Annotated in this window: 90 protein-coding genes, 2 tRNA genes and 6 pseudogenes (1 of these 98 running past the window's edge); 31 read left to right on the top strand and 67 right to left on the bottom strand. The window is 36.9% G+C overall.

The window, feature by feature from the left end; genetic code table 11:
• The 3 genes and pseudogenes from ACFINL_RS05105 to ACFINL_RS05095 form a co-directional block, all read right to left on the bottom strand.
• A protein-coding gene (locus tag ACFINL_RS05105) for an antA/AntB antirepressor family protein (protein ID WP_375650780.1) crosses the window boundary here: on the bottom strand, positions 1-364 show its 5' portion. Its footprint begins 167 nt before the window's first position; the window shows 364 of its 531 coding nt (coding positions 1-364); its start codon is at positions 362-364; its stop codon lies off the left edge, out of view.
• 275 nt (positions 365-639) lie between these two features.
• Entirely contained in the window at positions 640-1,797 is a 1,158-nt protein-coding gene (locus tag ACFINL_RS05100) for a tyrosine-type recombinase/integrase (protein WP_375650777.1), read from the bottom strand.
• A gap of 316 nt (positions 1,798-2,113) precedes the next feature.
• Positions 2,114-2,314, bottom strand: a pseudogene (locus tag ACFINL_RS05095) (helix-turn-helix transcriptional regulator).
• 1,026 nt (positions 2,315-3,340) lie between these two features.
• Between ACFINL_RS05095 and ACFINL_RS05090 the strand changes: the two are divergent.
• Complete coding sequence (locus ACFINL_RS05090; RefSeq protein WP_375612387.1) at positions 3,341-4,003, top strand: lysozyme; 663 nt, start codon at positions 3,341-3,343, stop codon at positions 4,001-4,003.
• On the top strand, positions 4,000-4,227 hold the full coding sequence (locus ACFINL_RS05085) for a hypothetical protein (RefSeq protein WP_375612386.1): 228 nt from the start codon (positions 4,000-4,002) through the stop codon (positions 4,225-4,227). The genes ACFINL_RS05090 and ACFINL_RS05085 overlap by 4 nt, the downstream gene beginning before the upstream one ends.
• Before the next feature lie 1,675 nt (positions 4,228-5,902).
• Here ACFINL_RS05085 and ACFINL_RS05080 read toward each other — a convergent pair.
• The 3 genes from ACFINL_RS05080 to ACFINL_RS05070 all read right to left on the bottom strand — a co-directional run bounded on the left by ACFINL_RS05080 (position 5,903) and on the right by ACFINL_RS05070 (position 11,370).
• Positions 5,903-6,367 (bottom strand): hypothetical protein, encoded by a 465-nt coding sequence (locus tag ACFINL_RS05080; protein ID WP_375650773.1) that lies wholly within the window; start codon positions 6,365-6,367, stop codon positions 5,903-5,905.
• Between the two features lie 1,624 nt (positions 6,368-7,991).
• The gene (lldD, locus tag ACFINL_RS05075) at positions 7,992-9,143 is read right to left on the bottom strand and encodes an FMN-dependent L-lactate dehydrogenase LldD (protein ID WP_375612383.1); all 1,152 of its coding nucleotides are present in this window, start codon (positions 9,141-9,143) and stop codon (positions 7,992-7,994) included.
• 1,138 nt (positions 9,144-10,281) lie between these two features.
• Positions 10,282-11,370: a 2'-deoxycytidine 5'-triphosphate deaminase gene (locus tag ACFINL_RS05070; RefSeq protein ID WP_375650769.1), complete on the bottom strand. Its 1,089-nt coding sequence runs from the start codon at positions 11,368-11,370 to the stop codon at positions 10,282-10,284.
• Positions 11,371-11,608: 238 nt separating this feature from the next.
• Here ACFINL_RS05070 and mutL point away from each other — a divergent pair, with 238 nt between their 5' ends.
• Together mutL and ACFINL_RS05060 are read left to right on the top strand one after the other, a co-directional pair.
• Positions 11,609-13,462: a DNA mismatch repair endonuclease MutL gene (mutL, locus tag ACFINL_RS05065; RefSeq protein WP_375613514.1), complete on the top strand. Its 1,854-nt coding sequence runs from the start codon at positions 11,609-11,611 to the stop codon at positions 13,460-13,462.
• A 109-nt stretch (positions 13,463-13,571) separates the two neighbouring features.
• Entirely contained in the window at positions 13,572-13,808 is a 237-nt protein-coding gene (locus ACFINL_RS05060) for a DUF2093 domain-containing protein (protein ID WP_375608064.1), read from the top strand.
• 19 nt (positions 13,809-13,827) lie between these two features.
• On the opposite strand, the gene lpxK is transcribed toward ACFINL_RS05060, so the two are convergent.
• The 8 genes from lpxK to ACFINL_RS05020 form a co-directional block, all read right to left on the bottom strand.
• Complete coding sequence (gene lpxK / locus ACFINL_RS05055) at positions 13,828-14,868, bottom strand: tetraacyldisaccharide 4'-kinase (RefSeq protein ID WP_375612379.1); 1,041 nt, start codon at positions 14,866-14,868, stop codon at positions 13,828-13,830.
• Positions 14,858-16,180, bottom strand: a complete 1,323-nt coding sequence (gene waaA / locus ACFINL_RS05050) for a lipid IV(A) 3-deoxy-D-manno-octulosonic acid transferase (RefSeq protein WP_375650766.1) — start codon at positions 16,178-16,180, stop codon at positions 14,858-14,860. The genes lpxK and waaA overlap by 11 nt, the downstream gene beginning before the upstream one ends.
• 1,370 nt (positions 16,181-17,550) lie before the next feature.
• Positions 17,551-17,796 carry a DUF4170 domain-containing protein gene (locus ACFINL_RS05045; RefSeq protein WP_375612377.1) on the bottom strand — a complete coding sequence of 82 codons (246 nt, stop codon included), beginning with the start codon at positions 17,794-17,796 and terminating at the stop codon, positions 17,551-17,553.
• A 46-nt stretch (positions 17,797-17,842) separates the two neighbouring features.
• Positions 17,843-18,649, bottom strand: coding sequence for a 3'(2'),5'-bisphosphate nucleotidase CysQ (locus tag ACFINL_RS05040; RefSeq protein WP_375612376.1), 807 nt, complete (start codon positions 18,647-18,649; stop codon positions 17,843-17,845).
• A complete protein-coding gene (locus ACFINL_RS05035; protein WP_375650761.1) occupies positions 18,636-19,967 on the bottom strand; it encodes a TldD/PmbA family protein in 1,332 nt (443 codons plus the stop codon). The genes ACFINL_RS05040 and ACFINL_RS05035 overlap by 14 nt, the downstream gene beginning before the upstream one ends.
• 1,202 nt (positions 19,968-21,169) lie before the next feature.
• Positions 21,170-21,619, bottom strand: coding sequence for a hypothetical protein (locus tag ACFINL_RS05030; protein WP_375650758.1), 450 nt, complete (start codon positions 21,617-21,619; stop codon positions 21,170-21,172).
• Positions 21,620-22,161: 542 nt separating this feature from the next.
• Entirely contained in the window at positions 22,162-22,728 is a 567-nt protein-coding gene (gene rsmD / locus ACFINL_RS05025; RefSeq protein ID WP_375650754.1) for a 16S rRNA (guanine(966)-N(2))-methyltransferase RsmD, read from the bottom strand.
• Entirely contained in the window at positions 22,709-24,109 is a 1,401-nt protein-coding gene (locus ACFINL_RS05020; protein WP_375650749.1) for a pseudouridine synthase, read from the bottom strand. Before ACFINL_RS05020 ends, rsmD begins: the two co-directional genes overlap by 20 nt.
• A gap of 270 nt (positions 24,110-24,379) precedes the next feature.
• On the opposite strand from ACFINL_RS05020, the gene ACFINL_RS05015 reads away from it, so the two are divergent.
• The gene (locus tag ACFINL_RS05015; protein WP_375613519.1) at positions 24,380-24,826 is read left to right on the top strand and encodes a nucleoside deaminase; all 447 of its coding nucleotides are present in this window, start codon (positions 24,380-24,382) and stop codon (positions 24,824-24,826) included.
• Positions 24,827-25,473: 647 nt separating this feature from the next.
• Here the strand turns inward: ACFINL_RS05015 and ACFINL_RS05010 are convergent.
• The 8 genes from ACFINL_RS05010 to ACFINL_RS04975 form a co-directional block, all read right to left on the bottom strand.
• On the bottom strand, positions 25,474-25,965 hold the full coding sequence (locus tag ACFINL_RS05010; protein WP_375650745.1) for a hypothetical protein: 492 nt from the start codon (positions 25,963-25,965) through the stop codon (positions 25,474-25,476).
• 177 nt (positions 25,966-26,142) lie between these two features.
• Positions 26,143-29,058 (bottom strand): isoleucine--tRNA ligase, encoded by a 2,916-nt coding sequence (gene ileS / locus ACFINL_RS05005; protein WP_375612103.1) that lies wholly within the window; start codon positions 29,056-29,058, stop codon positions 26,143-26,145.
• Between the two features lie 249 nt (positions 29,059-29,307).
• Positions 29,308-31,134, bottom strand: coding sequence for an outer membrane beta-barrel protein (locus tag ACFINL_RS05000; protein ID WP_375612102.1), 1,827 nt, complete (start codon positions 31,132-31,134; stop codon positions 29,308-29,310).
• A 684-nt stretch (positions 31,135-31,818) separates the two neighbouring features.
• A complete protein-coding gene (locus tag ACFINL_RS04995; RefSeq protein ID WP_273724680.1) occupies positions 31,819-32,178 on the bottom strand; it encodes a hypothetical protein in 360 nt (119 codons plus the stop codon).
• A gap of 176 nt (positions 32,179-32,354) precedes the next feature.
• The gene (locus ACFINL_RS04990) at positions 32,355-32,759 is read right to left on the bottom strand and encodes a hypothetical protein (RefSeq protein WP_375650741.1); all 405 of its coding nucleotides are present in this window, start codon (positions 32,757-32,759) and stop codon (positions 32,355-32,357) included.
• Entirely contained in the window at positions 32,756-33,226 is a 471-nt protein-coding gene (locus ACFINL_RS04985; protein WP_375650738.1) for a hypothetical protein, read from the bottom strand. Before ACFINL_RS04985 ends, ACFINL_RS04990 begins: the two co-directional genes overlap by 4 nt.
• Positions 33,223-33,660 (bottom strand): hypothetical protein, encoded by a 438-nt coding sequence (locus tag ACFINL_RS04980; protein ID WP_375650735.1) that lies wholly within the window; start codon positions 33,658-33,660, stop codon positions 33,223-33,225. The genes ACFINL_RS04985 and ACFINL_RS04980 overlap by 4 nt, the downstream gene beginning before the upstream one ends.
• Before the next feature lie 7 nt (positions 33,661-33,667).
• Entirely contained in the window at positions 33,668-34,093 is a 426-nt protein-coding gene (locus tag ACFINL_RS04975) for a hypothetical protein (protein WP_375650732.1), read from the bottom strand.
• Positions 34,094-34,218: 125 nt separating this feature from the next.
• Here ACFINL_RS04975 and ACFINL_RS04970 point away from each other — a divergent pair.
• The 3 genes and pseudogenes from ACFINL_RS04970 to ACFINL_RS04960 form a co-directional block, all read left to right on the top strand.
• A pseudogene (locus tag ACFINL_RS04970) lies at positions 34,219-34,665 on the top strand (DUF488 family protein).
• A gap of 103 nt (positions 34,666-34,768) precedes the next feature.
• The gene (locus ACFINL_RS04965) at positions 34,769-35,158 is read left to right on the top strand and encodes a hypothetical protein (RefSeq protein WP_375650729.1); all 390 of its coding nucleotides are present in this window, start codon (positions 34,769-34,771) and stop codon (positions 35,156-35,158) included.
• Positions 35,110-36,001, top strand: a pseudogene (locus ACFINL_RS04960) (tyrosine-type recombinase/integrase); the annotation flags it as partial. The gene ACFINL_RS04965 and the pseudogene ACFINL_RS04960, both read left to right, overlap by 49 nt.
• Before the next feature lie 65 nt (positions 36,002-36,066).
• Here the strand turns inward: ACFINL_RS04960 and ACFINL_RS04955 are convergent.
• The 6 genes and pseudogenes from ACFINL_RS04955 to ACFINL_RS04930 form a co-directional block, all read right to left on the bottom strand.
• Complete coding sequence (locus tag ACFINL_RS04955) at positions 36,067-36,366, bottom strand: HigA family addiction module antitoxin (protein ID WP_375650725.1); 300 nt, start codon at positions 36,364-36,366, stop codon at positions 36,067-36,069.
• A gap of 17 nt (positions 36,367-36,383) precedes the next feature.
• Positions 36,384-36,664, bottom strand: a pseudogene (locus tag ACFINL_RS04950) (type II toxin-antitoxin system RelE/ParE family toxin).
• A 180-nt stretch (positions 36,665-36,844) separates the two neighbouring features.
• Positions 36,845-37,504 carry a ribonuclease HII gene (locus ACFINL_RS04945; RefSeq protein WP_375650721.1) on the bottom strand — a complete coding sequence of 220 codons (660 nt, stop codon included), beginning with the start codon at positions 37,502-37,504 and terminating at the stop codon, positions 36,845-36,847.
• A gap of 198 nt (positions 37,505-37,702) precedes the next feature.
• Positions 37,703-38,611 carry a 4-(cytidine 5'-diphospho)-2-C-methyl-D-erythritol kinase gene (locus ACFINL_RS04940; RefSeq protein WP_375612096.1) on the bottom strand — a complete coding sequence of 303 codons (909 nt, stop codon included), beginning with the start codon at positions 38,609-38,611 and terminating at the stop codon, positions 37,703-37,705.
• 237 nt (positions 38,612-38,848) lie between these two features.
• Positions 38,849-39,697 (bottom strand): S49 family peptidase, encoded by an 849-nt coding sequence (locus ACFINL_RS04935; protein ID WP_375612095.1) that lies wholly within the window; start codon positions 39,695-39,697, stop codon positions 38,849-38,851.
• Positions 39,698-39,889: 192 nt separating this feature from the next.
• Entirely contained in the window at positions 39,890-40,678 is a 789-nt protein-coding gene (locus tag ACFINL_RS04930) for a tRNA1(Val) (adenine(37)-N6)-methyltransferase (protein ID WP_375629758.1), read from the bottom strand.
• Positions 40,679-40,857: 179 nt separating this feature from the next.
• Here ACFINL_RS04930 and ACFINL_RS04925 point away from each other — a divergent pair, with 179 nt between their 5' ends.
• The 4 genes from ACFINL_RS04925 to glyS all read left to right on the top strand — a co-directional run bounded on the left by ACFINL_RS04925 (position 40,858) and on the right by glyS (position 46,979).
• Positions 40,858-41,934 carry a polyprenyl synthetase family protein gene (locus ACFINL_RS04925; RefSeq protein ID WP_375629760.1) on the top strand — a complete coding sequence of 359 codons (1,077 nt, stop codon included), beginning with the start codon at positions 40,858-40,860 and terminating at the stop codon, positions 41,932-41,934.
• Between the two features lie 95 nt (positions 41,935-42,029).
• Positions 42,030-43,724 carry a tetratricopeptide repeat protein gene (locus tag ACFINL_RS04920; protein ID WP_375612092.1) on the top strand — a complete coding sequence of 565 codons (1,695 nt, stop codon included), beginning with the start codon at positions 42,030-42,032 and terminating at the stop codon, positions 43,722-43,724.
• A gap of 91 nt (positions 43,725-43,815) precedes the next feature.
• The gene (locus ACFINL_RS04915) at positions 43,816-44,757 is read left to right on the top strand and encodes a glycine--tRNA ligase subunit alpha (RefSeq protein WP_375606430.1); all 942 of its coding nucleotides are present in this window, start codon (positions 43,816-43,818) and stop codon (positions 44,755-44,757) included.
• Positions 44,757-46,979 (top strand): glycine--tRNA ligase subunit beta, encoded by a 2,223-nt coding sequence (glyS, locus tag ACFINL_RS04910; protein ID WP_375650716.1) that lies wholly within the window; start codon positions 44,757-44,759, stop codon positions 46,977-46,979. The genes ACFINL_RS04915 and glyS overlap by 1 nt, the downstream gene beginning before the upstream one ends.
• A 124-nt stretch (positions 46,980-47,103) precedes the next feature.
• Here glyS and ACFINL_RS04905 read toward each other — a convergent pair whose 3' ends face one another.
• From ACFINL_RS04905 to ACFINL_RS04870, 8 genes are all read right to left on the bottom strand, one after another.
• The gene (locus ACFINL_RS04905) at positions 47,104-47,598 is read right to left on the bottom strand and encodes a F0F1 ATP synthase subunit B (RefSeq protein WP_375612090.1); all 495 of its coding nucleotides are present in this window, start codon (positions 47,596-47,598) and stop codon (positions 47,104-47,106) included.
• Positions 47,599-47,609: 11 nt separating this feature from the next.
• Positions 47,610-48,176 (bottom strand): F0F1 ATP synthase subunit B, encoded by a 567-nt coding sequence (locus tag ACFINL_RS04900; RefSeq protein WP_273790398.1) that lies wholly within the window; start codon positions 48,174-48,176, stop codon positions 47,610-47,612.
• Between the two features lie 143 nt (positions 48,177-48,319).
• Entirely contained in the window at positions 48,320-48,550 is a 231-nt protein-coding gene (locus ACFINL_RS04895; RefSeq protein WP_005773968.1) for a F0F1 ATP synthase subunit C, read from the bottom strand.
• A gap of 54 nt (positions 48,551-48,604) precedes the next feature.
• Positions 48,605-49,363 carry a F0F1 ATP synthase subunit A gene (locus ACFINL_RS04890; RefSeq protein ID WP_375612111.1) on the bottom strand — a complete coding sequence of 253 codons (759 nt, stop codon included), beginning with the start codon at positions 49,361-49,363 and terminating at the stop codon, positions 48,605-48,607.
• Between the two features lie 7 nt (positions 49,364-49,370).
• Positions 49,371-49,805, bottom strand: coding sequence for an AtpZ/AtpI family protein (locus ACFINL_RS04885; RefSeq protein ID WP_375612110.1), 435 nt, complete (start codon positions 49,803-49,805; stop codon positions 49,371-49,373).
• A gap of 1,031 nt (positions 49,806-50,836) precedes the next feature.
• The gene (gene der, locus ACFINL_RS04880; RefSeq protein WP_375612088.1) at positions 50,837-52,261 is read right to left on the bottom strand and encodes a ribosome biogenesis GTPase Der; all 1,425 of its coding nucleotides are present in this window, start codon (positions 52,259-52,261) and stop codon (positions 50,837-50,839) included.
• Between the two features lie 4 nt (positions 52,262-52,265).
• Positions 52,266-52,937: a tetratricopeptide repeat protein gene (locus ACFINL_RS04875; protein ID WP_375612087.1), complete on the bottom strand. Its 672-nt coding sequence runs from the start codon at positions 52,935-52,937 to the stop codon at positions 52,266-52,268.
• Positions 52,938-53,510: 573 nt separating this feature from the next.
• Positions 53,511-55,277 carry an SLC13 family permease gene (locus ACFINL_RS04870; RefSeq protein WP_375612086.1) on the bottom strand — a complete coding sequence of 589 codons (1,767 nt, stop codon included), beginning with the start codon at positions 55,275-55,277 and terminating at the stop codon, positions 53,511-53,513.
• A gap of 354 nt (positions 55,278-55,631) precedes the next feature.
• Between ACFINL_RS04870 and ACFINL_RS04865 the strand changes: the two genes are divergently transcribed.
• Together ACFINL_RS04865 and nhaA are read left to right on the top strand one after the other, a co-directional pair.
• The gene (locus ACFINL_RS04865; RefSeq protein WP_375650711.1) at positions 55,632-57,338 is read left to right on the top strand and encodes a hypothetical protein; all 1,707 of its coding nucleotides are present in this window, start codon (positions 55,632-55,634) and stop codon (positions 57,336-57,338) included.
• Positions 57,339-57,484: 146 nt separating this feature from the next.
• Positions 57,485-58,843: a Na+/H+ antiporter NhaA gene (gene nhaA, locus ACFINL_RS04860; RefSeq protein WP_375650707.1), complete on the top strand. Its 1,359-nt coding sequence runs from the start codon at positions 57,485-57,487 to the stop codon at positions 58,841-58,843.
• Positions 58,844-61,432: 2,589 nt separating this feature from the next.
• Here nhaA and ACFINL_RS04855 read toward each other — a convergent pair.
• Positions 61,433-62,689, bottom strand: a complete 1,257-nt coding sequence (locus tag ACFINL_RS04855) for an aspartate kinase (protein WP_375650702.1) — start codon at positions 62,687-62,689, stop codon at positions 61,433-61,435.
• A gap of 188 nt (positions 62,690-62,877) precedes the next feature.
• Between ACFINL_RS04855 and ubiG the strand changes: the two genes are divergently transcribed.
• Positions 62,878-63,621 (top strand): bifunctional 2-polyprenyl-6-hydroxyphenol methylase/3-demethylubiquinol 3-O-methyltransferase UbiG, encoded by a 744-nt coding sequence (gene ubiG, locus ACFINL_RS04850; protein ID WP_375638029.1) that lies wholly within the window; start codon positions 62,878-62,880, stop codon positions 63,619-63,621.
• A gap of 20 nt (positions 63,622-63,641) precedes the next feature.
• Here ubiG and grxC read toward each other — a convergent pair whose 3' ends face one another.
• Positions 63,642-63,896 (bottom strand): glutaredoxin 3, encoded by a 255-nt coding sequence (grxC, locus tag ACFINL_RS04845; protein WP_375612081.1) that lies wholly within the window; start codon positions 63,894-63,896, stop codon positions 63,642-63,644.
• Positions 63,897-63,943: 47 nt separating this feature from the next.
• Positions 63,944-64,729: a ComF family protein gene (locus ACFINL_RS04840; RefSeq protein ID WP_375621100.1), complete on the bottom strand. Its 786-nt coding sequence runs from the start codon at positions 64,727-64,729 to the stop codon at positions 63,944-63,946.
• 196 nt (positions 64,730-64,925) lie between these two features.
• Between ACFINL_RS04840 and ACFINL_RS04835 the strand changes: the two genes are divergently transcribed.
• Positions 64,926-65,804, top strand: a complete 879-nt coding sequence (locus ACFINL_RS04835; RefSeq protein ID WP_375638027.1) for a methyltransferase — start codon at positions 64,926-64,928, stop codon at positions 65,802-65,804.
• 7 nt (positions 65,805-65,811) lie between these two features.
• On the opposite strand, the gene ACFINL_RS04830 is transcribed toward ACFINL_RS04835, so the two are convergent.
• Entirely contained in the window at positions 65,812-67,167 is a 1,356-nt protein-coding gene (locus tag ACFINL_RS04830) for an L-cystine transporter (protein ID WP_375638025.1), read from the bottom strand.
• A gap of 815 nt (positions 67,168-67,982) precedes the next feature.
• Here ACFINL_RS04830 and ACFINL_RS04825 point away from each other — a divergent pair.
• Positions 67,983-68,420: a type ISP restriction/modification enzyme gene (locus tag ACFINL_RS04825; RefSeq protein ID WP_375612077.1), complete on the top strand. Its 438-nt coding sequence runs from the start codon at positions 67,983-67,985 to the stop codon at positions 68,418-68,420.
• A 1,123-nt stretch (positions 68,421-69,543) separates the two neighbouring features.
• Here the strand turns inward: ACFINL_RS04825 and ACFINL_RS04820 are convergent.
• Positions 69,544-70,917, bottom strand: coding sequence for a glutamate--cysteine ligase (locus ACFINL_RS04820; protein WP_375650697.1), 1,374 nt, complete (start codon positions 70,915-70,917; stop codon positions 69,544-69,546).
• 68 nt (positions 70,918-70,985) lie between these two features.
• Complete coding sequence (locus tag ACFINL_RS04815) at positions 70,986-71,729, bottom strand: 16S rRNA (uracil(1498)-N(3))-methyltransferase (protein ID WP_375629795.1); 744 nt, start codon at positions 71,727-71,729, stop codon at positions 70,986-70,988.
• Positions 71,730-71,964: 235 nt separating this feature from the next.
• Between ACFINL_RS04815 and ACFINL_RS04810 the strand changes: the two genes are divergently transcribed.
• On the top strand, positions 71,965-72,108 hold the full coding sequence (locus tag ACFINL_RS04810; protein ID WP_273790383.1) for a hypothetical protein: 144 nt from the start codon (positions 71,965-71,967) through the stop codon (positions 72,106-72,108).
• A 315-nt stretch (positions 72,109-72,423) separates the two neighbouring features.
• Here the strand turns inward: ACFINL_RS04810 and ACFINL_RS04805 are convergent, their stop codons facing one another.
• Entirely contained in the window at positions 72,424-74,304 is a 1,881-nt protein-coding gene (locus ACFINL_RS04805; RefSeq protein WP_375650690.1) for an AsmA family protein, read from the bottom strand.
• A gap of 316 nt (positions 74,305-74,620) precedes the next feature.
• On the opposite strand from ACFINL_RS04805, the gene folD reads away from it, so the two are divergent.
• Entirely contained in the window at positions 74,621-75,520 is a 900-nt protein-coding gene (gene folD, locus ACFINL_RS04800; RefSeq protein WP_375629801.1) for a bifunctional methylenetetrahydrofolate dehydrogenase/methenyltetrahydrofolate cyclohydrolase FolD, read from the top strand.
• 66 nt (positions 75,521-75,586) lie between these two features.
• Here the strand turns inward: folD and edd are convergent, their stop codons facing one another.
• The 5 genes from edd to ACFINL_RS04775 form a co-directional block, all read right to left on the bottom strand.
• Complete coding sequence (edd, locus tag ACFINL_RS04795) at positions 75,587-77,410, bottom strand: phosphogluconate dehydratase (RefSeq protein ID WP_375638021.1); 1,824 nt, start codon at positions 77,408-77,410, stop codon at positions 75,587-75,589.
• 55 nt (positions 77,411-77,465) lie between these two features.
• Positions 77,466-78,218: a 6-phosphogluconolactonase gene (pgl, locus tag ACFINL_RS04790; protein ID WP_375612071.1), complete on the bottom strand. Its 753-nt coding sequence runs from the start codon at positions 78,216-78,218 to the stop codon at positions 77,466-77,468.
• 10 nt (positions 78,219-78,228) lie between these two features.
• Entirely contained in the window at positions 78,229-79,701 is a 1,473-nt protein-coding gene (gene zwf, locus ACFINL_RS04785) for a glucose-6-phosphate dehydrogenase (protein ID WP_375650687.1), read from the bottom strand.
• Positions 79,702-79,821: 120 nt separating this feature from the next.
• Positions 79,822-81,105, bottom strand: a complete 1,284-nt coding sequence (locus tag ACFINL_RS04780; RefSeq protein WP_375612109.1) for an NAD(P)/FAD-dependent oxidoreductase — start codon at positions 81,103-81,105, stop codon at positions 79,822-79,824.
• An 11-nt stretch (positions 81,106-81,116) separates the two neighbouring features.
• Positions 81,117-82,544, bottom strand: coding sequence for a glutamine synthetase family protein (locus ACFINL_RS04775; RefSeq protein ID WP_375612069.1), 1,428 nt, complete (start codon positions 82,542-82,544; stop codon positions 81,117-81,119).
• A 1,594-nt stretch (positions 82,545-84,138) separates the two neighbouring features.
• On the opposite strand from ACFINL_RS04775, the gene ACFINL_RS04770 reads away from it, so the two are divergent.
• The 3 genes from ACFINL_RS04770 to ACFINL_RS04760 all read left to right on the top strand — a co-directional run bounded on the left by ACFINL_RS04770 (position 84,139) and on the right by ACFINL_RS04760 (position 87,498).
• A complete protein-coding gene (locus ACFINL_RS04770) occupies positions 84,139-85,560 on the top strand; it encodes a coproporphyrinogen-III oxidase family protein (RefSeq protein ID WP_375650683.1) in 1,422 nt (473 codons plus the stop codon).
• Positions 85,561-85,570: 10 nt separating this feature from the next.
• Complete coding sequence (locus tag ACFINL_RS04765) at positions 85,571-86,791, top strand: MFS transporter (protein ID WP_375612067.1); 1,221 nt, start codon at positions 85,571-85,573, stop codon at positions 86,789-86,791.
• Between the two features lie 95 nt (positions 86,792-86,886).
• Positions 86,887-87,498: a hypothetical protein gene (locus ACFINL_RS04760; protein WP_375650680.1), complete on the top strand. Its 612-nt coding sequence runs from the start codon at positions 86,887-86,889 to the stop codon at positions 87,496-87,498.
• 285 nt (positions 87,499-87,783) lie between these two features.
• On the opposite strand, the pseudogene ACFINL_RS04755 reads toward ACFINL_RS04760, so the two are convergent.
• The 6 genes and pseudogenes from ACFINL_RS04755 to ACFINL_RS04730 all read right to left on the bottom strand — a co-directional run bounded on the left by ACFINL_RS04755 (position 87,784) and on the right by ACFINL_RS04730 (position 92,261).
• Positions 87,784-88,149 (bottom strand): annotated as a pseudogene (locus tag ACFINL_RS04755) (hypothetical protein).
• A 457-nt stretch (positions 88,150-88,606) separates the two neighbouring features.
• Positions 88,607-88,759 carry a hypothetical protein gene (locus tag ACFINL_RS04750; RefSeq protein ID WP_375650676.1) on the bottom strand — a complete coding sequence of 51 codons (153 nt, stop codon included), beginning with the start codon at positions 88,757-88,759 and terminating at the stop codon, positions 88,607-88,609.
• Between the two features lie 40 nt (positions 88,760-88,799).
• A complete protein-coding gene (locus ACFINL_RS04745) occupies positions 88,800-88,988 on the bottom strand; it encodes an NADPH-dependent FMN reductase (protein WP_375612108.1) in 189 nt (62 codons plus the stop codon).
• Between the two features lie 315 nt (positions 88,989-89,303).
• Positions 89,304-90,647 (bottom strand): MATE family efflux transporter, encoded by a 1,344-nt coding sequence (locus tag ACFINL_RS04740; RefSeq protein ID WP_375650673.1) that lies wholly within the window; start codon positions 90,645-90,647, stop codon positions 89,304-89,306.
• A gap of 317 nt (positions 90,648-90,964) precedes the next feature.
• Positions 90,965-91,041 (bottom strand) — tRNA-His (locus ACFINL_RS04735).
• A 137-nt stretch (positions 91,042-91,178) separates the two neighbouring features.
• Positions 91,179-92,261, bottom strand: coding sequence for a quinone-dependent dihydroorotate dehydrogenase (locus ACFINL_RS04730; RefSeq protein WP_375650669.1), 1,083 nt, complete (start codon positions 92,259-92,261; stop codon positions 91,179-91,181).
• Positions 92,262-93,577: 1,316 nt separating this feature from the next.
• On the opposite strand from ACFINL_RS04730, the gene mscL reads away from it, so the two are divergent.
• Complete coding sequence (mscL, locus tag ACFINL_RS04725) at positions 93,578-93,985, top strand: large conductance mechanosensitive channel protein MscL (RefSeq protein WP_026500234.1); 408 nt, start codon at positions 93,578-93,580, stop codon at positions 93,983-93,985.
• 18 nt (positions 93,986-94,003) lie between these two features.
• Here mscL and ACFINL_RS04720 read toward each other — a convergent pair whose 3' ends face one another.
• On the bottom strand, positions 94,004-95,710 hold the full coding sequence (locus ACFINL_RS04720) for an ATP-binding protein (RefSeq protein ID WP_375650666.1): 1,707 nt from the start codon (positions 95,708-95,710) through the stop codon (positions 94,004-94,006).
• A gap of 1,154 nt (positions 95,711-96,864) precedes the next feature.
• A complete protein-coding gene (locus ACFINL_RS04715; protein ID WP_375650662.1) occupies positions 96,865-99,438 on the bottom strand; it encodes a DNA translocase FtsK in 2,574 nt (857 codons plus the stop codon).
• Positions 99,439-99,898: 460 nt separating this feature from the next.
• Between ACFINL_RS04715 and ACFINL_RS04710 the strand changes: the two genes are divergently transcribed.
• The 3 genes from ACFINL_RS04710 (at position 99,899) to rpoH (ending at position 103,396) form a co-directional block, all read left to right on the top strand.
• Positions 99,899-101,329, top strand: coding sequence for an aldehyde dehydrogenase family protein (locus ACFINL_RS04710; protein ID WP_375650658.1), 1,431 nt, complete (start codon positions 99,899-99,901; stop codon positions 101,327-101,329).
• 29 nt (positions 101,330-101,358) lie between these two features.
• The gene (locus tag ACFINL_RS04705; RefSeq protein ID WP_375650654.1) at positions 101,359-102,363 is read left to right on the top strand and encodes an RluA family pseudouridine synthase; all 1,005 of its coding nucleotides are present in this window, start codon (positions 101,359-101,361) and stop codon (positions 102,361-102,363) included.
• Positions 102,364-102,511: 148 nt separating this feature from the next.
• On the top strand, positions 102,512-103,396 hold the full coding sequence (gene rpoH, locus ACFINL_RS04700; RefSeq protein ID WP_273790355.1) for an RNA polymerase sigma factor RpoH: 885 nt from the start codon (positions 102,512-102,514) through the stop codon (positions 103,394-103,396).
• Between the two features lie 203 nt (positions 103,397-103,599).
• On the opposite strand, the gene ACFINL_RS04695 is transcribed toward rpoH, so the two are convergent.
• The 3 genes from ACFINL_RS04695 to ACFINL_RS04685 all read right to left on the bottom strand — a co-directional run bounded on the left by ACFINL_RS04695 (position 103,600) and on the right by ACFINL_RS04685 (position 108,095).
• Complete coding sequence (locus tag ACFINL_RS04695) at positions 103,600-105,021, bottom strand: hypothetical protein (RefSeq protein ID WP_375650649.1); 1,422 nt, start codon at positions 105,019-105,021, stop codon at positions 103,600-103,602.
• 237 nt (positions 105,022-105,258) lie between these two features.
• Positions 105,259-106,548 (bottom strand): adenylosuccinate synthase, encoded by a 1,290-nt coding sequence (locus ACFINL_RS04690; protein WP_375613716.1) that lies wholly within the window; start codon positions 106,546-106,548, stop codon positions 105,259-105,261.
• 383 nt (positions 106,549-106,931) lie between these two features.
• Positions 106,932-108,095 (bottom strand): phosphoserine transaminase, encoded by a 1,164-nt coding sequence (locus ACFINL_RS04685; RefSeq protein WP_375650645.1) that lies wholly within the window; start codon positions 108,093-108,095, stop codon positions 106,932-106,934.
• 401 nt (positions 108,096-108,496) lie between these two features.
• On the opposite strand from ACFINL_RS04685, the gene ACFINL_RS04680 reads away from it, so the two are divergent.
• Positions 108,497-108,572 (top strand) — tRNA-Phe (locus tag ACFINL_RS04680).
• A gap of 82 nt (positions 108,573-108,654) precedes the next feature.
• Here the strand turns inward: ACFINL_RS04680 and ACFINL_RS04675 are convergent.
• The 7 genes from ACFINL_RS04675 to ACFINL_RS04645 all read right to left on the bottom strand — a co-directional run bounded on the left by ACFINL_RS04675 (position 108,655) and on the right by ACFINL_RS04645 (position 112,749).
• Positions 108,655-108,852: a helix-turn-helix transcriptional regulator gene (locus ACFINL_RS04675; protein WP_375612052.1), complete on the bottom strand. Its 198-nt coding sequence runs from the start codon at positions 108,850-108,852 to the stop codon at positions 108,655-108,657.
• A gap of 80 nt (positions 108,853-108,932) precedes the next feature.
• Complete coding sequence (locus ACFINL_RS04670; protein ID WP_375612051.1) at positions 108,933-109,211, bottom strand: hypothetical protein; 279 nt, start codon at positions 109,209-109,211, stop codon at positions 108,933-108,935.
• Positions 109,208-109,939, bottom strand: a complete 732-nt coding sequence (locus ACFINL_RS04665; protein ID WP_375612050.1) for a phage antirepressor KilAC domain-containing protein — start codon at positions 109,937-109,939, stop codon at positions 109,208-109,210. The genes ACFINL_RS04670 and ACFINL_RS04665 overlap by 4 nt, the downstream gene beginning before the upstream one ends.
• Positions 109,940-110,295: 356 nt before the next feature.
• Positions 110,296-111,024 carry a Rha family transcriptional regulator gene (locus ACFINL_RS04660; protein ID WP_375650640.1) on the bottom strand — a complete coding sequence of 243 codons (729 nt, stop codon included), beginning with the start codon at positions 111,022-111,024 and terminating at the stop codon, positions 110,296-110,298.
• Complete coding sequence (locus ACFINL_RS04655; RefSeq protein WP_375613828.1) at positions 111,017-111,451, bottom strand: antA/AntB antirepressor family protein; 435 nt, start codon at positions 111,449-111,451, stop codon at positions 111,017-111,019. Before ACFINL_RS04655 ends, ACFINL_RS04660 begins: the two co-directional genes overlap by 8 nt.
• A 65-nt stretch (positions 111,452-111,516) precedes the next feature.
• A complete protein-coding gene (locus tag ACFINL_RS04650) occupies positions 111,517-111,891 on the bottom strand; it encodes a hypothetical protein (RefSeq protein WP_375612047.1) in 375 nt (124 codons plus the stop codon).
• A gap of 240 nt (positions 111,892-112,131) precedes the next feature.
• Positions 112,132-112,749 (bottom strand): S24 family peptidase, encoded by a 618-nt coding sequence (locus ACFINL_RS04645; protein ID WP_038473481.1) that lies wholly within the window; start codon positions 112,747-112,749, stop codon positions 112,132-112,134.
• 83 nt (positions 112,750-112,832) lie between these two features.
• Here ACFINL_RS04645 and ACFINL_RS04640 point away from each other — a divergent pair, with 83 nt between their 5' ends.
• A complete protein-coding gene (locus tag ACFINL_RS04640) occupies positions 112,833-113,192 on the top strand; it encodes a hypothetical protein (protein WP_375621131.1) in 360 nt (119 codons plus the stop codon).
• Between the two features lie 72 nt (positions 113,193-113,264).
• A complete protein-coding gene (locus ACFINL_RS04635) occupies positions 113,265-113,657 on the top strand; it encodes a hypothetical protein (protein ID WP_375621132.1) in 393 nt (130 codons plus the stop codon).
• Between the two features lie 274 nt (positions 113,658-113,931).
• Here ACFINL_RS04635 and ACFINL_RS04630 read toward each other — a convergent pair whose 3' ends face one another.
• Positions 113,932-114,531, bottom strand: a complete 600-nt coding sequence (locus tag ACFINL_RS04630; protein ID WP_375650637.1) for a hypothetical protein — start codon at positions 114,529-114,531, stop codon at positions 113,932-113,934.
• 38 nt (positions 114,532-114,569) lie between these two features.
• Between ACFINL_RS04630 and ACFINL_RS04625 the strand changes: the two are divergent.
• Together ACFINL_RS04625 and ACFINL_RS04620 are read left to right on the top strand one after the other, a co-directional pair.
• Positions 114,570-115,049, top strand: a pseudogene (locus ACFINL_RS04625) (crossover junction endodeoxyribonuclease RuvC).
• The coding region (locus ACFINL_RS04620; protein WP_375650632.1) for a DUF1376 domain-containing protein at positions 115,039-115,343 on the top strand (305 nt) is incomplete at its 3' end. The pseudogene ACFINL_RS04625 and the gene ACFINL_RS04620, both read left to right, overlap by 11 nt.

Below are 115,343 nucleotides of genomic sequence, written 5' to 3'. Positions count from 1 at the left end.
AATCATCAAAGCATGTATCATTATCATAATCAACAGCTTGGGTTCTCAGTTTCTTTTCACATTCAATAAAGTAACGGCGTGCTTGACGTCCTTTCTCATTGCGTTCAACCATGGAAAGTTCTTTCGCCATGTCTAAGGTGAGGTGATATTCTATGCTTGGACGACCGCCTTTAGGTTTTACTCTTTTTTGAGTAAAACTCACAAAGTCTTGATTTTCTTGAAAAGAATATTCTTCAATCCGTCGTGAAATCCAATCGTTGAAGCGTATATTAACGTCTAAAAACGTATGTAACTCACGCGCGTTAACGGTTTGAACAGTTTCCTGATCAATGATTTGTTCCGTAATTTCTATAAGAGTGTTCATAGCGAACTCCTAGTTGTTAGATGTTTTTCATTGACACTTTTTATAAAAATGCCGGGTGCTGAAAAACACGGCAACTAGCCCGTCGTTATGCTTTCCCCGTAAAGGGTATTATATGGCATAACCACACCCGACAAAGCTATTATATGCGTCTAGCATACAATGAGTCAAAGCTTTTAAATTGCGGAAGATCAGTTATTTCGGCAACCAATCCGCTAGTTGTTTTAAGGTGTTTTTCAAGCACCTCATTCGACAATAGACACATTGTTATAATCCTGTCAAGCCTCTCCTGATATAAAAGACGCCCACTGCTCTAAAAGAACATATCGCTGTTCTAAAAAATCCGTTCGCATATAAGCTTTTGTCACTGAACTCCCAACTGAATGGGCAAGAACAGTTTCGGCAATTTCAAACGGTGTTGACGTTGTCTCTGCTATCCAATCCCGTAAGCTTGAACGAAAACCATGGGGACGATAAGTTAAGCCGCAAACTGTCATATATTTTGCCATGCTTGCATCAGAAATTGGCTTGCCGGTAAGACCAGAAAAGAGAAAACCTTTTTTCTCAAAAGGGAGAGATTTTTCAATTACTTTCAAAGCTTCACGACTTAATGGCACGCGAAAATCTGAAACTTTCCCTACAATACCTTTCATGTTTTCTTTTGGTATCGTCCATATATTTTTGTCAATTTGTTCAAGGCGTAAATAGCGCAATGGATATGACCGTGCTCCTGTCAAAATCAATAACTTCAGTGCTAAATTTGAAAGGATCTTATCATCCAAGCTTTGATAAAATGCCGGAACCTCTTGCCATGGCATAGCAGGAATATTTGTTGATGTCGCACGTGGTTTTCCTAAAAGCGCGCGTGCCTTCATACAAGCCTGTAGATCAACATCTAAACCAAGAGCCGCAGCATATTTCAAACAAATATTGATACGGTTAAGTGCTTTTCGCGCTGTGTCTGCTTTTTCATGCCAAAGGGGTGCGAGAACATTGCGAATGATATTGGCTGTTAATTTTTCTATAGGTAAATTACCAATGTGTGGAATCACGTGCAACTCTAGTGGAGAAAACCAGCGGCCGTTTTTACCTTCATTTTTCAACTCTGCTTTTTTGCTTTCAAAAGCCGCTTTTGCAATTTCTTGAAAAATATTGCTTTGCTGTTTTAAAATAGTCTGTTCTCGAAAGACAATAGGATCATTGCCTTCTTTAAGAATATCACTATAATATCTTGTAAGCTCACGCGCTTCTTTTAAAGAGAGTTTCGTAACAGGACCAAGTCCCATTTCACGGCGCTTATTGTGGTGCGTATAGCGAAAAAACCAAGAGCGTGTATTGTCTTTTCGAACATTCAACCACAACCCTGCCCCGTCACAATATTTACCCTGCGGAGACGTCTTTACGAATGATGCTGATAACCGATGAATCGCCCTCACTTAACGTCCCCTCTCGTCCACCTTTTCAAGCATTGCTCGTCCACCTTTTTGGGTCCACCTTTTTGGGTCCACCTTTTAGACCACCTTTAATTTCTGATTTGAGATTTTTTCTTTAATACTTACTTTTTTTATTGAATCATAAAAAGCTATAGACATCAATACGCCCTTACACATCTTTATATACTTTGAATCTTGTTGCTAAGCCCCTGCTTGCCGGCATGCGGCACCACTTTTTGTGTTTAGCATATTGAAATATATAGATTTTTTATTTAACTGTCTGTTTAAAGACCACCTTCTAGGATTTATACAATTTTATCTAATCTGTTGTTATTTTCTCCGTATTTTTCTCTGGAGTAAATGCTAAAACCTCTTTCTTTCTCCACCTCACTGCTCACCCTAGCTTATATGGCTCCGGCCCCCTCTGAAGCATCCAATTGCGAATCGTTGTTGTGGATATACTAAAAAGCTGTGCACACTCACGGATTGTTACATATCTATTGCCATCATCAAATATCATCCATTGCCTTTTTATTTTTTATGTTATGTAAATGGGCTGGGATGCTATGAGGAGAGAGCTTCCTATATTTTCAAGCAGCTTTTTATCAAAATCTTTTGTGTCTCTTGTGCTATTGCCTCTAAAAAGATTTCAATAGCTTGATTGATTTGTTTAAGAGGCTGCTGGAAACGTAGCCAATACAACACCAGACAAAGATGATACCATTGGACCCGAACGCCCCACTAAATGCTTCATATGAAAAAGAAAATATATGAAACCGAACTACTTGTTCAAATTTATTACAGTACAATATTCTTTAAAAAACTATCAAATATCATTGGTCTATATATTGAATATGCTCCACTAATATATTGTTTCAGTTGGAAACAGACTGTAAGAGAGGAGAAACATTCATTATGTTTTTTATATAACAGTTTATTTAAAATCCTTCATAAAGGTATTTTTTAATGAAATTAAGCAATTAGGAAAAAAAACAAAGAATAATTAAATTAACTATAGATTTTTTTATTAAATATGTATAACACGTTATGTATATGTCTTATTGATTCTAAGATAATTTTTAGATATATAATATTAAATTATAATGTTTTTTTGTTTTTATAAAAAAATTCTGTGGTGCAATTTATGACTTTTGAAATTACTTAAAAATTAACACCTAATTATTTCATTAATTATTATGTCTCTTATTTTTTGTTAAAAATGCTTTTTGTCATCGGAATTATTGAAGTTTTTTCAAGTAAAGTTCTTCTAAATCATTCTGGATCAAATGTAAGAATTTATGAGTGAAATCTATCTGATTATAAATGGAATTATTATAAAGTTATTGTCTTTAGATGGAGATCAATTGCTGCGAAATGAATAGTATTTAGCATAACCTTTATTCAAAAAAATGATATGGATCTTAAAATAATCCACTATGGATGTTTTGAATTTATTATGCCCTTTCGCTGTTCTGTTCTTAAAAATGAGTAGATGTAAGTTTTTAATTCATATCCTGCTTTGTGTAGTTTTTTATAGGTAAAAATAATGCGAAAAATATCAAAAGAAGGGCTTGTATTGATTAAGCAATTGGAAGGCTTGCGTTTATCAGCTTATGAAGATTCTGGTGGTGTCTGGACAATTGGTTATGGACATACAAGTGCTGCTGGTGCCCCAAGCGTTCACAAAGATATGCAAATTACGGAAAAAGAAGCTGAAAAAATCCTTTGTCAGGACTTGAGGGAGTATGAAGCTGTTGTTGAAAAAGCCGTTACCGTTCCTTTAAACGATGAACAATTCGCGGCATTAGTATCATTTTGCTATAATGTAGGAATCACAGCATTTCGCAGTTCTACACTTTTAAAAAAGCTTAATAAAGGTGAATATGAAGCGATACCAACCGAATTGCAAAAATGGACAAGAGTGGGAGGAAAACGTATCCAAGGTCTTGTCAATCGCCGAGCAACCGAAGCAGGATTATGGGCAAAAGGAGCTCATGTTGCCCCCAATTATCATGTAGTAGAACCAGAAGGCGTAACAGGTATTTGCAAAGTAGAAGCTCTTGCCCCAATCATAGGTTCTTTTTCAGGGCTTGGAGGTCTTTTTGCAGGAAATGGTCCTGTTCAATGGGTTCTAGCAGGCATTATGGTTTTAGCCGCTTGTACAGCTATGATATACATTGCTAAACGTTTTCAGGAACACCGCCTATGATTTTATGGATAAAAAAATATCTGACAATGACGTCAGCGCTCATAGCAGCTTTTCTTATAGCTTTAGTCAAAGCCTTTTTTCTTGGGAAAAAAGTTGAGAAGCAAAAGCAAACAAAAGAAGATTTCAAGATAGCGACAACACGGCTTGAGGTAGAAAATGAAATTAATAAGAAAAGTGATGCTGATGTGCGCACTAAGCTTTCTAGCTGGTTGCGCGACCAATGAACGAACTTCTTGTATTGGATGGCTGCCAATTTATTTGAATCGACAAGATATCAATGTCATTAGTCCAAATTTGGCGAGAGATATTTTAAAACATAACGAACAAGGTGAACGTTTATGTGGTTGGAGAGATAAACGGAAAATAAAGTGATAAAAATATAATTCCTCTGAAACATCAATCAATGAAAAGATTTGAAAGAGGTGGATACATTCAGATTAAAAGTAAAAGCACTTAAAGGATTAAAACACTCTGGTGGTCGATTAGTTTTAATTAGAGTAACGGAGATGTCTGAGTTGAAGCGAAAGGATTCAACAGATTATGTTTGTGTAAAATGATTGAGTCTATTGATGTATTCTATGGGCATCTTTGTTATCCTATCAAAAGAAGATGAGAAAAGATTTTATGGATTGCACTACTATCGTCGTTCAAAGAACTGATCATACACAAAGGTTCTGTTTTCAACAAAAATAACATCTAGAAGCTTGCATGCTTGAAGAAAAGCAATCTACGGAGCTATATAATGAATAATGGTAAGGCTTTTATGTGATTTGTAAATGACGTTGCTTCAGCTTCCTAATTATAATAATGATGTTGACGATAAGGAAAATACTTTCGCACTGTATCTGCTTTTTCATGCTAAAGTGGCGGGAAAACATTGTGAATAATCTTGGCTGTTAATTTTTCTATAGGTAAATTCCCTATGTGGGAAATGACATGCAACTCCAATTGAGAAAACCAATAACCATTTTTTCTTTTATTTTTTAACTTAGCTTTTTTACTTTCAAAAGTTGCCTAGCAATTTCTTGAAAAATATTGCTTTACTATTTTAAGATAATTTTTTCCTGAAATAAAATCTTTCTTTTAAAATATTACTGTAATAGCTTGTAAACTCATGTACTGCTTTTAGAGAAAGTTTGTAATAGGACCGTGTCTTTCACGGCGTTTATTGTGATGTGTATAACGGAAAAGTTAAGAGCGCGTATTATCTTTTCGAACATTCAACCACAATCTTATTTCATCCCAATATTTATCTTGAGAAGATACTTTTACAAAGATACTGATAATCTATAAATCACTCTCCCCTAATTCACCTTCTCACTCATCCTTCCATGCATTGCCCATCCACCTTTTAAACCACCTTAAATTTTTGATATAAAATTTTTTCTTTAATTTTTATTTTTTATTGAATCATAAAAATGATATGTCTCAATCTCACCTCTATGCATCTTTATACGCTTTGATTCTTGTTTCTAAAGCCCAGATTGCCTACATATCGTACTGTTTTTATATTTAATATATATTTTTATATTTATTCCTAACTTGTTAGAAAAGTTTTTATATTTTGATAGAAATATCTTCTATCAGTTCACTTTTTTCAAAAGATTCTGAAAGGATTCTCAAAAAATCTGCAAAGTTAAAGACTATTTAATACGTATTGTTTCTTTTTTAGAAATCAAAATTGGTGATGCCCCATTCCTCACCAGCAATTGTGTTATTTGCAGAGCAGTCTATATAAGATGATGTAACCTCTTTTATAAAGTTAACTAAAGTTTTTTGAATTTCTAGCATATTGTTTAAAGACAAAAAACTCCCTCTTATTATGCAAGCAGCTTAGACATCGGCTGATAGTCCTCCCGCTTATAAAAAGCCTTTCTTTAATAACCTTCAAAACCACAATTAAAGTGGTGAAAGATAAAACAAGATTTTTAGGCAATCATAACGCACAATAAAATCAGACCAGTCTAAATGTTCAATGCTAACACCTGCTAAACAGTGGAAAATAAGTTTTAGCACGCATTCAAATTGGAAGGGCTTAAGCCCCCGCGCGCTACGATGGGTTTCTACTCTCATCGTAAGATTTACATTCCCTCTAAAACTTAATCGCTGTAAATATAAAAATCTTGACGCCCGTTCTAAATCCGTGAGAGTTTCTGGATCTTGCTGTATTAAACGTTGAAATTCCTCACAACTGCTCATCTGAAATGCTAACATTTTCATAAAAGGACGATAGTGGCGTTGTAACATCCCTAAAAAGTTTACGACATAACCTGAGAGATTATTGCTGATTTCAGGGGATAGAATCAATTTCTGTTCAAAGAAAATATCACTCATACCAACAAAAAGGTTTGTTCTACATGCCATGAGGAATATACTCAAATAATTTTGATATTTTTTTGATCGAATTTCTTTTGTCACCAATATCAGCAGCAACTGGTGTAGCATTAACAAAATTATAATTTTTTATCTTAAAATGTATCCATCATTTTTTACATTCTTTCATCTATCTTAGCCTTCTTTTCACAGCTTCAAATGATAAAAAGTAACTGCAATGTTAAGTCGTTTTGCATCGAACAAATTTCTCGCAAACTATCCCTATTGGCTAGATGGCAATCCATCCTCTATTTAAAGAGAGAAAAACTTTTCTTTTTTATTCAGCGATAAAGTAAATATTATCCAATTACTTATGAGTAAGTAATTGGATCAAATGGAAACTGTAATTCTTTCTACTCTAAGTAATCTTGTACCCATTTATATAGGTTTAGGAAAGCGTGCTGTTATGAATATTCATAAAAATGCTTCAAAAATTGATATCAGCAAAACTTCTGTTTTAAAAAGGAAAAGATGTCCTCTTACCTGCTACTGAAGAAACTGTTCAGATTTGTCTTGATGTTGCTGAAGAGCTTCAAAAAACATGAAGTTATCCCAACGCTTACAAGTGTGCCAACAATTCAACTTTGAGATAATAGATCAGTGTTAGAGTTATGCCAATCTCACCAATCTGTTGTTGTCTGTGAAGAGCATAGTATCAAAGGAGAAGCTTGGAGATGCAATTGTTAAATCGCTTATGGAACAAAACATTCTATGCCAATTTGTATCATTAGGCCCCCACAATCCCCTCTGCAATAAAAACGAACTGGATATTTTAACAAGTTATAAAATCAATCGAGAACGCATAAATAGTGTTAGAAATGACATACTATACAAAAAATATTCAACTGCTTCCTAATATGCTCGCCAGTTCAAAAACATCATAAATCATTGAGAATACAAGAAAATAAGAAAGAAAAGCACATTAATTCACGCAGTTTTGCTCTCAGTAAACGAGCTTTTTAAAGATAGTACGGATATTTTTTCATTGCTTAAAAACGTACTCCATAAAAACAATATCATATCCATATAATATATTATCCAATGAACTTAATATAAATAATATATAGATTATAGAAATATTATTTATTAGATACATTTTTTATTATAATTATAGATTAAAATAAATACATATTGACATTTTTAATAATTTTATTTATATATAATAATTAATATTATTCTATATTAAAGTAAAACTAAATGGATTTTATAAATTTACGTTTTATGCCAATGTGGAAAAGAAATAATTAATATATTATATTTTAATGTTTTTTATATACAGGAGGGAAAAATGCTCACAGCATTATTTATAGCTATTTTTTCTATATCAACAGTTGTTTTACCTTTAATATCAGCACTTGTTCCTTTTTATCCGTAGAATGAGCTTTTAATAAAGTAAATAAAATATGTATGCAATGTTATTATTGTTTTTTTTCGTGTTTATTATTATCAATAATATTTAATATTATTGTAGTTACTGAGTATTTTCTGTGATTTTATAGAGGAGCTTATTGATCTTTTCTATTTAACTTTAACTGTCAACATATTTTTAAAATATATAATTATGCTCCTCTATAAAAAGACTTTCTTTTTCTGAAAGAAGTATAACATATTGCTTTCATTGCTTAAAAACATCTATATTTACTAAACTCTTGCGTGTAATATCTTTGATTATCTGAGTACCAGTCAGTGTCATAGCTACCCGCATTTCATTGGCAAAAAGATCAAGGAGATGCATAACACCTTTCTTACCTGCTGCTGCAAGCGCATAAACAAAAGCACGGCCAATCATAACAGCATCCGCACCTTGTGCTATCATGCGTATAACATCAAGACCAGAACGAACACCTGAGTCCACTAAAATAGTCAAATAATCCTTTACAGCATCCGCAATTGCAGGCAATGCTCGTGTTGTTGATAATACACCATCAAGCTGACGTCCGCCGTGATTAGAAACAACAATACCATCTGCACCAAATTTTACTGCTTCTCGAGCATCTTCTGGATCAAGAATACCTTTCAAAATCATTTTTCCTTTCCAAAAATCGCGAATCCATTGTAGATCATGCCAACCAATTGATGGATCAAAATTTGCACCAAGCCAACCAACGTAATCATCCAATGCAATTTTCTTTTTGAGATAAGCAGAGACATTTCCAAGATCATGAGGGCGCCCCATAACACCAACGTTCCAAGCCCAATATGGATGAGTCAAAGCTTGTAAAAAACGACGTAAACCAGCATAAGGACCAGACATTCCCGAATGCGCATCACGATAACGTGCACCAGGAATTGGCATATCAACTGTAAAAACCAACGTGCGTACACCAGCCAACCAAGCCCGTTCTAGTGCATCACGCATGAAACCGCGATCTTTGAGAACATAAAGTTGAAACCAAAATGCACCTCCAACCGCTTCTTGCACTTCCGCAATAGGACAAACTGAAACAGAGGATAGAGTAAAAGGAATCCCTTTTGCCGCTGCGGCACGCGCTGCTTTTACCTCTCCACGACGTGCATACATGCCCGTTAGCCCAACAGGCGCAAGTACAATCGGTAAATCAAGTGTCTGATCAAAAAGCTTGATTGAAAGATCAACTTCACCAACTTGCCTTAGAATCCTTTGACGCAATGCAAGTGCTTGAAGATCTGTACAATTACGTCGCATCGTTTCTTCAGCATAAGCCCCACCATCAATATAGTGAAAAAGAAAGGGAGGAAGACGACGCTTTGCTGCCTTACGATAATCAAGTGTTGAAGAAATAATCATTGATGGCACCATTGTTTCTAAATGAAAAGAGAAAACATCCTAAAACGCATAAAAGCGAATCCATGTACCTACCTATTCGCTATTCTCCCAAAGCACTCTATTGAATAGATAGAAGCAACAGAGACTGCAACTTTCTAAAAAAACTAATTGATAAAAACAACGTCTTTATTGCTCTTATCCAAATTTAAAATCTCACAGTATGAAGTATCATTAATAACGTATCTACTCATATATTCTTCATGTGCAATTAAAATGTTATACTCTCTTTAAAGCAATCCCTTTTCGAAAGCGATTGCTCCGTAGCTTAATTAGTTATAATTTAAAGTCGCTTCTCCCTCCAAAGATCCTTACATTATCAGTTATTAAGAATATAGAGTGTCATTAAGTATAAATCATAATCTCCCCCAAAAGATGAAAAAATCCTTTATTAATACTGGAAATAAAGCTGTCGCATACATGCAGAAATCTTCTTATATCAATATTCAAAACTGAGATCTGTTACTTATTCATGAAAGTTTATAGTGCCTAATTCATATAAAGCATAAAAACTTTTAATGTTCATACCAATAGAAACCTTCATATTTAATTGAATAATTTTCTAGCAATATTATATCTTGAGGCTATAAATGAGTTACTAAAATTAGAACAATGTTTATTAAAAATAATTGTTACTAAACTGGAGTGAAACTTATTTATTAACGCTTAAGGATAATTTTTATGCGGAATAAAATATACTGGTTATTACACTCTAGAAAAATTGAGTCAATTGCAGCATCCAATCTCGCATATTTACTTTGAAAAGTGAGTAGCTACTGTTATATTGAATTTTATTAACCTATTGATTTATTATCATAAATATGAACAACATATTGAATATAGTAAAATTCTTTCATTGTAAATTTTGTCATGATGAAATAATCAAAACTATTCTTTTGCACATCATAAATGGAGTTCGTATAGATAGAACCTCTTGAAAAAAGAAGTAAAAATGCCTCTCATCCCCTCTCAAATGCAAGAGATGAGATAACCTTGGAAATTAAAAATAGAATGCATGACGCCGGTTTTGCGAAGCACAAAATTTTCTTTTATCTAAAATACGCTTTCTGCATACATGTTATCAAAATTCGTGGTTCCCAACTCATTTAAAATGCTTGGACAACTTTAAACCCTGTGCTTGATAATGTGATCCAACATCATGTCCATAAAGGGTTGATGGTCGATTAAGCATATGCTCATAGACCAAACGGCCAATAATTTGACCATGCTCTAAGATAAAAGGAACTTCATGGCTCCGCACTTCTAAAACCGCTCTTGCTCCTTTTCCACCCGCCTCCTTATGCCCAAATCCTGGATCAAAAAAGCCTGCATAATGCACCCTAAACTCGCCCACTAAAGGATCAAAAGGTGTCATTTCTGCGGCATAAAGCGGAGGCACATGAACAGACTCTCGTGAAACTAAAATGTAAAATTCATCAGGATCAAGAACCAACTCCCTTTGACCACGATCAAAAAGAGGTTCCCAAAAATCTAAAACGTGGGCAACGGCACGTTTATCAATATCAATAACACTTGTATGATGTTTACCACGATAACCTATAAGCCCGTTTTCGTCTCCCTTTAAATTAATGGAAAGACCAATACCACCAACACTAATATTAGGAAAATCATCCGATATCAGTGTTTCTTGCCTTTGCAAAGTGTGCAACTCTATTTCATTTAAATAACTTTGCCCTTTTCTAAACCGAAGCTGTGATAAATGTGAGCCTGTATGCACCAAAATTGGAAATGTGCGTGGACTAATTTCCAAATAAAGTGGACCATGATAACCAGCACAAACTTTATCAAACTCTTGAGCATTATCCGTAATGACACGTGTAAAAATATCTAATCGGCCTGTAGAACTTTTGGGATTGGCAACAGCAGATAAAAATTCTGGTAAAGCTAAACTTTCCAAAAGAGGAACAATATAAACACACCCCGTTTCCAAAACGGCTCCACCTCGTAAATCAAACTCATGCAACTTTAACCGTTCAAGCTTATCCAAAACTTTTGTATCAGGTCCCGGCATAAAAGAAGCACGTATACGATAAGCTTTCTCCCCTAAACGAAGATCAAGGCTTGCTGGTTGTATTTGAGATCTATCAAATGGACACTGAGCCTTGAGAAAGTTATTCTCAATCAAAGCTTGTATATCACTATCTGCTAAAATACCGCTTATACGCGCCATATATATTGCCTTCCCTTTTTACATTGTTTCTTTTTTGACCTAGATGATAAACTGGTGCAAGCTATTTTAAAGTGATAAAAACTATTTTTATGTTTTTTCCAACCGACTTGTTAACATAAAATAAAATAGGAGGTATTGTAAAAATAATACCTCTCATGTTCTCTTATTCTTGAATGTCTCGCAAATGATGTTATCATAATTTTCTATAGAACCCTTAAGATTCCTGTTAGAATTTATTATGATTATACGCCATCTTAGCGAAAATATTATTAATCAAATCGCCGCCGGTGAAGTTATTGAACGACCAGCAAATGTTGTCAAAGAACTTGTTGAAAACGCTATTGATGCTGGTGCAACACGCATTGAAATTATTACAGCAAATGGTGGAAAAAATTTTATAAAGGTGAGTGATAATGGTTATGGAATTCCTGCAGATCAATTAACTTTAGCAGTTTCTCGCCATTGTACCTCAAAGATTACCGATGACGTACACAATATCTGCTTCCTTGGATTTAGAGGAGAAGCCCTCCCCTCTATTGGTTCTGTTGCTAAACTTAAACTCATTTCACGAACAAAAGATGCTGAGAGCGCTGCTGAAATTTCCGTTACTGCAGGAAAAATTGTAGGACCCAAACCAGCTGCTGCGAATCTTGGAACAATTGTTGAAGTTCGTGATCTTTTCTTTGTCACGCCAGCACGATTAAAATTTATGAAAACTGATCGGGCTGAAACAAATGCTATTAGCGATATGATTAAGCGAATTGCTATCGCATTTCCACATATCCGCTTTTCTCTTTCAGGACTAGACAGAACATCTATGGAATTGTCTGCTACAGAAAATAATATTCAAGGACAATTACAACGTATTACGCAGATTATGGGAAAAGAATTCGCCCCTAATAGCATTGCGCTGAATGCTGAACGCGAAGCGGTGCGCTTAACAGGTTTTGCCTGTTTGCCATCTTTCAACCGAAATAACAGCCTTCATCAATTTGCTTATGTTAATGGACGTCCCGTGCGTGATAAATTTCTATGGGGTGCTATCCGAGGCGCTTATGCTGATGTCATGACACGAGATCGTTATCCTGTCGCTATTCTTTTTATTGACCTCCCACCTGCTGAGGTAGATGTTAATGTTCACCCAGCCAAAGCTGATGTACGATTCCGTGATCCAGGATTAATTCGTGGTTTGATTGTTGGAGCTATTCGTGAAGCATTGCAGCAATCTGGTATTCGTCCTACTTCAACCCGTTCTGAAGCAATGCTTGCTGCATTTCAAACACAACAATCATTGGCACAACAACCATTAGGCAGTTTTAAGAACACGCACCAGTTCTCTTCTTACAGTTCACAACCTCATCATTTTACCAGTGCTTCAATGGTCCAAAAACCATTGGATAGTACTCACTCTTTTGATTTAAAAGAAGATGCCGCTCCTATTATGGAGGGCTTAAATACACCAAGTGGGGATGCATACATTCCAAGCACGACATCTTCATCAGAAGAGTTATCTTATCCATTAGGAGCGGCCAGAGCACAAATCCATAAAAACTATATTATCGCCCAAACACAAGATAGTTTGATCATTGTCGATCAGCATGCAGCTCACGAACGATTGGTTTATGAAGCACTCAAAAATGCACTTTATTCCAAACCACTTCCTTCACAGTTATTACTTATTCCTGAAATTGTAGAACTCTCTGAAGAGGATGCAACATGCCTTTTAACGCATAAAGATGCTTTGCAGAAATTTGGATTAGGAATAGAACCATTTGGACCAGGAGCAATTGTTGTGCGTGAAACACCTTCCATGTTAGGAGAGATCAACGTCCAAGCCCTTATTAAAGATCTCGCAGATGAGGCTGCTGAGTATGATACAACAAATAATTTAAAAGCAATGCTTGATTATGTTGCAGCAACGATGGCCTGTCACGGCTCAATACGGTCAGGGCGCCTTTTACGCCCCGAAGAAATGAACACACTATTACGACAAATGGAGGCAATACCTAATACAAGTACATGTAATCATGGACGCCCTACTTATATTGAACTCAAATTGGCAGATATAGAACGGCTTTTTGGCAGAAAATAAGCCCTTCATCATTTTTACAAGAAAAATATTTTAAAATTAACTCTCGACTTTATAATATATTTTATGGCACTTTTCTTGTATCTCTTGTATCAAGTAAAAAGGAGTTGTCATGTTTCCCAATGGTGAACGCGAAGCAAAAATTCATTATTCTAATAACGGATATGACATTATAGAATATGGTACCTATACCATTTGTGCTGTTAGCGGGCAAAAAATCCCTATAGATGATTTAAAATATTGGAATCATCACCGCCAAGAAGCATATGCTAGTTGTGAAATCTCCTATCAGCGCGAACTTGAGTGCAACCCATATCTCAAGCAATTGTTAAAAACAAAAGAAAAATAACCCCTCGAAAGCTATAAATTTAGCCTTTGCCTTTTAGACAAGAAAATTCAAGGGAACGTTTTCTAAAGCGGGTTATGACCTCTTCAAGGACCATACGACAGAAGTCTTTTTGAACAAAATCGACATTCACATCAAAGATAATAAGATTTTTCAAATCTTTTTGCATGTGAATTGTCTGTATACGGGTATAATCTTTAGCTGTTGTTGCTAGCCATAAATTGTGCATTTTAGCCTTTTGTATAAGGCTTTTTAAATTTTTATCTGTGAAAAAATAGTGGTCTGGATATATGTAAGTTTGCACCACATCACCAGACAATTCTTTAATAGATTTAAAAAATTTATCTGGATTGCCAATACCAGCAAATGCCAAAAATGATTTTCCTGAAACCTCATCAGAGGCACTAGCTTTAAGATGAGCACGATATAAAGGCTTTCCAGTACGCGAAACAAGAAAAGCGACATTATCAGGCGCATTGGAGTGACCAATCAATAAAACACTATCCATAAAAGAAAACTGCGTTTTTAATGGTACACGCAAAGGTCCTGCTGGAAAGACAGCTCCATTACCAAAACCGCGCATCGCATCAACAACGAGTAACGCATAATCCATATAAAGACGGCGACTTTGAAATCCGTCATCCATTAAAATAAGATTACATCCCTCTTGTTTAAGCCGTTGTGCCGCTGCATAACGATTAGGTGATACAGCTACAAAAGCATGCCGTGCAAGTAAAAGTGCCTCATCTCCAACACTATATGGAGTATCATATTTTTCATTTACAAGATGTACCCCTTTAACTGATCCACCATAACCACGAGATATAATACCAGGTACGAAACCAAGTTCTTTTGCCACTTTTGTAAAAGCAATAACAACCGGCGTTTTACCCGCACCACCACATGTAAAATTTCCAATACACAAAACTGGCAGATCAATCACGGGAGGCTGTCTTGTCATAAAACGACTTGAAAAATAACCATACCCCCATGAAACTGGAGCTAACACAAAACGCAAAAAGCTTTTATTTTTCCACCAAAAACGAGGGGCGCTAATATGCATATCTACCCTGACGCTGACGTAAACCTGTTTGTATTACAAGGGGTTGTAAAAATGGATCTAAAATCTTTAATGTGCGCTCAAATGCACCTGCCATACCTGTTGCCACTTCATGAGCCTTATCAACCATTTCTTGCCGCAATGTTTCATTTGTTAAAAGCTTATACACCTGAATAGCAAGCTGTTTTGTATCTTGAACCATATATGCTGCATCACGCGTTAGAAATTGTTTGAACATCTCTTGAAAATTTGAAACATGAGGCCCTGTCAAAATAGCGGAACCAAGCAAAGCCAATTCCAATGGATTGTGTCCACCATTTCCACATAACGATTTACCAACGAAAGAAACTTTCGATAAGCGAAGAAAAAGTCCCATTTCTCCAATGGTATCTCCCCATAAAATATCGGTATTCATGTTTGGAACAGCATCTCTACTCCTACGAATAAAACTTAACCCCTTATTATCGCATTTTCTGATAAGATCTTCTGAACGTTCTGGATGACGAGGCACAATAATTGTTAATAAATCTGGCAAATAATTTTTAACAATTTTATGGACCTCAAAAGCAATCTCCTCTTCCCCTTCATGCGTTGAAACAGCTGCCCAAACTGGGCGATTGCCGATAGCATTACGATAACGTGCAAGCAATTCTTGATTTTCAACCAGAAAAACATCAGCCTTGAGATTACCAGAAAACGTAACAGATTTTACGCCAAGTGTATGGTAATAAGCTACATCTCTTTCATTTTGACCAATCGCCAAATCAATATCCTTAAAAATATGTTTGGCAAGAACACGTCGTTTTTGCCAAGCTTTAAAAGAACGTTCAGACATATGGGCATTAACCAAAATCTGCGGAATACGCATTTTTGCAAGTTCTTTAATACGAAGAGGCCAAATTTCTGATTCACAAATTAAGACGAGATCAGGCTTCCAATGACGAATAAAACGGCGCACTGCAAAATCTAAATCCAAAGGAGCATATTGATGAATCAACCTATTACCAAAATGTTTTTTCACAAGAGTAGAAGATGTCACCGTCCCAGTTGTCATTAATACATTGATTTCCAATGATAAAATATAATTTATAAGTGGAACAAGTGCAAGTGTTTCTCCAACACTTGCTGCATGCAACCAAACTAACGAACCTTGGGGGCGTATATGAGAACTTTTACCTAAACGCTCTTTTTTGCGACACCACTCTTCTTTTCCACGAATAGCACGAAAGAACAAATAAAAAGGAATAACAGGACATAAGCAAAAACCAATCATTCGATAGCTTAAAAGAGCCGTATGTGCCTTTAATTCTACCATTTAAAATCACCTCATCCAGCTATTTTAAGATATCTATATACTTATTTTGTTAAAAAATTCATCAACACTATTGGTTGCATCCATATTTTTTAATATCATTCATATCTTAAATAAAAAAAGCTTAATCCATGAGAAAATTCAATACATATACACATTATTTAAATCTCTTTTAATTAAATTTTGTAACTTATATCGATTTTATCACTTCATTCTGCACCCTATAAAAAATCTTACTCAAAAATAACAAAACTACATTTCAGTCGATTATAATTTTTAAAATATAAATGATAAACCTATGACATAGATTGTATCAATTTTTTCAACTCACTGAATAAATACTTCTTATGATTTTAATGAGACTTTGAATTTTGCACGTTGGTATTTTAGAGAAAAAGCTTATTTTTACATATGTTAGGTATTGTCAATTTTTCAAAAAATAACCCATATAGACATTACAACCTAATATAAATACAACAAATAAAATGTGTTTAAAAGAAAGCTCAATCTCTATTATTTCATTTCAATAAAATGAATATGTCAAACTAATCTTAAAAACTTTTGAATAGTATAGAGTTCTCATTTTAAATTGTGATATAATCTCTTAAAGGTAATCCAGAAAAATCTAATCTTGTTTAATAGAGAATTTCTTAAAAGTCTTAAAGCAATTTAAATAAGAGTTTTCAAAATTTTAAATCCTCTCTTTTCAGGAGGTCGCAATGATATATTATTCCTTTTAAGATTGTATATAATCAACACAAAATGATTAACTTATAGATTTTAGTTTTAAATGAGTACTCAAGAAACCCTTCTGAGGTAAGTTAACTTCATAAATCTATTCAGTTTCTCTAAATTTCTAATTTTGGTAAAGTTTCTAACGACTTTCATGGTTTCTAAGCTTATCGTAATAACTCGTTGAAAAAATTCCAATAGATAAGTAACGAGTGCTAATAATCTCAACAGAGTAATAATTGCTATCATTAATAATGCTACTCTTTTTATTAATCTTAACGCATTAGTGTCTCATACCCCATTCAAAAGCAGAGTGACTATTCACAATATAATCATAAACTTCGAGTGATAGCTGTCATGATAATATTGCTGTTGTAAATAGTTTGATAGAAACTGTCTTGCATTTTTATTAAGCGTAAAGATGGTGGTGCAATAATGGATTTTATACCTTGCACGGACGCTATTATGAAATGGGCTTGGGTGCTTTGGGAGATGTTTCTTAAAAAAACATATGAATTTTAAACAACAAGCATATTCTTTTTTACGGCATTCTATTTTACCCGAAGAACGTACCTATGAAAAGGACGACTAAACAAAAGCATGAAGCAATCTACAGGTTATAATGACCAAATATTCAAGCTTTATTCTGCATCGCCTAACTCAGCATCAAGAAACTGATGCAAATCTACAATGTAATAACGTTGTAATGCATTATCTACACTGCTTTGTGCTTTTGCCTGCCATGCTTCTTGAGCGGATTGATAATCTGAGAAAATACCAACCACATCTAACTCATCAGGATTCTTAAATTGATTACTGTTAAGATTTTTTAATTCCCCACCAAATACAAGATGTAAATATTGTTTTTTTTCTTTGGTTTCAGTCATATGTGCCTCCATATCATTTAGATTATCTTAGCGCGCTTTTACGTGATTAAACTAACTTTGTTTGACGAACAACATCTATCATATCTTGACAGCAATTATTTTTACCAGCAATTAAAAGTCCATACTGGTAAGGTTCAATTCCATAAGATAGTAAAGGGGCATCAAGCGATAAAAAACACCCTCCACACTCCTGCAAAATAAGATCAGCAGCGGCAATATCCCATTCATGACAATTTGGACGAACTAATACGATATCAATTTCATCTTGAGCAACAAGAACAATACGATAAGCAAGAGAAGGAAGATAATGGTAAAGACTGACTTGATTGAGAAAATCATCTGGTAATTTTTGTGCGAGCGATTTATCAAGTGAAATTTTATATTTTCGATGAACCTCAAAGGCTAAACGAGGAAGTTTTATCCCATTTAATGTTGCCCCTCCACCTGTTACAGCTGTATAAACATCTCCTTGAGCCGGACATTGTAGAACGCCCACAATAGGACGCCCATTCTCAATAATGGCAACCGAAATACACCAATAAGGATTGCCAGAAAGAAAACCACGCGTTCCATCAATAGGATCAACAACAAAAGAGCGCTCATAATAATCTTGTTTTTCTCGATTATCTTTTGTTTCTTCTGAAATCCATCCATAATTTGGACGAGCTCCAAGAAGCCTCTCTTTCAAGAAATGATCAACAGCAAAATCTGCTTCACTAACCGGGGAATTACCTTCTTTAATCCAGACATCCAACGTGCATCCAAAATACCGCATTGCTAAATCTCCTGCCTCTCGACAAACATCACGCAAAAGATTTAAATCAGAAGAATGATGCGTGTTATTTTCCTGCAAGTGTCATCCCTTCAATTAACAATGTTGGAGCAGCTGTACTATAACGCCGATCAATATCATTGGCAGGTGTTAAATGTGCTAACATATGAAGCAAATCAGAACCTAGCGTTACTTCACTTACCGGATAAGCAATTTCACCATTTTCAATCCAAAAACCGGAAGCCCCACGACTATACTGACCAGTAATAAAATCAATGCCATGACCGAATAATTCGGTCACATAAAATCCATTTCGCAAATCTTTTATCATATCGCAAGGTGATACTAAACCCGGTTCAATAGCAAAATTTGTACTGGTCGGCTGCACTAATGATGCCGAACGCATACCGTGTCCATTTGTTTTAAGTCCCAATTCACGTGCTGTAGATGATGAAAGAAGCCAATTTTTTAAAATACCATTTTCAATAATATTGAGTGTTTGCCCCTCTACCCCTTCTCCATCAAAAGGATGAGAAGCATTTCCACGTAATCGCAAAGGTTGATCGGTTACATTAACATTAGGCTTCATCACTTCCTTGCCTAGGAAATTCTGTAAAAGACTCGTTTTTCGAACCACAGAGGCTCCATTGACCATAGATGCGATATGCCCTGCAATTCCACGAGCCGTACGCGGATTAAAAATAACATCAACGCTCCCAGTCGCCGCACGAACTGCACCCAAACGTCGAACAGCACCAAGCCCTGCATTCTTTCCCACAGTTTCTGCTGCCTCTAAATCAGAAAAATGTAAGGCTGTTGTATAATCATAATCCCGCTCCATCTGTGTTCCTTCACCTGCAAGAGCACTACAAGAACGTGAAAAACAACTTGAGCGATAGGCTCCACAAAAACCATCGCTGGTCACAAGAATAAACCCACTACGGCCATAAGCTGTTGCAGCGCCACCAGAATTGCTTACACCTTTAACATCAAGAGCTGCTGCCTCCGTTTTTAAAGCATCTTCTGTTAAAAAATGACTGCTGGGTACAAAATCATCAAAAAGATCAAGATCTTTAGGATACTTAACCAAACACTCTTTATCTGCCAAACCTTCAAATAAACTATCGGGAGAAGCTTTAGCCATCGCAACAGCACGTTCCGCAAATTCTTGCGGATAAGATCCTAAATTAGCAGAAACACTTGCTACTTTTTTTCCAACAAAAACCCTTAGAGTAAAATCATTGCTCTCTGCTGCTTCTGTCGATTCGACTTTCCCAAAACGAACTGATACACTGGTAGAATGAGCATGAACAATAACAGCATCAGCAGCATCTGCCCCAGAACGCTTTGCTGCTTCAACCAGCGAAACAGCTTTCTCAATCTGGTTTTTGTCAGTCATTATAGACTCCCTAAAATATTTTATTATTTACATTGATAAGCATTCTGACAAATTTATACAAATCAGAATATAACTCTTGTGTATTGATTCATAAGATTATGCACATTCATGCATTCTTTTTCTTTTAATGCATTAAATCATTTCCCTTTTAGCTTCTTTATGAAAAGACGTAATATGCCGTATATGCCGTAAAATCTCTTTAGTTTCAAGATTTCTCATGGGGCCCTTATCATTTTAGGAGCCAAATCTCCACTGATAATCAAATCAACAGAACAATTGACAATTAACAAAAGTCTTAGCAATAACACTTGAATTTAAGCCAAAATCCTCAAAAATTCGAAAAGCATAAAATGATTTAAATCACAGGTCTTCCTTCCTCTGGGTAGTAAAAAACTTACCTCATCTCTTTCCTATAGCATTCTTTAATTTCCAAGCAAGAATCAAGAAAATGCCTTATATTTGTATACACTTCTTTGCTTCTATAAACTCTCTCATAATGAGACGGCACTCTTGTAAATGAAACAAAACTTAAACAGAGTAAAAAATATTTCCTTCCGTTATGGTTTCAACAAAATGAGCAGTCATAAACTTCTTTACCCTAATGGACGTAATATCATAAAGAACTCATTTTTTATATTTAAAAGTAATCAAAGAAATTATCTTGTAATCTTTCAATAAAATTAACAGTTTGATTTATAATTATAATTTATTGTTTTGTAATTTGTATAAAAAAGCCTAATATCATAAAATTCTCTCTGTTTCGAACCTATTCATGTTGAGTCAATCACAACTATTTGCGAGCAAATCATAAGTAAGGAGCGTATGAATGAAAACCATTTAAGAAGAAATCAAAATGTCTCTTATGAAGGTTTTAAATGCAAAAGCTATCGCAACATTAGAAACCAGCAAATATCATGACGATATGGGCCTACATCATAAGAGAAGCAATGAGCTTCTGAAACTTTCTCATTTTCAACGAAGAGAGCATCTTATAAGCTTTTATATATAAAAAATTCAATGAATTTCATAAGATTTTTAGTGCAAAATTAATCCCGTAAGATGCTTTGACACGATTTCAACAGCTAACTAAAACCAAATCATAGCTCATCAATTTGCTATATACTCATAACTGATTTCATTCTAACAAGGCTAAGAGTTCTGCACCTTTTTTAAGGTATTAACTTCTTTATAAATGTACCCCCTTACAAAATGCTTTTGTTTTCAGTAAGAGCACGTCTACTCATTTCAATCATTGCATCCCGAAGATGTAACTTAATTTTTGATCCAATAATCATTCCAAATAAAGGAGCAAGTAAACCAGACATGATTACAGTATGACGAATTTTGTTATTTGAAGAACCAGTTTTTGTTGAACAAATATATTCATGATTAAAACTCATACGTATAAAAGGAAGTTTAGCATAATCAGAAAAACAAACATTTTTTATAACTTTATCAAGTGTAAAAGTTACTGTAGGTCCCTTTTTAGGTTTCATGCGTCCTATAGCGCCTTCTTTGAAAGGACCAGAAAGTTCTACCCACTCAAGTTCACTATCCCAGCAAGGCCATGATGCCACATCTTCCCATATAGCCCAAATTTGCTCAGCACTTGCTTCTGTACTAATCTCTTCACTATATATCCAATTAAACACGATAATCTCCCCTTTTTTACAAATTACTTATCTTTAGTGATAAAGAATAATATAAAAAAGTATCCTTAAAGCTGCACCACGATAAGATACTTAATACTCTCAGATTTACTTAATATGTAATGACTAACTCAACAAGCGATATTACTAAACTAAACACACAAGTATTCAGGATAAATGAACAATATTTTCAATACTAAACAAAATATCTTTTTTAAGTTTATACAATAGCAAAAATAGAAGTTACGCATCATATAAGATATCAATGCAGACTGCATAGCTTAAAGCTTTCAACTGTTGATGAAATGTGATGATTAAGGTATAGCAGAAAGAAATTAGACAAAAAAGATCATAAATATTATCGAGGAATATATATCCTATTGGAGAAAAAAATCCTTCTGTAGTAAAGCTAATAAAAATTCATCAATTCCTTTAACATTAGAATCTTTTATTGATTTTCTGCTTAACCTTTTAAAAAACATATAAAATGAAGAAAACTGTGAAAAAGCATTTTTTCATCCTATCGGATAAACACAAAAACTTTCTCAAGATGTAAGCGATCGTAATTTATAGAGACGTATTGCTGTTTCACCATAAAAACGCTCATCATCTAGATAAAAGACGTCAGGTAAATCAATCATTGTATCTTTCTTTTCTTCAAGTATGAAAAGTGTATCAGCTTTTGCCCACCCTCCTCGCAAAGCTTCTACAAAAGCGCATTCACCTAAACAACGGCTATAGGGAGGATCAGCGCAGATAACATCGAATGGAAGCATTGTTCCAATATTACCAAGTTTGGTTGCATCTCGACGCAAAATCCGCCCTATTGACTGTAATTCAAAGGCTTCGATATTTTTTTGAATTACCCCACGCCCCTCAACCGAGTTTTCAACAAAAACAGCAGCCTTTGCTCCACGCGAAAGTGCTTCGATGCCTAAAGCACCAGTACCAGCAAAAAGATCAAGAATGCGTTTATTGGTCCAAAATTCTTCTTCACGGCTAGAAAGAATATTAAAAAGGCTTTCACGTGTACGATCACTCGTTGGGCGAATCGACTGATTAACAGGCGAAAACAAAACACGCCCAGCAAATTTACCGCCTATGATCCGCACGTGGACCTCCAAATCGCTTCGAAGTTTTTGCACCGTCCCTATGTGGTTTAGATTTTTTCATAGCACCACCAAACGATTTTACCTTTTTCTTTCTCTCAAAAGAATGCTCATCATGACTACCTTTTATCATTTTCTCTTTATCCTTTAAAAAGCGATCTTTCTTACCAAAGGGATGCGTCTCTTCATAAGATATTTTGCCATATTTTTGAACAAAACTTTCCCTCTTCTCTTTGTATGACGGATTTTCTTTTAGTTTTTCCTTGCTTCGATGAAATGATTTTCTACCATCCAAATCGCTCTTATGACCATGCGATTTCTCCTCACTATAAGAAGGCTTTCTACGTGCACTTTGCGGACGTGCACCAGGAGCCATCCAAACATTAGCACGGCGAGAACGCGGTAGAAAACGCTCTGCTTTTCCTTCTTCACTTTTCTCCTTCTTTACATTCTCATGAGACTTTGTACTTAATCGTGCGCGACTATGTTCAACAGAACCATCTCTTGGTCGGCGTCGTATTGCCCTTTCACTTGAGAAAACCCAACCATCATTTGCAATAGAAAGATCTTTCTGGCTTTGCTTTTCTGCAACAACTGCAGAATTTGAAAATGGCTTAAGAATAGGAGCATCAAAATCTGCATTGGCTTGCATAATCAAACGCTCCCCCAACTGATCTCGTAACATCCGCCCTTTTAACTCTTGCACGGCTCCTTCTTCTAAATCAGAGAGATGAAATGGACCATAAGATACACGTATTAATCGATTAACTGATAATCCCAATGCCCCTAAAACATTCTTTATTTCACGATTTTTTCCTTCTCGCAAAGCGACAGAAAGCCATACATTCGACCCTTGTTCGCGTTCAATTGATGCTTCAATCGAACCATAAAAAATACCATTAATCGCAATACCATTTTTAAGGTTATCCAACGCGCTCTGCTTGACTCTTCCATGAGCACGGACACGATATTTGCGGACCCACCCCGTTACAGGAAGCTCTAATACACGCGCTAAGCCACCATCATTGGTTAAAAGCAAAAGCCCTTCCGTGTTAATGTCAAGCCTTCCAACAGAAAGAACACGCGGCATTCCTTTTGGTAAATTACTAAATACTGTGGGTCTGCCTTCAGGATCACGGTTCGTGGTGACAAGACCTGCTGGCTTATGGTAAAGCCATAAACGGGTTCGTTCTATAGGAGGTAAAGGTTTGCCATCAACTTTAATAACATCAGAGCGGCTAACATTAAAAGCAGGCGTTGTCACGACTTTACCATTCACAGAAATACGACCTGCAACAATCATCATTTCTGCATCTCGACGCGAAGCAATACCAGCACGCGCTAACCTTTTAGCAATTCGTTCACTCTCATTATTTTCATTCATTTGCGTTTCAAACCAATCTTTGCAAGTATGTTCAGAAAATTATTCACATGCACCATACCGCTTATCCTGAAAAATGAAGTAGCATAATCATTTATCATTTTCTATCCTTTAACGACAATAATGTATCTGTTGACTTGCAAGTTTGTTTTAAACTCTTAAAAAAAATAGAGGTATTCTTTTCATTATAAAAGCGTAATAAATCATTCATTCCATAGCATTCCTTATCGAGATAACCTTTAGATTTTCTATACCTTCAGTAGAAAGAATATTATGACCTTGACGCCCATGGAAATAGCCCTTTTAGAAGCGCAAGAGGCTGCAAAAAAAGATGAAGTTCCCGTAGGTGCTATCATTACACGTGGAAAAGCTATCATTGCACGCGCTGGTAACTTTATAAAATCTGCATATGACCCTACAGGACACGCAGAAATACGCGCAATCCGTATGGCTTGCGAAACATTGCAAAGCGAAAGGCTTCCTGATTGCGATCTTTATGTAACACTTGAACCTTGTGCTATGTGTGCCGCTGCCATTTCATTTGCACGCATACGACGTCTCTATTATGCAACAAATGATCCCAAAGGAGGTGCTATAGAAAATGGCCCACGTTTTTATCAGCAACCAACCTGCCATCACAAACCTGAAATTTATTCTGGTTTCAAGGAAAAAGAAGCTGCTCAATTACTTAAAGACTTTTTTATACAAAAGCGATACTAAAAATAATTCTTCTTCCATAACTTTCACTCTTTAAAAACTATCCTACTTCTCAAAAAAGACTGTTAATTCTTCTGATATATATATAGCAAAAGCTATTTCGAAGCATTTTTTCTCTCTTTTAATTCTGCATATTGTTTCTATTAGATGATACATTCATTCAAAAGAATAATTCATTATTTTGTATATAAAATATAAAGTCCAAAATATCGTAGATATGCTCTCATTTCAAATTACATTGAAACAGTAAAAATCACTTTCTTGCACATCATAAGCGGAATTATCGTCTGGATAAAGAACGTTTTAGAAAAGACTAAAAATGTCTCTTATGAAAGCTCTCAAATGCAAGAATTATCGCAACATTGGAGTCTGTAAAATAAAATGATGGTATCCACTTTCTCCTTCCTAAGCATAAAGTATTGGAGCACAATAGATTTTACGTTATACTAGCCACATGAGCAATGTTGTAAAATGAGCTTGAGAAATGTTTCGTGTTAAGGAAACGCATAAGGAGTCTCTCGATGCTGTTGTCATATTGCTATTTCATGAGAATACCCCCTCCTACAGCAGCATTATAACTGCGCGCGAATGAGAGCTTGGTATCATAAGTAATTGGAAAAATACTTTACTTTAAATATTTTGTCTTTCCCCTATCGACCAATAGGTGCGGTTTTTGCCGGTTGGCGATAACTTAAAGGTGGTTCAGTGAGATAGCGACGGTATTTTGAACTTCCAACTTGTGCTCTCTGACGACGTAAATATTCCTGTCGTTGCTTCGCATTCAACTGTGAAGGATTTTCTGAACCAACGCCATTAACTGACGATCCTTTGTGAGGAAAAGGAGTATTTCCTTGATGCTGCTTCGATGCTGCCATTTCATTGACAGATCTATCTTGTTGTGGTACCGGCAAAAATCTGCGTGAACTAGGGCTTGGTATTACAAGTTTTGGATGAGGTTTCATAGCAATCTGGCTGCTATTATTTGTTGGTGTTAATGAAGTAATATTAGCAACATCTTCAAAAAACTGTATCGAAACCGGTTTATTGGTACCATAGGTAGGAGCGGATAAATTGCATCCCGTTAAAACAAAGCACATCCCTAAAATTCCTATTGGAAATATTTTTATTTCACGTTTTCTCACTGCCTATTCCATTTCCTAAGTATATGGCTGATTAATATTCCCGTTATTTATGAGAGAACGGTCCATACACAAATTTCCCCCCTGCAGACAAAATAACGGAATTTACTTTGTACCACAAAAAACTATATTCATCAATATGAGAAATATACTTGCATTTCTTTCCTTTGATTTAAAATTTTAAATCTTACCAAGAATCTGTAGTTCCCGCAAAGCAGCTGCATCACGAGCAGATACATCCGGATAAGCTGGATCACTTCCAACATCTTGTGTATAACGCCATGATCGAGCACATTTTTTTCCTAATGCCTTCTCTGGATATACACCAACACCTTCAACATCATTCAAAGTAAAAGCATCAGAAGGTATCGTGTCCTGCGTAATTGTGAGCGCACTGGTAATACAGATCTCCGCCATATCCACATTTTCTAATGCCTCTCGTAAAACCAGATTGGAAATAAAAACAATAGGCGCAGCTTCCAAAGAGGATCCAATACGCTTATTAGCACGTTCAAGCTCTAAAGCACCTGTCACAACTTTACGGACCTGCCGAATTTTTTTCCAACGCTCAGCCAAAGATTGGTTTTGCCATTCTTCTGGTACAGAGCGAAATTGTTCCAAATGCACCGATTGGCTTCCTGGATAACGCTCTAACCAAGCTTCTTCCATAGTAAAAGGTAACATTGGAGCAAGCCATGTGACCATATGCTCAAAAATCTCACGGACAACCTGCAAGGAAGCCTTGCGTTTTTTTGATGAAGGTGCATCACAATAAAGAGAATCCTTGCGGATATCAAAATAAAATGCCGATAACTCAATGATTGAAAAATCCAATAATGCACGCATAATCTTTTTAAAATCAAATTCATCGTAAGCGCGATTAATCAACTGATCAAGTTCAAAAAGCCTATGCAATATAAATTTTTCAAGATCCGGCAGTGCACCATAAGATATTTCTTCTCCATCATCATGTGCTAAAGTTCCTAGCATCCAACGAATTGCATTGCGTAGTTTACGATATGAATCCACATTTGTTTGAAGTATTTTTTTGCCTAAACGCTGATCTTCCCAATAATCGGTTGTCATAACCCAGAGACGAAAAATATCAGCTCCAGATGTTTTAATGATCTCTTGCGGAACAACCGTATTGCCTAAAGATTTAGACATTTTCTTACCATTCTCATCCAAAGTAAAACCGTGTGTGATCACGGACTTATAGGGAGAACAAGCACGCGTACCACAGCTTTCCAAAAGAGAAGATTGGAACCATCCGCGATGTTGATCTGAACCTTCAAAATAAACATCAGCAGGCCATTTCAAATCAGCCCGATCTTCTAACACAAAGCTATGGCTGGCTCCAGAATCAAACCAAACATCCAAAATATCATAAACCTGTACCCAAGGCTCATGTGCACGCTCACCTAAAAAACGTTCACGTGCTCCTTCAGCAAACCATGCATCTGCCCCTTCTGCTTCAAAAGCCCGTAAAATACGCTCGTTCACACCTTCATCTTTTAGAATAACACCATCCTCATTTGCAAAAATACAAATAGGAACACCCCAAGAACGCTGACGAGAAAGAACCCAATCAGGACGATCTTCTATCATAGAAGCTAGGCGGTTTTGTCCAGAAGATGGCACAAAACGCGTTTTTGAAACAGCTTCCAAAGCCCGACTACGTAAAGTTGAACCATCCCCAAAATCTTTATCCATTGAAATAAACCATTGCGGTGTATTGCGAAAAATAACGGGTTTTTTTGAACGCCAACTATGGGGATAGGAATGCTTTAAACGCCCCCGTGCAAACAATCGATCTGCTTTAATTAAAGCATTAATGACCTCTTTATTGGCATCACCCATTTTTCCATTATCATCAATAACACGTGCAGGTCCTCCTTCACGATCTGGTCCTAAACCTGGAACATCTTTCGTATAGAACCCTGCATCATCAACAGGAAACGGTATAGATGAATCAATCCCCGCTTGCTCCAGTAAGGACTTATAATCATTCCAAATTTCAAAGTCCTCACGCCCATGGCTTGGTGCTGTATGGACAAAACCTGTACCAGCACTCTCTGTTACGTGCGAACCATCAAGCAATGGAATTTTATAATTATACCCTCCAGCTAAACCTTTGAGTGGATGAGAAAGAACAAGAGCTTTCAACTCTTCAGAAGAAATAACACGCAAATGCTTCAAAACAAGTTTGGCTTTTTCTCCACAACTCATCGCTAAAGCGTCTGCAAAGAGAAGCTTTTCTCCCACTTGAGGACCAAAATCATTTTCAGCACTTTCAACTTCGTAAATACTATAAGAAATTTGCGAAGAATAACTCACTGCACGATTGCTTGGAATCGTCCACGGTGTTGTTGTCCAAATGACGACATGAGCACCATATAAATCATCAGAATTTGCTTCAAAAACAGGAAACTTAACCCAAAGCACCTCTGATTCATGATCATGATATTCAATCTCAGCCTCTGCCAAAGCCGTACGTTCCACAACAGACCACATCACTGGCTTGGAACCACGATAAATCTGATCTGACATAGCAAATTTTATCAATTCACTGGCAATGCGTGCTTCTGCATGAAAAGCCATTGTAGTATAAGGCGTATTAAAATCTCCCACAACACCAAGGCGTTTAAATTCTTCACTTTGAATAGTTACCCAATGCTGTGCAAATTCACGGCATTCTTGACGAAACTCGTTAAGAGGTACCTCATCCTTATTTTTTCCTTGTGCTCGATATTTTTCTTCAATTTTCCATTCAATTGGAAGCCCATGGCAATCCCAACCAGGTACATAATTTGCATTAAAACCGCGCATTTGGAATGAACGAACAACCACATCCTTTAGAACTTTATTTAAAGCATGCCCGATATGAATATGACCATTTGCATAAGGCGGACCATCATGAAGAATATAAAATGGACGATCTTTTGCTTGTTGACGCAATTGCGCATAAAGCCCCATATTTTCCCAACGCGCCATCAATTCAAGCTCTTTTTGCGGAAGCCCTGCACGCATAGGAAAATTTGTCTGTGGGAGATAAAGAGTTTTTGAATAATCTATTGTTTCATTTTTCACAGCCATTGTGAAATATCCCTGTCCACTTTTACGATTTCATTTTTGCATAACTTCCCTGAACCCTGCAACTCTGGTTTTTATCTATAGGGAAAGCCGAGCTTATCATTCGTATTAAGCAGCGATCAGGAAAATATATCATCACACTCTATGGGCTTTATCATGAAATTCACAAGAAAAGAAACCAAAAAGTGATCTTAAAAAAAAATAAAGGCTCCACTGACAGTGGAGCCTCTTAGAAATTTACTCTTTAAAAAATTAGAATTTATAAGCTACACCAACACGGAAATCATTGGTTTTGTAGTTAACTTCAAGTTTTTCCTTTGCAAATTTCTTTTTACCAAAATCAGAGTAACGATATTCTGCACGTACAATCACATTATCTAGAAGCGAGAAATCAACGCCACCACCAAGTGTGTAACCAATCATGGTTTTTGTTTCATCAGCTAAGTTCTTAGAAGAAACGACTCTTCCATCCTCATCCTTAACAGATATTGATACAGTGTCTTGGAATTGCCCATAAGCAATACCACCAGCAAGATAAGGCATAAAGCGATCAGCAGCAAAACCAATACGTACCCGTGTAGCACCACCCCAATTTTGTTTGAAAGTATGACTTAAAGTTTCAACTGCATCCTCTTGATCAAGACCAAGTTCAGAAGCCATCTTTTTTATTTGTTCTATACCATATACACTGGAAGCGTTCTTATCCACCGCTTGTGTACTTTGTGCACCGTGTCCAGCCATATTCTGTCCACCATGAGAACGAGAAGCATGTGGATTAGCATTTCCGCTACCATGGGTGCCATGATGACCTCCGTATTGGGCTCCGCTTGTTCCATTGGAAGCTTTTGCTGTTTCAGAAGATGATCCTGATCTCGCGAGGACAAATGTCCCTCCGCTCGGTACTGTTCTTTCTTTTAATGATGATTGTTCCGATGCAGGTGCTTTTGCTGCTGGCTGACTTGATTCTGTTCCCGTTGATGAGATAGAGGGCGCGGGTTTTACAGCAACCGATTTTATTGGATTAGCTTGCACTTGTACAGCCCCTGCTGATACAGATGATGTTTCTGCAGATTTTGCAGACGCAGTTACTCCATTTGTTCCTCCTACTGATGGTTGATCTCCTGTGTCTGATCTTGCCAATAGGAGCGTTGACTGCTCTGGTGAGCTTGCTCCTGTGGTAGAGGATATTGATTTAGGTGCAGGTGATTTTAATCCATTTACCCTGCTTACCAATGTCGGTCCTGTACCTGATCTTTCCAATGAGGACGATGGCGATTGCACTGAACTCACCGTCTGTCTAGAGGATGCTGATTGTGGTATTGGCGATGCAGATGGCGTTTTTAATGGTGGTGTTGAAACTCCTGAATTTTCCCTTCCCACTACCACTGTTTTTTCTGCTGTTGAATTGACATTGCCAGAACTTCTAGTTGTTGCTGCTTTATTTGATTGTGTTGCTCCTGTTTGTGGTTGTTGAACTGTATTTACTGATCTAGTTAGTGCTTGACTGGATTGCGCTGCAACAGATTGTTCTGACGTGGATCCTGCTGTTGGAGTCCCTACTGTTGTAGTTCCTGTACCTGCAGGTGCTCTTGAGGTGTCTTTTTGCGTTTGTACTCCTTCTGTTGCTTGTGAGGTTGGAGATATTTGTGGTTTTGCGGATCTGCGGGATCTTACGACTGCATTTTCTACTGTAGTGTTATCAGCCGCTCCTATGGTAATGGTCTTTGTGTGTTTTTTTCCAGATACCATTAAATCCGTATCGATGCCAAAAATAAAGTTGTCACCGAGATCAATATTAGAACCTGCATAAAAACCACCTGCAAACCCTGAAAGTTTAGGAGAGAACTCTTTATCCAGTGGTAAACTCTTTTCTTGACCAACAAGAGCCATATCAGCTTTGCTTGAAAAACCACCAGCTTGGACACCTAAATAAAGACCTGTCCATGAAAAAGTAGGTGCAACAATGGTAGAAGCAGTCGATGATGCTGGCTGATGAGGAATCATAACATCAGCAGCTAGTGCTGTAGACGCTGAAATTAAAGAAAAAATAGACGCTGTTATTAAACGTTTTGTATTCATAAAATCTCTCCAAATATCCAAAATGAAATTCATATAGAGCATCTTTTCTGAAAGATCTGTAGCAAAAATGACACACTCACAAAAAAATAAAGAATTTTTGCAAATAAGGCTTCTTAAACTTTTAATTTTGCATTCAATAAGAATTTGTAAACTAAATCACACTAAAATTATGTGTATTAAAGTTGGATTCATTTTCATTAAAGTTTCGCATAACTGTTAATGATAATATTCTTTATAAATTTCTTTTACCAAAATCTAAATAACAGTATTCTGCATACAATAAACTATTATCTGTTATTGCAAAATCAATACCAGCGCAAACAGTGAAATCAAATATTGCCTTTTTTAAAACCAAGCGCCATCAAAGTTTCATCTATTTACCAGCATGATCTACTTTTAGTACTTTAGCAATAGTATTTTGTATCTAAAATTCAGAAAAACAAAGAAATTATTCAAACACTCGCAAAAAAACTTTTAGATTCTTTGCATAAACATCTTCATCCTGCCACATCACATTGATTTATAAAGATAACTTATTGTTTTCATGTTGAATGAAAAAACTAATTCTGTAGGATTCTATCATTTAAAATCTGTTCCATGTTGTATTAATTAAAATCACTTGCTTGCACGTTACAAGCGAAATTTTCGTAAGGACGGACAAGGCTTTCTCTGCTGAAGCAAGACTTAAGGCTGGCATTCAAGTTGTTCTGAATGCTTTTTACAATAAGGGCTATTTAAGCGTCTCTCAACACTTCGCTGAGGCATGACAGCACCAGGACGACATATGGGAAGGTTGTCTGATTTATGGTTCTCACACCAATCTTGTATTGTAAAGCTAGGGCGAAAACCTGATTGCGCCATACACATTTCAATACTGGCAAATTGATTCAAATCTAGCGCCACAACCTTATTAAGGTCCGGTACTCCACATTCTAAAAGTATTTTATTTCTCCATAATGCTGGAGAAAGTGAGGGAATTGAGTTAACACATCCAGTGATACTTAACAGAGCTATACAACTCAATAGTTTTAAGATTTTCTTCATTATTCCCCTCTTTCAATGGATTTATTTACAATAAACAGCTCATAAGCTTGTTGATATTTTCTGTCATCGCTGCTTAAAACAACGGTGAACAATATTGAGATGATTGGTTGAGAAAACAATCCCACCATTCCAAGCAAAGGCAAGGATGGCGGATTGTTAATCATCACAAGAAAGACTTAAGGTTTGCATTCAGGTGCATTTTTATATTTTTTACAATAAGGGCTGTTTAAGCGCTTCTTGACACTGCGCTGTGGAACAACAGCGCCTGGACGACAAATGGGCAAGTTTTCAGCTTTATGATTTCCACACCAGCCTCCCCCCACATCATATTTATAGCGAAATCCCGCTTGGAGCATGCAAGCATCAATGGTTGCATTTGCATTATTACTGAGCTTTCTACTTTCTGGATCCTTATCATAAGGGGTTGGCATACCGCATTCTAACAAGGCTTTTCCTATCTCCGTAAAATCTGCTCCTGGCTTCTCCCATGCCCCTATAGAAGATATGGGAGTTTTATTAAACTGGCACCCAGCTATACTCAATAGAGTTATCACACTTAATAATTTTAAGGTTTGTTTCATTTTTTGCTCCATGAATTAATTGAATCAATTTGTATACGGTGAGATGAACCATAATCATGTCTACATGCTCGATCCACATTTGCATAACAAACATGAGGGCTGGGATAACTAAATAGTACTTTCTTTGCCTCTTTAACTGCGTTACTACCAAAGGGTCTTTGGTAAAAAGTAGCGGAATTTCCACCAAATACTACACCAACAAAATCATCTGCATGGTTTTCCAAGCCGACAGTGGTTTGCTTGCCATCCTTTAAGATATATAACGTATCAGCCATGTCTTGAGTATTATAAGCTGGACCAAAGAAATTAACCGTTGTTTCCTTTGCTATACCGAGAACACCATGCTTTACTAAATTATATGATCCATTTCCTGCTGTTATGGTACCACGACTATGGGCATCATCATGCCATCCTGTATTGCCATAAAGATACATTATATCCTGGAATTTCTTGGTTGAATTGGTCAATCCAAAAAAAATCTACCTTCCAGAAACTTCTGAAAAATCGCTATCCCTACTTCCACTTCCCAGTCTTCAGCTTCTGGGAAGTATGTAAAATAAAGGGGACCATGATCATTGTCAGCAAACTGGACAGTATAACGCGCAGCATCATCTGGTGAGGTAAAAATACCATTGTAAAACATATGAACCTTGCCATCAGAACCTTTTTGTAAATGTTTTTCTTCTTCTGGTGTTAAATAGTGATACAGAGGTATTTTTCTTCCATAGCTGCCTTTTATAGGTTTTCCATTTTCATCGGTTAAATAGAGGACATTGCCATTTTCATCATGCGCAACCTCACCCTCAGGATGCTCTTTGAGATATGCGAATTCGCGTATTTTGTCCCAGTATCCCAATCCTTCATCCGATAAATTATTGATCATATCTACGCGATTATGCACTACCCCCTCAAGCGGTGCGACATCTAGCTGTCACTACTGCTTGGTGTGCTGCTGCGGTGTTGCGGTTGAGAGAGCCAATGATTTGTCCAGCATCTTGCCCCATCGCCCTCTGTCCAGTTGTATCAGTAAGGATGATAGTCCCATCACTGATAGCAGATTTGGTTTCCCCTTCTACTGCATCCTTGGCTTTGCCGTGATTTAAAACATTCTTGGCAATGTTCTTTATCGTGTCATTCCCAGAAATGCTAAACCCATGGCTGCTGGCTTTAGCATGGGCACTGTTGCTGATATCACTGGTGCTAATGCTTCCTGTAGTCAGGCTGTTTTTATCTGCCGGCGCGGTGCTGGCAATGATGCCTCCGGTTAGGGTCGTTTTGTCTTTAACAATGATATTAAAGCCGCCATCACCCGCTTTGATACCTGATTGCTCCACAACACTATGATAATCGCTAGAGGATTTATCCCTTTTGGAAAGAGGCGCTCATAGAGCCCCCACCTATTTACTAAGGAAATTAAACGTGTGTAACATCAAACATATCATCATACAGCCTGCTAAAGATGAGAGCTTTGTTTTTTACCATTGGCTATGAAAGAAAATCCTTTGAGGACTATTTCAATCAACTTATCAAAAATAATATTAAACTTTTGTATGATATTCGTAAAAATCCAATAAGCAGAAAATACGGATTTTCAAAAAGACAATTAGAGAAAGTTGTAAACAACATTGATATTGAATATATGGCATATGCCTGAACTTGGAATTGCCTCTGAAAAACGAAGAAATTTGAAAACACAAAAGATTATGATCGCCTTTTTGAAGATTATCAAAATACAACTCTCAAGGATAATTCTTGTGCAATAAACAAATTATATCAAATTTTTTTAAACAAAAAGCGCGTTGCAATCGCCTGTTTTGAAGCTAATGTATGCATGTGTCATAGAGGACAACTCGCATTAGCTCTCATTCCATTGCCTGATTGGAAATATGAAATTAAGCACATCTAAAAAAATAAATTTGCATATTTTTAAAAAATGGGAGTGCCCATATGCCTCCCAGCCCCCTACCCATTCCTAATAACTTTTAAGTGATGCATGATTCACGCTACGGGTGAATTCTGCGCAAATCAAGGAAAAGAAATATGAACTGACTGATGAAACAATTGAGGTTGGTGGATACATTACACTTTACTGCATCCTTGCTTTGAGAGACTTTGGAGATGTAAAGGCAGGTGATCTTGGCGCTTTTATACAAAAAGAAGACAATCTAGGTCATGATGGCAATTGCTGGATAAGTGATGATGCAAAAGTCTATGGTTATGCCAAAGTTTTTGGGGATGCACATGTTTACGGAAACGCTCGTGTTTTTGCCAATGCACAAGTTTTCGGTGGTACATTTATTAGTGGAAAAGCTAAAATTTATGACAGTCCATTGATTTCCATCAGAGCAAATATACGCTGGCTATTAAACAAGCGCAAAATGTCATCTCCAAGAAAATAAACAGACTTACAAAAGGCTCTTTCGATTGGTTATTGCATCAGTATTTACAAAGCATGCAATGGCATAATCAATTAGAAACTACTAAAAAATTAAGTATAGAATTCTGAACAATGTTTCTAAACATATCGGTGATCGTGCACATAAAAGCATAGAAAAACACCACATCCTTGACGCCGTAGACAGAAGGCGAGCTACTCTCGCAGCGGCAAAATATTTTTTGACCTCTTTAAACAATCTCTTTAATTGGGCGGTTGATAATGCCCTTTTAAATAGAAATCCTGCCTTTAATATAAAAGCACCAAAATCTTTAAACAGTGGGGGATTGCTGCCATGGCTAGAAGAGGACATAGACAAATATTATCACCATTGGTCACACGGTACACATGAACGCGTCTGGATTGATGTTCTTCTTTCACAGGCTTGCGCGCGCGCCGTGATGACACCGTTCGTATCAGCTGGAAAGACGTCAAAGATAATATCATTTATCTCAAAACAGAAAAGAGCCAATTTAAAACAGATGTTTTTCTTCCTATTTTACCAGAACTAGAGGAAACCCTTAAAATTGGTCCCATAGGTAATGAAACATTCATTTGTGGTAAAGGTGGAAATAAGCTTGTCAAAGAAAGTTTTGGCAACCTCTTTCGTGAAGCATGTAATGCGGCGGGTATTAAAAAATCAGCGCACGGATTGCGAAAATTAGCAGCAACACGTGCAGCCAATGCTGGTGCTACGGTTTCACAAATGAAAGCGCTTTTTGGCTGGACCGAAGATAAAATGGCATCTCTTTATACCAAAACAGCCGATAGAAAACGACTTGCAATAGAAGCAATCAAAAAGCTATAAAAAAGCTAGAGCAATGGGCGGCAGCTAAAAAACAAACCAAAGCACCATCAAAATTATTAACGAAATCAAAGCGGCGTTTGAGGTGTATCAGAAACAAGCAGAGAAATAGGTGGTTGTGCCTGTTGCTTTGTTTGCCATAAATTATAGTTTGTTTGCATATCCAACCAAAATTTTGCTTTACTAAAACCAGCTAATTCTAATTTAATAGCAAGCTCGGTACTTATAGAAGCATGTCCGTTAATCACTCTTGATAAAGAAGCTCTTGTCATATGGAGATGATCAGCTAATTTTTGTATTGTTATCCCCATTTCTTCTAAGAAAGCTACTTTCAGAACTTCACCGGGATGTGCGGAGTTATGCGTCATTTTTTTCATTCCTCTCATCAATGGTAATCTTGATAATCAACAAGCTCCACATCTGTTCCTATAAAGCGAAAAGTAACACGCCAATTTCCATTCATCCATATATAATAGTACCCTGTAAGGGCACCTTTAAGAGGGTGGATTTTAAAGGCAGGCGCTCTCAACATTTCAGGCGTAGTAGCACTTGTTAAAGCCGTTAAGATAACGCGTAATTTTTTAAGTGATCTGATCAAATAGCTTTTGTGGAACCTGTTGTATAAAATAATTTTAAGCCCTTATATTTAAAACTAACAATTGCCATTACCGCCCCTTATCGTATATCGTTGCTATACGGTTAATAACAATAAGAGTCAAGCCCATGTTAGAAATATCTAATTCTATATCTGGAAAAAATGGATGGGAATAAGTGATAAAAAAGCTTCAAAAAGGTTAGGGATAGACACCCAAAAAAACATAACAGAATCAATGATTATAAAATCCCTTACTCTTGTAATAAATTATTGATTTTAATTGCCTTTTTACACTCTTTTAGTGGTGCAAAACTATAACGATGTAATCTTACGATTGGACCATATTTATTAAGAGCCGTACGATGAACTAACGTTGCATATCCTACATGCTTCTCTAAACCATAGCCTTTATAAACTTGTCCTGCACATTTCATCATCCGGTCACGCGTTACCTTCGCAATAATAGATGCGGCTGCAATTGAAACCGAACGCTGATCGCCCTTAATCAACGCAATTGCAGGACAAAACAATCCAGAGGGAATATCACGTCCATCAACAAGTACATAGTGGGCTGAAACAGCTAATCCTTTAATACAGCGACGCATTGCTTCTAAAGTTGCTTGTCTAATATTAGATTGATCAATTGCACGAGCGCAAACACTAGCAACTGAAACCGCTAATGCACTTTGCAAAATTTCATGATAAAGTCTACTTCGTTGAAGAAAAGAAAGTTTTTTTGAATCATTTAACCCATTAGGAATACGATCTTTATCCAAGATAACTGCTGCCGTTACCACCGGTCCAGCGAGAGGTCCTCGTCCTACTTCATCAACACCAGCTATATGAAAAAACCCCTGTTTCTGCAAATTCAATTCACACAAGAAATTTGGCTGAAGCGGCAAATTAAACATCTTTGATAAATCACAAATACAACAAATATACACTTATTTCTGTAACCTGCTTATTTTTTGCAAGCATTACAGTTTTAAATAGCTCTTCAAACATTCTGCGAATTCTTACACAAAAAATAAAAAACACATTTCTTTGGTTACCCTCTTTCATTATGTATAATAAAATCATGATGAAATAAAAGCTTTTATATTTATTTATCAAATATTTCCTAAAGTCATGATAGGTTTTACAAACCAATTTGGGTGCATTGATTTGATAAAAAGAGCTGCTTGTTGCGCCGTTTGTTTATTTTTAAAAATGCCAAAGCAAGTTGCTCCCGTTCCAGACATACGGGAAAAAAGAGCCCCACATTCATCTAATATAGATAACACTTCAGCTAACTGAGGTGCTATTTTTAATGCAGGAGAAAAAAGATCATTACGCGTTTCTTGTAAAGCTTCAACCAATGAATCAACACTTTTTAAAGCGTTTGTATTAATTTTTAAAGAAGGATTATGACGCTTCTCTAACGCTTTAAAAACAGCTTGTGTTGAAATCTCTTGTCCATGATTAACCAATACCATTGCTAATGAACAAGCTTCTTTTAGTCGTATCATCTCTTGACCAATTCCTTTAACCAAAAGCGGCTGCTGATATTCTAATGCACAAAGGCACATGGGAACATCAGCACCAAGAACTAAGCTCTTTTTTGCTAATTCTTCGTAAGGGCAATCAAGATTCCACTGTTGACGCAACATGCTGATAACCCCAGCTGCATCACCTGAGCCGCCACCAATGCCTGAAGCAACAGGTAATGTTTTTACAAGCCGAAAAAAAGCAGGTTGAGCACATTCCGGAAAAGTCTTATGCATAAAGTCCCGTGCGCGAATAACCAAATTGTCTAAATGAGAAACAAGTCCTTTTGCAAACGACCCCGTCAAAACAAACTGATTATTTTCACAAGGTGCATAATGTAGACAATCACCACTAAGACTAAAATAAACCAAACTTTCTATTAAATGATACCCATCAACACGTTGCCCCACAACATGTAAAGCTAAATTCAATTTAATAGGTGTAAATAAATAGGAATGTCTTTGGAACGAAGTTTGTACATTTGATATCATATGACGTAATATTCACTTACATAGGGTTCTTTTAAAAATTCCCCCCTTTTACCCATACTTTTAGCACGAGCCCTATAAACAGCTTGGAATATTCTTAATCGTTTTCTAAAAAAACAATAAATATAAAGAGTTCTCATACAAAATAAACGACATGTTCTCATTCGTATCATTGCAAGCCTTTTTCCTTCTAGCATCTGTTTTTAGATAAAATCTCTCTGGCTTGAATGATCCTTTCCATCACAAACCATAACGCTGCCAAAGCGCTCGCTCTTCTGCTGCCATCAATGCACTATCAACGACTGTATAAACCGTATGTGCCGTCACTCCTGAAGGCGTTTTAGGTCCTAAAAAACTTTTTGGAGGCATAATAAGTCGAAGTTTTGCATCATTACCAAAGCGCTCCTTAATAACAGAACGTACATCATTCAATCCATCAACCAGACCAAGCCCAACGCTTTGTTTTCCACTCCAAAACATTCCTGTAAAGAGATTCGAATCATCTGATAATTTTTCAGCACGCCGTTCTTTAACCAAATCGATAAAAGTTTGATGCACTTCAAGTTGGAGAGATTTCAAATGCTCAATATCCGCCTTTTTTTCTGGCTGAAATGGATCTAATGTAACTTTGTTCTTTCCTGCTGTGTATACACGCCGTTCGATACCAATTTTCTTCAAAAGTTCCGGAAAACCAAAGGAAGCTGAAACCACTCCAATGGAACCAACAATTGAAGAAGGATCTGCAAAAATTTCATCCCCTGCACAAGCAATCATATAACCACCAGATGCTGCAATATCTTCAATAAACACAAGAACCTTTTTATTTTTTTCTTCTGCCAAGTCACGAATGCGCTTGAAGATAAAACGCGATTGTACAGGTGAACCACCAGGAGAATTAATAATAAGTGCAACAACCGGTGACTTTTTGTGTGCGAAAGCCTTCTCTAAAAGATTTGCACACCTACTGAGGGAAAGGGTACGAGATATAGATGCTGATGAATCCATAATTGCTCCTTGAAGGCGCACCACAGGAATTTCAAGTTTATCGGAAGAAAAACGGCGTGGAATAAAACTTTTAATAAAATCCATCAAAACAAAATCTCCTTATAAATTAAGAACAATTAAATAGGCAAGGACAACAAAAAGGAACAACGTGATACCATCCAAAAGCGCCAATCAATCCCCACATTACAATCAGAAATATAACTTCACCCAAAAGCTAAGCCTCCCTAATGACAAAGTGTAGACTTTAAATAATAAACTAAAAAACACAAGATACTATTAGAAAAGTTCCCACAAGCTTATATATCCATTATTAATTGCATCAACTCGAGGTGAAAAAGTATGGTCATTACCTTCATGTATAACCAATGCCGGTAAAATAGATAAAGCTGCTCTGCTTCCTCGTTTTGCGTAAAATAAAAGACGAATTGCTGCTGTCTTTGCACGTGCATGCACAGGAACGATGCAAATACCACCAAAGCGCCCTTCTAAAGCACGCAAAATATCTACTAGTGATTGTGGTCGTGCAATGAGCCCTAAGTATCCACCTGGCTTGACAATCGCTGCTGCACTCCGCAACCAATTATCAAACATCGCTTCAGGCATAACGTGTGCTTCAGATTTTTGTTGATCAGGTGTCTTGCGATCAGTGGGATTATTAAAAGGTGGATTCATAATCGCAAAATCAAAGCTATTATCTATCAAACCTGCTTTTATACGGGCATTCCCTTTGAAGGTAACATCTGCTTCTAGCAAACAAATTCGGCTAGCAAATTGTTTATTTTGTTTTAGCATAAGCGTTTTTTGAGCATAAGATATCATAAAAGCCGAACGTTCAACTAAGGTAACATGAACTTTCAGACAACGCGAAGCAACAGCTAACCCTGCAGCTCCAGCACCAGCACCTAAATCAACAACCTTGCCCTTTAAATCACTTGGAACCAAACTAGCTAATAACATCGCATCCATTCCAGAACGATGACCATATTTATGGGGTTGAACCAAATAAAATTTCCCGCGGTGAAAACTGTCAATTGTTTCACCACTCTGATTCGCTGCTTTATCCATTTAAAAGCCTAATGCTCACCTTTATAAACTGCATTTTTGCCATTCAGCTGCTATTTTAAATTTTTTATTATTTTATAACAATAAGATTACACTCGCTAAAGAACATTTCTTGCCAATAACATTCCAAGCTAACACTTTTAAACGACATCAAAAGCTTGAGTCAAAACCAAACCCCCTTTATGCTAATGAATAAAGTAAATTTTATATATGTCCATTGCAATACTCTAGGAGTAAACACATTGAGTGCAGCTATCAAACCAAAACAAATAAGAAATAATCAAATTTCTCTTCAACCTCTTGTCAATCTTACTCAAAAAGATATGGATTGCGTAAATCAATTTATTCTCTCTATGGCAAAATCAGAGGTTGAGATGATCCCTGAAATTTCTAACCATCTTATTTCATCAGGTGGAAAGCGATTACGCCCAATGATTACGCTCGCTTCTGCTCATATGTTCGGTTATCAAAGTGACGGGCATATAAAACTCGCAACAGCTGTTGAATTTATGCATACAGCAACATTGCTACACGATGATGTGATTGACGAAAGTAATTTACGACGTGGAAAATCTACAGCACGGATGATTTGGGGGAATCAAGCAAGTGTACTTGTTGGTGATTTCCTATTGGGCCAGGCCTTTAAAATGATGGTCGATGTCGGTTCCATAGAAGCGCTCTCTGTCCTAGCCAACGCTGCTGCAATTATTGCTGAAGGAGAAGTTATGCAACTTTCTGCCGCAAAAAATATAAAAACCAGCCCTTCAGAATATCTCAAAATCATCGATGCAAAAACAGCAGCACTTTTTTCAGCAGCCGCTGAAGTAGGACCCATTATTGCTGGCTATGGAAATAAAGAGCGTTCTTCATTACGTGAATATGGAACATCCTTAGGTTTAGCTTTCCAATTAATTGATGATGCACTTGACTATAGCGGTAGTGCTCAAAACTTAGGAAAAAATATAGGGGATGATTTTAGAGAAGGAAAAATCACAATGCCTGTTATTCTCGCATATGAGCGTGGGAATATGGTAGAAAAAGATTTCTGGAAAAAAGCGCTTGAAGATGGCAATAATAATGATGAATCCTTCGCACACGCGCAACACTTAATGGAAAAGTATGATAGTATCACAGATACAATAGAACAAGCACGCATCTATGGAAAATATGCAATTGATGCTCTTGTTCCCATGAATGAAAATCTTGCTTATAATGCTCTCGTTGAGACTGTTGAATTTTGTATTGCGCGCGTAAACTGAATTCTTTGCAAGAATCGCAGTATTTTTCAACAAAGTAATGAGATATGATCTATAAACAACACCATCAATTGATTATCTTGAAAAGGATTAGCTCCATGTGCTCTGCAACGGTATCTCGACTTTTTGCCCTCTTTATCGTGGGTATCATGCTGATGCCATCCCTCACCTACAGTAAAATAAGTGCAGCAACTCATACAAGCTCATTTACAGGTGCTTATTTAGCTGGACGGGTTGCAAATCATGAAAATAAAACAGAACTTGCTATCAATTATTTTAAACAAGCACTGGTTTATCAACCTGATAACATTGAAACACAAAAAGAGCTCCTTGAAGCTATGCTCTCGGTCGGAAACTTTAAAGAAGCTGTCCAACAAGCCCAAAAACTCAAAGAGAACGATGTTATAACTCCCTTTGTTTCCTTAACTTTGTCAGTAGAAAGTCTCATCAAAAAAGATTATAAGAATGCCAAGGCTCTTCTGAAATTAAAGGAACTTCCTACGTCCAATAATCCAATACCTGAACTCATCGGCGCTTGGATTACATTTGGATCTGGACAAAAATCTCAGGCAATCGATGATCTTAAGAAACTCAAAGGTCCTGTCTGGTATGATCTTTTTATATCTTATCATCTAGCACTTATGAGCGACCTTGCAGAACGGCCAAAGGATGCAAAAAAATATTTCATTAAAGCACTGAGTAACAAACAGGGAACTCTTATCGCTCCTAATACTTATGAGCGTATTATCATAGCCTATGCCTCATTCCAATTGCGCCATAATATGCGCAACCAAGCTCTTCAAACAATCCAGCATGGCGAACAAATGTTGTCAGGTCGAGAAGTCCTTAAAAACTTTCAAGAAAAAATTGAAAAAAATTCTTTCTTAGAGAGAGTTATTAAAACACCTCAACAAGGAGCAGCCGAGGTATTATATAATTTTGGAACAGCCCTCAACTACAAAAACTCAGGGCGAATTGCACGTATTTTTAAGCAATTATCTTTCGCCTTATACCCTCAAAATGACGCAACACTGTTTCAGCTCGCACACATTTCTGCTAAATTGAACGATCCACATCAAGCAATTAAACTTTATCGCGCTTTATCCCCTAAATCTCCTTATTATAAAGATGGACAACTTCATCTTGCATTCCTTCTTGCCAATAACAACAATTACAAAGAAGCAATAAAATTACTCACATTGTTAAATAAAAAATTTCCCAATGATCGTAATATTTTGATAACGCTCGTTGCTTTTTATATGCAGGACAATAAATTTCTTGAGGCTATTAAAACTCTAGACTACGCTATTACAAAGATAAAAAACTTTCAGCAGGACGATTGGAAACTCTTTTATCAGCGTGGTATTGCTTTTGAACGTTTAAAGCAATGGCCAAAAGCAGAACTTGACTTGCGAAAATCACTTGAATTTTTTCCAAATCAACCGCAGGTTCTTAATTATTTAGCCTATTCCCTTGTGGAACGTGGTGAGAAGCTTGAAGAATCGCTCCGTATGCTACAAAAAGCCTCTGCTTTGCAAGCTCACAACAGTCATATTCTCGATTCTTTAGGGTGGGCTTATTATAAACTAAAAGAATATAATAAAGCAGTGCAAATATTAGAAAATGCTGTCAGATTACAACCTGAAGACCCAACACTGAATGATCATTTAGGGGATGCCTATTGGAAAGTTGGACGTAAACGTGAAGCAATCTTTCAATGGAACCACGCAATTGACGGAAAACCAGAAAATTCTGAACAAATTCAAGAAAAGTTGAAATTTGGTTTGCAATAAACGATGCTTAACCATAAACCACATGAATAATAAATAGAGAAACTAAAATTACTTTGTTTTTTTGTTTAGTCCAATATAAAGAGTATAAAGCGTGAAACTGCCTGAACATCTTAACCCCAAACGTTCTTTTCAGGGACTAATCTTAACTTTGCAAAATTATTGGGCACACTATGGATGTGCAATTTTGCAACCTTACGATATGGAAGTCGGAGCTGGGACTTTTCATCCAGCAACAACATTACGCTCTCTAGGGCCACGCCCTTGGAAAGTTGCTTATGTCCAACCCTCTCGACGTCCAACAGATGGCCGATATGGTAAGAATCCAAATCGTTTACAACACTATTATCAATTCCAAGTGCTTCTCAAACCCTCTCCGCTCAATCTACAAGAACTTTATATAAAGTCGCTACAAGCTATCGGGCTTGATACAAAACTGCATGATATTCGCTTTGTTGAAGATGATTGGGAAAGTCCCACTCTTGGTGCTTGGGGGCTTGGATGGGAATGTTGGTGCGATGGAATGGAAGTCTCTCAATTTACTTATTTTCAACAAGTGTGCGGCATTGAATGCGCTCCTGTTTCAGGGGAACTCACATACGGTCTTGAGCGTCTAGCGATGTATATCCAAGGGGTTGATAACGTCTATGACCTTAACTTTAATGGTTTGGAGGGAGAAAACAAAATAAGTTATAGAGATATTTTTTTACAAGCAGAACAGGAATACTCATATTATAACTTCGAATTTGCTGATACAAAACTGCTCCATCAGCACTTTATCGATGCAGAACGCGAATGCAGCGCACTTCTTGATGCTGGAAAACCAAATAAAGAAAATGTATTCCATCGCTGTGTTTTTCCTGCCTATGATCAATGTATTAAAGCGAGCCATATCTTTAATCTTTTGCAAGCACGTGGCGTTATTTCTGTAACCGAACGACAAAATTACATTCTTCGCGTTCGTAATCTCGCGCGCCGTTGTGGGGAAGCCTTCTTACTCACAGAAGCTGGACAAATATATACTGGAGAAGCCTAATGTCTGATCTTCTTCTTGAACTTTTCAGTGAAGAAATCCCCGCACGTATGCAACGAAAAGCTGCTGCTGATCTTAAGAAATCTGTTACAGATCAACTTGTGAATGCTGGATTGATCTATGAAGCTGCTCGTGAATATTGGACACCTCGTCGGCTAACATTGGACATACGCGGACTTTCCACACGCTCCAAAGATGTCCATGAAGAACGCAAAGGTCCCAGTATAAAATCACCACAGCATGTAATTGATGGTTTTCTACGTGCAACAGGATTAAATGATGTTTCTGAAGCGCATATTGGACATGATGATAAAAAAGGTCATTTTTATATTGCTAAAATTGTTAAAAAAGGTCGAGCTGCAGAAGAAATTATTGCCGATATTTTACCGGATATTATCCGCAACTTTCCGTGGCCGAAATCTATGCGTTGGGGAAAAGATTCAGCACAAAGTGGTACTTTGAAGTGGATTAGACCTTTACAAAACATTCTTTGCATCTTCGGACCAGAAATTGGTGAAACACATGTTATTCCGTTTACAATTGGTTCTCTTAAAAGCAATAATTTAACTTATGGTCATCGTTTCTTAAGTGATGGAGAGCCATTTCAAGTGCGCCGCTTTGATGACTATGTTACTCAACTTGAAACCCATAAAGTCATTCTGGATGCCGAAAGACGAAAGAATATTATTTTAGCTGATGCCCAAAATCTCTGCTTTGCAAACGGTTTAGAACTGGTTCAAGATAATCCCCTCCTAGAAGAAGTTGCTGGTCTTGTTGAATGGCCTGTTATCCTGATGGGTGATTTTGACAAATCATTCCTTGATATTCCTCCAGAAATTATTCGCTTGACCATTCGAGCCAATCAAAAATGTTTTGTCACCCGCAAACAAGGAGAAAAAGTAAAACTTTCTCATCATTTTATTCTCGTTTCTAATATTCTTGCAAATGATGAAGGCAAAGAAATTTCGAAAGGAAATAGTAAGGTTGTCCGTGCCCGTCTTTCTGATGCACTTCATTTTTGGCAAACCGATCAGCGTGATTTGCCTGATCTTCAACAATTGGAATCTTCTATAAAAAAATTTCAACTTGATATAAAAAAACCTCTCGATCAAAGAATGGCGCGACTTGATCATTTGAATGTAACTTTTCATGCTAAATTAGGTACACAAGGAGCAAGGGTAGAACGCATTGCTGCACTCGCACAAGAAATTGCCCCTTTGATACAAACAGATCCTCTTTTAGCAAAACGTGCAGCCATCCTTGCAAAAGCTGATTTGCAAACAGAAATTGTCGGAGAATTTCCTGAACTACAAGGTGTTATGGGGCAAAAATACGCCCTTCTTCAAGGGGAAGATCCTCGCGTAGCTGTAGCAATCGAAGACCATTATAGACCTCAAGGACCAACAGATCGTCTTCCACAAGAACCACTTGCTATAACCGTTATGCTCTCCGACAAAATTGACATGCTCGTTGGCTTTTGGCTCATTAATGAAAAACCAACGGGCTCAAAAGATCCCTATGCGTTAAGACGAGCAGCATTGGGAATTATTAGGCTTGTACTTTCGCGAGATTGGAAAATCAATCTTATGCCGCTGTTCCAGTTAGCAACGAATCTTTTCTTACAACAAAAAAATAAATATGAAATCTCTCAAAGAGAAAATTCACAATTGCAGAATCTGCTTCCAGAAAAAACAGAATATATTTTATCAGATCTGTTATTCTTTTTTCATGACCGTCTGAAAATCCATCTAAAAGAGGAAGGCGCTCGTTACGATGCCCTTGAAGCCGTTTTAAATAAAGATTCTGATGATTTTTTATTGGTTGCACGTCGTGTCGAATCGCTTATCGCTTTTATCAATACCCATGATGGAATGAACTTTGTAGCCTCTGTAAAACGTACTGCCAATATTCTTGAAAATGAATTTCAAAAAAGCACAACAATAGCGAATGAAATTAATCCTGAGCTCTTTATCGAGAAAGAAGAAAAGCAGCTCTATCATGCAATCTGTGAAGTAGAAAGAAAGGTTCTTACTCCCATCAATGCAACAAATTTATCATTTGCACTCAGTGTGCTAGCGCCACTTGGAAAATTGATTGATATATTTTTTGAAAAAGTATTGGTGAATGATAAAAAACCTGATGTTCGTGCTAACCGTCTTGCTCTTCTCAAACATACTCACATTGTTACACAATCGGTTGCAGACTTCTCAAAACTTGTCATTTAAAATCAAAATACCCTATTAACTGATAAAAACAATGAAGATAATTTTTTCTTTTTTATGACTTTTATTAATTAATATTGAGAAAATTATGCAACCAAAGAGACTGTTCTTTATCTCTCAAATATCATTAATTAAGATATGTTTTCATTTTGATAAATGATTCTTTCTCAAGAGACTCTTTGATAAGTTCATCTGCCTTGTTAGAATCTATTTCCCTTGCAATAAGGGTACGTGCTGTAGAAATTGCCAAATCAATCGCTGATGAAGAAACCATGCGTATTGCATCCGCTTCTGCTTGGGCAATTTTTTGTTCTGCCAATTTATTGCGGTTTTTTACATATTCTTCTGCCTTTGCACGTGCCTCAGCAATAACAGATTCAACTTCATGCTTTGCTGCTGCAATAATTTCTTGCGCATCTTTTTCTGCTTCTGCATGTTTGCGTTGATATTCAGCCAATATTTCTTGTGCTTCTTCACGAAGACGCAGAGCCTCATCCAGTTCATCTTTGATACGTTTCGCACGCGCATCAAGATGGTGTATAACCCTCTGTGGAATTTGGAAATAGACTAAAAGAGCCAAAAAAAGAACTAACCCAACAAATGCCCAAAAAGTATCAGTCATCTTTGTCTTCCTCAATAATCCGCAGTTTTAACAACTGAACGAACAGCCTCTTTGCTGATATCAACGTCAATCAATTTTTTCACAATTTCAAGAGCTACTTCTTCAGCGATAGAACCAACATTTTGCATCGCTTTATCCCGAATTTTTGCTATCTGTTTTTCAGCATCTGCGAGTTTTTTCTCTAAACTCTCTTCAATTTCTTTCCGTTCAAGCTCTGCCTTTTCTTTTAATTCTTCACTAGCTACCTGCGCTATAGCCTGCGCGTTCAAACGCGCTTCTGCTAATTTCCGCTCATAAGTTTCAACAACAATGTCTGCTTCTTGCTTCATGCGCATTGCCTGATCTAAATCAGATGCGATTCGATCTCGCCGTGTTTCAATAACACCGCCAATACGTGGTACAATTACACGGGAGATAAAAAGATAAAACAGTCCGAAAGAAATTGCCAACCAGAAAAAATGCGAACCAAAATGCACAAAATCAAAAGGCGGAAACACACGATTTGCATGCTCTGCCACCTTTTTAATATGTTCTATCGACGTTTCAGTGTTCTGTGCATAAGCGCTTGAAACAAACATCTTCTTTCATCCTTTAAATAGCTTATTAAAGCCCTCTATAACCGATGATAACTGACAAACATCTCTCTGGCATCTCTCTAGTTAAGAGCCTAAAAGGGTAAATCTTTCCTCATGCAAGAACAGATATACCCTTTTGATAATGATTAAACCCCAAAAAGAAGTAATAAAGCAATGAGCAATGAAAAAATTCCCAAAGCTTCTGTTACAGCAAAACCAAAGACGAGACGTCCAAACTGACTATCTGCTGCTGATGGATTTCGTAATGCACCAGAAAGATAGCTACCAAAAATATTACCAAGTCCTAAAGCTGTTCCAGCCATACCAAAGCAAGCAAGACCAGCGCCAATATATTTTGCTGCAAGCACCATTTCCATGTTATTCTCCTTTAAAGCGAAATTGCATTATTCGACGGAAAACCGCCAGTTCTATTAATGTCCTGGATGAATTGCATCATTAAGATACATACAAGTTAAAACCGTAAAGACGTAAGCCTGAAGAAATGCGACCAAAAACTCAAGAGCAGTAATTGCTACAGTCATAATAAGCGGTAAAATCGAACCACCCACACCTACAATTCCTACCCCAATCATTGAAACAACAAACCCAGAAAACACTTTAAGCGTAATATGACCAGCAAGCATATTCGCAAAAAGACGAAGAGAAAGACTAATTGGACGGGAGAGAAAAGAAATAACCTCAATCATTGTCACCAGAGGTAAAACCACAACAGGAACTCCACTGGGAACGAACAGTTTCAAAAAACTGACCCCATGCTTATAAAAGCCATAACCAATCACCGTCAAAATTACCACCATTGCTAACGAAAACGTGATCATGATTTGAGACGTAACCGTATAAAAATAAGGAAAGAGACCAATAAAGTTAGCAACCAAAATAAAAGTAAACAGAGAAAAAACTAAAGGAAAAAACTGCATTCCCTGCACACCAGATGATTCCCGCAGAGTCGATGCTACAAATTCATATGCCATTTCCGAAAGAGACTGCATCCGCGTTGGAACCAATCCACGACTCGATGATGAAATAAAGAGAAAAATAGAAGTTACAACAACCGTGAGAACTGTAAACAATGATACATTTGTAAACGATAAATCCATATTTCCTATGGAAATCTTAATCAGCCTTAAAACCTCAAACTGATGAATAGGATCTGGAGCGTGCGCTGTCACTTCAACCTCATTTATCGGACCTCTCATTGGCCCCTTTATTTTGTTTATCTTGGCGCAATACGCCTTTTTTTCCTAATTGACTGGAGGAAACATACCCCACAGACCGAAGAATACTCAATACACCAGCAGCAAATCCAAAGAAGAGAAAAAATACCAATCCCCAAGGCCATGAACCTGCTAACTTATCAAACCCCAACCCCAAAACAATACCAACTATAATACTTGCCAGAAACTCACTGGAAAGCTTAATTGCACCTGCCATCCTTCCTTGTGATTTTTCCCGCTTATTCCTATGCTCCCGCTTCTTTAATGCTTGCTTGCGCACTAAAGCTACGCTTAAGTTCCTACTACGACATTCCAAATCCTCTGAATGAAGACACTCTCCTTGCTTTTCCTCTTCAGCCTCCTTACGGCTCATAACGGGTTTCTCGCCCATCGCCATCATTGGCTCCTTAATTAAAAAGCAACGTAAGAATACATTTCATAAAACCGTGTGCATCATATTGTTCCCGAATTTATTCGTCAAGATACTAAAAGAAATCTATCACAAGTTATCGTATAAATTTTATTGCAGAAATAACGTATTTTTCAATTTACATGCTTTCTTAAAAAGATATTCCAAGCACCTAAACCGATTTCACGACAGCACCCGTGAATGTATAACGAAAAGTTCACGTGAATAATATAAAACTCATAGAACAACCATTTTTACACTTAACAAAAGGTGTAAACCAATACCATCTTATTTTCCGACTCCCAATGTTATATCAGTCCTAGTTTTGAAAGAGAACATAGAAAGCTAAAAACAGTATGAGAGCGTTGGTTTTCTCCTTTTATTCGAATAAACTTGCACTTTTTATTTTATGAAAATGAAATAATCAATGGTTTCTATATGATCCTATTCGCAAAGTATTTTACATCCGCCATTACAGGCCTCATCACGAAATGAGCTTGAGGGTATTAAGAGAAGGTCCTTTAAATACAAGATATTAATAAATCCAAAATTTCAAATAGATTAAGCCAATAGAACACAATAAAATTTAAATACGATTACCATACTACTTTATACAATTTTAATCCACTTTTATGAATTTCGCTCTTTACAATTGAATATCCGTAGATTCAGCAAATATTTTTGCTTTTTATTCAGACAAACTATCGTAAGCAAAAGCGCTTATTCATAAGCTTTATTTTTATGAAACGATAATCTAATGCTGCTTTTCAAACAAGCATCATAATTACATTCCCCTACCCTCATATTGCATCTATTCTTGCACTTTAATGACCCATTAAGAGGATTATGTACTCTTTCTTAAATACTCCCTATTAAACTCTTCTCATGAAATGATTATCAATAAAATTAAAACTTTAGCAAATAAAACTTTTTCTTTTATGAAAAGAAAGATCATTGAAAAAACTTATTTTTAAGATTCTTAAGTATAGATTTCATTCACTTAAAAAATTAAAGAGTTATCATTTCTTCTTAGAACGTGTCGCAAAAGGATTATCAGAGGCTCGTAATGATATGCGAATGGGTATACCAGACATATCAAATGTTTCACGTAACCCATTGACAAGATAACGCAAATACGACTGAGGCATACTTTTGGGGCGCGAGCAGGAAATCATAAATCCAGGAGGACGTGTCTTAACCTGTGTGATGTATTTAACCTTAAGTCGACGTCCAGAAACCGCAGGAGGTGGATGATGTGCCACAACAGTTCCAAGCCATTGGTTCAATTTAGCCGTCGAAATGCGACGATTCCATACACGGTGCATCATCATGACATTTTCCATCAGTTTATCAATCCCTTGACCATATTGTCCTGATAAAGGAACAGCTCTCAAACCACGAACTTGAGGAAGAAATCGCGCACATTTTTCATGCAAATCAATCAATGTGGTCTGACTGTTTTCAATAAGGTCCCACTTATTGAAAGCAATAACTGGAACACGCCCTTCACGAATCACAAGATCAGCAATTTGTAAATCCTGCTTTTCAAAAGGTATCGTTGCATCAAAAACAATGACCACCACTTCTGCAAAACGAATAGCACGCAAAGTATCTGCAACAGATAGTTTTTCTAATTTTTCTTGAATTCTCGACTTTCGACGTAAACCTGCAGTATCAAAAAGTTTAATATGACGACCACGCCATTCCCAATCTACAGAAATAGAATCACGCGTGAGTCCTGCTTCTGGTCCTGTTAACAATCGCTCTTGTTTCAACATACTATTGATAAGAGTGGATTTTCCTGTATTGGGACGCCCCGCAATTGCAATCCTAATGGGCTTACTTTCATCGTAAATAAGCTCTTCTTCTTCCAAATCCTTTACATCATCACCAACAGATGCAGGTTGTATCATTCTATCTTCTTCTTTGTTGTTGCCAAAAACATGCTCTGACCCAACAGCATCTATAATTGCATCACGCAGATCACTAAGTCCCAAACCATGTTCAGCCGATATTGGGCATGGCTCTCCCAAACCTAATGACCACGCCTCATACTCTCCTCCTGTTGCCGCTCTTGACTCAGACTTATTGGCAACAAGCACAATTGGCTTTCCTGATTTGCGAACCAATGAAGAAAAATTTAAATCACTTGGTGTTATTCCGCTCTTTGCATCAAATACAAATAAAATAAGATCCGCTTCATCAATTGCAACTTTTGTATGAGAACGCATACGCCCCTCAAGTGTATGATCACCTGCTTCTTCCAGCCCAGCCGTATCAATCACATCAAAACGTAGATCTTGAAGTTTTGCCGCATGAATACGCCGATCACGTGTTACACCAGGCTTATCATCAACCAAAGCCAATTTTTGCCCAACCAAACGATTAAATAGTGTTGACTTCCCAACATTGGGACGACCAACGATAGCAATGGTAAGGCTCATCGATTTATTCCTTATTTGCCTTGCCCTCAGCTTGTATAAGCTCAAGCATCATTCGAGCCCGATCTGTTATTTTTAAACCCAAAGAACCTTCTTCAGAAATTTTCTTAAAATAATAAACCGCCTCATCCATTTTATCCGCCTTATAAGCAGCTAAGCCTAAAGCTTCTCTTGCAGACATACGCATAGGATCGGTATCACTTGCCATATCTTTGATGCGCTTTTCAACATCAGCTAATGTCCCTGTATCAACCAGAATATAAGCCGCCCGAATTTTTGCAACTTTCTGCAAAATCTGCGGTGCTTTCTCATCCGCTGCAACAGAATCAAAGATCTCCACTGACTTAATAATATCACCTTTCTCCATGAGTAAAGAAGCCTCACGTAAACGAGCAAGAAAAGGATACCCCCCAAAATGAGAGGTTTTAACAGTTTCTAATTGCTTTATCGCTTTATCAAAATCACGTGTATCCGCAAGATCAAGACTCTTTACAAATGCATCACCAATATAACCAGCTTTCTTTATTTGTGTATGATGATAAACTTGATAAGCAACTATCATGAATATAAAAAGAACAGCCGCTCCAATAATTGAAAAACCATACCGTCTCCAAAAAGCAAGCGCCTTTTCCTGACGAAATTCTGCATTCACTTCAGCAATAAAACTATCATACGACATATATCATACCTTGAAAAAAGTTACTTCACCTGTGCTTTTACGCATAAATGGATAAAGATGGTAGCCCTAATTAACTAAAAATCTTTAAATTGCTCGTTTATTTATTTTAAATCAACATGTAGCCAATTCAATCAGATTTTTGCAACAGTCTTAATCGAAAATGATGTAAGCACCCTGTTTGTTCACATTACAGCTTTTACATATTATGAAAAATTCACTGCCTTAATATTTATCATGATTGCCTATCATCTCAAGCGAACTTTCTCTCCATTATATAGAGGAATAATCTTTTAAAGTCTTCAACCGCAATCGTTGGTTGTATTGGATTATACAATTATAATAGAAAAACCAATTCTTGAAAAAACTTGAATAAACAGTAAATTTCCATGAATATCTACTAAAACCAAATAGATAAATTTTTATCTGTATCAAAAATACCGAAGCGCCATGATTACAGTGTGGTATAATTCCAAATCTTCAGTTAGAGCTCTTTATATAAAGTATATCCCTTCAACTTATCTTCATACGATTAACAACCTTTTATAATTGATTCTTAAAGTTTCTAAAAATATCCTATTGTAAAGGCCAAACCCACATAAGCATTGGAACAGCAATAATAACGATCAACACCGCCAATGGAGCACCTAAACGTGGATAATCACTAAAACGATATCCTCCTGGCGCCATCACGAGCATATTACTTTGATGTCCAATAGGTGTAAGAAACTCACAGCCCGCACCAATTGCAACAGCCATCAAAAAAGCTTCAGGCTTATAATGAAGGGAATGAGCAAAACTTGACGCAATTGGTGCTACCATCATCACTGTTGCTGCATTATTCAAAAATGGCGTAACCAACATAGCTGTCACCAACATAAGCGCTAAAGCACCGGATGGCGGGAAAAATATTGCCAATTGGCTCAGCCATTGACCAATGAGATCCGTACATCCTGTTTTCTCTAACGCTTCACTCACTGGAATAAGAGCCGCTAATAGCACTAATATTGGGCCATCTAATGCCTGATACAGATCACGCGCGGGCAAAACACGAAAGATCACCATTGCAGCAGCAGCAGAAAAGAAAGAAAAAGCAACTGGAACAATATGAAAAGCTGTAAAAATAATTGCTATAAATAAAACAGCTAAAGAGATGAAACCATGTCGTAAATTTCCAAACACAATATTTCGTTTTGCTAGGGGCAAGCATTTCAATTCTCTTAATAAATTTGGAATAACTGCATCCTGTCCTTGCAAAACAATCACATCTCCAAGATGGAAAATAATATCATCAAGTCTTCCCCGCACCCTTTCATGTTGACGACTTAACGCAAGCAAATTTACATTATAGCGATCAAATAAAGAAAACTCTTTCGCACTAATACCGATAAGAGGTGAATTATGGGTAATGACTGCTTCAATAATATCACTGTCCTTATCACCTGCAACAATAGTTCCCCCCTTAAAAAACTCTAAACGAGCAGAGTTCATCACGCTATCTAACCCTGTATGTGATCCTTCCAGCAAAATAATATCATTTTCAGACAAAACAAAATCTGGTAATGGTGAAATAGATACTTTGTTTCTGATGATTTGAATCACCATAACATCACCACTTGATGGCTTAACCAAATCAACAATATTTTTTCCCACAATCGGTGAATTTATTGGAATATGTACTTCTGCAACATAATTACGAATATCAATGGCATCATCAAACGATACACCTGAACGCACACGCACAGGCAAAAGCCAATAAAAACAGACCAAATATACAACACCAGCCGTCGCAACAACCGCACCAACTGGTGTAAAATCAAACATAGTAAAAGGTGTTCCTACTAAACGTTCTTGCATCGCTGAAATAACAACATTGGGAGATGTTCCTATCTGTGTCATAAGCCCCCCCAACAAAGAACCAAAGGCCATGGGCATCAAAAAGACAGAAGGAGAAACCTGAGAACGACGTGCAAACTGAAAAGCTATCGGAAGCATAATCGCCAAAGCACCAATGTTTTTAACAAACATTGATAATACGACAACAGAAAGAACCAAAAAAGCTAATTGAAGACGCACCGATTTCACGTCTGGCCATATCCGTTGGATAATAAATTCCATTATACCAGAGCGAGATACAGCAGTACTGACAACAAACACACTCCCCACGATAATAACGATATCATTACTAAAACCGCTAAAAGCTTCCTTCGGACTGACAAGACCAAGGGCACAAGCTATTAATAAAGTACAAATAGCAACAAGATCATAACGAAATCGATCCCAAATAAAAACAACCATCATGAGACCAATGATCGAAAAAGCCATTATTTGATTTTCTGTCATAACACTTACCTCTCCCCATTAAATTATAATGAACAAGAACATATTTTTTATGTTTTAAATATTCCTATAAACAGCAGCAAGATAAAAGCAGACATCGAAATATTTTAGGATAATTTTAAAGTGATAAAAAATTATGATGCGCATAAACTTGCCTCTCCTTATTATGCGTGCTTTTCTATAAAGTGCTGAACCCAAAGAAAATTGATAAAAGTTGATAAAGCTATATTGTAAAAAAGATGAGAATAACTCTAATATAGAGAGTAGATAATTGTTGAAACTGGTACACGCTATATTTAAACCTTTGTCGTTGCTTAAAAGAATTTATCTTCACTCTCAATTCAAAGAGTGATAAAAATGAAAGAAGAAAGAATGGTCAATCTTAATAGTGGGTATCAAAGTAACCTCAGATATTGGCTCACTTGCATTATTGGATTTGTTGCTATCTTGGCAATTATAATTGTTGGTGGATTTTATATTGCAAAACCCTATCTTGACGGTTTTGTAAGAAAAGAAATAGCCCGTCATTCCATAAAAGCCGAAACATCTGAAGTAAGCATTCTAGGTAAAATCAATTTGAAGAATGTGACAATACCTGTTCCAGCTGGTACATCACTTAAAATTGGCGCCATTTCTGCCCGTCCTCCTCTTTCCTTTATTCCCGGAACTTTTACATTTTATAATGTTGATTTAAAGCATAATAATATTCATGTGCAAATTCCCCAAATTTCTCTTCGGAATGTATCCTTAAAAGAAAAGGATAGAACGATAACATCACGTCTTTTACAATCAATGATGCGTATTGAGCTTTCCTCAATTATTGCTCCCAATATACAACTTTCTATAGAAAATAAAAATAACCGAACAGAAACGGTTGAAATCAAGAATTTCCAGCTTTCTGATTTTAGAAATAACCATATCCATTCAGTTAGTATCAAAAATATGGATCTTAAAACGGTCGTAGCAAATGGTGCCAAACAGATGCAACTTATGGCTAAAAGTGATACAATAAAAGCCCATGATATCGATATCAACTATGCCTACTCTATCATTTTTGGAAAAAACAATGCTCTCAATCAAGGTAAAACCGTTACTGGCCCCATTTCTTTGAATAATATAAGTGTCGATATTTTTGAAGAGGCAGAAAAAAACAGCTCTTTCTTCCTTGGACAGTTTAAAACATCTGGTTTAAAGATGAAACCGCTTGAACAAACTCCTGAAAAATTAATCAAAGCTTATCTTAATGCAAGAAAAGAGAATAATAAAATCGCTGAAAAAGTAGCACAAAATGGTCTTCTTCTAAACATACTGCTCGCCATTACCTCAGCGGATGCCAAAGTTGATAATATCACTGTTGATATACCGCAGTTGAAAGCAACGCTCGAATCATTCCAATTCAAACCAAGTTTGTGGAAACAGCCTATCCCTAAAAAGCTTTTTCTTTCTCTCAATAACCTTTCCGTTTTACCTAAAAAAATGAATGAAAAAGACTTAAATTTGCTTAAAAAAATCAATCTTGAGCGCTTTAATGTTTCAGGAAAAATTGATATTTCTTACGATGAAAAAAAACGTATGCTCTTTCTTGATACAATGTCTTTCAATATGAAAAACGTTGGATCTGGGAACATATCTGCTAAGGTTATTGATGTTGATGAAAAGCTTTTTTCTGGTCAGAAAAATATAATGATTGCTGCGTCTCAAGACCTTGGCATCAATGAAATTAATATACAATATACGGATGCAGGTTTCATTGATAAGCTTTTTTCTTATCTTGCGCAAAACCTTAATGACAGCCAACATGATCTAAAAAAGGAACTTTATGACGATTTCTATCTAATGATGACGCAGACCCCAAAAATTCTGATAAAAAATCATGACGAAGCAGAAAAAATTTCAAAATCCTTAGGAGAATTTGCTAAAAATTCACAAACATTGATCGTTAAAATTAAAGCAAACGATAATAAAGGTCTCGCAATAGTTGATCTCGAATCTGCTCTACAAAATGATCTATCCAAGGCTTTAAGCAAAGTACATCTCACTATTAAAAATGAAACATCACCTTAAACATTTTGTGCTTTAAACATGATGATCTTACCTATAAATTAAGAACTTTATTCCTCTTTTTTCTTTTATATGATACAGAAGGTATCACACAGAGTCATTTATACAGAGAATATAGAATCTAAAATTGTCGATTCTTGGAGTTGTTCATGTCTGATTTATCTTCAAATCGCCTGCCTAATCGCGCTTCTCGTGTCACCAATCAAGCGCTTTCTGCTATCGAGCGTTTTCTCCATATTGAAGCTCTTAGTGGTGTTGTTCTTTTATTAGCTGCTGCTGCTGCACTTATTTTTGCCAATTCTAAATATGCTGCTTTCTATGAATCTTTTTGGCATACACCTCTTGGCTTTAATTTGGGTCATTTCACTCTTTCATGGGATTTACATTTCTGGGTTAATGATGCCCTTATGACTATTTTCTTTCTCGTCGCAGGAATGGAAATTCGACGCGAAATTCATGAAGGTGCTCTTGCCGATTTTAAACAAGCAATCTTACCAATTGTTGCTGCAATAGGGGGCGTTTGTGTTCCTGCAATTATTTACTTTATCTTCAATTTTAACGAGGGACATATCCGCGGTTGGGCTGTGCCAACAGCAACAGATATTGCCTTTGCTCTAGGTATTCTTGCTCTTCTAGGAAAAAAAATTCCTTCTAATCTTCATATTATTCTTCTATCATTAGCAATTATTGACGATATTATCGCTGTTCTTATTATTGCTTTTTTCTACTCAACAAACATTGATCCTAGCGGTTTAATGATTGCAGGAGTAGGTATTGCTTTGGTACTATTTTTTCAGTGGATCGGGCTTGCATCAGCATGGCTTTACATTTTACCTGGTGCAATCATTTGGTGGGGTTTAATGGTAACAGGTGTTCACCCATCGCTTGCTGGCGTAATCTTAGGGATGATGACTCCCGTTCTTCCTACCCGTACTCTTGTAGCGCCACTCACCATGCTCAGTAACGCTATGCAAATTCTTCAAGAAAAAAATACAAAAACAGATCTGCATCATATTTCAACAGCATTGAAAAAGATGCGCAAAGGACAACGGGACATGATTGCCCCAGTAACACGTGTTCAAAAAGCATTGCATCCATGGGTTGCATACGGTATCATGCCAGTTTTTGCCTTCGCAAATGCAGGAGTAAGTTTTGCAAACTTTGATCTTTCTTCTGACAAATCATTCTTGATTGTTCTGGGTGTTGTCATTGGTCTTTTCATCGGTAAGCCTCTTGGTATTATCACTGCCAGTTATATAGCTGTAAAATCAGGTCTATGCCGCCTACCCCCTCATATGACTTGGACAGGTGTTTTACTCATTGGTTTTTTAGCAGGAATTGGCTTTACAATGTCTATTTTTGTTTCAATGCTCGCTTTTAAAGATATTATTCTGCTTGATGCGGCAAAAATTGGGGTCCTTTGTGGCTCAGGTTTATCTGCCCTTATCGGTCTGGGATATGGATTTATTTATATTAAGCGCAATAAAGGAATTTCTCATAGTTCCTAACAAACTAACTGAAAATACATTTTTATGCAGAACTTTTAAAAAGCGATTTCGCTCATTTGTTGGGTTCGGACGATATTTAATGTAAAAGCTGTTGTCTCGCCTCATCTTTACACTTATGAAGGAGAAAACTAACATCATCATACTATTTACGAGCCTCTAATGTTACAACACCTTTGACTCTTAAAAAGACTTATAAGAGATATTTTTATTCCTTTCTTCAATATTCTTTTACTCATGCACCAGCTCCACTCATGATATGCACAGAAATGATTTTAATTGTTTCAATATAAAAGGCTTCGTGGTTTCAGAAAAGCTGCCTTTCGTCAGGACTATTATTCACTATAAAAAAATTAATTATTATGAATCAATATCTTATGTTTAATCATACGAAACAGATAAGAATAAGCAAAATTCAATAATCAGTTAAGTAATTCCATGGTTTATTTTTTTTCAATAAACCACCCTCCTCGTTACTGATTTTATTGCGGTATTCTAAATAACTTTAATTTTTATCTGCTTAAAAGCACATTATTTTTGGATAAAAAATATTTAATTTATCATTATAAATCTTGAATGGAGTTCAAATATCGTATGATTTCTTCATTTCAAATCTGTACATGATAAATCAATCAAGACTATTCTCTTACACGTCACAAGCCGATGAGAAATATGGATTATTTGAAGAAAGAAGACTGCTTCACCATATCCATACAAGAGTTGTTCAACACAAAAACTAAAAATTAAATGATGACGGCCAACTGACACCTTTGATCTAAGAAGGAGATGGGGCGCACAATGGCTTTACCGTTATACCATTCATGGTCGGTGCCGTGAAATGGACTTGAGAGATATTTTTTCAAAACAAGCACGTAAATTGGCACTATAATAGCGTTTTGTTTTACGTGAAAGGTATATACGATTTAAATAACGCAATAAACAAAAACGTGAACCAATGTGTAATATCCATTATTTAAAAGATATTGCTGTCAATACCTTTGAAAATTGTAAAGCAGAATTAAAAGGAAGTTGTAAAATGGAAGTTGGTTTTCACTTTTATGGCTTCATATTCTCACCCAATTAGGTTTTATCTCCATTTCAGAAATTACCCCACCAGGTATACGCAACATCCTTATTCCTATCTGGCATACAAAAACAGGAGTTGCTCGTAGGCCCCTTATCCGTCTCAATATACCATCAAATATGCATCTGCTCTGACATTAGATATTGATACAGGTAACAAAAAACAAAAGATTTATTTGGAATAACAACGTCATAACATCACTATTAAATTGACAATGGAGTGGAAAAATATTCCCGTTTTTTATCATCGACACATCGCTTGTCTCACTCCATGAAAGAATTAAACTTGAAGCATGCTTCCATAGGGAGCACTCTAGTTTACGTAATTAACTCGCGGAAAAAAAGAAAATCCTAGTCATTTAGACTATTCTAAAACATATGATTGGTGGAAAAATAGAGCATATATATCGTTGTTCTCCCCTTTTTCCGCTCTTATTTGATATTTATTTTCTTTTTGTTCAAAGAGCACGCTCTATATTTCTTGATATCATAAAATACTCTTCATAGATAATTTAAAAAGCAATATTTCCGAGACTTTCAAATTGTACAACGCCACATAAAATACAAGAAGGGTAAAATAATATGGCTATATTTCTCACAAGAAGAGCTTTACTTACAAAGACCACCATTTGCAAAATATGTAAACATGATAAGAAACTAGCACAATATACTGCAAAAACGAAAGAATGTATTTCATGTGTGATTGGCAGTATGACACAGAAAATACTTATAATAGAGTAGTTAAGGGAAGAAAGTTAACCTAAAGAACATATGGAGGTATCAAAAACTTTGAAAATCTTAATCATAATTCAAAAAAGAGAAATAGACATGAAAAAAATTTAAGTAATAAAATCATAAAAGAAACACACTGTAACATTATCATTATTTTATGAAAAGTACTTCTGAAGAAGCTATAAACGCGTAAGACATGGTAATTTTATAACTTATAGTGCAACATAAATATTATCTATAGAGATATATTTTTTATTGCCTCGTAATACGGAAAAAATTAAATTTTCAAGATATACATAAAGTCATAAACAATCATTTGATGACAAACTAAACATCTCTAGAAAATACATCATCAATTCTATTTTGGTAATTCCGTCACTAATCCAATGAGCTCCCATTTCTCTAAGATTTATAATATTAAATCTGTATTCACGAGGCTGTCCCTCATGTAACATGCATTCTTTGAATAAACGCAGTGCATTGTTCCTTAGTTCTATTAAGGCTTATCGTAAAGTCTTCTCCATCTCACTCTATAGGCCCTAAAACGTTTATAGACGGCATATTTTATATCCCTTCTTAAACAGTTTTTTACCCAAACATCTTTCTCTTGTAATGTATAAGTGACCATTTTAAATTCATCATGAACAAGTTTAAAATGAGAGAGTCCTGCTGTATTAAATATTCCATTTAAGTTAAAAATATAAATATCCTTAACAAAAATTATTAATATATATTAAAGCTTTACGTTATTGAAACTCTGTTGAAACTAAAAAATACTTATCCCTTATCAAGTGCATAAACAGCATGTAATGTTCTAACCGCAAGTTCAGTGTAAGCACTATCAATCAAAATAGAAATTTTAATTTCTGAGGTCGTAATTGCTTGAATGTTAATACCCTTTTCAGCCAAAGCCTTAAATGCTGTAGCGGCAACACCTGCATGGCTACGCATTCCAATACCAATCACAGATACCTTGGCGAGATCGCTTTCAAACTGGAGAACATCAAATCCAATTTCTTTGCGATTCTTTTCAAGAAGTGTAACGGCTTTTTCTACATCTGATGATGGTACAGTAAAAGTCATATCAGTTTTTGAGCCATCTTCAGAAATATTTTGCACAATCATATCAACATTAATGCTTTCTTCAGCCAAGGGACCAAAAATTGCTGCCGAAATCCCTGGACGATCGGCAAGCCGACGAAGGGAAATTTGTGCTTCATCCTTAGCAAAAGCAATACCAGTAACATTTTGTTGTTCCACAATTTCATCCTCATCGCAAATAAGTGTTCCAGAAGAACTCATTGGATCCTCCATGCCTAACGCATCAGGATCCTCAAAACTTGAACGCACAAAGGTACGAACCTTATGAACCATTGCCAATTCAACAGAACGAACCTGTAAAACCTTTGCACCAAGAGAAGCCATTTCTAGCATTTCTTCAAAAGCTACTTTTGGTAAACGACGCGCTTTCGGCTCTATACGTGGATCCGTTGTATAAACACCATCCACATCCGTATAAATATCACAGCGATCAGCTTGTACAGCAGCGGCTATAGCAACAGCACTTGTATCTGATCCCCCACGCCCTAAGGTAGAAATCCGGTTATCCGGAGATAACCCCTGAAAACCAGCAATAACGGCAACCTGACCTTCCTGAAAACACTCGATTAAAAAAGATCCATCAATATTAGTAATACGTGCACGGCCATGCGCATTGTCTGTATGAATAGGAATTTGCCAACCAAGCCATGAACGTGCATTCACCCCCATTTCTCGAAGTGTCAAAGCCAACAAACCTGACGTAACCTGTTCACCAGAAGCAACCACAACATCATATTCACGAGCATCTCTATGCATAGAGGAAGCATCACTTGTCCACTGAACAAGTTCATTCGTTTTACCAGCCATCGCAGATACGACAACGGCAACCTCATTGCCTGCATCAACCTCTCTTTTGACATGCCTTGCAACATTATGAATACATTCAATGTTTGCTACAGACGTTCCACCAAATTTCATGACAATGCGCGCCATTAATAACACTCTTACCTTTACATCTCTTATCTCAAACAGTAATGAGAATTAGATGCTGTATCAACTAACCATTTTCTCGACATAGCGAATATCTATCATTTGTGCAAGTTTCATTATGATTATATTAATTTCTCTTGACTTTGTATAAAATCTACTTGACCTGATCATTAAAAATAAAGGAAGGCAACATGATCGATGAAACACAAACAACTATTGATCAAAGTGAAATTGATCATTTTTCACGTATTGCTACAGAATGGTGGAATCCACAAGGAAAATTTCGACCTCTTCACCAATTTAACCCAACACGCCTTGCTTACATCAGAGAAAAAATCTGTTTAGAGTTTAATCGTGACCCTTCTTCACTTACGCCCTTTCACAATTTGAAAATTCTTGATATTGGCTGTGGAGGAGGCTTGTTATCTGAACCAATGGCACGTCTTGGTGCTATAGTTGTAGGCGTTGATGCTGCACAAACAAATATTGAAGTCGCAAAAACCCATGCAGCTCAAAATGATCTTTCCATTGATTACCGCACGACGACAGCAGAAGTACTTGCCAATGAAGGAGAAAAATTTGATATCATCCTTAATATGGAAGTTGTTGAACATGTCGCTGACGTTAATCTCTTCATAGAAGCTACAGCAAAAATGCTGAAACCACAAGGGGTGATGTTTGTCTCAACACTCAACCGCACATGGAAAGCATGGGGGCTTGCTATTGTAGGCGCTGAATATATTCTACGTTGGCTTCCTAAAGGAACCCATGATTATAAAAAATTCCTAAAACCTCTAGAACTTAAAAATTTCTTATCAAAAAACGCTCTGACTGTCATTGATGAGATAGGTATTACTTATAACCCATTAAACGACAGCTGGAATCGCTCAAAAGACATGGGCGTTAACTATCTCCTTCTTGCAAAACGGTCTTAAGAATATGTAATTTACAAATATCATATGCCTTGTAATAAAGAATTGAGCTTTCCCTCAGCCTCTAAAGCATAAAGATCATCACAACCGCCAACGTGATAATCACCTATGAAAATTTGTGGAAATGTATTACGTCCATTTGCACGCTGTACCATTTCTTGGCGAAGGGATGTGGAAGCATCAATATCTGTATACTTTACGCCTTTTTTATTAAGCAAATCACGTGCTTTTGTACAATAAGGACAGTTAGGGCGTGTATAAATTATTACCTCTTTCATAGTATTATCCTCCAATATTTTTTAATAATATTCATTTTAAATTCCTCTTAAGAAGAGGGAAAAATAGAATCTTCTTTGAGAACACGCGAAAATGTTAGCACATCAACCTGTCGTGCACCTGCATCTTTTAATGCAGCAGCTGCTGCTGTAACTGTTGCACCCGTTGTAAATACATCATCAATCAGCAAAACAGAACATCCTTTGAGATATTTTTTAACTTTATGCGAAACCTTAAAAGCATTTTTTACGTTAAGTTTTCTCTCTCTCGAAGAAAGACTAACCTGCGGACGGGTATGCCGACAACGAACAAGCCAACTCGGTTTTAAAAGCTTTTTTTGTGATGCTGCAATGTAACGTGCAAGCTCAGCAGATTGATTATAACGCCTCTCCCAAAAACGACGAAAATGCAATGGAATGGGAATAATAACATCACAATCATCAATAACCTCGCGTCCAGCAAACATCATCCAATTGGCCATAAATGATGCCAATTCTATATGATCACCATATTTTAAGCGCGTTACTAAAGTTCGTGCAAGCCCTTTATGAACAATGACTGAGCGAACACGTGAAAAAGGATGGGAATTACGGAGTGCTTCACCACTAAGAAAACCATCCCCCATATCACAAACAAAAGGAGTCCCCATAACAGGACAATAAGGTTTTGTGATAAATTGAAGATCTTTCCAACATTCGGAGCAAATCGTACCATAAGTAAAAACATTTTGCTTACATCCAGGACAAATTGGTGGATAAAGCATCGTTTTCAAGCGTTCAACGAACTTACTTAGTATATCTCCGCTATTTAACGCCGCTTCTCGAAAATACAACATTATAAATTTAGGCTTTTACAAGTTTCCCTCAGAACAAAAGTTCCTTTGTATTTCCTCAATTTATAATTTTAATTCCTTTAAAAACTCTTACCTTCTATAAATTTATTTTCTTTCATATTATAAACTTGACAGAGCTTGCACAAATAATGAACCTTTTTAAAATATATTCTTTCATAGATCGAAAGTGTTCTACAATATGTCGCATCCTTTAATTTTTGATCATAACCGCATTGAACAATTCCGAAAACGTGCCTTTCAAAAAGCAAAAAAAGGATGTGACTTTTTACTCTCTCACATGGCAGAAGATCTCTATAAACGCCTTAGCACTGTTGATCGCCTCTTTACATTAGCTCTCGATTTACACAGCCATACAGACCTTGCTGCGCAAGCTTTAATGAAATCTGGAAAAGTTTGTTCCATAGAACGCATTGAGACCGATACGCTTTATCAAAGCCATGATAAAAAATTTCATTTACGTCATCGAGAATTTCTTGATTTACCTCAAAGTTACTGTGACCTTATTGTTTCACTTCTTTCATTACAATTGACCAATGATACCCCTGGTGTTCTAAGCCAGATAAAAAATACTCTTAAACCAGATGGCTTATTTCTTGCTGTTATGGCAGGAGCTGGTACATTAAGAGAATTGCGCGAAAGCCTGCTGCAAGCTGAAAGTGAAATTTATGATGGAGCAAGCCCTAGAATCTACCCTTTTGCCGACATTCGTGATGCAGGCGCTCTTTTACAGCGTATTGGCTTTGCCCTGCCTGTAGCAGACGTTGAAGATATCACAATACGTTATAATACAATGTTTGACCTTATGCACGATCTTAAAGCTATGGGAATGCAAAATGCACTCATCAATCGTTCACGACGCCCTGTATCCAAACGTTTTTTTCTCCGCGCAGCTGAAATCTATGCACAACGATTTAGTGATCCTGATGGACGTATTCGTGCACATTTTTCTTTCATCTGGCTCTCTGGTTGGGCTCCTCATCCCAATCAACAAAAACCGCTACAACCTGGTTCAGCGCAAATATCTCTTACAGATGTTTTACAGCCCCAAAAAATATAATCTAAAATTATTTTTTAAAAATACTTTTATCTGTTGTCCGTAATATTTGACTGGTGACCGTTCCAGCTATCATTGAATCGCTCACGTTTAGAGCAGTCCGTCCCATATCAATTAGCGGTTCAATAGAGATAAGTACAGCAACCAAAGTAACAGGAAGCCCCATAATTGGTAACACAATCAATGCAGCGAAAATAGCACCTCCCCCCACACCAGCAACACCAATAGAACTCAACGTTACAACACCAATAAGCGTAGCAATCCAAGTAGGATCAAGAGGATTAATACCCATAGAGGGTGCAATCATGGTCGCAAGCATCGCTGGATAAAGACCAGCACAACCATTTTGTCCAATTGTTGCCCCAAAAGAAGCTGCAAAACTCGCAATGGATTGTGGTACACCTATCCACTGTGTTTGCGCTTCAATATTCAAAGGAATACTTGCAGCACTTGAACGACTGCTAAAAGCAAATGTTAAAACTGGTAAAACCTTTTTGAAAAAACGAAAGGGATTAATCCCAGAAATACCAAGCAATACACCATGAATTCCAAAAATTAAAATAATACCGACATAAGAGGCAATGATAAAAACCAGTAAATTTAAAATATCTGTAATACGCGATATTGCTCCTACTTTCGTCATAAGTGCAAAAATACCATAAGGCGTCAAAGCAATCACAATACGGACTAACCGCATAATCCAAGCTTGTGCCACTTGAATAAATAAAAGCGCTTTTTCTCCTTTTTCTGGCTCATCTTTCTTTAAAAGAAGAACCGATGCACCTAAAAATGACGCAAAAATCACAACACTAATAATTGACGTACGTTTAGCTCCACTCAACTCAGCAAATGGATTTTTAGGAATCATAGACAAAATCATCTTTGGTATATTCATATCTCCAAGTTTAGAAATATGACCTTCAAGAAGAGCAGAAACATTTTGCCCTTCATGCACCAAACCATCGGTTGTTAATCCAAAAAAATTAACCACAAGCACACCAACCAATGCTGAAAGAGCCGTTGTAAAAAGCAATATTGAAATTGTTATTATACTCATCTTTCCAACAGCATAAACAGAATGTAAATGAGCAACTGCTGAAACGATAGAGATAAAAACCAATGGCATAACAATCATTTGCAACAATAAAATATAGCCCTCACCGACAATGTTAAACCATTCAACGGATTTCAATAAAGTGCTTTCACCCTCTCCATAAATAAACTGCAAAACACTTCCAAAAATCAAGCCAAGGATAAGCCATAGCATAACACGTAGTGAAAGACTCCATTGCATTTTCTTACTTTGAAAAACCAACAATAAAAAAATAACAAATAGAAATAAATTGACGAAAAAATTAAGTGTCATTGTCTATGCTCACTATTATTATGGTTGACATAAATAATCTGCATAATTCAAAATCAATGCATGATATTTAAAATTAACCTATAAAGCTTACAAGGCTTTTACAAAATCATTATTTTTTTAATTTATAGATTAAAAGAGAATTTTTTATCTACTAATAACTGTTTAAAGAAAATAAATAAAATTATTTTCTTATTCTTTAAATTTATGCTCTTATAAAATAGTTAAATAAGAAAAATATAAACAACATTCATTGCATCTTAATATTGAATAATTCCAGCATATCTTATCCTATAAATCTCCTTACCTCTCTCTTTTTCTATTTGAACTGAAGCGAGCTTTCCAAGCAAGGATGAATTAACAATCGAACATTCATGATTTTTCTAGAAAATACACCAACAAGCTACTTCTGCTCATTTTATGGACTGCACTCTCAATAGCTTTGATCAGCACTTCAAATATAATTATTTTATTGAAAATACTTTTTATACATTCTTTCTTTGCTCTCAATGAAAGCTTTTTTATTTTTCAAAACTCTTTTTATAGTCATAAAAAGGCTTTGAAATACAACATGTTGATTTATAATCATAATTTACTGTTTTGCATATTAAATGAGAGTCCCGAATAACGTAAGATTCTCTCATTTCAAACCTGTTTATCTTGAATCAATCAAAATCATTTGCTTGCACGTCACAAGCAGGGCTGGCGTATGAGTAAAAATGTATAAGAAAGGAGTAGAAAGACCTCTTATGAAACATCTTAATGCAAGAGTTGCCGTAACATTGGAGGGCGGAGCTTGAGCAGAAAATATAAATAATATGATTGCTTTTTATAATAGCGCAGTAAAACGTTTTAACGATACCTATTCATATGCTGATCGAACAACACGTGCATGTGCTATAGATAATTTTGTCACTTTAGATATAAAAAAGATAAGTTGGAGTTATAATGTTACGCAAGAACTAATAAGAGGAAAGGTTTTTGAATTTGAAGAGGCATGCCTCACTCAGAGTTCATATCATCCTTTTACGCAACAGTGGTTTTATTATAATCGGAATCTCAACGATGGAATTTACCAAATGCCTCGTATAGTCCTGATAGGACAAAAAGTTGAAAATAGGATGATACAAATTACAGGCATAGGAGCACGAAGCGTTTTTTCTGTATTGATAGCTAAGAATTTGCCTAATCTAGATGCAATAGATACAGGTCAATGCTTTCCACGGTATCTTTATAAAAACGTTGAATCTCTGTAACTGTTCATGATGAAAAACAATCCCATTTGTTTGCAAATTCAATAAAGGAAAGAAAAACATCTGGTTTACAGAGGCGTGATGCCATTACGGATGAAGGACGAGCACATTTTAAAGCTGCTTATCCTAGTGGAGCATAACAAAGACGATTACAAATTTCTAGATAATGAAAACAATGGAAAAGACTGAGGATATATGATTACAATGAGAGGCTTTAAGCCTACAAATATTATAAATTTTATGAATAGTACAGTTTAAAGCATTAAAAGCAGTCTTACAGTAGATTTACAATGTATGGGGATAATTAATTGCCTATAATAAGTTGCGCTCATACTGATAAAGATTATTCTGCTATAGAAATGTTGTGCTTTTTTGAATTTTTGTGCGTATTCAAACACTCATTCGTTACAAGCTCAATCTCTTTATCTCGTGCCTCTTTATCAAGAATAATAGTATTTTAATATAATACCCCTTTGCATACAAATAGTTATTTCTTATCTATGAATAGCTTATAATTTCATATAACTCTATGAAGATAATATTTTTTATTTATCAATATTTAATGATGTAATTAACACATTCATTATATATAATAATCTTTATTTCTATCTATTTACATAATATATTTATTTTTTTTATAAAAATAAAATTGAGTTATACATACATAGATCTATCGGTATTTTTTCTACTGTCTTTTTAGCGCACTGAAAGATTGATATCGTAATTTTTGTATAATAAAATACTCTTTCATATAAGCATCGTATATTGAATTATAATAATTGACTATTAACCGCAAATTATATTTTTTATCCCTTTTAAAAGTAAAAAATATAATTTTCAGACCTATTCATAAGTAGGCTTAGCCAAGTGAATAAAAAATGTTTGATAATAAGCTTTATCTCTTATGAACTATCTTTTGTACAAAGGGACAACATTATGATTACGGAAATATCGTGATATTATTGGGTATAAAAATCACACTCCCCAAGAAATTTTTGTATTGTATCCTTTCCGTTATGAGAAATGTTAAAAGAAAGATAGGATATGCTCTCTAGAGCAAATGAGTGAATGAACCACCACGGTGATATGTATTTTTAAAAAAGTAGGAAGTATCTTTGCTTCAAATTTAATAGGCACATTCTAAAAATAAAGGTTCTACAGACTTATTCCAAATAGAATAGTAATGGGACAAAAATTTTTCAGCATCTGTTTGTCCCATTGCAACAACCTCTTCTAGAGGATTAAGAAAATTTGTTTCATCAAAACCATTCGTATCATACTGTTTGCGATTTTTTAAGCCTTTGCGAGCAATAGCGAGAGCTTGACGTGCTAACTCTAAAAGAATAGTTTGACGAAAAGGAGTTCTTAACCCTTCTTTAGGAACGCGTTGGCGCAACTCTAAAACTTCTTCAAAACACCAATCTTTTGTCAAAGCCTCTGCCTCATTAAGTGCTTCCCTATCATAAAGAAGCCCAACCCAAAAAGCCGACAACGCACAAATGCGCTTCCAAGAACCACAATCAGCTCCCCTCATTTCTAAAAATCTTTTTAAGCGGACTTCAGGAAATAACGTTGATAAGTGATTAATCCAATCTCCCATGTTTGGAATTGAATTTGCAACTTGTCCTTTTAATGCTCCATTCATAAACTGACGAAACGTTATGTGTGTACAATCATAATAACGACCATCACGCACAACAAAATACATTGGAACATCAAGGGCCCATTCAACATAATCAACAAAACCAAAACGCTCAGAAAATACAAAGGGCAGAACGCCTGTCCTCTGATTATCAGTATTACGCCAAATTTCAGAACGCCACGATAAAAAGCCATTTGGGCGCCCTTCTGTAAAGGGCGAACTTGCAAATAATGCCGTTGCAATGGACTGTAACTTCATGGATACTTGCATTTTTCGCCGCATATCACTTTCAGATGAAAAATCAAGATTAACCTGAACTGTTGATGTGCGATACATCATATTAAGACCATTATACCCCACTTTAGGCATATAATCAGTCATAATCTGATAACGTGATTTAGGCATTCGCGGCGTTTCAGCTAAAGTCCACTTTGGACTAGCTCCAAGACCTAGAAAACCTATACCTAATGGTTCTGCAATTTTTTTGAGAAGAGTTAAATGCTCCATCAACTCGTAATATGTATGGCTTACTGATTTTAATGGTGCACCAGATAATTCAAATTGTCCCCCAGGTTCCAAAGAAATGGCTCCCTGATCAACTGATCCTACGAGCCCAATAATATTCTCTTCATCTAAAATAGGTTTCCATCCTAAGGCGCTTTGCATCCTCTCTAAAAGCGCTCGGATTCCCCTCTCTCCTTCATAAGGAACAGGGTGAAAACCATCTCTATAAAACGGAAATTTTTCATGTTCTGTACCAATGCGCCAATCATCTTCTGCTTTATAACCCCCTTGGAAATAGCTAACCAAAGAATCTAAGTTATAAATTTCACTTTCATCAGTTATATCAAGCGCCATAACTTACCGTATCCTATAATTGGTATCATCATCTTAAATAAATTGTTTAGAATGATTTTACAGATTTCTCAATCCATTGCCCAATCCCCCACGGTAGCATTAAGAAGAGCCAAAGCAGCAACAGCGGCAGTATCAGCGCGTAAAATACGCGGACCTAGTGATATTGGAACCACAAAAGGATGTTTTTTTAAAAAGCTCCGCTCTTCTTCACTAAAGCCACCTTCCGGTCCAATAAGAATACCAGGTGTTGTAACGTCACGCTTTTTAAAAGAAGGTAATGGATTATGCAATTTATGCTCTTCATCACAAAAGAATAAAGGCTGTGTCTCATCCCACTGTGCTAAAAGTTCTGCTAATGATAGAGCCGATACGCATTTAGGAAGAGATAAAATTCCACACTGTTCAGAAGCTTCAATAACATTGGCTTCCATACGCGCCATATTGATACGCGTAACCTGCGTATGATGCGTTATAACAGGCTGCAAAATCGATACCCCCATTTCAACAGCTTTCTGCACCATATAATCCAACCGCGCATTTTTGAGTGGAGCAAAGCAATAAATAAGATTGGAATGCGTCGTTTGTAATCTTTCTTGATGGATCAGCTGAACCACAACAAATTTTTTCTTAACAGTGATAAGTTTAGCAAGCCACTCACCATCCTGTCCATTAAAAAGTAAAATTTCTGCTCCTTCTTTCATACGCAAAACATGCATAAGATAAGAAGCTTGTGCCCCCTCTATCTTTATTTCTTCATTCAAAGCCAATGTCTGCCGGATAAATAATCTTTTAAGTTTATAATTTATGCGCATAAAAATTTTGCCAATGCTCACTATCGTCATCGAGAAAATGAAGAAAAATATATAGCAAAAAGAAAAAATTATATCTATAGAACTATAATATATTAAAGAATTATAGAGTTTTTTTAGCTTTATGAGATAATAATAGGAACTTATAGATCCTTAAGTGATTCTGCTTTCATAAAAGTTTAAATAATGCACCATTCATCTTTGCATTCAGTCATTGATGCATCCGTGGAGGAAAAATATGTCTGCTAAAAAAGCTACAATTATTACGATTACAACCCTCTTAGCCTTTATTTTGATTACAGTGGGAATTGGTTCTGTTGGAGCCGACGGGAAGCATACAATTACCAAAGATGGCTATGGTATTTCTTCTGCGATTCAATAAGCACTGGCCAACATCCTCCTTAAAATTTTAATGTTTTTTAGCAATTTTTATAAGATTAGCACTGATATTATGAATCTCTTGTATTTGAAAGATTCCATAAGAAGGTTTTTTATTCCTCTCTTCAGTCATTTATCTATACCAACCTCACTTATTATGACGGTGAGGATGGTTTTTACTGCTTCACGACGAACGGATTTAAAATGAGAGAATCTTCCGATAATGGGAGCTCTGATTTAAATTTAAAAGACAATTTTAAGTTGCAAAAAGACGAATTACCATTATAGGATAGAATATTATACAGATGAAAAACGATACTCAATCTGCGTTAATATCTTTTGTAACCCAAAAATCACCATGATTTTGTCCTTTAGAGCTTAGAGAAAATGTAAAAGGCCATGCAAGGCTATTAGCAAGACATTGGACATCTTTACATAAAGTTTCTGATCTATAGTTTTTGCGTAGTTGTGCCTGTAATATCAGTTCATTTTCCTTCCCTTGCGCAATAGCAGTTGCAATGGTTCCTTGAATGGATAAGCTCAAGTCTGCTGTACGCATTAATGACTCTGTTACCTTCATCATACCTTCTGAAAAGCTTGTCTGAATATCCCAGTAATCAAATGTTGTTGAAAAAGTATCATTATTCATTAAAAGAAATTGTTGTTTATTTGAAAGTCTTGTTTGTAATTCATTCAGATCATACCCTAATAGCCGACCAGAAGACATCTTCAGTGTTAACTCACCCTGCATTTTCGTAAAAATTTCTGGCCAAGAATCAGCAAGTGTTCGTACCGTTGCAGTAAAATTCGTTTTGCTTTGTATAAATGGAATAAATCCCAAGATTTCTAAAGTCTCCTGCATATCAATAGAAGCACCTGAAATATTTCCTCCAATACGCACTTTCTGTCCAGCTGAGGTAACTTCAATATTACTTTGCACAGATCCACCAAAAATATTCGCATGTCCAAGATCAAAAATACCATGACCATCTCTTATTTGTATTGCAGCAGCTAAATTTGTGAGTGAAATATTTCCTATTTTAGCTTGTGGCGCAGAAAGTCGTATATCCACGCCAATACAATCAAAAGTTCTCATGTCAAAGCAGGCATTTTTCTTTTTACCTGAAAAAAACATTGAACCCAAGAGGCTAAGGTCTAGATTATCAAAGGCTAAAGAGCCCATGACATTTGGTACATAATCTTGAAAATCGAGTTTTAAAGCTCCTCGCGCATTGGCTTTCCCCATCGTAAATGTAACATTGTTCATTTGGATATGCATTGGCTGCGCTAAAAAATGAGATTCCCATACAATGGGTATTTTTAATTTATGTCCCCAAAACTGATTTCCACCAACCCAAGACAATGTCTGATTCCATCCAGGAGAACGCATTGACACTTTTCCGTCAAAAATATAATATTCAGATAATCGAGCCTTTCCTGTAAAAGTTATTCCCCCACGTACAGAATTGAGACTTGCCCTAATATGACTTTTGCCTCCAGCAAGAAGCAGTAATGCTTGAGAAGCATCAAGTGATAATTTTGTAAACTCTCCGCGCCAACGCGCATCTGCACGTAACCGTACTTCCTGAGTTGATTCCGGCCAATCTAAAGTTGCATTTAATCCTGTTATTTTTTCTGCTACTCCTGAAAAACTATCGTGATACACAAGAACACCATTTTTAATGACAATCCGTCCAAAAGGTTGTTTTAAAAGGTGCTCTATCTCTGGATGCTCAGGATTATGTTTTAATATTTCACGCGTATTACGTATTGCCACCCCTAATGCACCTTGTGAGCGAGAAAACCGATCAAAAAAATCTGCTATTGTTTTAACAGGCTTTTCCATAACAAATTGAGGACGCATAATCCGCGTCTCTGAAAAAGAAATATGTCCCCAAAGAAGATCGACGACAGAAAGATCAACTTCTATTGATTCAGCTTCCATTAATGGCGCAACATCATCCATTTTTGATGTTAAAGTAACGCCAGAAAGAAATGCTTTAGGATAAGGAAAAAGATGTAACCGCGGTGGATCACGCAATTGCACATTGTAACCCGTCCACGCACTTAAATCCTGCGCTAAACGAATACGAATCGCATCTGTAGAAATAAGATAAGGTAAAACGAGAATCCCCACTCCAAATAAAAAGATAATTGTAATAAAAACTCCGCTCAAAAATTTTATTATTCTGATGCGCACATTATCCCTCTATACTTATCCCCCTATAACAGATTAAAAACAAACTTAAATGATCATAAAAAGTTTTTATAATCCTATAATTCACTATATCCACTTTGTATCTTCATTATTTTTGTTCTTTATCCAAAATTTATTCAAACAGCAATGTTGCTGCTTCTTTATAAAGCAATTATTTAAAAGTCTTCAAAACTATAAATCCACAACATTATAAAACCATTCTTACTGTTCTCATATGAATATTGCTATAAAACTCTATCGTATTATTAGAAAATGCTTTACAAAAAAAAACAAACAGCCTTACCGAAAGGATCTCTGAATGAATAATATTATCGACGGAAAAAAACTTGCTGAAGAGATTATTGTGAAAGTTAAGGCCGAAACAGCAAAGCTCCGCCATCACTATAATATACAACCTAGTATCGCTGTTATTATCGTTGGAGATGATCCTGCAAGTCAAGTATATGTCACCTCAAAAAATAAAAAAGCCGAAGAATGTGGGTTTCTTTCAATCAAACATGTCGTTTCCAAAGAAACGCAAGAAAAAGAACTCCTTCAACTTATTGCAACATTAAATTCTGATCCCAAAATTCATGGTATTTTGGTACAGCTGCCTCTCCCTGCTCATATGAATACAAATCGCATAACACAAGCCGTTGCTTTCCAAAAAGATGTTGATGGTTTTCATTATATTAATGTAGGAAAACTCGCGGCAAATGCACTTGAAGATGCAATTATTCCCTGCACTCCAGCTGGTGCCATGATGATGATTGAACAACACTGTGGACGAGATTTATCTGGACTTGATGCTGTCGTTGTTGGACGCTCTAATATTGTTGGAAAACCTATGGCTGCCCTTTTAACAGCAGCCAATGCCACTGTGACAATTGCCCATAGTCGTACCCGTGACCTTGATGATGTGTGTCGAAGCGCTGATATTCTAGTAGCAGCTGTAGGCCGCCCACAAATGATTAAAAAAGACTGGATAAAAGATGGTGCAATTGTTATTGATGTCGGTATTAACCGCGTTGCTGCACCAGAAAAAGGTATAGGGAAAACACGTCTTGTTGGTGATGTCGATTTTGAAAACGTAAAAGAAAAAGCTGCTGCGATCACCCCTGTTCCAGGAGGCGTTGGACCAATGACAATTGCCATGCTTATGGTTAATACACTCAAAGCCGCCGCGCGATCACACAATCTGCCGATACCAAAATTCTAAAAATTGTAACAATTCCTTGTATATGGTTTCATTGTATATGATTCAGCTTATTTATTTTTGCATTTTTCATGTCATAAAAACAGATGCCCCTTGATCTGCACGATTAACGGATTGACGAAAAACATGAAAAAGTTCGCGTCCAACACCATGTTCGTTTTTTGAAAGATCCGGAGGTATGATTTTTCGCGCGTTAAATTTTGCTAAATCCTCCAAAAGAGTTAATTTACCCTCATGAGCATCAAGAAAAACAATATCACCATCCTGCAAACGTGCAATGGGGCCATTATCCACTGCTTCTGGTGTCACATGGAGAGCAGCAGGAATTTTTCCTGACGCTCCTGACATACGCCCATCGGTTATCAATGCTACCTTTTGACCGCGATCTTGTAAAACGCCTAAAATGGTTGTTAATTTATGAAGCTCTGGCATACCATTGGCTTTTGGTCCTTGATAGCGAATGACAGCGATAAAGTCTTTATTATGCAACACTCCAGATTTAAAAGATTTTTGTAGTTCCTCTTGATCATTAAAAACAAAGACTGGTGCTTTAATCTGCCAATACTCTGGTTTAACAGAGGAAACTTTTATAATAGCTGTTCCCAAATCTCCTGATAAAACACGAAGACCACCATCAAGCTGAAATGGCTTTCTCCACCCCGCTAACACCTTATGATCACCACTTTCCTTAAGAGCCGCTTCACGCACCACATGACCATCAGCAGAAAGCTTTGCTTCAATTGCATAAGCATTGAGATCTTTACCAAAAACCGTAGAAACATCTTCATGGACCAAGCCTGCCTCGATAAGCTCGCGAATAATAAATCCCATTCCCCCCGCAGCGTAAAAATGATTAATATCTGCTAAACCGTTAGGATAAATGCGCGCTAAAAGAGGCACAACGGATGAAATTTCTGCAATATCATGCCATGTCAATTTAATACCGCAAACAGCAGCCATAGCAATCAAATGAATCGCATGATTGGTAGAACCTCCTGTTGCATTTAATCCTACAATGGCATTCACAAAAGAACGCTCATCAATGATCATACCAAGTGGACTATAATGATCACCAAGATCTGTCATTTCAAGTACACGTTTCGTAGCTTCTTTTGTTAAAGCATCACGCAACGGTGTATTCGCATTAATAAAAGAAGCTCCAGGCATATGAAGCCCCATCATCTCCAGTATCACCTGATTAGAGTTAGCTGTTCCATAAAATGTACATGTTCCTGGCCCATGATAAGAACGTGCTTCCGATGCTAGAAGTGTTTGGCGATCTATTTTATTTTCCGCGTAAAGTTGACGTATCTTTGCTTTTTCATCATTACCTTGACCACTTGTCATAGGACCAGCAGCTATAAAAATTCCTGGTAAATGACCAAATGTTAGGGCACCAATCAATAAACCTGGCACAATTTTATCACACACCCCAAGATACAATGCTGCATCAAAGACATCGTGTGATAAGCTTATAGCTGTTGCCATTGCAATTACTTCACGCGAAAAAAGGGAAAGCTCCATCCCCGCATTTCCCTGCGTAACACCATCGCACATCGCGGGAACACCACCTGCAACCTGTGCAACACCACCAACCATACGGGCCGACTCTTTAATTAAGTGAGGAAATTTTTCAAAAGGTTGATGTGCTGAAAGTATATCGTTATATGCCGTGATAATACCAATATTCCCAACGATATTTCCCTTCAAACGCTCTTTATCTATTGCACCACAAGCAGCAAAGCCATGAGCCTGATTGGCACATCCTAAAAAACTCCGTTTGGGGCGATGAACTTGTGCTTTCGCAATACGATCTAAGTAAATTTCTCGTGTTGATCGAGAACGTTCATAAATTCTTCGTGTAACTGTGGCAATTGTCTTGGAAAGTGCCATATTTCTCTCCCCCTTTCATTGTTTCTTCCCCTCATTCATTGAGAGAGATTACGTTTTATTCACTTTGTGTCACATATTTTGATTCACTTATTTCATTTTCTGCAGGCGACCAATAAACCTGAACGAGATGAGGGGAATTACGCAGAATTGCCCGAATAGGCATTTCTATTTCAGACCCGTCTTGACAAGCTTCTTCAAAACAATCGCGTTTCTGAAAACCTTCGAAATGGAGAATAATACAACGAGATTGCATAATAACTGGCAAAGTTAGTGAGAGTCTTGGCTCAACAGCACTCTTAGCATGAAGGGGTAAAACAAGTGCTTGTGTTCGTAAATCAAGCGCTTGCTTTAAACGATCAGCATCAGGAAAAAAAGATGCCGTATGTCCATCCTCCCCCATTCCTAAAACAACAACATCAAAGGGTTTAGGCAAAGTATTAACACGACTCGCCGCTGAAAAAGCAGCAAGTTCAGCAGTAATTGTTTTATGATAAAGCCCTACAAAACGTGCTTTTTCGGCAAAATTTTGTAACAAATGACACCGTACCATATGTTCATTTGAACGTTCCTCGTGTGTAGGAACAAAACGTTCATCGACCAAAGTGATAATAATATTTTGCCAATCAATATCCGCTTTTGATAAATAATGAAAAAACAATTCTGGTGTTTTACCACCAGACACCGCTAAAACTGCTCTCTTGCGCTCAAGAACAGATACACTAAGCTCTGCGGCTACTCGATCTGCCAATGCCAAGGCTAAAGTCTGAGGGGTTTCAAAATCTAAACGGTCAATATTCATTCTATACATACTTATTGCTCTAAACTAAATTGTTCCATATACGCCCATCACGTTCCATGAGGCTCATCGAAGCAGACGGCCCCCACGAACCAGCGTTATAACTATGAACAGGCTGTTGTATTGTTTCCCATCCCTCAATGATTGGATCAATCCAACGCCAAGCAGCCTCAACTTCATCACGACGCATAAACAGTGTTTGATCTCCACGAATAACATCCATTAATAAACGTTCATAAGCATCAGGATTACGTTCAGAAAATGCAGAAGCAAAACTCATGTCTAATGGAATGTGACAAAACCGCATACCGCCATAACTTGGATCCTTAATCATCAACCATTGTTTTACACCTTCATCAGGTTGGAGACGAATTACAAGCCGATTAGAAAAAATTTCATCTAAATCCACATTAAAAATATTATGAGGAATAGGTTTAAAAACCACAACAATTTCAGACATTCGCGTGAACATGCGCTTACCTGTTCGTAAATAAAAAGGCGTATTAGCCCAACGCCAGTTATCAATCTTAACCTTAAGTGCTACAAATGTTTCACTCTTACTCACTCTTCCCAGATCATCAAAATAAGACTCTACCGATATACCATTTGATAGACCAGAAAGATACTGCCCACGTACAGTATGCTGCCCTACATTATGGACATCAAGCGGTGTTAAAGAATGTAAAACTTTAAGTTTTTCATCGCGCACAGCATTAGCACTGTTGGTAAATGGTATTTCCATCGCAACCAAACAAAGTAATTGTAGCATATGGTTTTGAACCATATCGCGTAAAGCACCAGTGCTTTCATAATATTCTGTACGCCCTTCTAACCCTAAAGATTCAGCAACGGTTATTTGAACATGATCAATATAATTGGAGTTCCATAGCGGTTCATAAAGTGTATTAACAAACCGCAATGCCATTAAATTTTGAACAGTTTCCTTCCCAAGATAATGATCAATACGAAAGATCTGCTCTTCATTAAAGGCGCTTGCAAATACATCATTAAGTGAAATAGCTGTTTTTACATCGCAACCAATTGGTTTTTCAATGATAATCCGTGTTTGTGGTGTCACCAAATCATTTTTTTCCAACTTCATCGCAATATCAGCAAAAAGTGACGAACCAACAGCCAAATAAAAAGCTCGAATATCCGCTGAATCTTGTGACAGAAGGAGGGCTAAATCCTCCCACCCTCGATTTGAGGTAACATCAACAGAAATGTAAGTTAAACGTGCAAGAAAACGATTGAGTTCTGTTGAATTGAGATCTTTTGGATGGATATGTTTTTCTAAAGAAATGCGGACAAAATTTTGATATTCTTCACAACTTAAGGAAGTGCGCGAAACCCCAATAATACGTGTTGGCTCACTGAATTGCCCAGCACACTGACAATGATACAAAGCCGGCAAAAGCTTGCGCAACGCCAGATCACCATTGCCACCAAAAACAATACAATCAAAGGAAGAAACTGGAATAATTTTACGCACCATGAACTTGTTTATTTTTCTATTCGATTATGAAATCCCATATCACTTATAAAAGCTTTCATCATTAAAGCAGACAGATACTAAATAAGCCATTAATTTTCTTCATTTCAAGCAATGTTTACATTAAAGGCGATCCAATAAAGAAAACCAACGCATTGCTAAAAATATAAGCGGATAACGCAAAACGCGTCCCCCCGGAAAAGATGAAATCTTTAAGTCTTGGAAATAGGAAAAACGTTCATATTTTCCAGTTAACCATTCTGCGTATAATTTTCCCACGAAAGGAGCCAGCATAACGCCATGCCCTGAATAACCACCACAATAAGTCATCCTTGAGAAAAGTTGGCGAACATAGGGCATGCGTTCAACTGTGATGGCAACCGTTGCTCCCCACCGATGGCTTAAATTGATAGAATGTAATTGAGGATAAATTTCAACAATTTGCCGTTTTATACGTTCATCTAAATTTAGAGGATGCTTATTATCATAACTTTCTACACCACCAAATAAGAGACGATTATCAATGCTTTTGCGAAAATAGCGAACCATAAAACGGGAATCATCAACCGATTCCCCCCCTATAAGAATTGAACTATGCTTTGGTAATGGGTCCGTTGCTCCAATATAAGAGCGAATAGAAACAATATTTTTCTCAATAAAACGCTCCAGACCAAGTTTATACCCATTTGTTGCAAGTAAAACATGCTCTGCTGTTACACTGCCTTTTTCTGTTATTACTTTCCAATGTGCTCCCTTGCGCCTTATGGTCGTTACTTGTGACTTCTCATAAAGCTTAGCACCAGCATCTTGTGCTCTTTTTGCCAACCCAATAATCAATTTTAAGGGATTTATATGACCGGTATCCGCATCATAAATACCACCACAATAAAAAGTTGATCCAAGTCGCTCAAATGTTTCAGCCTTATCCATAAAAGTAAGCGCGTGATAGCCATAACGCTGCATCGCCTCAATATGCCGTTGATAAGAGAGAAGCTCACGCCTTTTATGAGTTACAGAAAGCTGTCCTCCTATCAAATCACACGGACAATTAGGCATTGCGCATAAAGCTAAAATATCTCTTTTAGCTTCTTCTGCCAAATCAAACAGAGCCTTACTCCGCTCAAAACCATACTTTTTTTCTAATGTTTCTACCCATTGCCGTTGCCCTGTTCCCAGCTGTCCACCATTGCGCCCTGAAGCACCATCACCAAAACGTGATGCTTCAAATAAAACAACATCTACTCCAGCCTTGGCTAAATGATAAGCAGCCGAAAGACCCGTAAATCCGCCTCCAATAATGGCAACATCACACTGTCTGTTTTCACAAAAAGAAGGATAAGAGGGGCGCTCTTTTAAAGTATCTTCATACCAAGAAATTCCTGGAGAAATTGAATTATCATCAATCATCGTCATAAAATTTAAACATTCAGCAGGAGATATTCACGCTCCCACGGACTAATTACTTCCATAAAAGTTTCAAACTCTTGTCGTTTGATTGCAGCATAAGTACTGACAAACACATCCCCTAAAATAGCATGTATTGCTGTATCTTGTTCAAACAAATTAACTGCCTCAATGAGTCCACGCGGTAACTCAATATTATCAGCATTCACATTATTTGTCGTTGGCTCATCTGGCTCAATTTTTTGCTGTAAACCAATGAGACCACACGCTAAAGAAGCTGCAAGAGCTAAATAAGGATTCGCATCTGATGAAGGAAGCCTATTCTCGACACGCCGCGCTTGAGGAGCAGAACGAGGAACACGAAAAGCTGTAGTACGATTATCATATCCCCACCGCAAATTAACAGGAGCCGAATTATCAGGTACAAGACGTCGATAAGAATTCACGTAAGGCGCAAGCATCACAAGAACCCCTGGCATATGTTTTTGCAATCCACCAATAAAATGGCGAAAACAGATACTTTCTTCACCATTTTCCTGTGTAAAAATGTTCATACCCGTTTTCTTATCAACGACCGATTGGTGAATATGCATCGCAGAACCTGGCTGCCCCTGAATGGGTTTTGCCATAAATGTCGCATACATATTATGTTTTAGTGCTGCTTCACGAATTGTTCGTTTAAACATAAAAACTTGATCCGCTAACTCAATAGGATCACCATGACGTAAATTAATTTCAAACTGACCTGCTCCTTCTTCATGAATGAGGGTATCAATTTCCAATCCTTGTGCCTCTGAAAATTGATAAATATCATCAATCAAATCATCAAATTCATTAACACCAGCAATGGAATACCCCTGTCCACCACCAATTGAACGCCCAGAACGACCAACTGGTGGAACTAACGGATAATCAGGATCGGGATTTTTTTGTACCAAATAAAACTCAATTTCTGGTGCAACAACAGGGCTTAAACCCATTTTTGTGTAAAAATGAACCACTGTTCGTAAAACATTGCGTGGTGTGTAATCCACAACCTGACCATTTTGATACACAAGATCACAAATCACCTGTGCCGTAGGAGCATCTTCCCATGGAACAATGCTTAACGTAGAAAGATCAGGCTCAAGGCGTAAATCACCATCTGCTTTAGGATATTCAAAACCATGACCATCTTCCGGATAATCCCCTGAAATTGTTGCCATAAAAACTGCTGAAGGCAATGCCAATGATGTTTCCGATGTAAATTTTTTAGAAAGCATCATCTTGCCCCGTGGTACCCCTGCTTGATCAGGCGTAATACATTCAATATCCTCTACCTTACGGGAAGCAAGCCATTGTGAAACTTGTTCCCAATTGCACACACCACGTAAACTTTTGAGAAAACGAGAGACAGGTTTAAAATTCTTACTTTTCGTTTGTTCACCATTTTTTACAGCCATAACATACCAACTTTAAAAACAATCAAGTCCTATTCTTATTGTATCAGCCCATGCATAAACGACACGAAAAAAAATTATCAACTGATATTTTTGAAGAATACTATAAGATCCATCAAGGTAAAAGAACTTTGCGCTCAAAAAGCTATCCTATCACCATAGTGAAAAAATTGATATTGCACGCGATACATCGGTGCGAACCTTCTCCTTATATAAAACAGCGAGAAATACCATATTGTACGTAACCTAATTCCGATTCAAATAATCATATATAAGCAAACATTGGCGAGAATAATAAAGGCGAGATATTTAATTTCCTTTTGGTTGTAGCAATGCTTAATTAAAAGAAAAGAAACTTTTCTTTTAATATGAAGCAAGTTTTGTAACTCTATTGTTATCCACATAGAAGTAAACACCCTAGGATGGTGAGTAGCCTTTACAGCTGTGCTTACAAATACTCACCCCGCCATAATATGCGTAAATGTATTTTCAGGATAAGTCATACGCTCAACATTTCCGACATAAAACTTAACCATCGCCTGCATAACAGAGCTATCAACCTTGTTCTGAGCGGATGGTACGACTCTGCACTTATATCAATTCCCACCGCTTGACATTGCACTTCGCACACAATATTTAGAGCTGAGAATCCAGTAGAGCATACCAAATCCAATAGATAGGATTTTTTGCTAATTGCGCCATGCGTGATTCAACATTTGATAATCTCCAGCCCACTAAGAGGTGTGTTATTTATATCTCAAAAGCCCAAAAATCAGGATATGAAAACACAATAATATCAATTTTCTTTGAACTAACGTCCTTCATCGTCGATCTTCCACCATCGTAAAATCTTTTTTGTATCAGTTGCTTTCACATACTTTGACTTATGATCTCGTGATACTGTGCAGACCGAGCACACGCCCCCCATGCAAATGCACCCCATTAAGCCTAATCCTATTAGATTCTAGCAAAGATAATGCGGCACGTAACTTCGCCGCAGTCATACCAAAACACGATCTATCCCCGTTTTCCAGTACATGGCACAATCTCAATGAGATTTTAGGTAATATGTCAAAATGGCGTGCACGAGTGATGATGTCATGTAATTCGATAATATTATCACACTGGACATTTATATGTTTTCTAATAGGATAATTCTATCTCTTCTCGAAGTTTTACAGGGATATTAAAAAATATATATCTACCTTTAAAACCATCTTTTTGCGCTAATGATATTTCATAACCAGACGCAAATTCCAAATCCCAGCAACATAACAAAGATGCCCCGCACGTCCATTAAAATACCCTGCTTTTTCTCGCCCTAGGCATTCATAGCCCGACCACGTAAAACAGGATACCAATTACAATATCAGACCATAAGGCTGCAAGAGAAAGTTCTTTTATATTTTTATCTTTACATTGCCTCTTAAACAAGCTCATCTGTTCATATAATGAGTTATATGTATAATACATATAACTTCTACAAAAGGAGGATTCATTATGTTCCGTGAAAATCTTTGGTAATACACTCGGATGATTGGGTCACCAGTCGCCCGTCAATAATATAGTGCGAGTTAAGAAATTGGGGGAGTAAACTATGCAACTCGTGGATCATCCTTTTGTGAAGTTCGATCAACTCAAGCCGATTTACAACTTCACATATCCGTTATTTCGCACTATTTCAAATGAATTTTACGATTACCTAGACTTTAATAAACTAGCGCAAAGTAAGCAGATTCCACAAGCGCGTACCATTTCTCTTTATTTGCATATTCCCTTTTGCGAAACCATCTGTTCCTTCTGTCCCTTTCAGAAAGGGGCCTACAAGCACGTTAAGCAAATCGAATCTTATATGTCAGCGCTTACCACAGAGATCAGAACCAAAGGAAATTTCATTCGCTCGCTTAGAGGGCCCATCCGCAGCATCTATATAGGGGGCGGCACACCGTCGCTCTTGTCCGCAGATAATATCCGCCACATCGGAAAAGTATTGCATGCCGAATTTGAGCTCTCTTCCTTAGCCGAGTTTACACTGGAAAGCGAATCGAAGAGCGTCACACGTGATAAACTTTATGCTGCCCGTGAGATCGGCGTTAACCGGATCAGCTTCGGTATACAGAGTTTCATTGAGCGTTTCCGATCATTGTTTAACCTCACCTCAACACGTGAACAAATCAACAATACCGTGGCTTGGTCACAAGAGATAATTGGACATGTCGGTTTCGACCTACTATATGGCATGCACAGCCAGCAAACCGAAGAACTATTATACGATTTGAAGCAAACCAGCGAGCTTCACCCTGAAACCATCAACCTCTATGCAATCAACAATCTGGCTATCACGTCGCAACTGCATAAGTCTTACGCACAAAAAGGGCTTAAACCGTCCAGCCTACAGCATCGACAGATGCTTCGATTATTTAGCGACATCGTTATGCGCAGCTGCGGCTATGCGCCGTGTAATGGGCATTCCTATATCAAAATTGCCAATAACACTCCTCTAACGCTCGCTAAAACGAGTTCAGCTAATTATTTCCGCTATCACAAATATTTGCATGGTTATCATGACGATTATGTGGTTGGCTTCGGGGCGTCAGCACTGTCGATTCTCGGCTCACTCGTCACACGAGCCAATCCCAGTCGAAGCGGATACATTACCGACATACAACTTAAAGGAAAATCCAAAGTATACTACAATTGGGTATCAGCGGAGCAACAAGCCTCCAAAGCTTTTTGTATGCGGCTACCTTATAACGGCCATGCCGAAAAAGAAAGAATTGACTGGACCGCACTTCCCTCTTTCGTATACAATAACCTACAACAGCTCATAGATGCAGGTCTCATCGCAGAAAGTGATAACAATCTCCAGCTGACTCAGCGTGGTTGGCAATGGTATTCCAACCTTATGTATTTTCTTCTACCTCAGGCGGATAGGAATATTTTGGACGGCTATGTCTCAAACATGCTGAATACAACCGCCGTACTTGATGGAACAGTGGAAACCTGTGTGGCATCTTAAGGAGAACAGAATGTTCAGGCTTTTTTCCAACAAGAACATACGCTATTTTTGCCTAACCGTTAGTCTGCTCGCCTTACTCAGCGGTGCTTTGCGCACTGCCATCCCGCTATTAGCAAGACAATCTGGATATGGCGTAGTCGGAGTAAGTTGGGCGCAAGGTCTCTTCTCATTAGCGTGGCCAATTTTCGGCATCCTTGCAGGCGTTTTACTTGATCGCTGCGACAAAATAAAACTTGCCACCTCAGCTCTCTTCATCTTCATGCTACTGCATATTGTCCTGTTCATACTGCTCATGATACAGATTACTCCAGCCGAACAAATTTTCTTCTATGCAACCATTGCTGGATTCATCGTCGTTTCTGCCGAAGCTTATATAATGACGATTCCACCACTTATCATGGAGGGAGAGCGATTGATGACCTTCTACTCAATTGTCTTGTTCTTAGATTTCGGAGTCTCCTATTTTCTTGCCCCTGTCATAACAAGCAGCATTTTAGCGCATAGCACACTGCTATTTCTCGGCCTGTTAATCGTGCTTTTTATCACATTGATTTTTACCGCTCGCCGTGCTGTTCCGATATCGCCAACACCTGATAAAGAAAACATCACTTTCCGTTATATCATTGCCGGATTTCGTTTCATTTTTTCAAATCGGCATCTTACCTCCCTTACATTACTCACATTCTTTCTATCGGTGGTATTTGGAGCATTCCTAACCTCGTTCATCTTCTTCGTTACCGACAGTCGGTATCTGGGCCTACATAGCAGCCAATATGGCGTGATGTTTGCAGCCTACGCGCTTGGAACAATGGCAGGTGCCCTATTTGCGTCGCGTATACGCTATGCACCGGTGCGCCTAGCTGTTCTCACTGACGGTTTAGGAACTGTTGTCTTGCTTTTGATTCCAGCCTTTTCAAAAAGTGCTGTCGTCGTATGGGGCGTCATCTTTATTGCTGGCGTTGGAGCAAGCTTATGGTTTATTGGTGTTACCGCCTTCAGGCAGCGCCTCACACCAAAGCAACTTCTCGGGCGAGCTAATTCTGCTTTTCGAGTGATAGGCTATGCTGGAACGCCGGTCGGAAGCTTTTTGGTCGGCGTCCTTGGTTCTTTTATATCATTGCAGTTTGCTGCCACCTTTATCGCTGGACTACTATTGGTGGCTATCGCAATAACGCTTCCTTTTCTTTGGCAGGCTGATCATATAGACACACCCAATCCTTCCACGAGGTAACAGCTGCTTTAAAAAAAAGACACGGTCAAAAAGGCACACATACCCTATTACGCAATCGATTGATCTGTTCTTTGGACGAGAAAATTATCACCATAATGGCTGATAGAGCCAGCGGCACTATAGAAGCAGCCAAACAAACGCTAAAGACAAAACAGCCCCTTTACGTTGATTGGGCGATGATCCAACGCCTATATGAAGGATGTAGAGAGCTTATAGCGTACGAAGTGCAATTCTTAACCAAAAACTCCGCCCTAGCAATACCCACTTATACTCCAGTTAATCCGTTACCCGCTGGACATCAAATGCCTCACCCCTCTGCTCCTCAAAATACATTTTGCTGCACTTACGCGCCGTATTCTTCCTTTGTAATTAAAAGAGCAGCACTCCTTTCCTCATTTAGGATCTCTGCCTACACAACGCAGCAACAGATGCGACCATATATGCAATCACGCCTTAGGGCCTGCATAGTAGAAAGCTTAGTTCGAGAGATTCATAAAGCCTATATTCCAATAAATTTTCCACCCAATCCACCTTTTAAAAGGGCGGCTTTATATAAACCGTTAGAGCAAGCTATGAAATCCTTAGGTGTATTAGAAATAATTGACGGTTTTTACCTCAGACCAATGTTGATTGACTTTTACTCGTACATATACGCAAGCGGTGCTACTCTTTTCTTAGATAGAAAGGACATAATCGTTACCATCTGACCTATTATTGTTTGAAAATAAAGAAAAAGTATCAGTGTAACTGATGATATTGAAGAGCTATCTCATTATGTAGCTGTACCTAATTACGGCATTGGGAAGCTAGACACGCAATCACCCATTTCTGCGTGCCTTCTGCATGATATTCATAAGATTTTATTACGCGGTAAACGCGGTACGTCCAAAAGCCTTAGCGAATTTCGCAAAGCACAAAATTAGCTTGGGGCGGTACGCAACTAAAGACAGCGTCATTCGTGCCGCCCACTCTTACCACAGCCACCACTCTCTCTACCACCATCCCCGCTTAGAATCGCGCCAACTCATCACCGGTGCCTCGTTAAACACCACACCAGTTTCAAGAGCGGTAAAATGCGCCTTGCCGCATTTAATCTTCAGCATTTCTTTAAGGCGCAAATCAAACTCGCTATTCGTTCCTTTTGTTTCCAGTACAAAATAAAGCTTTTGCGCGCCATCTCACTCTAAAAAAACCACCCAATCAAGCGTATAAGAACTAATGGGAGTGGCTATTTTAAAACTTCTTGGCAGTTTAAAAAACAATCTTATATCAGAGTCATTATCGAGATTTTGCGCAAACTCTTTCTCAATACGGCTCTCACAAATCTCATGATCATAAATACTTTTCTCATTGACCACCGTCGGCCCTATGATCGCCTTTTCCGACCTAATTTTACAGATGTAGAATCAATCTTATTATGATGCGCACATCCAGAGATTATTTTATCCTCTGCATTAGAACCAAAAACATGAACAATACGCAGAGGCTTCGGTAAGAAGGCCAACCGCTCAATCTCAACCTACACGAAAATGCATGTGCAGGCGAATGCCCTCCATAATATGCAATATTTCAAGCCCGTCCATAGTGGTACCCCTTTTAAAAATTGTGTCTATGGCTTATAATAATCTCCAAAATATACATTTAGCCCTTGTCTGAAATAGCTCAATTCTGGATTGATGAGAACGAAAACGCGCTGCGATAATCACGTTGTTCAGCCCTCATGACCGGCAAAAGGGCGCCAATATTCCTGTACCACCAACGACTAACTAACGGTATTTCTTATCATTTTTGATCATATCCTCCACCCTTATTATTTTAAAATTTATACATTTCATCAACAAGATGTGCGCAGCGAGCCCGTACATCTTCGCTGTTCAGTCTCCATGTACGGCCTGCATTCTCAGACACAAAATCATCTTTAGCCGAAGCAACTTGATATTGTAGAGCTTGTCTATAAAGCGTATGCACAACTGGTACCAAATATACACAGGGCAGTGCGCATTTTGGGTTATATTGTCATGAGAGAGATGACCAAAAACTTTATCCCAAAAGCATTATACTCTAAATTATCAAGAGCATTCTTCAATCCCCCTGAATAAGACCCGTGATAAACAGGGCTTGCAAGAATAACATCGTTAGCGTCTGCGATTGTTTTGACAAATGCATGCGTTTTAGCATCACAATGGTAATGACTTATAAAAACAACAACTTTTTTAAATGCCTCCTCAACGGCGTATGAATATAAGCACGTTTTTTCTCGTCATTTTTTAAGGTATTAAACTCTTCCAATCTACCGAACTTACTCTTAAATTGTAGCCGAATGATTTTAATAAACCCATATTATTTTAAAAACTCAACAAATAATATTGAGGCTACAATCAAAGACACTTCTTTTCAATATTAAGCAAGTTTTGTAACCTATATTGTTATCTCCATAGAAGTAAAACAGCCTCTATGGACGATGAGTAGCTAAGCCTTCACAGCTAGTGCTTTACAAGCGCTTTTATAACACTCACTCTGCCCCAAATATAGGATTGCATTTTATTAAATAACCCACGCGCATATAATTAAAGAGAGAAACGATTAAGCTTGCACCAATCATGCCAAGCCAATAGCCAATAAAGTCATATTCAAAAAAATGCGCCATTAGTGCTCCCCCAAATAGGCCTAACCCCCAATAACTTATTGCTACAACAATTGTTGACCAAAACGTATCAAGCAAGCCCACAAGTATGCCATTGAGCATAGCACCTAAAGTGCCAAAAGCAAAAGACAATAAAATGAACGGAAGCAACTTCCAAGAGAAAACAACAACGCGTTCTGAAGAAATATTAAAGATGGTTGTAAGGATGAATCCATAAGAGAGATAAACAATCCCTGATAAAAACAAGACATAAGCTACAGCAAAAACAGTGACACTCATACGCAGCTGTTTTAGAGCCATATTATTCCTATCTGCTCTATACCACGCTGCTATTGTCGCGGCTGCGCTGGAAATCCCCAAAGCCACCACAGAAATAAGCATATCGAGACGCATCCCTATCGTATGCGCGGCCAAAGATTCGACCCCATAAGCCGTAATCATGAATGCAATGAACGAAGGAAAGCCCTCCGCAATAAGAATACGTATACCAATGGGTAGCCCTACTCGCAGCAATTTTATTATTCGTGAAATCTCTAACTTTGGTCTCAAATAATTAAAGCGAAAAGAATGAAAAGCAGAATTGCGGGACAAAATTATTGCTGCTGCAATAACAATTAAAATACGGATCAAACTGCTCGCAATTCCTGCACCAAAGACACCTAATCCGCTTACAGAACCTATACCAAAAATAAGCGGCCAAGAGATAAGAAAATTCACAAGGATAGCCGCAAGCATAACCCAGGTTAACGGCTTTGGATTACCAATTGCTGACAGTAATCCCCGGCTATTCACATAAAGATAAAAAAACACCACCCCTATAGCAGCACCACTATTATATTCCTGCGCTATATTGGCAATTGTCCCATCTTGGCCGAGAAAACACAAAATATTTCTCGTGTTGAGTAAAATGATCGCACTCATCATTCCAATCACAAGGGAAAGCCATATTCCTTGATCAAACCATGCCTTCAATGCATATCTATCTTGTCTACGAAAACTTTCCGCAAGTTTTGGTGCAACCGCGGTAATAATACCTAGCCCAAACAACATAACAAAACTAAATATACTCAGAGCTAACATTGTACCACTCAAGACTTGCACGCCTAAATGCGCTACAAGCGCTGCATCTGTGAAGGAAATCATCATCTGAGAGATAAACCCAACAGCCAGTGGCATGCCAAGAGAGAGCAATTGCTTCATCACAACAAACATTGTGAAATACCCTTCCATATTGAAGGGCATATTAAGCTCGGATCTTTTAAACAAAACACATTGATTTTTTCCGTAAAGTCTTTCCATCACAAGTCTTGTGTAAAGGATGCATAATGAGAACGCATTAAGGTAAGAGGAGATGCCCAGTTCTTAAAAAAGAAGCGCAATGCCCCTTTATTGGTTTTTTGGACTTTATGCCATGCGTTTTTTTTGTACAATATTATGCCCCCAAGCAACTACAGTCATTGATAAAAGATCCTCAGCGAGCCGTTTGTTCGTCTTGTATATCCATTTTCAGTATTTTCAATAAAATTTTTTGGTACGGTTGGTGGGATTTGAACCTACGACCTCTGGTGCCACAAACCAGCGCTCTAACCAACTGAGCTACAACCGCATAAAATCAAATGTATCATAACTGTTCACGATTTCGTAAACATTTATTCTTTGCTTATGTGACATAAGGAAGATCAACAAAGTTTGCAAGCCCCTTTAAAAAAATCTCGCAATTTTTTGTGAAGAAAAAAGCGTTTTTTACAAAGGAAATTTTGCCCAATGCTCAAGACTATGATCACGATAGCCTTTTATGTTATCAACTCCATCTTGTTGCATCATCTGCAAAATCTCTTGCAGAATAGTTATGACAAGATTTGGACCTTCATAAACCATCCCACTATATAATTGAATCAAATCTGCACCAGCTTTTACTTTTTCCAAAGCAGTCTGTGCATCCTTTATACCGCCAACACCGATAATTGCAATCTCCTTCCCTAATTTTTGACGCATTTTTGCAAGCATAATAGTAGAACGCTCAAAGAGTGGACGTCCAGAAAGCCCACCCTCTTCATTACGGAAGTGACTATTGTTAAGACCTTGGCGTGAAAGAGTTGTGTTAGAAACAATGAGTCCATCAAAATCAGAAAGTTTTATTTCTTCAGCAACATCATCTAATTCTTTCTCTGATAAATCAGGAGAAATTTTTAAAAAAATGGGAATGGAGAATCCATGCTTGTTCTCTTGCTCATTTCGCGCTTGCGAAATTGCACTCAACAAAAGATGCAAACTGTCACGGGCCTGTAAATCACGTAAACCTGGTGTATTAGGAGAAGAAATATTAACCGTAAAATAATCAGCAACATCATAAAAATGAGCAATACCAACAGTATAATCACCAATCTTATTAACCGTATCCTTATTGGCTCCAATGTTGACTCCTATAACACCAGTTTTTTTACACGCATGCAATCTATTGTAAACAACTTGATGTCCGTCATTATTAAAGCCCATTCTATTAATAATCGCTTCATCTTCTTTTAAACGAAAAAGCCGTGGTTTAGGATTTCCAATCTGAGGCTTTGGTGTCACTGTCCCAATTTCAGTAAAACCAAATCCTAACCGAAAAATACCATCTACAACCTCTGCATTTTTATCAAACCCCGCTGCAAGACCAATAAAATTTTCAAACTCAAGACCAGCAACAGTTATACACAAACGTTTGTCGATAACCTTTTGACAACCATTTAATCCACTTTTCAGCCCAAGAATCGCTAAACCGTGTGCTTGCTCTGGATCCAACATAAATAAGGCAGAACGGCCAATACAACGAAAAAAACTCATCAATTCTTCTCCACAACATAAAAATGATCCATCGCACCTCACCTCTACCTTTTAACACAAAAGATTTCCAATCAAAGCAAGCATATTATCCAAATAATATTCCCCTTCTAGAAGAAAACTCATCACATAATAGCCATACATGTTTATATTGGTTATACTATGTAAAGAACTTTTTATTCTTAAAAAATGTTTCTCTTTTTCGACATTTTTTAAAGATTAAAATATGAATCCTAATCTTATAAAATTCAGCATGAATTGGAACATCAATGGCTCTTACCATAGTCATGGTTTTATGACGCCTTATGCAGGCACGCTCATAATTTTCTTAAAAATGCAGGCAAATTATCTCTATTCCCAAAGTTCCTTTGTGTAATATTGTTTTCAATAGAAACAAAGCTTGTTCTATAAAGCTATTTTTTCCTAGCATTTATAGGATACATAGTTCATAAAATCATCTAAATTCATACTATTGTTGCACTATTTATGAGCAACAGAATGTTCAATCAATTTGTACTCTATTGATAATCTGCGTTGTTTTCTTTGCCATTTCTGATGTATTAAATACAATTTTGCATCTATTAAGTGCTCTGCCTAACATATATTTTAAGTAATGACAGTTGATTATTGAACTCAAACATCATACCAACGACTTCCAAACCAAAATGATCTTGCAAACCCTAGAGCTCTGCTATTTATAAACTGATACAATCTTCCAGCAGATGAAATGTGTTTCTTCCATCCGAATTATCGCCATTTTAGCTCATGTAACCCAATACAAATAGCTTTTAGATAAGCCATAATGCCCTCCTAATTGCTATTATCGCTTACTAAATTAAGAGGAATTAAATTATAAGTTTTACTCCTGTCTCATCTATCTATTTCTTCTATCAGTGCTGAAATATATTTTTTATTCCTAAATTCTCTTTTTATGACAAAATGTTATGCTAATATATGTACTTCATTTGAAAAGCTTTCTGATAGCTCAACTTTCTACACTACTTATTTTGTGGTATTGTGTAAAAACCTCTCTTTTTAATGTTAACATAAAAATCTTGAGGCAATTATATAAATTAAGCTACAGTTTTCTACTTTCTGTTGAAAAAGCAGATATAGTTTTTATCAAAAAAGCTTTTTTCTAGGAAATATTCTATGTACATTCAAATAGAGCCCTAAAGCTCTTTATTAAACCTTATAAAGTTCTTTGAAAATAATATTAATATCGTAATATAATCCTAAAAATAAAATCTGCCCTTTCCTTTTTCATCAAAAGCGGTAAGTAAATTACCGTATATCGCTTATATAAAGGGGAAAATGCAATGCTTAAAGAATTCAAAGAATTTGCCCTAAAAGGTAATATGATTGATCTTGCTATCGGTGTGATTATAGGGGGTGCTTTTGGTAGCTTGGTCAACTCAATTGTCAATGATATTTTTATGCCAATCATTGGGCTGATTACAGGTGGGATTGATTTTTCTAATATGTTTATTCAACTTGCTGGCGAAAAACAAGCAACATTGAGTGCCGCCAAAGCAGCTGGAGCAACCATTAGCTATGGACACTTTATTACTTTACTTATCAATTTTCTCATTATTGCTTGGGTTCTTTTTTTATTCGTTAAGGCTATGAATAAAATTCGTAGAAAAGAAGAAGAAAGCCCCAAAAAAACGTCTTCAGAAGAACAACTTTTAACAGAAATTAGAGATCTTTTGGCTAAGAAAAAATAATTTTATGCAAGATTTACATCATGGAACACGAGGAAAAAACATTTCCACAGTTGTTCCATGATTGGGTTTTGAGAACAGTAAAAATTGTCCCCCTCTTTCTTCCACCATTGCTTTACACATTGGGAGGCCTAAACCTGTTCCCATAAAAGCGCTATCACCAGATCGTCCATCTTTGCGCTCTACTTGACCATAAGGTTGCAGTGCCTGTATAATCTCTTCTTCGTTCATCCCTATACCATTATCACTCACTGAAATTTTTACACGTTCTTTTCTATAAGAAACGTGAACAATAATCTGTCCACCCAAAGGTGTAAAACGAATAGCATTGGAAAGAAGATTCCATATAATCTGGCGAAACACTTGTTGTGATACAGGAATAAATGGAACGTGAGGTGGAGCAACAATACGCATGATAATGCCGTTCTGATTGGCTTGAGTTTCAAGAAAAGCTATCGTCGCACGTAAACAAGATATTACATCAAATGTTTCAGAAATAAGGGAAGAATCAATCTGGTTATCGGAACCAGAATAATTTATCTTCGAGCACTCTAGTAATTGATTAATCAGCAATAATATATGTTTTCCAGAGGAAATAATATCGCGTAAATATCCATGATAGCGCTCATTTTCTATCGAACCAAAACGGCCTTCTCTCATAATTTCTGCAAAACCAATAAGAGCATTCAAAGGTGTTCGTATTTCATGAACAACTCCAACGATTTTATCCTCTTCTGCTTTTTTTTCTCCTGATGGAACTGTTTGTGTCCTATCACGCAACATAACAGCATAATTGCCTTGCTTTACCAAAAATACAATCGTTATCAAAACGGTTATATTTTTATGATTTTTTGTCATTAAATCAGCGGTTTCACTGCGATTTAAAACCTGATTTTTTTCCTCCATACGGATTGATTTAAAATACTTTTCAACCAAAAGTCGGCTTTGCAAAGTAAATAATGAAGAGAATGGTTGTCCTCGTAGTTCATTTATTTCATAACCCATTAATGCTAAGGCTGCCCTACTCGCTGATTGAACAAAGCCCTCTTCATCCAACCATAAAACACCATCTGTTGCTGTATCCAACAATGATAAAACTGCAGCGGGCTCTTTTACGAGAGCTTGTTCTATAGCATTTACCGGCAATGTTTGTGCATATGGTAACTGAATAGCTGTTTCTTCAACTAAATTTTCTTCTTTTACCGATGAATTCAATTCATCACGCAATTGCTCTGCAATTTCACGAAAAGCTGAGCGTTCTATCTCCGTAAGACATGGCATTTCTGTTTCTAGCTTTTCATTTCTTTTTTCTTGGACTTTTTTTTGTATTTTTAAAACACCAAAGCCACGAAACCCCTTAAGCTGCTTTTTAACATCAAAAATTGGCAAAGCCGACAATTCAACATCAAGCCATTGTAAGCAACCATCAACAGGCCATTGAACAATCTCTTTACTCCAAGGCATAGCCGCTTCAATAAAACGACTGAGAACCAGATATCGATCATCATTAAATTGATGAGCAAGCTCATGAAAACTACACCCTAAAATAGAAGAAGAGAGAGGACCAACAACTTCAGCTAGCTCTTTTGAGACTTCACAAAACAAACCATTGTGATCGATTTCCCACGTAAAAGGCCGTGGCAAAAGCTCTGGTGTAAAACGAAAAGCTTCTTGCTGACATTTTAATTCATTTGTATTTAACTTTAACTCATCTGCTTTTAATGGCATAACTAAAACTAAAAAGTGTTGAATTTACTCTCAAATGAATAATGCTAATTTGTTTACAATTATCTATTCTGGTTAAAATAACTTGATATCTCATATCAATTGTCTGTAGCAAAATTTTGACTGTTTCATCAACAAAACAAGAATAAAAAGAAGCTTCCAGCTCTTGTTGCTTATTCACCCATTATGTAATAAATCTTGTTACAATAATGGTAACATCTCCCTCGCATAAATAGTACTCAAAAAGAATACACTTATTTTACACATTCATGCGCCTTTTTTGAAAAGATATCTCCCAAGATCCCCAAGCTTATTTTACGACGTCATCTGTAAATGGTGTAATGTAAAAGTCCCTATAGAGGATATCAAGGCATTGTGCATTACCATTTTTATACTTATAAAAGAGCTGGTTAGTACCATCATTATACTAATTTCAGCCCCTAATGTTACCAATAGTTCTCGGCATTTGAAGGCGTTCATAAGCAGCCTTTTTATTTTTTAACTTTTTTACTCCTACATTATTATGATACGCAAGAAAACGGTTTTAATTGTTTCAACAGAAACAGATTTGAAATGAGAAAATCTTACAATGTTTGAGACTTTTATTCACTGTGAATAATGATAAATTACTATAAATCAATATACTGCATTATCAAAATCTCTTTTTCAAATAAAGCTTCTCGTAAGAACATCTTTCTTGAGCCAATAATATCAAATGATAATAAATTCAGCGTGACGCTTTAAAGTATCCTATGCAACAGAACTTGCATATTGGGCATTTTTCTTATGATGCTCTCAATAATCTCCCAAAGATCTTTCTTTCATTAGAATCGCTACAAAAGAAAAAACAAAAAATATGCCACCGCACTATTTTATTAAAAAATTTCTCTGTAAAAAAGAGAACACAAATTATCTGTTTTCATATAAAGATTTGTTTAATTTCTTTATATTCCAGATCATTTAGAAATGTTAAAAACATCTCATAATCTCCTTTGATATCAGCTTGTTTACCTCATCAGAAGTCTTAATACAAAAGATCGCTTTTGCTTTATTACTCTCCATTTAAATTTTTAATATTATATAAAAAAATAAAACAAGCACATTTAAATAATGACTGTCAGATATTTTAAAAATTGCATATTTTTAAATGTGTTTGTTTATTTTCCTTCATTGAGTAGAATTTCACGTTTTCCAACATGATTAGCGGCTCCAACAATGCCTTTTTCTTCCATCCGCTCGACAAGAGAAGCTGCTTTATTATAGCCGATTGAAAGTCGGCGCTGAATATAAGATGTTGAACATTTTTTATCACGCATAACAATTTTTACAGCTTGGTTATAAAGTTCCTCACCCTCTTCATCAAAATTTTCTTCCTCAGAATTTCCAGCAGCTGAATCAGCAGAATTATCCTCTTTGTTATCGTCTTCATTATCTGTTACCGTTGCTAAATAATCAGGTTTACCTTGCATTTTTAGATGTGCAACGATGGATTCAACTTCTTCATCAGAAACAAAAGGTCCATGAACGCGCACAATGCGTCCACCACCTGCCATATGAAGCATATCCCCCTGACCTAAAAGTGTTTCAGCACCTTGTTCACCCAAGATCGTACGACTATCAATTTTTGATGTTACTTGAAAAGAAATGCGGGTAGGAAAGTTCGCTTTAATTGTACCTGTGATAACATCAACAGAAGGACGTTGCGTTGCCATAATAAGATGAATACCTGCCGCACGCGCCATTTGCGCTAAGCGCTGAATAGCATTCTCTATCTCTTTCCCTGCCACCATCATAAGATCAGCCATCTCATCAACAATCACAACAATATAAGGAAGCTGCGTGAGATCCATGGCTTCTTCATGATAAAGCATTTCCCCTGTTTCCTTATCAAAACCCGACTGAACAGTACACATGATTGTTTCGCCTTTTTGAGCTGCAAGTGCAACGCGTGCATTAAAACCATCAATATTACGCACACCCAACTTAGCCATTTTACGATAACGCTCTTCCATTTCACGAACCGCCCATTTTAAAGCTGTTACTGCTTTTTTGGGATCTGTGACAACGGGTGTTAAAAGATGTGGAATGCCATCATAAACAGAGAGCTCTAACATTTTAGGATCAACCATGATCAAACGACACTGCTTTGGTGTCATACGATAAAGAATCGACAAAATCATTGTATTAATTGCAACAGACTTGCCTGATCCTGTTGTTCCTGCAACCAATAAATGAGGCATTTTTGCTAATTCTGCAATGACCGGTTCACCATTAATCCCCTTCCCCAAAGCAAGAGCAAGTTTAAATTCACTTTCACGAAAAGAACGTGTTTGGATTAATTCCCGTAAATAAACGGTTTCACGAACCGCATTGGGTAACTCAATCCCGATAACATTCCGTCCAGGAATTACAGCAACGCGTGTAGAAATAGCAGACATAGAACGCGCAATATCATCAGAAAGATTAATAACGCGTGATGATTTTACACCCGCAGCGGGTTCAAATTCATACATTGTTACCACTGGCCCTGGATGAACATGGATAACTTCACCCTTAATGCCAAAATCTTCCAAAACACTTTCCAAAAGTCCAGCACCACGTTCTAATGTTTCTTGAGGAATCATCGTACCTTCATGAAAAACAGGTTCCTGTAATAAGTTGATCGGAGGAAATTCATAAACATCACAGTCAATAGATTGAATATTTTGCATAAAAGCAGAATCATAATTACCTAATGGCATACGAGTAGATTGCAATGTTTTAGTTTTACTGTTTGCTTGCACCACAGAAAAATCTTTTGAATTCTTTATGACGGCTTTGTTTATACAATCAACAGTATTATTGGCGACAATATTATTGGTATTTTCAGTCTCTATACTAGCCCCTGCATCACTTAACGCCCCTGTATTACTTAACGTATGAGCAAAATCTTCAACAGAAAGCTTAGAATGACACTCTTTAGTAGTATCATTATTTGTATGCATTAAATCAGAAATTTTCTCAACACCTCGCATCCTTTCCGCTGGAGATTCTGATGTAATTGAATCATAGAGTTGTGGAAAGCGGTATTCAAGAACACGGTAAAGAGCCGTTATTGACTCATCAAAGGCTGTGGGAATATCCGGTGTAATTTCATTTGTCGTGTCAATTGATGTTCCATCCTCTTTTGATGTTTGAGTCTCCACATGTTCAAATATCAAAGATTCACACTCAAAAAATGCATCGTCGGAAAGATGCAACGCAGGTTTTATTTTTTGTAGCACATTTTCCACTTGTAATTTATGTTCTTGTTTATCCTCCTCAAGTGGAATATTTGCTGACGGCATATGAATAGCTTGTCGTGACAACTGCTTCAGAACCGTTGAATGACAAACTGATGTTTTATTCTCTATTGATTGAGGATTAATGACTTTTTTTGTCGAAAGAATATTTGTTGTTTTCTTGTTACAACGTACAATATCTGTATCTGTAATTTTTTTTTGATCTTGCTTCGTAAAAATTTTAAACTGTTTTGCAAAAACTGGATCTGTTTCTATACGACGACGCAAAATCTCAACTTCTGGGGTTCTCGTGAAACGGACGTTTTTTCCGAGGGCAAATGCCTTTTTCCACACTTCCGGATAAGGAAATATCTCAGTAATCTTAACAGATAAATCTTCTCTTGATGCACCTTTTGTACCATCATCAGAAAAAGAAGACGTAGAAATAGATTTTGTTTTCGAATTATGCATGGCACCCAACAAATTTATAGCAATGAGAAAAATAACCTTTTCAAAAAGAATTCGTAGAAACTATCATACGAAGGTTAATAACCTTTTGCTGATGGTTACTTTTTAATGAAAAAAATAATGCCATAATGCATATTCATAATCTGCCTTTTGCATATTTACGATATAAATTGCCCAGTTTATGGTGTCATAGAGCTCGTATTTCATTTGTTTTGAAGAAAACTTCATGATAAAAAAGCTTCAAGAAAATTGTCTATGCCTCTCTTTCTCTCCCTTTTCATAAAAGAAACTAGTCTCAATAATACAATAAGCATTGCTCTATTGAATTCTCCATGCTCAATTATCACGATATAATCTAATTTCTCACGTTTTTATAAGATTATCCTTGTTATCCTCGTTTAAAAAGGCTTAGACTAAGACAATCATAATTACATAAATATAAATAGAAAAAAGGGAGTGAATTATGTTTAATAAACGGAAATTTTATATCAATGGTCTATGGGATGAGCCAAGCACTCCTCACGATTTTGACGTCATTAATCCATCAACAGAGGAGGCTTGTGCTGTCATTAGCCTTGGAAGTACAAAAGATGCTGATAAAGCAATTAATGCGGCTAAAGAAGCCTTTCAAAAATGGAAAACAACGTCACCAAATGAGCGTCTTGGATTTGTTGAAAAAATTCTAGAGATCTACGAAAAACGTTCCAAAGACATGGCAAAAACCATTTCAATGGAAATGGGAGCACCAATTGATATGGCGCTTAATGCGCAAACTGCAACCGGAAGTTCCCATATTCGCAATTTTATCGAAGCTTATAAAGAGTTTTCGTTCCAAGAAACTTTAATAAAGGGAAATGAGCAAGCAATCCTTCACTACGATCCTATCGGCGTCGTAGGATTAATTACGCCATGGAATTGGCCCATGAATCAAGTAACTCTTAAAGTTATTCCTGCTCTCTTGGCTGGCTGTACCATGGTGTTAAAGCCCTCTGAAATTGCGCCTCTTTCTGCTATGCTTTTTGCTGAATTTTTAGATGAAGCCGCACTTCCAGCCGGTGTTTTTAATTTAATCAATGGTGATGGTGCGACTGTCGGCTCTTACCTCTCTGCACATCCAGATTTAGAAATGATCAGCTTTACTGGTTCAACTAGAGCAGGAAAAGATATTTCTAAAAATGCCAGCGCTACTTTAAAAAGAGTCTGTCTGGAACTTGGTGGAAAAGGAGCGAATATTATCTTTGCTGATGCCGACTCAGATGCTATTCAACGTGGTGCACGACATTGCTTTTATAATAGTGGACAAAGTTGTAATGCACCAACTCGTATGCTTGTGGAACAGAGCATCTATGACAAAGCCATAAAAATAGCCAAAGATATTGCAGAAACAACAAAAGTAGGACCAAACTGCCAAGAAGGAAATCATATTGGACCTGTCGTTTCAAAAAAACAATATGATAAAATTCAGGATCTTATCCAATCGGGAATTGATGAAGGTGCAACTCTTGTTGCAGGCGGGACTGGTTTACCGAAAGGAATGGAACGCGGTTATTATGTCCGTCCAACAGTCTTTGCTGATGTAAAACCTCATATGCGTATTTTTAAAGAAGAAATCTTTGGTCCAGTTCTCTCGATTCTTTCTTTTAGTACAGAAGAAGAAGCCATCGCTTTAGCGAATGAGACTGAGTATGGTCTTACAAACTATATTCAATCGCAAGATCGCAACAAATGTCGTCGTATTGCGGCACAAGTACGCTCTGGTATGGTAGAAGTTAATGGACATGGATTACCCAGTGGAAGCTACTTTGGAGGTGTAAAATTTTCTGGGCGCGCTCGTGAAGGAGGACATTGGGGAATTAAAGAATTTCTCGATAGTAAAGCAATTTCGTACTGGTAAAATCTTATTAAAAACTTAATAGGAATCGTATGGTAATACAGAAAATAACGGATGAAGGTGCTCTTGGGCAACGTCTTGATCAGTGGCTCGCAAAACAATATCATGATGTGCTCTCACGTTCGCGTTTGCAAACTCTCATCCGTGAAGGCTGTCTTAAAATTGATGGTCAATTCATAAAGGAACCCAAAATAAAATTAAAACCTAACCAAATAATTGAATTGGAAATGCCGGACCTTCGTGATGCAGAACCTAGCGCTGAAGCCATTGCATTGGACATTCTTTTTGAAGATGATCATGTCATTGTTATTAACAAACCAGCCGGTCTTGTTGTTCATCCTGGGAATGGCAATTGGACCGGTACATTGGTTAATGCCCTTATTTACCACTGTGGGAATAGTTTATCTGGTATAGGTGGTGTTAAACGCCCTGGTATTGTCCATCGTCTTGATAAAAATACAAGCGGTGTCATGGTTGTTGCAAAAAATGATCTAGCTCATAAAAGTCTCAGTGCTCAATTTTCTGATCATGGACGTACCTGCGCATTAGATCGACGCTACCATGCCTTGATTTGGGGAACACCTCAGCGCAATGTCTGGACAATTGATGCATCACTTGGCCGTTCGCCCCATAACCGGACAAAGCAAGCTGTCATCCATAACCAAAACCCTTATGCTCGTCATGCTGTTACACATGTTTTTCTGCTTGAAAAATATGGCTCTCATGCAGACTCAACATCTTTTGCTAGCCTTCTGGAATGTCGCTTGGAAACTGGACGCACCCATCAAATCCGTGTTCATATGACTCATATAGGGCATCCACTCATAGGCGATACAGTTTATGGAAACGCTTTTAAAACAAAATCAAACACATTCAACTCCACTATTAGAAATGCAATCGATCAATTCAACCGACATGCACTCCATGCTGCAAGTCTTACTTTTGAACATCCTTCTACCGGTAAAGTTATGTCGTTTTCCGCACCACTGCCTCAAGATATGGCTAAACTTATTAAACTTTTTAAAAAAATGAATTGAAACTTTTCCCCTTCTCAAGATTTCACAATAAAATATCTTTTTTTGAACAAAATTGAAAAATATGCTAGAGTGAGATTATGAGGATAGTTAGCTATCTAAAACATAGAATTTGCCTTATCAGGGAATTCAAACAAAAGGAGGGTGCTATATGGCCCATATGAATTTATTATCAGTAATGACAGGTGATGGTGGTTTAAACCGTTACTTGGAAGAAGTGCGTCGTTTTCCAATGCTTGAGCCAAAAGAAGAATATATGTTAGCTCAGCGTTACCGTGAGCATAATGATCTAAAAGCTGCGCATAGGCTAGTAACCAGCCATTTGCGTCTCGTAGCTAAAATCGCGATGGGATATCGGGGCTACGGACTTCCCATTGGGGAAGTCATTTCAGAAGGCAATGTTGGACTCATGCAAGCTGTTAAACGTTTCGAACCAGAGCGGGGTTTTCGTCTTGCAACCTATGCAATATGGTGGATTAAAGCATCAATCCAAGAATATGTATTGCGCTCTTGGAGTTTGGTGAAAATGGGGACAACAGCTAATCAAAAGCGTTTGTTTTTCAACCTTCGTAAGTTAAAAAGTAAACTTCAAGCACTTGATAGTGGCGATCTCAATGCAGAACAAGTGAAAAAAATTGCAATCCAGTTGAATGTCACAGAAGATGAAGTTGTATCAATGAATCGTAGGCTTGGTGGTGATACTTCACTCAACGCACCAATTCGAACAAAAGAAGGGGAAAACAGTGAGTTGCAAGATTGGTTGGTGGATGAATCTAACGATCAAGAACAAATTTTAATTGAAAAAAGTGAATTAGAAAATCGCCGTTCCATGCTCATAAATGCCATGGACAATCTCAATGAACGCGAAAAGCGTATATTTAAAGCGCGTCGTTTAAACGATGTACCACTAACCCTAGAAGAACTCTCTGGTGAATTTAATATTAGTCGAGAACGAGTAAGACAAATTGAAATGCGTGCATTTGAAAAAGTGCAAAACTCTATCAAAGATTCTACTTTATCTCAAAGTCAAGTATAAAACCTAGAGTTAAGTATAAAGCCAATGGTTTGCACATTCTTTAAATGTGAAAATGAAAAAAAGCATGCCTTGGCTTTATACTTGTAAATCAGCCTATAGAATTCTTTAACTTATTGATATGTAAAGCTTTATTTAATATATTTGGTATATAATTGATAAAGACGGTCGTAGAAAATTCTTCACAGCCGTTTATTTTTTTGCATCTATGTTTTATTTTTTTGACCAAGAACTGTTAACTTATCTTGTTGTGCAAGCCATTGTCCAATAACTTCATTAAAAATAGACTTACCTGTTGGTCCTTTTGCAAAGGTTAATTCACTTATACGCCCGTTTTTATCCGTTAACACCAAACGCATCCAATCTAATTCTCGCATCAATTGTAAATTTCGATCAAGAAATGGATGATTACCACTCAATGCGACAAGAAAAAAGTCATCGTTAATCTTTGCAGCAATAGTTCTTGTTAAAGCCTGTCCAATGGATTGTTCACTTGCTTTAAAGGTTAATGCTTGAACATTGCTTATAGCTTTACCTGAAAATTTATCAGAAAGAATAAAAACAAGGTCCATAATATATGCAGCAGGAAATGACTGATCGGTATTACGACGTAAAATTAACCGTAATGATACCCCTTCATCAGGAATTGTTATATCACCTTGTATAGTTGTTTCTTCTGGAGCCCCCTTCACTTGAGATTCTTTTATAAGCGTCCAGCGAGCACTTCCCGTTGCTATCTTTTCTGCATCATAATTTGTACGTGCTTGATAGAAAACAGCTTCACCTGATTTTTCAAGCGATTGCAAATTGCTATCAACAACTGTTGAGAATACTTCTTCATCCGAAGAATCTATCGCTTGTTTTAAACCAACATCAATTTCACTTCCATCCTCTAATAAGCGTTGTGTTAACTTTCTCTTAATTGGAAATGCCTTTGGTACTCTGTGAGAAGCTTGAAGATTTTCTTCTAAAAACTGATGATCATTTGATACAAATACACGCTCACCAACAAAAAAAATACCAACAAGTAAAACAACAAAACTAACAACAGAAACAGCACTTATCACAATACGCCTTTGCACTAACGATTTATTAGCACGACGTAAAGCCTGAGAAAAAATGTGCGAAACAATATGCGGATTATCTTCCTGCGAAGGAGAAATCTTTAACACACTGCTATTAACATGCTGAGAAGGCACATCAGCCTCCATATTAACAGGCTCTGCATCTGGTATATCTGATACACAAAGCTCAACAAATACCTTGTTATCCTTTGAACGTGTAACAAAATCTTGCTTTCTTTTTATGTTTACCTCTGACAATTCATTATTCTTTGGTAATATAGTTTTTTTTGTATATTTCTTATCTTCATTTATATTTGTGGGATTCCAACCAATAACTGAAGAAAGCCGTTTCTTTTCAACTGCTAAATATTCTCCTTCAACAGTTGCAATAGAACTTTGAAGAATCTTTCTTTGTTCATCCGCTATTGCTTGTGGTATTTTTGCTGTTACAAATTGATGTTCTAGTGTTTCGGTAGCCCGCTTATAAATCCGCTTACGCACTTGTGGTGTAATATTATTTTGTGCATTAATTGTCTTTTTTAAGATTCCAACGAAATCTACCATTTCCTCTATAATCTCTCTTAAACTGAGAAAAAATCAATAGTAAAGCCAAAAAACTTTATTTTAGCCTTCTAAATTGGTTGCCATTTAATATTGGTACAACTATTGCAATAATGTAAAATGAATATGAAAAATAAACAATGCTATTTTGCACCTTTCTTTTACGTGCTCTTAAAAACTTTTTTTGTAAAAAGATACAAAAACGAACAGAGAACATATATAGAAATCTAAAAACAATAATCAATTAACAAAGGGATCCGTAATAAGAATAGTATCTTCACGCTCTGGACTTGTGGATAATAAAGCCACTTTTGTATTAATCAGTTCTTCAATATAGCGTATATATTTAATAGCCTGCACTGGTAAATCTTCCCACCTCAATGCATGTGCTGTTTCTTCCTTCCAACCTTCTAATGTTGCATAAATAGGCTTCACCCGATCCTGAGCTCCCATGGAAGAAGGTAAATAATCAATCCTTTTACCATCAAGCTCATAACCAATACAAATTTTTATTTCATCCAAACCATCTAAAACATCAAGTTTTGTCAATGCTATACCTTGAACACCGCAAATTGTTACCATCTGACGTACTAAGACAGCATCAAACCAACCACATCGACGCTTTCGACCCGTTACAACACCAAATTCATGTCCACGCACTCCCAGAAATTCACCAATATCATTTATCTGCTCTGTCGGGAACGGCCCTTCTCCAACGCGTGTAGTATAAGCTTTTGCAATACCCAAAACATAATGGATTGCATCAGGTCCCATCCCCGAACCTGTACATGCTTGCCCAGCAACTGTATTAGATGACGTTACATAAGGATAAGTTCCAAAATCATTATCTAATAAAGCACCTTGCGCACCTTCAAAAAGAATGTGTTTCCCTCCTCGATAACCTTCATCTAAAAGACGCCACGTACAATCCATAAAGGGCAAAATTTTATCCGCAACTTGCATCAATTCATCATAAAGTGCTCGAGAATCAATCTCTGCAACACCCATCCCACGACGCAAAGCATTATGATGCCTCAAAAGCCGCTCAATCTTAGCCATAAGTGTATCTTTTTCTGCTAAATCCATCACTCGGATAGCACGACGTCCCACCTTATCTTCATAAGCCGGTCCAATACCGCGCTTTGTTGTACCAATCTTTAAACCAGATAAACCGCTTTCTCGAATTGCATCAAGATCACGATGCAAAGAAAGAATCAAAGGAGCATTTTCAGCAATACGCAAAATTTCTGGTGTGATTTTTACACCCTGATTACATAGTTTTTTTACTTCTGCAACAAAATGATGAGGGTCAACAACAACACCATTACCAATAATTGATAACTTGCCACGCACTAAACCAGACGGTAAAAGTGATAATTTATAACTGACTCCATCAACAACCAATGTATGGCCAGCATTATGCCCCCCCTGATATCTCACCACGATATCTGCTCGCTCAGACAACCAATCTACAATTTTACCTTTGCCTTCATCACCCCATTGTGTACCGACAACAACTACATTGGCCATAACTTTCTCCGTCGTGTTTGGTCAAAAAAACCAGCATTCAAAAACAAACTCTTCTTTATAACGAAACCTTAGAGCAAGTGCGACTCCTCATTTCAGATTTTTCTCAATCTTCAAGTGATTAAATTTTCAAATTTATGATAATAAAGATAAGCAAATACCCAAATATTTTAAATCTGTCATTTTCGCTACAAAAAGTAAAAACATTAGAGATTTTAATTTGTGCGTATCCAACACCTGACAAAGCATTCATTCCCCGTCTTAATCTTTTACAATTCATGTAATATTTAGAGGCTGTTTGTCTGATACAAGAATACGAAAGATCATCATAATCTCTCGTATCCTTTTTTGTTTAAAAACACGTTGTGAAAATCAACAGTAATTATTTAAAGCTGTGCTTTTTCAACTTGGAACGCCCACTCAAGCCATTGTGTTAAAATTTCAAGATCGGAAGCCTCAATTGTTATACCCGCCCAAATTCGAAGCCCAGGAGGAGCATCGCGATACGAACCGATATCATAAGCAACCCCTTCCTCATCAAGACGCTTCACAACCGCTTTTATAAAAGATACTCGCCTTTCCGTATCCAAAGCAGTAATCACTGGATCCACAATATCTAAACAAATAGCGGTGTTAGAACGCACTTCAGGATCTTTTGCCAAATATTCTAACCATGGCGTTTTGCGAACAAAAGCATCAAGTACAGAAAAATTTTTTTCAACCCGTGCTCTTAATGCCGCTGCACCTCCTAGAGATTTTGCCCACTTCAACCCATCAAGGAAATCCTCAATACAAAGCATAGAAGGTGTATTGATGATCTTTCCTTTAAAAATATCTTCGTTCAATTTTCCATTTTTTGTCATATAGAAAAGTTGGGGCATAGGCCAAGCTGGAACATGATTCTCAAGCCTCTCAACAGCACGAGGACTTAAAATCACCATACCATGTGCAGCCTCACCTCCCAAAACTTTCTGCCATGAAAAAGTAACAACATCTAATTTTGAAAAATCAAGATATTGCGCAAAAGCTGCCGATGTTGCATCACAAATGGTCAATCCAGCCCGCTTATGCGGAATGAAATCCGCATTAGGAATACGCACACCAGAAGTTGTCCCATTCCATGTAAAAACAACATCCCGATCAAAGTCAAGTTGTGTTAAATCTGGTATTTCACCATAAGGAGCTTCAAAACGACGCACATCAGAAAGCTTTAATTGCTCGACAACATCTTTATTCCACCCAAACCCAAAACTTTCCCACGCTGCCATATCAATGCCACGCTCACCTAATAGAGACCATAGAGCAGCCTCAACAGCACCGGTATCTGATCCTGGCATAATTCCTATACGATGATCAGAAGGAACCTCAAGAATCTCACGGGTTAAATTAACAACTTCAGCAAGTTTTAATTCTGCTTCTCTAGATCTATGTGAACGCCCAACTAATGCATTTTTAAGAACATCAAGAGTCCAACCAGGCCGTTTGCTACAAGGGCCTGAAGAAAAATTAGTATTATTGGGACGATTACTTGGTTTTTGTAACATTATCATTATTTCTCCCCTTTTAGATGTTTCTCTTTCTTTATAAAGAAAAACAAATTATTATAAAGACTAATCAATAATCTTTTTAGAAAAAAGTCAAAAATGTTGTCTATTATTTCGTATGCTTAAAATTTAGGGAAACTTTATAAAAAAATCTTTCTTAATCATTCTTCTCGATTGATTCTCTTAACTTTTTTTCGTATCACCACCACGATAAGACAGCATTCTAATAACAATACACTAAAGTGTCCAATATACCTATCAAATTTATTTTATGATAAAGATTCATTGATAACGCTCTAGAATAGGGAGATAAACTTATTAAAAAATCAATTATTTTTCTTTTGATGACTGGACAGAGAAAATTTTAATGTTATAACCGCAAACGCTTTATATTTTTTATGAAGCATGCCCAGATAGCTCAGTTGGTAGAGCAGCGGACTGAAAATCCGCGTGTCCGTGGTTCGAATCCGCGTCTGGGCACCACTTTTTGTGTTTAAAATATTGAAATATACAGTTTTTTCTTTAAATAACCATTTTTAGACCACCTTCTACAGTTTATATAATTTTATCTAATTTGCTCCTTATTTTTCTTTGGAGTGAAGGCTAAGATCTTTTTCTTTCTCCACCTCACTGCTCTCCCTAGCTTATATGGCTCCGGAAACAAACCCTGAAGCACCCAATTGCGAATCGTTGTTGTGGATACACTAAAAAGCTGTGCACACTCACGTGTCGTTACATATCTATCTCCATCATCAAATATCATCTCATTACCTTTCTATTTTTTATGTTACTTAATCCCCTCCTCGTCCTATAGGACGAGGAGATGAAATCAATTGTTTAAAACTAAGCCGCTTTCGTGACGGGCTTCTGCAAACTCGGATCATAAGCTCGCAACAAAGAATCCATTCTATGGGGCAGCTCTGAATCTCCAAAATCCGTTAAAACTGCTAGAATCTTTGTAATATTTGGAATTTCATCTTGAAGTTTTAAAATCAAAGCTTTTTCTACTATGCTCATGATGTCAACCAAGTCACTACAGTCTTTGTCATCTACGTATTCACAATTGATAAACTGAGACAACGCTATCCACAAATCACATAAAAAGTCGATACTGGTATTCATTGCACACCCCCAAAGATTTGTTCTCTCAAACAAGCCAATCCTCTGGATGTGATTTTTGTTGAAGGGAGTACCTTTTCTGTACCATCTGGTCTTTGGATAGTGATAGCAGGACAGTCCATGAAACCTTTTTTGATTTTATCCTGATAAGGTAACAGAGGCGCCCCTGGAGCCCGTCGATACACCCAATCATGTTTACGCAAGTAATTGGTTAAGTCCTTTGGGCGCACCTCCAACATCTTCGCTGCTTCGATAAGACCGAATAAACCATCAGAGCGTTTTAAACCTTCCAAAGCTTCTGCTTTAGGCTTGAGTGTACTCACCTCATTTCTTAAGTCTTCTAATTGATTGATACTCTCTAAAAGGAGCTGTTTAATCGTAAGAGGATTTTCCAAAGCATTGGCAAGATTTATTTGTGGTGTTGCTACTTGTCTTTCCAATTCTTGCCAGCGGTCAATAATCTTTGCTCGTAAAGCAGTGCTGTAACCCGAAACAAGAATTAAACACTCACGTTTGGGAAGATTGTAGCAAGGAAGAGTACGACCTATTGAATCTCTGTAGAATCCTGCAAATTCACTCAGCTCAATTTTGAGCTCAGTGAGTATTTGCCGAATATCCCGCATAACATTCCGATGTTCTTTACCACATAATTCTGCAATTTCACGACTCGACATAGTCTGAGTGGTAGCACTATTAGCAGTGCTTTCTTTAATTTCTATAAGTGTGTTCACTGTGAACTCCTTGGTAATAGAGGTTTTCTATTGACACTCTAAAAGAGTGCCGGGTGCTAGAAAACACGGTACCAAGTCCGTCGTCACACCTTTCCCGTGAGGGTATTGTATAGTGTAACTACACCCGACAAGACCGTTATATGCTACAGCATATAATGAGTCAAAATCTTTAATGTTCAGAAGACTGATTATTTCGGCAACCAATCCGCTTGGTATTTTAAGGTGTTTTCTAGGCACCTGATTCGGTAATAGACATACTGATAGTATTTTGTCAAATAAAAAATTAAAAAATCGGCGCTTATAAACTATATCGATTTTATCAGTAAATTCGTATTTCTTTTCCATAATTGTTGCTTTTAATGCATGCTTTGTCTTTTAAGCTCTTGAGACAGCACACCAATTCCTTTTGCTGTGATTTTTGCGCAAGGAATGACCTTTTCTATTCCACTTGCGGTTTGAAATGTGATGGTTGGACAATCCATAAGTTTCTTTTGGATTTTGTCTTGATAAGGAAGCAAATTTCCACCTGCTGCTCGTCTGTAAACCCAACCTTTTTGCTGTAAGAAGAGAATGAACTGTTTTGGTTGCATCTCGAGTATTTTAGCGGCTTCTGTAAGACCGAAGAGTCCATCATGGCGCTGTAAGCTTTCAAGAGCCATTGCCTTTGGTTTTAAATTTGCAATAATGTTATCTTTTTGTTCATTTTCATTTTTGAGATACGTTAAAACACCAAGCATAACTTGAGGACTTGAGTAGTCGATTTGTGGTATTGCTGCTTGCTTTTCTAATTCTTGCCAACGGTCTATAATCCTAGCACGTAATGTCATGCTGTAACCAGAAACTAAAATGAGGCATTCGCGTTTAGGGAGGTTGTAACAGTTTTGGGGCTTACCCTGTTTATCTAAATAGGTGGATCCAAATTTGGATTGCCCCCCTTCAGGATATAATTCTCCTAACATTTGTCGAATATCACGCATAATATGCGCATGTTGCTTACCGCATAACTCTGCAATTTCACGACTAGACATCGTTTGAACTGTTGTGTTTTGAAAATTTCTTTCAGATGTTGTGATAAAATTATGCATGCTTCACTCCATTCGTTGTGACAACATTGTCATTGTGCTTGATTTGCTGTCTTAGATGTCTTAAGAAATCTTCTAATGTTTCAGGATTTGAATAATCGATTTTTGAATTTACTTTTTTTTCGCATTTCAGAAAATATTCACGCACTTGTTTACCTTTGAGACCAGGTTCACAAATGGCAATGTGTTTTGCTGTGTCTAAAGTGAGAGCATAATCTTTAAAAGGATTTCCACGTGAGGAGTTTGATAATTCTTTAGTAGAAAGTACAAAGTCGACATCTTCTCTAAAGCTAAGTTCTTTAATACAGTTTGTTATCCACTTTCTAAACTCGGTTTTTACCTCTAAAAAGGTATATAAATCACGAGCGCTAATAGTTTGAACCTTTTGATGCTGGATAATATTGTATTGAGTAGCAAGAAGCTTTTCCATTACGAACCTCATGTTGATGGGATTGATGAATGAAAGGGGGCGCTTTTAAATGCGCCCTTCAGAATTTAAAGCACATCACAAGGACGCAAACGGTGTTGTTGTTCGTAAGTACCGTAAATCTCATCATTATATTTTTCGTCTGCGATTTCGTCTAAAAGTTCTTGGTAAGCATCACTTTCGCGTACAAAGTCATGAACTTTACTCTCATCATGGAGATGTTCGATATTTTCTTTTACATATACTTCTGCAATTTCTTCAGAGATATCTTCACAATTATTCTCAGAAGGATTGATGCGAAAGATTTGGATTGCATCATCTGCCTCGTCAATAATTTTTAGAACTTGGCTTTCATCCAGTGGTCCCGACCGACCAATGTTTTGATCATCATCATAGACAACTAATAAGATTTCATCAGAATTTATAAGAATTGGATTTTCCATAATTTCTCCTCCCTAACGCCTCTTGGCGATTGTTTGTGCGTGGTTTATGGATATATTAGTACAATATGAATGAAATACAGTCGAGTACAAAGTGTACTATTTTTTCAAAAAAATAAAAAATGACGAATCATCGACTAATTTAAGAATCAATAAGCATGCAGTTTATTGTAGAATCAATAATCTGCTATGACTTGCTGATGGCATCTAATTGATAACTTAAATAGAGAATCTTAATTGTACTTACATGTCAAGAATAGTGCGTCGTACACGACCTATTATAGAAATGGCACCTTCAAGTTTTGGAGCTTTTATTGTTTTATCGTACGAAGCAGGCTGAAAAGGAGGATTATCATTTGGTCTATATCGCTTATATGTAGCTTGCCCAGTTTCATCTGCAATTACATAGCAGGCATTAGGTACAAGCTTTTTGTCTCGCATATTTACAAGTATTATGGAATCTGGAGGACTAATTTTATTCATGGATGCACCATCTACACGCAATGCAATCCATTCACCGGCAGGAAGATTAACAGCTTCTGTCATAGGATAATCTGAAAAATCCATTATCCCATCTTGCTCGCTTAACTCTCCAGCACTAATCCATGAAATAAGAGGAATACTTATATTAAGACTAGGATTTTCTTGAGGAGATTCACCATATAAAATCCATCCCGGATCGACGTTAAATACTTGTCCATAGAGTTCGGCTTTTTGTCGAGAAACAGGACGATTTCCATTTTCATGACTAATTAGAGTATTTTGATTAAGAGCTGATATAGCGCGCGCAGCCTCGCTCGGTGTTGCATACCCAGCATTTTTACGCGCTATTTTAAGTCTATCTTTTGGCAAATAACTCATTCGTACATTATCCACTATTTTTTTCATTCATTGTGTACGATTTTATCTTGATTTAAAATTGTACGTAATGTACTATTTTGATCATGGTTAATAATTTTTATGTCAAAAATTTGATTGAGTCTTGGGGATCTATAGGTCAATTTGCGAAGGAAATCGGTTGTAGCTATGAAGCTGCACGTAAAATGCGCGATCGCAATAGTATTTCTCCAAAATATTGGAACATAATTATCCAATTGTCTGAATCCAAAGGTCCACCTTGGGTTACACTAGATTGGTTTCTTCATATGTATGAGAATAAATCTCATGGTGTTTCTCTTTTAATAACAGAACAAGGAAAAAGTACGATTTCTTTAACGGAGAAATTTACAACATCGGATGGGGCAATTCGTATGAATAATTCTACAGATAACAACAAACACCCACAGCATCATTCACACTCTTAAAGAAGAAAGATCATGAGAAACGGAATATTAAAGAAACTCTACACACAGTTTTGTAGATTAATAGGTTGTAATATGAAAATTGAGAATGGAGATAAGTTTGTGAAAGAATTTATACAAATACCGGATCGTGATTGTAGCATAGAAGATCTTATAAAACGACATAGAACTCATACAAAAGTTCTTGCAAAACAAGAAGAATGGCATAAGTCACAATTTGATAATTGGATGAGATGGCATGAAGCAACTCTTGCAGAGCGAGATAAGTCAATTGAACAACAGCAAGTAGTACTTGAAAACCTATCCTCTTTAATTAAGCAAAAAAATGAAACGCTATACAGCCAAAGGCTAAAGTTAGCTTCACAGATGAAAGTTATTGATGAATTAAACAATAAAATCATTGAGTTAATCAACAAAAAAGAAGAACCAAGATTGATCGATTTTATTTTTGCAGGAGAATGCTTTTAATTTTGGCATCAAAAAAACCACAAATGAGGATTATCAGCCAAAAAGGAATATTCAGGGCCAAATTCGTCATATGTATCTTTTGAGCGTGGATATGAGGCCCAAAAATGAACAGTGAATGTTTCCTCTGGGTTAACAATCGAAGTGTGGTCAAGTGTAAAATTTGCAATGTTGCGGGAATTAGGCTTACGGCAGCTAATTATGAAATCTAAAAAAGTGTAGCATTTAGCACGTATAATAAAAAAATTCAAAGCGAACTCTGATGAAGCATTTGATTTTATATTTTGGGGACATAACGCAATGAGTTTTGGAGTTGTTCTTTTAATGACGAGGTGTTCACCTGAAGTTTTAGATGGCCATCTAACGAAAGGGCAAGCATTTTTAACAAACTTAAAGGGACTTTTTTCGATATGCGTATATTCCTTATCATTATATCTTCTCTAGTAAGATTTTTAATGCACAATTTCACCCTAACGCGTGAAGTGCCTTCATATTTTTGTGGGAAGAATACTGCCTTCAATTTCAAATATGGTCCCAAATCCCGTGCTTTTTTATCTTCTAATAGAATAGCTGTCTGGGTTTCTGATGCTATAGTTTGTCGTTGGAAGATTTTAAGTTGTTTTTTTAAGCTTCGTTGTTGTACAAAAAGTGTCACCATTCCAGTAACTATCGTAGCAATGATAGGAGCAATCGTAAGATTATCACTTATCCAGTGCAGCAAAAATACAGCACTATCATTTATCCGGTGCAATAAAAATACAACCTTATCAACTACCCATTCTTGCATCATAACTCCCCCCAATTTTTTAGAATCGCTGGGAGGATACTTTTTCATAAACATTTTTTCAAGACAAGCAATCACAACACGCTCTGTCATAGCACACATATAAACACGTAGAGCCTTAAGGGGGGATTATGATCACTAACGCACAAACCATTTTATATCTTGATCTAGGGACTAAGACAGGCTGGGCGATACGTGGTGCGGATGGTCATATAACAAGCGATACAGAAGATTTTCAATCACGCCGTTTTGAAGGCGGTGGTATGCGTTATTTACGCTTTAAACGGTGGCTTACTGAACTAAAGAGATCTGTTGATGAAATTGACGCGGTGTATTTTGAAGAGGTGCGCCGGCATGTGGGTACAGATGCTTCTCATATTTATGGGGGCTTTCTAGCAACCTTAACAGCGTGATGTGAACATCATCAGATACCATATGAAGGCATTCCTGTTGGCACAATTAAGAAGGCGACGACAGGAAAAGGCAACGCCTCAAAAGAAGAAATGATTAAGGCGGTATGTGCAAAAGGACATGTACCTAAAGACGACAACGAAGCAGATGCTTTAGCAATTTTATATTTGATGAAAGAAGGGGATATACATGTCCAGTAAAATACCATGGACGAGACTGTTTGCCGATAAATGGGCGGTGGTCGTCGATTATTTACCTCCTGTAGAAGGTAATATCTATATGAGATTGCGATTTCGCATGCTTCGTACTGGTGAACCTCTTTTTTATAATATTAAAGTTTTAGCTCATTACACTGGTTATTCAGTAAAGAAATTTGAGACAGCATTGAATGTTTTGCTAGAAGAGGGATACATCATTCGTTTAGAAGATGGTCGTTTGTGGAGTTCACAAGTTGAGGAGGAACTCAATAACTTCAATGAAGATCTAAATAATAA

This window comes from Bartonella sp. AA78NXGY (genome assembly GCF_042197005.1).
GTDB lineage: Bacteria > Pseudomonadota > Alphaproteobacteria > Rhizobiales > Rhizobiaceae > Bartonella.
The sequence above is the reverse complement of the archived record's forward strand: the minus strand, read 5'-3'. Positions and strand labels throughout refer to the sequence as shown.

Excerpts from the sequence above, each read along its gene's own strand:
- ACFINL_RS05090 (WP_375612387.1), top strand. The coding sequence starts at position 3,341 with ATGCGAAAAATATCAAAAGAAGGGCTTGTATTGATTAAGCAATTGGAA.
- ACFINL_RS05085 (WP_375612386.1), top strand. The coding sequence starts at position 4,000 with ATGATTTTATGGATAAAAAAATATCTGACAATGACGTCAGCGCTCATA.
- ACFINL_RS05080 (WP_375650773.1), bottom strand. The coding sequence starts at position 6,367 with ATGGCATGTAGAACAAACCTTTTTGTTGGTATGAGTGATATTTTCTTT.
- lldD (WP_375612383.1), bottom strand. The coding sequence starts at position 9,143 with ATGATTATTTCTTCAACACTTGATTATCGTAAGGCAGCAAAGCGTCGT.
- ACFINL_RS05070 (WP_375650769.1), bottom strand. The coding sequence starts at position 11,370 with ATGGCGCGTATAAGCGGTATTTTAGCAGATAGTGATATACAAGCTTTG.
- mutL (WP_375613514.1), top strand. The coding sequence starts at position 11,609 with ATGATTATACGCCATCTTAGCGAAAATATTATTAATCAAATCGCCGCC.
- ACFINL_RS05060 (WP_375608064.1), top strand. The coding sequence starts at position 13,572 with ATGTTTCCCAATGGTGAACGCGAAGCAAAAATTCATTATTCTAATAAC.
- lpxK (WP_375612379.1), bottom strand. The coding sequence starts at position 14,868 with ATGCATATTAGCGCCCCTCGTTTTTGGTGGAAAAATAAAAGCTTTTTG.
- waaA (WP_375650766.1), bottom strand. The coding sequence starts at position 16,180 with ATGGTAGAATTAAAGGCACATACGGCTCTTTTAAGCTATCGAATGATT.
- ACFINL_RS05045 (WP_375612377.1), bottom strand. The coding sequence starts at position 17,796 with ATGACTGAAACCAAAGAAAAAAAACAATATTTACATCTTGTATTTGGT.
- ACFINL_RS05035 (WP_375650761.1), bottom strand. The coding sequence starts at position 19,967 with ATGACTGACAAAAACCAGATTGAGAAAGCTGTTTCGCTGGTTGAAGCA.
- ACFINL_RS05020 (WP_375650749.1), bottom strand. The coding sequence starts at position 24,109 with ATGAATGAAAATAATGAGAGTGAACGAATTGCTAAAAGGTTAGCGCGT.
- ACFINL_RS05015 (WP_375613519.1), top strand. The coding sequence starts at position 24,380 with ATGACCTTGACGCCCATGGAAATAGCCCTTTTAGAAGCGCAAGAGGCT.
- ileS (WP_375612103.1), bottom strand. The coding sequence starts at position 29,058 with ATGGCTGTGAAAAATGAAACAATAGATTATTCAAAAACTCTTTATCTC.
- ACFINL_RS05000 (WP_375612102.1), bottom strand. The coding sequence starts at position 31,134 with ATGAATACAAAACGTTTAATAACAGCGTCTATTTTTTCTTTAATTTCA.
- ACFINL_RS04995 (WP_273724680.1), bottom strand. The coding sequence starts at position 32,178 with ATGAAGAAAATCTTAAAACTATTGAGTTGTATAGCTCTGTTAAGTATC.
- ACFINL_RS04990 (WP_375650741.1), bottom strand. The coding sequence starts at position 32,759 with ATGAAACAAACCTTAAAATTATTAAGTGTGATAACTCTATTGAGTATA.
- ACFINL_RS04955 (WP_375650725.1), bottom strand. The coding sequence starts at position 36,366 with ATGACGCATAACTCCGCACATCCCGGTGAAGTTCTGAAAGTAGCTTTC.
- ACFINL_RS04945 (WP_375650721.1), bottom strand. The coding sequence starts at position 37,504 with ATGTTTAATTTGCCGCTTCAGCCAAATTTCTTGTGTGAATTGAATTTG.
- ACFINL_RS04940 (WP_375612096.1), bottom strand. The coding sequence starts at position 38,611 with ATGATATCAAATGTACAAACTTCGTTCCAAAGACATTCCTATTTATTT.
- ACFINL_RS04935 (WP_375612095.1), bottom strand. The coding sequence starts at position 39,697 with ATGGATTTTATTAAAAGTTTTATTCCACGCCGTTTTTCTTCCGATAAA.
- ACFINL_RS04930 (WP_375629758.1), bottom strand. The coding sequence starts at position 40,678 with ATGGATAAAGCAGCGAATCAGAGTGGTGAAACAATTGACAGTTTTCAC.
- ACFINL_RS04925 (WP_375629760.1), top strand. The coding sequence starts at position 40,858 with ATGCTAATGAATAAAGTAAATTTTATATATGTCCATTGCAATACTCTA.
- ACFINL_RS04920 (WP_375612092.1), top strand. The coding sequence starts at position 42,030 with ATGTGCTCTGCAACGGTATCTCGACTTTTTGCCCTCTTTATCGTGGGT.
- glyS (WP_375650716.1), top strand. The coding sequence starts at position 44,757 with ATGTCTGATCTTCTTCTTGAACTTTTCAGTGAAGAAATCCCCGCACGT.
- ACFINL_RS04905 (WP_375612090.1), bottom strand. The coding sequence starts at position 47,598 with ATGACTGATACTTTTTGGGCATTTGTTGGGTTAGTTCTTTTTTTGGCT.
- ACFINL_RS04900 (WP_273790398.1), bottom strand. The coding sequence starts at position 48,176 with ATGTTTGTTTCAAGCGCTTATGCACAGAACACTGAAACGTCGATAGAA.
- ACFINL_RS04895 (WP_005773968.1), bottom strand. The coding sequence starts at position 48,550 with ATGGAAATGGTGCTTGCAGCAAAATATATTGGCGCTGGTCTTGCTTGC.
- ACFINL_RS04885 (WP_375612110.1), bottom strand. The coding sequence starts at position 49,805 with ATGGCGATGGGCGAGAAACCCGTTATGAGCCGTAAGGAGGCTGAAGAG.
- der (WP_375612088.1), bottom strand. The coding sequence starts at position 52,261 with ATGAGCCTTACCATTGCTATCGTTGGTCGTCCCAATGTTGGGAAGTCA.
- ACFINL_RS04875 (WP_375612087.1), bottom strand. The coding sequence starts at position 52,937 with ATGTCGTATGATAGTTTTATTGCTGAAGTGAATGCAGAATTTCGTCAG.
- ACFINL_RS04870 (WP_375612086.1), bottom strand. The coding sequence starts at position 55,277 with ATGACAGAAAATCAAATAATGGCTTTTTCGATCATTGGTCTCATGATG.
- ACFINL_RS04865 (WP_375650711.1), top strand. The coding sequence starts at position 55,632 with ATGAAAGAAGAAAGAATGGTCAATCTTAATAGTGGGTATCAAAGTAAC.
- nhaA (WP_375650707.1), top strand. The coding sequence starts at position 57,485 with ATGTCTGATTTATCTTCAAATCGCCTGCCTAATCGCGCTTCTCGTGTC.
- ACFINL_RS04855 (WP_375650702.1), bottom strand. The coding sequence starts at position 62,689 with ATGGCGCGCATTGTCATGAAATTTGGTGGAACGTCTGTAGCAAACATT.
- ubiG (WP_375638029.1), top strand. The coding sequence starts at position 62,878 with ATGATCGATGAAACACAAACAACTATTGATCAAAGTGAAATTGATCAT.
- grxC (WP_375612081.1), bottom strand. The coding sequence starts at position 63,896 with ATGAAAGAGGTAATAATTTATACACGCCCTAACTGTCCTTATTGTACA.
- ACFINL_RS04840 (WP_375621100.1), bottom strand. The coding sequence starts at position 64,729 with ATGTTGTATTTTCGAGAAGCGGCGTTAAATAGCGGAGATATACTAAGT.
- ACFINL_RS04835 (WP_375638027.1), top strand. The coding sequence starts at position 64,926 with ATGTCGCATCCTTTAATTTTTGATCATAACCGCATTGAACAATTCCGA.
- ACFINL_RS04830 (WP_375638025.1), bottom strand. The coding sequence starts at position 67,167 with ATGACACTTAATTTTTTCGTCAATTTATTTCTATTTGTTATTTTTTTA.
- ACFINL_RS04825 (WP_375612077.1), top strand. The coding sequence starts at position 67,983 with ATGATTGCTTTTTATAATAGCGCAGTAAAACGTTTTAACGATACCTAT.
- ACFINL_RS04820 (WP_375650697.1), bottom strand. The coding sequence starts at position 70,917 with ATGGCGCTTGATATAACTGATGAAAGTGAAATTTATAACTTAGATTCT.
- ACFINL_RS04815 (WP_375629795.1), bottom strand. The coding sequence starts at position 71,729 with ATGCGCATAAATTATAAACTTAAAAGATTATTTATCCGGCAGACATTG.
- ACFINL_RS04810 (WP_273790383.1), top strand. The coding sequence starts at position 71,965 with ATGTCTGCTAAAAAAGCTACAATTATTACGATTACAACCCTCTTAGCC.
- folD (WP_375629801.1), top strand. The coding sequence starts at position 74,621 with ATGAATAATATTATCGACGGAAAAAAACTTGCTGAAGAGATTATTGTG.
- edd (WP_375638021.1), bottom strand. The coding sequence starts at position 77,410 with ATGGCACTTTCCAAGACAATTGCCACAGTTACACGAAGAATTTATGAA.
- pgl (WP_375612071.1), bottom strand. The coding sequence starts at position 78,218 with ATGTATAGAATGAATATTGACCGTTTAGATTTTGAAACCCCTCAGACT.
- zwf (WP_375650687.1), bottom strand. The coding sequence starts at position 79,701 with ATGGTGCGTAAAATTATTCCAGTTTCTTCCTTTGATTGTATTGTTTTT.
- ACFINL_RS04780 (WP_375612109.1), bottom strand. The coding sequence starts at position 81,105 with ATGATTGATGATAATTCAATTTCTCCAGGAATTTCTTGGTATGAAGAT.
- ACFINL_RS04775 (WP_375612069.1), bottom strand. The coding sequence starts at position 82,544 with ATGGCTGTAAAAAATGGTGAACAAACGAAAAGTAAGAATTTTAAACCT.
- ACFINL_RS04770 (WP_375650683.1), top strand. The coding sequence starts at position 84,139 with ATGCAACTCGTGGATCATCCTTTTGTGAAGTTCGATCAACTCAAGCCG.
- ACFINL_RS04765 (WP_375612067.1), top strand. The coding sequence starts at position 85,571 with ATGTTCAGGCTTTTTTCCAACAAGAACATACGCTATTTTTGCCTAACC.
- ACFINL_RS04760 (WP_375650680.1), top strand. The coding sequence starts at position 86,887 with ATGGCTGATAGAGCCAGCGGCACTATAGAAGCAGCCAAACAAACGCTA.
- ACFINL_RS04740 (WP_375650673.1), bottom strand. The coding sequence starts at position 90,647 with ATGTTTGTTGTGATGAAGCAATTGCTCTCTCTTGGCATGCCACTGGCT.
- ACFINL_RS04730 (WP_375650669.1), bottom strand. The coding sequence starts at position 92,261 with ATGAGTTTTTTTCGTTGTATTGGCCGTTCTGCCTTATTTATGTTGGAT.
- mscL (WP_026500234.1), top strand. The coding sequence starts at position 93,578 with ATGCTTAAAGAATTCAAAGAATTTGCCCTAAAAGGTAATATGATTGAT.
- ACFINL_RS04720 (WP_375650666.1), bottom strand. The coding sequence starts at position 95,710 with ATGCCATTAAAAGCAGATGAGTTAAAGTTAAATACAAATGAATTAAAA.
- ACFINL_RS04715 (WP_375650662.1), bottom strand. The coding sequence starts at position 99,438 with ATGCATAATTCGAAAACAAAATCTATTTCTACGTCTTCTTTTTCTGAT.
- ACFINL_RS04710 (WP_375650658.1), top strand. The coding sequence starts at position 99,899 with ATGTTTAATAAACGGAAATTTTATATCAATGGTCTATGGGATGAGCCA.
- ACFINL_RS04705 (WP_375650654.1), top strand. The coding sequence starts at position 101,359 with ATGGTAATACAGAAAATAACGGATGAAGGTGCTCTTGGGCAACGTCTT.
- rpoH (WP_273790355.1), top strand. The coding sequence starts at position 102,512 with ATGGCCCATATGAATTTATTATCAGTAATGACAGGTGATGGTGGTTTA.
- ACFINL_RS04695 (WP_375650649.1), bottom strand. The coding sequence starts at position 105,021 with ATGGTAGATTTCGTTGGAATCTTAAAAAAGACAATTAATGCACAAAAT.
- ACFINL_RS04690 (WP_375613716.1), bottom strand. The coding sequence starts at position 106,548 with ATGGCCAATGTAGTTGTTGTCGGTACACAATGGGGTGATGAAGGCAAA.
- ACFINL_RS04685 (WP_375650645.1), bottom strand. The coding sequence starts at position 108,095 with ATGATAATGTTACAAAAACCAAGTAATCGTCCCAATAATACTAATTTT.
- ACFINL_RS04675 (WP_375612052.1), bottom strand. The coding sequence starts at position 108,852 with ATGATATTTGATGATGGAGATAGATATGTAACGACACGTGAGTGTGCA.
- ACFINL_RS04670 (WP_375612051.1), bottom strand. The coding sequence starts at position 109,211 with ATGAATACCAGTATCGACTTTTTATGTGATTTGTGGATAGCGTTGTCT.
- ACFINL_RS04660 (WP_375650640.1), bottom strand. The coding sequence starts at position 111,024 with ATGCATAATTTTATCACAACATCTGAAAGAAATTTTCAAAACACAACA.
- ACFINL_RS04655 (WP_375613828.1), bottom strand. The coding sequence starts at position 111,451 with ATGGAAAAGCTTCTTGCTACTCAATACAATATTATCCAGCATCAAAAG.
- ACFINL_RS04650 (WP_375612047.1), bottom strand. The coding sequence starts at position 111,891 with ATGGAAAATCCAATTCTTATAAATTCTGATGAAATCTTATTAGTTGTC.
- ACFINL_RS04645 (WP_038473481.1), bottom strand. The coding sequence starts at position 112,749 with ATGAGTTATTTGCCAAAAGATAGACTTAAAATAGCGCGTAAAAATGCT.
- ACFINL_RS04640 (WP_375621131.1), top strand. The coding sequence starts at position 112,833 with ATGGTTAATAATTTTTATGTCAAAAATTTGATTGAGTCTTGGGGATCT.
- ACFINL_RS04635 (WP_375621132.1), top strand. The coding sequence starts at position 113,265 with ATGAAAATTGAGAATGGAGATAAGTTTGTGAAAGAATTTATACAAATA.
- ACFINL_RS04630 (WP_375650637.1), bottom strand. The coding sequence starts at position 114,531 with ATGACAGAGCGTGTTGTGATTGCTTGTCTTGAAAAAATGTTTATGAAA.